Genomic DNA, 115,343 nt, shown 5'->3' with positions numbered 1-115,343 from the left:
ACAGAGGTGCTCGTTCAGCTCATCGAATACATCCAGGTAAAGAAGGAACTTGATCTGTTGACTGCCGTTCAGGTGGCATTGCGTCAGGTGATCGGTGCATACGCCATCGCTATTCTTGACAAGCGTAACCCTAATCAGATTATTGCAGCGCGCAAGCAGAGCCCATTGGTAGTAGGTATCGGCGAGAACGGCGAGTTCTATCTCGGTTCGGATGCCAGCCCTATCATCGAATATACCGACAAGGTGGTTTACCTGGAAGATGGCAACATTGCTGTGATGCGCCTCGGTGAGGAATTGCAGGTGGTGAACAGCCAGAACGTGAAACTCAACCCTGAGGTACAGACCGTGGATATCGACCTCGGTCAGATAGAGAAGGGCGGTTTCCCTCACTTCATGCTGAAGGAAATCTTCGAACAGCCTGAGTGCCTGCGCAACTGTATGCGTGGCCGTGTGGTGAGCCGCACGGTGGAGACCCGCGTGATGACCGACGGCGACGATTCTACCAGCAAGACGGAGACGGAGATGGGCGTAGTGCTCAGTTCCATCACCGACCATCGTCAGCAGCTCCTCAATGCCAAGCGAATCATCATCGTGGCTTGTGGAACATCATGGCACGCCGGACTCATCGGCAAGCAGATGATTGAAAACTACTGCCGCATTCCGGTGGAAGTGGAATATGCATCAGAGTTCCGTTACCGCAATCCTGTGGTAACCAAGGACGACGTGGTTATTGCCATCTCGCAGAGTGGTGAAACCGCTGATACCCTGGCTGCCATCAAGCTTGCCAAGGAAAATGGTGCGTTCATCTATGGTATCTGTAATTCCATCGGCTCTTCCATCGCCCGTGAAACAGATACCGGTACCTACATTCACGTAGGTCCGGAAATCGGTGTTGCCTCTACCAAGGCATTCACCGGTCAGGTTACCGTTCTCATCCTCCTGGCACTCGCCATCGGTAAGGAGAGAGGTACCATCAGCGAAAGCGAATACCAGAAGATTACAGAGCAGCTCTGGAACATCCCTTCAAAGATGAAGGAAGTGTTGAAGCTGAACAATAAGATAGCTGACTTGAGCCGTACGTTTACATACGCTCGCAATTTCATCTATCTGGGCCGCGGATTCCAGTATCCTGTAGCCCTGGAAGGTGCATTGAAGTTGAAGGAGATTAGCTACATCCACGCTGAAGGTTATCCTGCAGCGGAGATGAAGCATGGCCCTATTGCATTGATTGACAGCGATATGCCTGTGGTAGTTATTGCTACCCACAACTTCATGTACGAGAAGGTCTTGTCTAATATCCAGGAGATTAAAGCCCGTCAGGGCCGTGTCATTGCCATTGTGAGCAAGGGTGACGAAACCATCTCTAAGATTGCCGACGAAGTGATTGAACTCCCTGAGACCTTGGAGTGCCTGGAGCCATTATTGGCTACCATTCCTTTGCAGCTCCTGGCTTACCATGTAGCTGTATGCAAGGGCAAGGATGTTGACCAACCTAGAAACTTGGCCAAGTCAGTTACTGTCGAATAAAAGATAAAGGGAATCGTCGTTTCTTGACGTTTCCCTTTTTTTGGAGGGATATCCCTCGCAATAGGTATATTCAAATTTAACTAATTAAGATAAAGGATAATAGTGAGATGGAACCATTGAAACATGAATGTGGCGTAGCAATGATCAGATTGCTCAAGCCACTGGAGTATTACCAGCAGAAGTACGGCACCTGGATGTACGCACTTAACAAGCTCTATCTGATGATGGAGAAGCAGCACAACCGTGGACAGGAGGGTGCTGGTATGGCTTGTGTTAAACTGGGCGGAAAGCCTGGACATGAGTATATGTTTCGTGAGCGTGCAGAGGGCAAGAACGCCGTGACCGAGATTTTCGGTAAGGCGAATGCCAACTTCAAGGACTTGACTCCCGAGCAGCTTGCAGATGCTAAGTTTGCCAAAGAGGAACTGCCTTTCGCAGGCGAACTCTACATGGGACACCTGCGCTACAGCACCACCGGAAAGAGTGGCATCCAGTATGTGCACCCATTCCTGCGCCGCAACAACTGGAAGGCGAAGAACCTCTGTCTTTGCGGCAACTTCAACATGACCAACGTAGATGAAATCTTCGAGGAGCTGACCAAGCAGGGTCAGAGTCCACGCATCTACAGCGACACCTACATCATGCTTGAACTGATGGGCCACCGCCTGGACAGAGAGGTGGAGCGCAACTTCGTGGCTGCAAAGGCGATGGAGATGGAGAACACCGACATCACCAACTACATCGAAGACCACGTGAAGATGAGCAATGTGCTCAAGACCACGATGAAGGACTTCGACGGCGGTTATGTGGTCTGCGGTATCACCGGTTCGGGCGAGATGTTCTCCATGCGCGACCCTTGGGGCATCCGTCCTGCTTTCTACTACAAGAACGATGAAATCGTAGTAGTAGCCAGCGAGCGCCCTGTACTTCAGACCACCTTCGACCTGGAGGCAGAGGATGTGCAGGAGCTGATGCCGGGCACGGCACTTCTCGTGAAGAAGAACGGCGAGTGCAGCATCGAGCGCATCATGGAGCAGAAGGGCGATTCAGCCTGCTCATTCGAGCGCATCTACTTCAGCCGTGGTTCCGACAAGGATATCTACCAGGAGCGTAAGCAGTTGGGCGAGCAGTTGACCCAGCCTATCCTGAAAGCTGTGGATTATGATGTGGATCACACCGTGTTCAGCTATATCCCGAACACAGCCGAGGTGGCTTACTATGGAATGTTGAGCGGTTTCAAGAAGTATCTCAATGAAAGCAAGATAGAACAGATTGCCAACCTCGACCATATTCCATCTAAGGAAGAATTATACGATATTCTCGGCGATTTCGTCCGTTCGGAGAAGATAGCATGGAAGGATATCAAGCTCCGTACCTTCATCACCGAGGGCAACAGCCGCAACGACCTGGCGAGCCACGTGTATGATGTAACCTACGGAAGCGTCGAGCCGAATGTGGATAATCTCGTTATCATCGACGACAGTATCGTGCGCGGTACAACCCTGAAGGAGAGCATCCTGCGCATCCTCGACCGTCTGCATCCTAAGAAGATTGTAGTCGTATCCAGTGCCCCTCAGATTCGCTATCCGGATTATTACGGCATCGATATGGCAAGACTGGAAGAGTTCTGCGTGTTCCGTGCAGCCATCCAGCTGCTGAAAGACAGAAAGATGGAGGACCTCATCGAGCAGACCTACGAGGCATGCAAGGCAGAACTTGCCAAGCCTAAGGAAGAGCAGGTGAACCCGGTGCGTGCCATCTACAAGCCATTCACCATCGAGGAAATCAACGAGAAGATAGTAGAGATGCTTCGCCCAGAGGGCATGACTACTCCTATCCAGCTCGTGTTCCAGAGCATCGAGGGTCTGCGCGAGGCGATTCCAAACCACAAGGGCGACTGGTATTTCACCGGTCATTATCCAACCCCAGGCGGCACGAAACTCTGCAACCAGTCGTTTGTGAACTATATCGAAAACGTTTATCATAAATAAGTGAAGAGTGAAGAACGAAGAGTGAAGAATTCATTTGCTCTTATAAGTATGAAATAAAAGAATCAAATGTCAGATATGAAAAAAGTAACCTTAGTTTTGAGCGATGGAACCAAGTTCCATGGCAAATCTTTTGGATATGATGCTCCTGTAGCGGGCGAGGTTGTGTTCAACACAGCCATGATGGGATATCCAGAGAGTTTGACCGACCCTTCTTACGCCGGTCAGTTGATGACACTTACATTCCCTCTCGTGGGTAACTATGGTGTGCCACCATTTACTTTTGAGGAGAATGGTTTGCCAACCTTCATGGAGAGTGACAAGATTTATGCTTCTGCCATCATCGTGAATGATTACAGCGAGCAGTACAGCCACTGGAATGCAGTGGAGAGTCTTGCCGACTGGTTGAAGCGCGAAAAGGTGCCAGGAATCACAGGCATCGATACCCGTGAGTTGACTAAGGTGCTTCGTGAGCATGGTGTGATGATGGGTAAGATTCTCTTTGATGATGAACCAGACAACATCCCTGAGGCTAACTACGAGGGTGTAAACTTCGTTGACCAGGTGAGCTGCAAGGAGATTATCCGTTACAACGAGGGTGCCGGCAAGAAGGTGGTACTCGTTGACTGTGGTGTGAAGGCAAACATCATCCGTTGCCTCATCAACAGAGGTGTTGAGGTGATCCGTGTGCCTTGGAATTACGATTACACCGATATGGACTTCGACGGACTGTTCCTTGCCAATGGTCCTGGCGACCCAGACATGTGTGAGGATGCTGTGAATATTATTCGCAAGCAGATTAGCCAAAGCCGCAAGCCTATCTGCGGTATCTGTATGGGTAACCAGTTGCTTTCAAAGGCAGCCGGTGCTACCATTTACAAGTTGAAGTATGGTCACCGTTCACACAACCAGCCAGTGCGCATGGTAGGAACCAACAATTGCTACATCACCTCTCAGAACCACGGTTATGCCGTTGATGCCAAGACATTGGGCAACGATTGGGAGGAACTCTTTGTAAATATGAATGATGGCTCTAACGAGGGTATCCGCCACAAGGTGAACCCTTGGTTCTCAAGCCAGTTCCACCCAGAGGCTTGCTCAGGCCCTGTGGATACAGAGTTCATGTTTGATAAGTTTGTAGAAACACTTAAATAATTAGGAATAAAGATGAAAGACGAAAATATAAAGAAGGTGCTCCTCTTAGGTTCTGGAGCCTTGAAGATCGGTGAAGCAGGTGAGTTCGACTACTCAGGTTCGCAGGCCCTGAAGGCATTGCGCGAGGAAGGTATCGAGACTGTGCTCATCAACCCGAATATCGCAACCGTACAGACATCAGAAGGTGTTGCCGACCAGATTTACTTCCTGCCAGTGCAGCCTTACTTCGTAGAGCGTGTCATCCAGAAGGAGAAGCCAGACGGTATCCTCCTCAGCTTCGGTGGTCAGACTGCCCTCAACTGTGGTGTGGAACTCTATCGCCAGGGCATCCTGGAGAAATATAATGTCAAGGTATTGGGTACTCCTGTTCAGGCTATCATGGATACTGAGGACCGTGAGCTCTTCGTAGAGAAGCTGGATGAAATCAACGTGAAGACCATCAAGAGCGAGGCTTGCGAGAACATCGAGCAGGCCCGCAAGGCTGCTGCCGAGCTCGGCTATCCTGTCATCATCCGTGCTGCTTACGCCTTGGGTGGACTCGGTTCTGGTTTCGCTGACAACGAGGAGGAGCTGAACAAGCTCGCTGAGAAGGCCTTCTCATTCTCTCCACAGGTATTGGTAGAGAAGAGCTTGAAGGGCTGGAAAGAGATTGAGTATGAGGTGGTTCGCGACCGTTACGACAACTGTATCACAGTTTGTAACATGGAGAACTTCGACCCACTGGGCATCCATACCGGTGAGAGTATCGTCATCGCTCCATCTCAGACCCTGAGCAATGCAGAGTATCATAAGCTTCGTGCCCTCGCCATCAAGATTATCCGTCACATCGGAATCGTGGGTGAGTGTAACGTGCAGTATGCCTTCGACCCTAAGAGCGAGGACTATCGCGTTATCGAGGTGAATGCCCGCTTGAGCCGTTCATCTGCCTTGGCTTCTAAGGCTACCGGTTATCCTCTTGCCTTCGTTGCAGCCAAGCTCGGTATGGGTTACGGTCTGTTCGAGTTGAAGAACTCTGTAACCAAGACCACATCAGCTTTCTTCGAGCCAGCATTGGACTACGTGGTTTGTAAGATTCCACGTTGGGACTTGTCTAAGTTCCGTGGCGTAGATAAGGAGTTGGGTTCATCTATGAAGTCAGTAGGTGAGGTAATGGCCATCGGCCGCAACTTCGAGGAGGCTATCCAGAAGGGTCTTCGTATGATTGGTCAGGGCATGCACGGCTTCGTAGAGAACAAGGAGCTTGAAATCGATGATATCGATGCAGCTTTGCGCGAGCCAACAGATAAGCGTGTGTTCGTGATTTCAAAGGCAATGCACAAGGGCTATACCGTAGAACAGATTCACGACTTGACCAAGATTGACAAGTGGTTCCTCGAGAAGTTGAAGCACATCATCGACATCGACGAGGCGATGAAGAAGTGCAACATCAATACGCTTGATCAGGATTTGCTCCGTACCGCTAAGGTTTATGGTTTCACCGACTTCCAGGTTGCTCGTGCCGTGGGCTTGGAGCAGGAGTTGGGCAACATGCACAAGGCAGCCCTGCTGGTTCGCAATAAGCGCAAGAGCTATGGCATCCTGCCTGTAGTGAAGCAGATTGATACCCTGGCAGCAGAGTATCCTGCTCAGACCAACTACCTCTATGTAACTTACGCAGGCGTGAAGAGTGACATCACCTTCGAGAACGACCACCGTTCTATCATCGTACTCGGTTCAGGTGCTTACCGCATCGGTTCTTCCGTAGAGTTCGACTGGTGTGGCGTTCAGGCATTGAACACCATCCGCAAGGAAGGCTGGCGCTCAGTGATGATCAACTACAACCCAGAGACCGTTTCTACCGACTACGATATGTGCGACCGTCTCTACTTCGACGAGTTGACCTTCGAGCGTGTGATGGATATCATCGAGATGGAGCAGCCTCATGGCGTCATCGTATCTACCGGTGGTCAGATTCCAAACAATCTGGCTATGCACCTGGATGCACAGAACGTGCCAATTCTGGGTACTGCTGCCAAGGATATTGATAACGCTGAGGACCGTGCCAAGTTCTCTCAGATGTTGACCAACAACGGCATCAACCAGCCAGAGTGGAGCGCCCTGACCTCTATGGAGGACATCGACAACTTCATCGAGCGTGTTGGCTTCCCAGTATTGGTTCGTCCTAGCTACGTGCTTTCTGGTGCTGCGATGAACGTATGTTCTAACGAGGAAGAGCTGAAGCGATTCCTGCAGTTGGCTGCCAACGTGAGTGAGGATCACCCAGTGGTAGTAAGTAAGTTTATCGAACATGCCAAGGAGATTGAGATGGATGCAGTGGCAAAGAATGGCGAGGTGATTGCCTATGCGATTTCCGAGCACATCGAGTTTGCCGGTGTTCACTCAGGTGATGCAACCATCCAGTTCCCTCCTCAGAAGTTGTATGTTGAGACAGTTCGTCGTGTGAAGCGAGTAGGTCGTCAGATTGCCAAGGAGTTGCACATCAACGGTCCGTTCAACATCCAGTTCATGGCTCGTGACAATGATATTCTCGTTATCGAGTGTAACTTGCGTGCCAGCCGTTCGTTCCCATTCGTGAGCAAGGTATTGAAGATCAACCTCATCGAGTTGGCTACCCGCGTGATGCTCGGTTTGCCGGTAGAGAAGCCACACAAGAATCTCTTCGATCTCGACTATGTAGGTATCAAGGCATCTCAGTTCAGCTTCAACCGTCTGCAGAAGGCAGACCCTGTATTGGGTGTGGATATGAGTTCTACCGGTGAGGTAGGTTGCTTGGGCGACGATACATCTACCGCACTTCTGAAGAGTATGCTTTCTGTGGGTCATCGCATTCCAGCCAAGAACATCCTGCTTTCTACTGGTTCTGCCAAGCAGAAGGTAGATTTGCTCGATGCTGCCCAGATGCTGGTTAAGCATGGTTACAAGCTGTATGCAACCGGTGGTAGTAGCAAGTTCCTCACCGAGAACGGCATTGAGAACACCCGTGTGCTCTGGCCATCAGAGGAGGCAGAAGGCGGTGCACCTAAGGCTTTGGAGATGCTCCACAACCATGAGATTGATATGGTAGTAAATATTCCGAAGAACTTGACCAGCAGCGAGTTGAGCAATGGTTACAAGATTCGTCGTGCAGCCATCGACCTGAACGTGCCATTGATTACCAACAGCCGTCTGGCGAGTGCATTCATCTATGCATTCTGCACCACTAAGCTCGAGGATATCGACATCAAGGCTTGGGGAGAGTATAAATAGTTGATAGTTAATAGTTAAGAATTGATAGTTAGTAGTTAAGAATTGACAGTTAAGTCATTCTTGATGATTTCCAATAGAAAAATCCCTGCTGTAGGAAAGGCTTCCTATGGCAGGGATTTTTTATTATTTGTATAACTATTTTTTGCACATATCCTCAGCTACCATCATAGCTACATTTTGCGTATTGGGAAGTTTGTATGGACGATGGCTCTGTGTTGTGGTAATGATGTCATCACCAAGAACCGTTGCCATCTTTGCGATTGTAGCTAATGTGAGATTATGTGTTCCACTCAACCAACGACTCACTTCTGTTTCTGTCTTGCCAAGTGCCTTTGCGAAATCACGCTGTTTCATATTTCGTTCCTGTAATAGTTCAAAGACTCTGTTGGCAATAGCAACGCATAAGTCGACTTGTTTGTTTGTGTCCGCAGGAGTTGACTTGCGGATTTCATCCATCAGTTTATTTGTTTTCATATTAAATCCTCCTTGTTATAGTCGATATCTATAGTCAATTCAAGTGGTCCATGTAAATATGTACCATTGATTGTTATAATTCTTTTATTCTCAAGTTTCTTTATAATGATGTCTATCTTTTGTAAGTTTCGTACGGCTCTATGCAGATTTACATCTTCTTGATATGTTTGCGTTTTCTTTATACCACCATTTCCTAAGATTAAAATCTTATGACTGATATTAAGGCAATACAATCTTAAATTAGATGTATCAAGATGAGAGGGTAGTGCCATCACCCTGTCACGTTTGCTTCCTTCATATCTGAAGAATCTATCTTCTGCACCATTTTCTTTGATAATATCAATCCTTCTAATGAGGATTTGTACATCTTGGGCATATTGGTCCTTATAGGTGAGAAGGAATTTCTCAAATTCGGTATATTCCTCACCCTCGAATCTTGGAGAATAAAGGCTGACTTTTTCTCCAGTTTCCAATAGCTCTATTAATAAGTTCTTTTCCATATAACTTATATTTTTGCTGCAAAGATAAACATAAAAGTTGATTTTTGCAAGAATATTATGTTAAACTTTACTTTTATGTTCATCTTTTTATAATAGCGTGCATAATCCTCCTTGAAGTTTTTCGATTTGTTAGTTTATAAACTTAGAAGTTTATAATATTGATGCTTAGCTATTTGCCATTTGATAAAACTGCAAAGAAATTATGTCGAATTGTGAGTGTAATAATAACAACCTGCCAATAAAATCCATATAAATTATGCAACGCATACAAAAAAGGTTAAATATATAATGATAATAGGGAAATTATTTGTTGTATAATAGATTTTTCTGTATCTTTGCACAGAATTTTTAAATAACACAAAAATAAAGGTTATGCATAAAAAGTGGACAAAAGAAACCGTTTTTGAAGAAAGCAAGAAATATTCTTCAAGATCTGAGTTCAAAAAAAAGAAATCTGGTGCATTCCGTATTGCGTATATGAACGGATGGTTGGACGAAATGATATGGTTGGTGCGTCCGACAGCCAAACCTATCAAATGGACTAAAGAGGCGGTTTTCGAAGAGTCAAGAAAGTATTTTATAGTTACGGAATTTATGAATAATGCCGTGACTGCATACACTATTGCAAAAAATAATAATTGGCTAACTGAAATGGATTGGTTAGCTCCTAGCAAGCGTAAGCCTTCTGGATATTGGAAGATAAAAGAGAATGTAATAAATGAATCTAAAAATTATAAGTCGGTTACAGAATTTCAAAGAAAGAATAGTCGAGCTTTTGATTCGGCAAAACTCAACGAATGGCTTGATGAAATGGACTGGTTGGCAAAAACAAACAGAAAACCTGTTGGCTATTGGAAAGAGAAAAATAACGTATTTGAGGAATCTAAGAAATACAACAATAGGAGTGATTTTTGTGAAGGATGTTATCTTGCTTATATTACAGCTAAAAATAATGGATGGCTTAATGAAATGACATGGTTGAAAAAAACGAGAAATTCTCCAAAAGGGTATTGGGAGGATAAAGAGAAAGTTTTAAAGGAAGCCCGAAAATACAAATATAAAAGTGAGTTTCGTCATAAGGCTCCGTCTGCATATAAATCTGCACTATTACATCATTGGCTCGGAGAAATGGAATTTGAAACAAAAGTCTCAAAAGGGGATCCACGAGGTCCGATTCATATTATTTATGTATATATAGACGAAGTAAATAAATATGCTTATGTTGGTGCAACGAATGATATGAAGAGGCGAGATTGGGAACATAAAAATCAGAAAAATGATCCTGTCTATAAGTATTTTTATGGTAAGAGTTTGAAAATTCCAGCATATAAAATCTTATTAGACGGGCTAACAATAGTCGAGAGACAAAGAGAAGAACGTGTTCAATCTTTATATTATCGTGATGTTTTGCATTACACATTGATTAATAATATCAATCTGACAGGTGAAAATGTTGGATCTGTTGGAAGTTTAATAAAGAAATGGACAAAGAAAGCAGTATTGCGTGAAGCTGAAAAATATAAAACTCCAACGGAATTTTTTACAAAATCTGCTGGAGCGTATGATGCAGCTCTAAAATATAAGATGATGAACAATGAAACATTTCCATGGTTTTACAGTAAACGTATGCCTCCACGATGGTGGAGTGTAAAAGAACATGTGTTTGAAGAGTCAAAGAACTATAAATCATGGAATGAATTCTTTTTGAAGTCACCAGCAGCTCATTTTTCTGCAAGAAAGCATAAATGGGAAGATGAAATGACATGGTTGCTCCGTGACCAAGTTCCACAAGGTTATTGGCAAAATGAAGAATATGTAATAGAAGAGTCTAAAAAGTATTCAACGAGAACAGACTTTTTCAAAGGTTGCCATGCTGCTTATGACTATGCAGCCAAAAATAATCTATGGGAGAAAATGCCTTGGATAAAAACTAAGGTGAAAGAACATGGTTATTGGACAAAAGAACGTGTATTCGAAGAAGGTGGCAAATACTCAACCAAAATGGAGTTTAAAAGAGGTGCACCAACTGCTTATTCTTTAGCGACAAAAAACAATTGGATAAACGAAATGGAGTGGGCTGCTTCTGATGCCAAGCCACAGGGATTTTGGCAAAACAAGCAGACTGTAATAGCTGAATCACATAAATATTCTTCACGAAGTGAATTTAGATGGGGTACTCCGAGTGCTTATAGGTCAGCTATAGATAATGGCTGGATAGATGAAATGAAATGGCTGAAGCGTCCGCAAAATTATAACCTCAAGTGGACTCGTGAGAATGTATTCATAGAATCCCATAAATATGACTCTCGTGGTGCCTTTAAAAAAGGATGTCCATCTGCATACCGAGTGGCAAACGTAAATGGCTGGATGGTAGAAATGATATGGTTGAATATAAAGAACAAAAAATAAGATAGATATGAATGATATAAATTTTGATATAACAAAACATTGGCTTCCTGTTGGTGAAAAACAGGGAAGTATAGAGAAAGACACCTTAAGAATAAAGGTGTCTGGCATAAATTTTCACACAAAACCTGAAGCAAACTTTTGGGGAGTTTTTACAGGATGTATCAAAACTGAACCAAACAATCCATATGATATTAATGCTATTGGTTTCTATAAGACTGATGGGCAACTTTTGGGATTTGTTCAAAAAGAGTTGCAAGATTACGTTAATAAGTTTAGCAAAGGAAAAGAGTTGGACTGTGTAATTGCAATTACACCATTCATTTCTAAGGATGGTAAGGTTCGTAATCAGGCTTATGCAACAATCCTTAAATTTTTTGAGGATGATGTAGAATATGCAACAGAAATGATTAATAGCATCACTGAAGATGTTAGTAATGACGCTTTTATTGAAATTACTCATTTTGAAAAAGAGTTGCCAACACTCAATGTGTCACAGCCAAAAGTTGATGATAAAGATTATAATAATGAAGATAAAGATAGTAATGTCATATTCAGATATGATGAATTTTACAAATTTCCACAAAGCGATAAAACAGGAAAGAAAACTTATGATACACTCACTGTAAGAATAGAGGATGCTGATTGGTACTTTGATAGAAAGAAGTGGCAAGCAGGAGTATTCAGTGGATATGTGGATGTAGTGCATTTGGAAAGCCTTAATCAATATGGCATTTATCGAGAAGACAATACCCTTGTTGGTTGTCCTAATAGTTTTGACTTTGATGATGAAATCAAGGAATTCGCAGAAGGACAGCGTGTATATTGTATATTTTTGCTTGTTCCGCATATTGACAGCAAGACTTCTTGTATTGATATTAAAGGGAAGGCTGTTTTGATTAAGTTCTTTGAAGGGGAAAAGGACTATGCCCGTAAATTATTTGAAGATACTAGAACTCGACTTGCCCAAGATGCTATTTCTGATTACAAGAAATTCGTGGAAAAGAAAGAAGAGTTAGAACTTTGTGATATTAAGGTAATGTTAAGTTGGTCATTTGATACTCGCCGATATACCTTTGGAGATGATGCTACAACCTATCTTGATGACAAAGGGAAGCCCCAAAAGCCCAAAAGTGGGTGTGTAACTCTTGTAGCAATGCTTGTCTTGGGCTGTCTCTATGTTGTTTATTATACTTGGTGACAGTTATTGATTAATTTGTAATGTTGAAGTAGCAAGAGTTATTGTAAAATTATAATTCAATATGGAAGAAAATAGAATAAATGAAATTGGCAAGATGAGTCTGCCTGACAAGGTTTGTAATATATTAAAGGCTATTGGCAGCTGTTGTCCATTTACAGCCCCAATAGTAAGTCTGTTATCTGATTTTCAAAATCACAAGCAGAATCTATTGATAGAAGATGTGCTAAAAAAAGCATTTGCAATGATAGATGAACTTGATAATAGAGTTCGCAACATGGAATATATAAATAGTCAAGAATTTATCTGGGACTTGTTACGAACTGTAGATTATTCAAAAGATGAAATCGATGAAAATAAAAGAATTATGTATGCTAAATATTTAACAGCATGTTGCCACATTGATAATGCTGAGAATAGATGCAAGCGTATGTTCTTAGAATTAATGGAAAAAATTGACGGATTAGATTTCTATATTTTAAAGTCTTTAAAAAACACTTTTGATGGTAAAAATGCCATTGAAAGGATTTATAGTAAGTACAACGATGAATATAATAGCGATGTTTCGAAGAAAGAGGTTATGAACCACTTCTACTATCTGACTTCGCTTGGTTTAATAGAGATGTCAGACCAAGAAGAAGTTGAAGCTTTTTTGCAAAAATACAAAGAATGTCTATCTAGCAGTACGTTTAGAAAGGCTCATTTATATCAAAGAACAACTTTGGGTGATGATTTATACCATTTTATAAGTAAAATCGACATGTCTTCTTGTAGTGAAGCAGATTGATACCCTGGCTGCAGAGTATCCTGCGCAGACCAACTACCTCTATGTTACATACGCAGGTGTAAAGAGCGACATCACCTTCGAGAACGATCATCGTTCTATCATCGTACTCGGTTCTGGTGCTTACCGCATCGGTTCTTCCGTAGAGTTCGACTGGTGTGGCGTTCAGGCATTGAACACCATCCGCAAGGAAGGCTGGCGCTCAGTGATGATCAACTACAACCCAGAGACCGTATCTACCGACTACGATATGTGCGACCGTCTCTACTTCGACGAGTTGACCTTCGAGCGTGTGATGGATATCATCGAGATGGAGCAGCCTCATGGCGTCATCGTATCTACCGGTGGTCAGATTCCAAACAACCTGGCTATGCACCTGGATGCACAGAACGTGCCAATTCTGGGTACTGCTGCCAAGGACATCGATAACGCTGAGGACCGTGCCAAGTTCTCTCAGATGTTGACCAACAACGGCATCAACCAGCCAGAGTGGAGCGCACTGACCTCTATGGAGGACATCGACAACTTCATCGAGCGTGTAGGCTTCCCAGTATTGGTTCGTCCTAGCTACGTGCTTTCTGGTGCTGCGATGAACGTATGTTCTAATGAGGAAGAGCTGAAGCGATTCCTGCAGTTGGCAGCCAACGTAAGTGAGGATCACCCAGTGGTAGTAAGTAAGTTTATCGAACATGCCAAGGAGATTGAGATGGATGCAGTGGCAAAGAATGGCGAGGTGATTGCCTATGCGATTTCCGAGCACATCGAGTTTGCCGGTGTTCACTCAGGCGATGCAACCATCCAGTTCCCTCCTCAGAAGTTGTATGTTGAGACAGTTCGTCGTGTGAAGCGAGTAGGTCGTCAGATTGCCAAGGAGTTGCACATCAACGGTCCGTTCAACATCCAGTTCATGGCTCGTGACAATGATATTCTCGTTATCGAGTGTAACTTGCGTGCCAGCCGTTCGTTCCCATTCGTGAGCAAGGTGTTGAAGATCAACCTCATCGAGTTGGCTACCCGCGTGATGCTCGGTTTGCCAGTAGAGAAGCCACACAAGAACCTCTTCGATCTCGACTATGTAGGTATCAAGGCATCTCAGTTCAGCTTCAACCGTTTGCAGAAGGCAGACCCAGTATTGGGCGTGGATATGAGCAGTACCGGTGAGGTAGGTTGCTTGGGCGACGATACATCTACCGCCCTCTTGAAGAGTATGCTTTCTGTGGGTCATCGCATTCCAGCCAAGAACATCCTGCTTTCTACAGGTTCTGCCAAGCAGAAGGTAGATTTGCTCGATGCTGCCCAGATGCTGGTTAAGCATGGTTACAAGCTGTATGCAACTGGTGGTAGTAGCAAGTTCCTCACCGAGAACGGCATTGAGAACACCCGTGTACTCTGGCCATCAGAGGAGGCAGAAGGCGGTGCGCCTAAGGCTTTGGAGATGCTCCACAACCACGAGATTGATATGGTAGTGAATATTCCAAAGAACTTGACCAGCAGTGAGTTGAGTAATGGCTACAAGATTCGTCGTGCAGCCATCGACCTGAACGTGCCATTGATTACCAACAGCCGTCTGGCGAGTGCATTCATCTATGCATTCTGCACCACTAAGCTCGAGGATATCGACATCAAGGCTTGGGGAGAGTATAAATAGTTGATAGTTAATAGTTAAGAATTGATAGTTAGTAGTTAAGAATTGACAGTTAAGTCATTCTTGATGATTTCCAATAGAAAAATCCCTGCTGTAGGAAAGGCTTCCTATGGCAGGGATTTTTTATTATTTGTATAACTATTTTTTGCACATATCCTCAGCTACCATCATAGCTACATTTTGCGTATTTGGAAGTTTGTATGGACGATGGCTCTGTGTTGTGGTAATGATGTCATCACCAAGAACCGTCGCCATCTTTGCAATTGTAGCTAATGTGAGATTATGTGTTCCACTCAGCCAACGACTCACTTCTGTTTCTGTCTTGCCAAGTGCCTTTGCGAAATCACGCTGTTTCATATTTCGTTCCTGTAATAGTTCAAAGACTCTGTTGGCAATAGCAACGCATAAGTCAACTTGTTTGTTTGTGTCCGCAGGAGTTGACTTGCGGATTTCATCCATCAGTTTATTTGTTTTCATATTAAATTCTCCTTATTATAGTCGATATCTATAATCAATTCAAGTGGTCCATGTAGAATTTGCTACAAAGATAAACATAAAAGTTGATTTCTTCAAAGATTTTATGTTAAACTTTACTTTTATGTTTATCTTTTTATGATAGCGTGCATAATCCCACTGAAGTTTTTCATTGAGCCTTAACCTTGTGGATGGTAGCGAGTCGTGCTACGTGTCCTTTCGGAAGTGGAGACATTGTAATCTCGCTATGAGCAGGGAAAAACTTGTCTATGTCTTTGTAGTCTATAGAAATATTTTTCTCGCTGACACGTTTTGTCGCTAAGATTTATTATCTTTGCAGCATCAATTAGAATGTCAAACAATGAAGAGTGAAAAATATGGATATAAACGAATTATTTAATCAGTTTACACTCTTTGACCCCGCAAAAGGGCAAAGAGCTGATCTTCCTGCTGTGGAAGGCAATTATATAGTGGTGCTAAAGGCTGGTTGTAATATTCCAGACGTTTTGGGTAATTTCAAATATACAGAAGTCTCTTTGCATGGAGTGGATTATCGCGTGTTATATACAGGTGTAGCTTCAAATTTGAAAAGTCGAATATGGACAAATCATCTGCATGGTAATGGTGGTAATTCTACTCTTAGAAAAACTTTGGGTAGTTTGTTTGGTTATCAGAAGATTGCCAGAGATAAAAATTACCAAATCAATAAAAAACGAAGTTTGGTGCGGAAGATGAAAATAGTTTGACTACATGGATGGAGCGTAATTTGCTTTTTGCTTATCTTGCCAATGACAAGAGAAATGAGTTGGAATCTTTTTTAATCGACAGTCTTTTGCCACCTCTTAATGTTGAGGGTAGTAAGGCAGCAACTTTAAAAAGAGTGCATGAACTGAGATGTGATAAGTAAGAAGTAAACCGTTTCTGTTATGGCAAGACAAATAGATGGCATTCGCCGAATGTTGCTTATCATCAATAAGATTTATGCAACCAATGGTCTGTATGGGAACAGCTGTGTTTCCGTACATGACCTATTGAGTTATATTAATGACCATGTGGATGCTCCTATCTCAGAAAGAACTCTGCAAAGAGACATCAATGACATAGAAATGCTGTTTCATATAGAAATTTCCTTTGATAGGGCAACGAATAGTTATCGCATCAATGAGAGATTTTCGAGCAGGGAGGATAGGCTTTCCGAAATGCTCCTTAACTTCGAGTTGCTCAATGCTGTGGATGAGAGTCCTAACATGAGGTCGTATATTTTGCCAGAGCATCATCGGGCTGTGTTCAGCAAGTATATGCCTCAACTGATATATGCGGTGAGAAATCAGCATACCATCTCCTTCCAATATGTTCTGTATCGACATGGAGGTGAGCTGATAACGGAAGAGAATATCTTGCCTCATTATATCAAGGAATCTAACCAACTTTGGTATGTTTTGGCTTATGATGCAAATGGATATCAGCTAAAGGCCTATGGAATAGATAGAATCCGCAATCTGGTGGTGCATGATACCCTGTTTGAACGAAACGTAGATATTGATGTGGATGACCTATTATGTCGCGGCGATGAATGAGGCTCATGCCGAGGAGCTTGCTACCATTGCTTTCGAGAATGGGGAAATAGAATGTATGGGGATTCAAATCGTAAGCATTTATGCTTATAGGGCATAAATTCCTTTGCATAAAATGTCATAATGCTCTTAGGTGAGGGTACCAAGGGTGCAATATGTTATGAGCCTGAGCGAAAAGTACAGGCAGATAGCGACCGAAGCGATATTCGAGTGTTTGATACTGGGCTATCCACTCAACAATATGGAGATAACAGGCAAAGCACGAGAACTGCAGAGGAAGAGGAATGTCATAGGTTGATAGAAGTAGCAAAAGCTCATGACTTATATATAGAAAAGTCTGATCGATGATTCACTATAATATATAGAAAAATCCCTGCTGTAGGAAATGATTCCTATGGCAGGGATTTTTTGCACCTCTATAACTCTATCTTTTATCATAAAACATGCCTTTATAACTCTATCTTTCATCATGAAACATGCCTTTATAACTCTATCTTTTAGCAAAGTTAACATAAAATAATTGCATATCTCGTTAATTATCAGTATTTTTGCAGCCATATAATCATAAAGGCGAAAGATATGAAAAAATACTTGTCAAGAAACATAGACCAGGCTTTGCTGGAATGGAAGGATAATCCTCGAAGAAAACCTCTTTTGGTGAGGGGCGCCCGACAGGTAGGCAAGTCGAGCACCATTCGGCATTTGGGCAAGAGCTTCAAATATTTTTTGGAAGTTAATGTGGAAAGAAATCCTGAGGTGATGGAATTCTTTAAGGGCAGTCGTGATGTGAAGAGCATTGCTGCTAAGCTATCCGACTTCTTTAATGTGCCGGTTGTTCCGGGCGAAACCCTTCTTTTCCTCGATGAGATACAAAAGAGCGAAGATGTCGTTCACAGCCTTTGGTTCTTTAAGGAAGATTATCCCGAACTTCATGTCATTGCAGCAGGTTCGCTCCTGGAGTTTGCGCTGAAGGATTTGTCATCGTTTGGGGTGGGCAGAGTAAGTTCACTGTTTGTTTATCCGATGTCTTTTGATGAATTCTTGACGGCAACGGGGCAAGAGGGACTTCTTAGAACCAAACGAAATAGTAGTCCTACGAATCCGCTGCCCGAGGCATTCTATAACAGATTAGTGGAGGCTTTTCGAAGTTATATGCTGGTTGGCGGTATGCCAGAAGCTGTGGCAACTTACATGGAGACAGGGTCTTATCGCTATAGTAGTGACATAGTGAATGAAGTCATACAGGGGTATCAGGACGATTTTGCCAAGTACGGAGCCAAGGCAAATCCTCTGCTTTTGCGCCAAACTCTCATAAGCGTAGCACATCAGGCTGGAGCCAAGTTTGTTTACAGTAGGGTAGAAGGACAATATCGTTCGGCAGAAGTAAAGGTGGCTTTGGAGATGCTGAAGGATGCCGGACTAATCATCCCGATCTATCATACGGATGCCAATGGGGTGCCGCTTGGGGCTGAAATCAACGAGCGGGTTGTGAAATATCTTATCCATGATACTGGCGTGCTGCTTGGTATCCTGGGAATAGATGACGACATCGATGGCAGCATCAAGGAGATGATGGTGGCAGATTCCATCAATCTTGTTGACAAGGGACATGTGGCAGAGATGATGGCGGGCTTGGAACTTATCAAATATTCTTCTCCGCAGAAGCGGCATCAGTTGTACTATTGGCAAAACATGAACAAAGGTACTTGTGCCGAGGTGGATTATGTGATAGCTCGCAGTGGCAGCATAGTTCCGATAGAAGTAAAATCTGGTGTGAAGGGTTCCATGAGCAGCATGTATTCGCTGATGCGCAATCCGCAGAAGCATATAGAAATGGGCATCCGCTGTTCTCTTGAAAATTTTGGAACATTCGAGAGTCCCGATGGAAAGAAGATAGACATCATTCCTCTTTATGCTATCTCCAATTTGTTTGCGGAGAAGTAGATGGGGAATATAAAGAAATATCAAAAAAAACTAAGAATATGGCAAGAGCAACAGGTTCAATCAATTATTTGGAGCATCGCACGCCCTTGAAGGACGAAAGCGGTAAGTATCAGATACATCCGATGTTTGTGAAGCGAGACACCATTGACCAGGAGAAGATGGAGAAGCATGTTCGCGATCATTGTGCGATGAATGTTTCTTCCTTTATAGCTGCCCTGGAAACGCTGGAGGATGAGACGCTTTATGCCCTGGCGGATGGCAACGAGGTGAGGGTAGGCGATATGTTTATCGTCAAGCCTAAGCTGGGCGTGGTGCAGCATAGGGATAAGGAGGGAAATGAGTGGAAGAAGACCTTTCATGAGGGCGACTTGATTCCAGCCAACGAGGTGGATATCTGCGGTTTGGAGATTCAGCCCACGAAGGAGTTTCTTGAGAAGTTGCGTCGTAGGTCTAATGGTTGCAGTCGCCAGTATTGGGGAGTGAAGTCTGCTCCGAAGGAGGCTGAAAAGGAGTTTGCCGATATTGTGGAGATATGTCAGCAGCAGGGTTATATCACGGTGAAGGATATGATGAAGGAATTTGGCGTCACCCGCTATCATGCCAGCAAGGTGTTGAATGATCTTTGCGAGGAGCCTGCAGCCCGGATGTATGCCACCAAGGAAGGCCCCGTTACGCTCTATCGATTGAGGAAGAAGGAATAAAGATAGGAGGTGGGGATAAGCATCTTTACGGGTTGGAAAGAGCTTCTTGCCATGTTGGAAAGAGTATCTTCTCGGGTTGGAGAAAGTATCATTCCAGGTGCTAGGAAGTACCTTCTCCATTGTTGCCACTAGGCTCGGCAGCTCTGCTGAGCCTAATCAGCAGGTCTGCTGACTGCAGTCAGCACCTCTGTCGAGCCTAGTGGCAACACCTTGTTATCGTACAACTATAACCCCTTTAGTTGTACGGTTATAACCTGTTTAGTCGTACGACTATACACCCTATAGTTGTACAATCGTAGCTTTATAGTCGTACAACTATACACTTTTTAGTTGTACGACCATATTATGATGATACTTCCATGATACATTGATGATACTTCTTACCGCATTTTTCAAGAAGTGTCATTGATGTTAAGTTGTTAATCATCAGAAAGATAACTGGTATTTTGAGGGCAAAAATGAGACTATGAGACTTTTTTGTAGAAAAAACTTATGTTGATAAGATGCAGAAGATGCTTTATGAAAACTACAAATTACGTACAGGCGAGGAGCCTGTGAGATTTAATGTCTTGTTGTAGCTGCTTTGGGTTTTATAAAACTAGGTAATGTTATATATTCGTTAGAGCAACGAAATAAAGTAATAAACGGTGGAGGCTTATCAGCAGTCTTCACCGTTTGTTTCTATTTATGCTTGGTAGAATCGAAAAGTTGGTGGGGTTCATCAGATGAAGGTCACCAAACCTAAATATCTTGAAAACAAAGATTTGCAAAATAGATATTATGACATATTTCATGAAAAAGAGCTGAGATGCAAGTCGGGAAGTAATCAAATCTTATAATTTTTAACATAGATAATCACAATTATAGTTGTTTAGCAAAAGTTTCCTTCACAAAATTTGTAAATGTCGAATAAATATATTATCTTTGCCATGTGTTTAAAAAATATGGTTATGGAATATCAATGGTTTGAAGAATTACCACCGAGTTGTCCGCCATTTGACTCTGTTGAATGCGATGGCACTTATTTCCGTGTATCACATGGAAATCCTGCGGAATCGGAGGACTTCTTCTCTCAAAAACGCTTGGCACCAAACAAGGTTTTCAAGGGAGAGGGCATAGATGATTGTATAGTGAGAGCTGTATCCGTCTTTTCTTTGCTGGAAGATGCCAAAAGACTATTGAAGCTCCCTAAGTTTAAGCGTGCCAATATTGCAGAGGTGCGCTTGCAATCTAAGGATGGTAAAATCAAGAAGACTTTCAAAAACTCTCACTATTCTTGGTGGAGGAGTAAAGCATTTGATATTAAAAAGGCTAAAATAATAAAATTATGAATAAGAAACAATCCACATTAAAAGTAGATAGCATACTGGAGTACTACGACAATCCGCAATTGCTAACCGCAAGGGATTGTTTTGATACCTTATATTTGTGTTTGTTGTATGAAGATACTCCCGAATGCAAATATACGGCAATTCGTATTTCTAGTAAAAGATTGCAGGATTTTTGCATTGGAAAGAAGGACTTACGTTCTTTGTTCATATCTCCTGAAAGTAATCTGGAGTATTTCGATGTGAGGTATTCTAATGATAGTCTTGTGCTGGATTCTAAAATAAGCACAACTATATCAGAAGAGCGTTTACCAGATGAAGGCTATTATCTAGAAACTTCTGGTAAGGAAAGCATCATGGTTAATATTCCCGTTAAGGATAAAGGTCTGTTTACGGAACTTGTAAGAAAGTTTGGATGGGCTTGTATGTAAAAATACAGATAATTGAAACTGAAAAAGAAATATAACTAGCAATTATAAAAATGGATAATCTAAATAGTTACCTGAATGTATTGGAAAAAATGACAATACAGACCTTAGAAACAGAGCAGTTAAGTACTCGTGAAGATGCCTTCACCTGTTATGTTCTTTCACAGATTGCCACAAAGGTATCTGCAGAGAACTTTGTGGTGTGTCATGCGAGCATAAAAAATACATCTGGCAATTTCTTGGGAGAGATATCGGCATATAACGAAAGTGCTAATCAAGAAGTGCTGACATTGTTTTATACTATTTATGAAACCAATACCAGCGAAGTAAAGATTCTGAGCGATTCTGATGTGCAATATGCGTGGTCGCGTCTTCAAGGTTTCTATGATAAAGCTATTCGAAATGCTGCTGTAGATATGTCAGAGAATGATCCGGCCTATGAAGTTTGCAAGATGATAGACAATAATAAGAATCTGTATAAGACTGTAAGATTTTATATAATCTCAAATTGTTCTATTAAAAAGTCTGCACCTAAAAAAATACGTATTCGTGATAAAGAAACGGATTGCAATATATGGGACTTAAAGAAACTGTTGGGTAATCTGACAGATACAACCAACCATGTAGAGATCGATATAGACTTCGAGAATGATGAGGATTATCAGTATAAGATTCCTTATATCCAAATGGAGTCTACCGACCATTCTGAATACAAGTGTCTGTTGATGATGTTCCCTGCCAAGTTGTTGTATAAACTTTATAAAAAATGGAATACCGACTTGCTACTTTATAATGTGCGTTACTGGCTTACTTTCAAGAAGACGAAACGTAAGCATACTAATGCTGACATTAGAGATACGTTGAGAAATAACCCTCAGATGTTCTTGGCATATAATAATGGTATTACAGCTATTGCTTCTGATGTAGAACTTACTCCATTAGGCGAAGCTACACATGTGGGTGAAATGAAAGAAGGAGTTATTTCTTCAAACGATATGGTGTCGAGTGGTATCTTGAAAGCAATACGTAATTTTCAGATTGTAAATGGTGGACAGACAACAGCTTCTATTTTTCGTGCTAAGGATGCAGAAACTTCAGCTATTCACTTGGCAGGTGTCTTTGTGCAAGTTAAGCTCATTGTGATAGGACCTCAGCAAAGTGTTAACGAGTTAGCAAGTAAAATATCTCGTAGTTCTAATAGTCAGAATGCTGTAAAGGATGCAGACTTTAGTGTGAGTGAACAATTCAATACAACAATGCAAGAACTGTCACGTAGACTTGTAATTCCAAATGATAGAGGAGATGTAATGTATTGGTATTATGAGCGTATTCGTGGACAGTTTGAAGAAGAGCGCAATCGTCTAAAGAAAAAGGACGAGAAGGATGCTTTTTTGACAAAATATCCAAAGCAATGCCGGTTTACAAAAGAGAATATGGCTATTGCTTGTATGAGTTGGGATATGCTACCTGGTGAAGCCGTAAAAGGTGCAGGAACAACTTATGATACGTTTATCAATGGAGTTATTAGTTCGGGCTTTGTTCCTGATGAAAATTATTTCAAAACTATTGTCGGTTTACAGATAATTTATAACTATCTGAAATCTCGCAAGGAAAATAAGAATTATAAGAATGGTAAGGCTCCTGTAATAGCTTATACTATGGCTTATTTGCATTATATTACCTTCGAAGACTTTCCTTTGGTAGAACTTTGGGAAACGCAGCAACTTAATGATGATCAGAAGGAAGCTCTTGATGAGATTGCAGAAATGATGTTCAGAATGTTATCTGAGATAGCAACAGAAGAAATGACTTCAATCTTATCTATCAGTAAGCGTAAAGGAGTTTTTGAAGAAATCAAACAGAAGGCTTCAGGAGAGGAACTCTATACTCTTAGGAAATTGGCATTGGGATAAATAATGTTGATTATGGAGCATTATAGAATAAACAAAGTTTGGGTAGATAATGCTCATGTTTGGGCAGAAACTGCGAATGGTTGGAAGGCGAACTATCCTTTTAATCGATGGAGTCGTCTGGCAAAGGCTACAACGGAACAGCGCCAGAGGTTCTTTCTCAGTCGTTATGGAATTCATTGGCCTGAACTAGATGAAGATCTTAGTTTCTCTGGTCTGTTTTCTGATGCTGGTCTTTGCAACAGCAAAGATGAAGAGAATGCGATTTATTATAGCGCAAACTAATCGGATAGATTTTGTAAGCGTAGCAATAGTGGTATTATTAAAAAGCAGAAGGTATGAATAGTGATAATATTGATTTTGTAACATATTGCATTGGCAACTTATCTCGCAGATTGGGATTGAATGCTCGTGATGTATATCAGCGTCTAAAGACTTCTGGTATACTTACTGATTATATTATCCCAAGCTATGATGTGCTCCATACTTTTAGCAAGGAGTATCTGATGGAAGATCTTATTGATTTCATGAAAGAGAAAGGAGTGCTCTAGAATGATGAAACAAAGTTTATTGGTTATATCCATGCTTGCTGCCATGGCGTTGCCTGCCTCCTCGCAGGAGGATAGCTGCAAGACTATACACCGCATCGCACTGGATGCGGTGCCATCTACCATATTTCATACTAACGAGTTTCTGCGTGGAGGGAATGATGAGGCTCGGACGATGAATCACGACATGACTTTTACACTGAAGTATGCCTTTATGAATAAGGAGGAGGTGAGACCTGGCTCCATCTATCAGGGGGTATATCAGGGTGTGGGCCTGGCTAGACATGAGTTTAATCAGTGGCTGGCAAACCCGATATCCGTGTATCTGTTTCAGGGGGCACCGATTGTGAACCTATCCCGCAGGGTGTCGCTCAACTATGAGTGGAACCTGGGTATGGCGTTCGGATGGAATGCCTATGACGAACTGAACAATCCTGAAAACAAGGTGATTGGCTCCAAGGCTACGGCATATATTGATGTTGATGTGTATATGAAGTGGATGCTCTCGAAATATCTCGACCTGAATGCCGGTATTTCGCTGACTCATTTCTCTAATGGCAACACCACTTATCCTAACATGGGACTTAACACAGGCGGCATAAGATTGGGTCTGGCTTATTACATCAACCGACAACCATTGGCTGTGCCGAAGGTGGAGCGGGAGAAGCTGCCGGATAGCCGTGGTCTTTACACGGATGTGGTATTGTATGGCGCATGGAAGCAGGGGATAGCACATGATGGTGTGTCGAGCTATCTGCTGGATGGCAAGTATGCCGTGATGGGCTTCAATGTAAACCCGATGTATCGGATGAACCCTTGGCTGAGTTTGGGTGTCTCGCTTGATGGTGTGTACGACCGTTCGGCTAGCCGGGAGAATGATCCTTGGGACGAGGTAGTGAATCATAAGTTTAGTACCCAGGCTGGTCTGGGCCTTTCGGCTCGTGGCGAGTTTGCCATGCCTTATTTCAGCATCAACTTCGGTGCCGGAACCTATCTGCTTGGCAATCGCAACGATTTCAGGGGTGTATATGAGGTGCTTGCCCTAAAGATTCATGTGAGCCGACGTGCCATGCTGCACATCGGCTACAGTCTGGTGGATTTCAAGACTCCTAACAATCTGATGCTAGGCTTGGGATGGCGATTTGGCGGCAAGTAATGCCGCCATCTTTCGCCAGCTATGTAGTTTGTTTAGATTAATTGTATAAGAGTGTCGTAATGTATTGATAATTAAGTATAAAGGTGCTAGTTTTTCTAAAATTAGGGGCTAAGAATGAGCCAAACCTTCTAAAATTAGGGGCTAAGAATGAGTCAAACCTTCTAAAATTAGGGGCTAAGAATGGCATGAAGGTTTTAGGATATGTTTTTTTCGAAAGAAATAACAGGTAAACTTTTTCTTCTTTCAATCTTTTTTTGTACTTTTGCACCATCAATTTAAATGAAGAAGAAGTCTGATTTAAAAAAATAGGAAAAGATATGGCTGATAAAGATATGAAATGGAAGACGCTCTCGCAGAAGTATCTGATAGAGAAGCCTTGGCTCACGGCACGAGTGGATAAGGTGGAATTGCCTACGGGTGCCATCATTGATGAATATTACGTGCTGGAATATCCTGACTGGGTAAATACCATCGCCATTACGAAGGAGGGAGAGTTCATCTTCGTTCGTCAGTATCGCTATGCGATAGGGAAGACGGTGAATGAACTTTGTGCCGGAGTGATAGAGAAGGGCGAGGATCCGATGGTGGCTGCCAAGCGAGAGCTGATGGAAGAGACGGGATTCGGAGGCGGTAATTGGCAGAAGTGGATGACGATTTCGGCTAATCCGAGCACGCATACCAATCTTACCCATTGTTATCTGGCTATGGATGTGGAGCGCATGGATGTGCAGCATCTGGATAAGGAAGAGGATATCGAAATTCGCCTCTTCTCAAGAGAAGAAGTGATGGAAATGCTGGAGAAGGGTGAAATCTGGCAGAGCCTGATGGCTGCTCCGCTCTGGAAGTATTTTGCGAAAGCAAAGTAAGCTGCAGGGCTTCATTTATAAAAGCCAAGTAAACAGCAGACGATAGACTGTAAGCAATAGATATTAAACAATAAACATTATAAAGATGGTAATAGATTTCGAAAAGATTGCTGAGGCTCATTTGGAGGGCTTCAAGGGTGGACAGGGTAAACTTGATACTCGTAACTATGTGGATGACAAGGTGAAGATTATGTATTCTACCTTGCGTCCGGGTGCTTCAACTGGCCTTCATACTCATGAGGGCAACTGCGAGATTATCTATGTGGTAAGCGGCACTGCTACTTTCCATTATGATGATACCGTGGAGGAGGTTCGCCAGGGACAGGTGCATTACTGCCCGATGAACCACGCTCATTATATGGAGAATCTCACCGACCATGATCTGGTGTATCTCGCCATTGTGCCTGAGCATCATTAATATCCCTGGAGTATCAGGAATTCCTATTATATTCCTTTTATGGAATAGAGAAACAGAAAGTCCAACTTGGAAACCTTGCAAAAGGCTCCAAGCTGGACTTTCGTCATTTTTATCTTTTCATTATTATTTTCTTAATCTTCTTCATTCTCCAGCAAGTCGGTGCCGAGGTGAGTGGTCTGCTCACGCTTCAATCGGTCGCGCACTTCCTTAGGCTTGGTGGCGTAGGTAATCATTCGGATAGAATCGTTATAGCTTACGTACTTCCAGAGCCAGTTGAGCATTACCATTACCTTGTTCTTTACGCCAAGGATAGAGCGGAGGTGAACTACCAGCCACAATACCCAGGCAAAGAAGCCCTGGCTGTGGAACTTGCCAAGTTCTACCACTGCCTTGTTTCTTCCGATGGTAGCCATCGAACCCAGATTCTTGTAGCGGAAAGGCTTGAGCTGGGAATCAGTGGCTCCCTCTGCAATCTTCTGGATATTCTTAGCCAGGAGTGCTGCCTGCTGAATGGCTACCTGTGCCAACTGTGGATGACCGCCAGGATAAGCTGGGTCTGTAGTTTGGATACACTGGTCGCCGATGGCAAAGAGACCGTCCATGCCAGGAATGCGGTTGAATTCATCTACTACGATTCGGAAACCACGGCCCAGATGGTCGCCATCGATACCCGTGATAGGCTGTGCCTTTACACCTGATACCCAGAGGAAGGTACGGGTAGGAATCTCCTGACCATCCTTCATCATTACCTTGTGGTCCTTGTAGTCGGTTACCATCTTGCCAAACTGTACATCCACACCCATGCTGGTAAGGAATTCGTATGCTTTCTTAGAAGAGTCCTGTGACATTCCGGCGAGCAGTCTGTCGCCAGCTTCCAGGAGATAGATGTGCATCAGAGATGAGTCCATATCAGGATAATCGTAAGGAATCACGTAGCGTTTCATCTCAGAGAGGGCTCCGGCAATCTCTACACCTGTGGCACCACCGCCCACAATGACCACGTTCAGGAGTTCCTGTCGCTCCTCTTCTGTGGCACAGGTCAATGCACGCTCCAGATTACTCAGCACAGCGTTGCGCAATCCCATTGCCTCAGAAACGGTCTTCATCGGAATGGCCCATTTCTCGATGTTGGCATTGCCATAGAAATTGGTGGTGGTTCCTGCTGCGAATACCAGGTAATCGTACTCGATCTTACCGATGGAAGTCTGCAGAATCTTCTTGTCTGGGAACACGGCTCTTGCTTCTGCCATGCGGAAGTAGAAGTTCTTGCGCTTGCGGAAAATCTGTCGGAAAGGGAAGGAGATGGAACTTGGGTCGATACCTGCCGAAGCTATCTGATAGATAAGCGGAGGGAACTGATGGAAGTTGTTCTTATCGATCAACACCACCTGCAGGTTTGAATTGCAGAGGTCTTCTGCCAAACGAAGACCACCGAGTCCGCCACCTACGATAACAACTCTCTTTAACTGATTTCTCTTGATATTAATACTCATAACTACTGCTGTTTTTTAGAATTACTAAATACATATATTTGCTGAAAATTCTATTTCTAATAAGGCATATAGCCTAGTCATCGCTGAAAATTCGACTGCAAAGGTACAACTTTTTTATGAGGTGGCAAAGGAAGATGGGTAGAAATATGTGATTGTTTTTCTTTTTTTATCATTCCGCAATCTGATGAATCACATAGGTAACCACGCCCCAGATCATGAATCGGTTGGTCTCATCTACCCGGATTGGAGCGAAGTTTTTGTTCCATGGGATGAGCCAGCCGAAGGCACCGCTCTCATCTATCTTGAATTGCTTGATGGTGAATTCGCCATCCACGAAGGCAATGACGAAGTTGCCGTTGGATGGCTCTATCTGCCTGTCTACGATGGCTAGGTCGCCGTCGAGAATGCCTGCATCCTGCATGCTGTCGCCCGAAACACGTACATAGAAAGTGGCCTCACGATGGCGAACCAGAATATCGTTGAGGTCTATCTCTCCCTCCATATAGTCTTGTGCCGGCGAAGGGAAGCCTGCCTTTACGCTTTGTTCTGCCAGCGGAATCGGCATCTTGGCTCCGAATTCCGCAGGGTGAAACGTCAGTCTTATCTTGTTATCGTTATTCTTGTTCATTTTGTTTTTACTTTCAGAATCTCATGAATATCTGTGGTAAACCGCTTCGACATATACTCTCGTTTTAAGTCGAATCGGCAACCATTGCCTTGTACGGCTTGGCGGATGGTGTCATAACCGTTTTTCTGGTTGATGGCATCAATAGCTTCCATCAATGCCTTTTGCCTGCTCCGGTCGATGGTGTCGAAGAGGTCTTGTTGACGGGGATGGTCAGGTGAAATCTGCCACAGGATAACGCCAGCTTTCTTGAAGTGAAACGACATGCCGGGGCGATCGGGCCTGCTGTCTGCCATCGGTTTCGGGTATTTGGCCCGGAGAATGCTGAGGGCGGCACCTACTATTTCTTCCTGCGCATTGGTGGCAATGGGCAGGGTAAGGGAATCGTGGATGGCGTATTCCGGCACGTTCTCATTGAACCTGGATGTCCAGGCAAACACCGTGATTCCCTGGCACACGCTTCCCTGACGTCGCAGCTTTTCGGCGCAGCGCACGGCGAAATTTGCCACGGCTTCTTCCACCACATCCTTATCGCTGATGCCTTCACCGGCAAAGCTCCGGCTGGTGCAGATGCTCTTTTTCTGTGGCAGTTCCTCGATGCTGATGCAGCTTTCGCCATTCAGTTCCTTCCACGTTCTCACGGTGGTGATGTTGAAATGGCTGCGCACCCAACTTTCTTTCTTGTCAGCAAACTGGGCAGCTGTGCGAATGCCCATATAATCGAGCTTTCTGGAAATCTGTCGTCCGATACCCCATACATCTTCTATAGGGAACAGTGACAAGGCTTTGTGTCTCCGTTCATCGGTATCGATGAGGCAGCAGCCCTGGTAACCCTTGTATTTCTTGGCGAATTTGGATCCGATTTTTGCCAGGGTTTTCGTTTCTGCGATTCCGATGGAGATGGGGATTCCCACGGCTCGGAGCACATCGGCAGAAATCCTGGCACCATATTGATGCAGCAGGGAGTCACCATTCAAGAAAGTTCCGTTTCCTTTCAGACTTTCCTGGAAGAAGTGCTCTGTCATGGGATGATCCGTTTCGAAAAAGCTCTTTGCCATGGAACTATCCACTTCGAAGAAACTTTCATCGATAGAGTATTGGTCGATGTGGGGCGAGTAGTGCGACAGCATCGACATTACCCTATTGGAGAGTGAGCCATAGAGTGTGTAGTTGCTAGAGAAGATAGCTACGCCTTCTGCTTCCAGTTTTTCTTTTACCTGATAGAAAGGGTCGCCCATCTTATACCCCAAAGCCTTGGCTTCTTCTGAGCGTGCAATGACGCACCCGTCGTTGTTGCTCAAAACAACTACGGGCTTTCCTATCAGGTCGGGGCGAAACACTCGTTCGCACGAACAGTAGAAGTTATTGCAATCAGCCAATCCTATCATTTTCTTATCTTACAAATCCTTTCGTGTTGCAAAATTACAAAAAATATTCGAAACGCTAGTCTTTATCTAGGATAATTTCCCTTAAGGCAAAAAATATTTTCCCTTAAGGCTAAATATTTTTTGCCTTAAGGGTAAATAAAACCAGGGAAATCATAGGATGATTAGAAAGAAAATCTCCGAAAGGCTTGGGCTTTTCGTGGATTTTTTGTAATTTTGCCTTTTAAAAAGGTAAATGCTTTCGATTTCTGAAAAATTGAATGTGTTTATAGAAGGATTAAAAAGTTTAAAACGAAACGGTATGAAAAATATGTTGGCATTGAGCCAGGAACGATTCTCGGCTCGCAAGTTTACCTCTGAGGCGGTAAGTCAGGAGGATTTGGATTACATCATGGAATGTGTGCGTTTGGCACCATCGGCAGTGAACAGGCAGCCTTGGCATTGGCTCATCGTCCGCTCGGATGAGGCTAAGCAGAAGTTGCAGCAGTGCTACGACCGCGAGTGGTTCAAGACGGCTCCGATGTATATCGTGGGCATGAGAAATGTGGACGAGAATTGGGTTCGCAGATACGATGAGAAGCCTCATGGAGATATTGATGTGGCAATAGCTACCGAGCACCTCTGTCTGGCTGCTACTGAAAGAGGTTTGGGAACCTGCTGGGTATGCAATTATGATACTGAGAAGATGCAGCTGCTATTCCCACGTGAGGGATATGAGGCTGTGGTCATCATTCCTATCGGGCATATTGCCGATGATTGTCCTCGTGCCGAGAAGAAGCGCAAGGAGATGAGCGAGATAGTAGAGGAAATCTAGCATTTTAAAAGAAGTGGTCATGGAAATGAACGAAGAATCCATCCTGGCATGGAACATTATAGAAAAGACAAGTGCCAACCTTTTCCTTACGGGAAAGGCGGGCACAGGTAAGACGACCTTCCTCAAGCGATTGAAAGAACTGTCGCCTAAACGCATGGTGGTGCTGGCTCCTACGGGCATCGCTGCCATCAACGCTGGAGGAATGACCATTCATTCGTTCTTCCAACTTCCGTTTTCGCCATACGTGCCAGGTACGACCTTCGGTAGTGGCGAACAGAAACGCTATAAATTCAGTAATCTGAAACGTAACATCATCCGAAGCATCGACCTGCTTGTCATCGACGAAATCAGTATGGTGCGCAGCGATCTGCTCGATGCCATCGATTCCGTATTGCGTCAATATCGCAAGCGCCACGACTTGCCTTTCGGAGGCGTTCAGCTTCTCATGATAGGCGATTTGCATCAGCTTGCTCCTGTTGTTACTCCGCAGGAAGAGCAGATGATAGGGCAGTATTATGATACCCCTTTCTTCTTCAGCAGCAATGCCTTGAAGCAGGCGGGCTATCTTACCATCGAACTCAAAAAGGTGTATCGTCAGCAAGACCAGCAGTTTATCTCTCTTCTTAATCAGATTAGGGAGAACAAGGCTTCCGAAGCCACGTTGCAGGCCCTGAACCAGCGATATATCCCAAACTTCGAACCGCCTAAGGAGGGCAACTATATCCGTCTTACCACCCATAATGCTCCTGCACAGTATATCAACGAGCAGCAGCTTGCAGCCCTTCCGTCGCAGGCGTATTCCTTTACTGCCGAGGTGGAAGGCAATTTCCCGGAATCATCTTATCCTGCTGATTTCAAGCTCATCTTGAAACCGGGAGCGCAGGTGATGTTTATCAAGAACGATCCGCAGCACCGTTTCTATAATGGTATGATTGGCGAGGTGCGCACCATCATCGGCGACAAGATTACCGTGCGCAGCAAGGATACCTACCAGGATTTTGAACTGGAACAGATGGAGTGGACCAATTCGAAATATACTCTGAATGAGGAAACCAAGGAAATTGAGGAGAGCGTGGAAGGACGGTTCCGCCAGTATCCGCTCCGACTGGCGTGGGCGATAACCATTCATAAGAGTCAGGGTCTTACCTTTGAGCATGCCATCATCGATGCTTCCCATAGCTTTACCCATGGTCAAACCTACGTGGCGTTGAGCCGTTGCAAGACTCTGGAAGGTATGGTACTCAGCCAGCCGTTGTCTCGTGGCGCCATCATCAGCGACCAGACGGTGGATGCCTTCAATAGCCAGCTTGCTTCGCCTAGTCAGGAACAAATCAGCTATCTGGAACAGCAATATGTGTTGCACTGCATTGGTGAGCTCTTTGATTTCTATGCCATCAGTGGCAGTTATGAGCACTTGATGCGCTGCCTCGTAGAGTTCTTTACGGGCAAATATCCTCGTGTGGTGGGCGAGTATCAGAAACTGCAGGTGGTATTGAAGAGTCTGATTAGTGTATCGGATAAATTCCGTGTGCAATACACTCGTATGCTGGGGCAGAATCCTGATGTGGGTCAAGCCGAACTGCAAGACCGCATCCACAAGGGTGCCCAGTATTTCTTGGATAAGATAAGTATTCTGAGCGATTTAATCAGAAAGTCGAACCTTGATACAGACAACAAGGTGGGCAAAAAGCAGTTTGAAGACCGCTTTTCTGTTTTTTCAGAAGATGTAAGATTGAAGGAGAGACTTCTGCGATATGAGCAGAGCGCCGAGTTCAGCGTGACTGATTATCTGAAGAAGAAGGCACAGTTCCTCTTGATGGATGAGACTGCATCTTCTGGAACGGGTTCGGGTGCGAATGATTCTGGTGCTGGTAAGAAAGCTAGAAAACCAAAGAATTCGAATGGTCCAAAGGAGCTGAAAACCCCTACAAAGGAAATCAGTTACAACCTTTATAAACAAGGTATGACCGTGGATCAGATTGCAGAGGAACGTGGTTTTGTCAGGAGTACTATCATCGGTCATCTCATTCCATACGTGAAGGAAGGAAAGGTTGGCTTGCGAGCACTTATCTCAAGTGCCCATGAGAAGAAGATTCGAGATTTTATGAAGGCTCATCCTGATATAGAGCACTTCAGCGAGATCAAGGAGGCGATGGGGGATGGCATCGACTACTCCGAGATCAAGCTGATTTGTGATTTGATGGAAGACGAGGGATAATGCGTGCAGATGCTTAGCCCACGATTTCGATGGTACTGCTCGAATTATTGCCTTCCTGGTTCACCCGAATCTGTACGGGGATACGTTCTTTGAGTTCTTCTACATGACTGATGATACCCACATGGCGTCCCGACTTGGAGTGGAGGCTGCGCAGGGTGTTGACGGCATGTTGCAGCGGTTCACCGCTCAGGGTTCCGAAACCCTCGTCGATGAAGAGGGTATCCACAGAGAGCTGGGTGCCGATGTCGCTGAGTGCAAGTGCCAGGGAGAGCGAGACGAGGAAGCTTTCACCTCCCGAAAGGGTGCTGGCGGCTCGGCTCACATAGCCCTGATAGGCATCTTCAAGAGATATGACGAAGGTGCCAGGTACCACCTTTAATATATAGCGGTCGCTGAGCGTTCGCATATATCCGTTGGCTGAGTGGATGAGGCTGGCGAGTACATAACTTTGGGCGATGCGACGGAACTTATTACCTGTGGCGTCGCCAAGAAGCTGGTTCAAACGGCTCCACTTTTCAAAGTCGGCTTTCTTCTGCGCTGATTCCTGCAGAAGTGAGCCGACTTTCGCTTTGTTGGAGCGGTCGATTTCCAGGTCTCTGATGATTCCGCCACGCTGGTTGCCCAATTCAGAAAGCTGGGCTTCGAGCGATGCGATGCTGGTAGAAATTCTTGTGTCTAAGGATTCTTCTTCAGACATCTTTTCTCCTATAGGCATCTTCTCTTCTTCATCAAACAAAGCATCATATTCTCCTGTATGGAGTTGATAAGCTTTTTCCAGTTCATCCCAAACCGTTTGTTTGCTGACCAACTGCTGTTTTATACGATTGATAGCTTCCGTCTTTTCGGCAATATCAGACTGTTGGAGGGTATCGAGTTGCTTCAAGAGGTTCTCATCCAGCAATATCTCCTGTTCTTTGTCAGAGAAATCTTTCAACATCTCCTGTTTTTTCTCCATGAATTCCTTCAGCCATTTCACGGTGTCTTCTTCCTTCTCTTTTGCCGCATTCATTTGTTGCAGGGCAGCCGTTATCTGGCTTTGCAATTCAGAAGCTCTGGTAAGTACTTTTGGAATACGTTTCAGCATCAGTGGCTCTTTTGAAGGTGTTCCCCAGGTTGGTATGAGCTTGATGATGGCATCCAGAGCAGCGGCAAGATTCTTGTTACCCTCTTCAAATTGCTTCAGTTCGGCTGCAAGTTTCTGCTGTTTCTCAGTGTTCATCTTGTAGGTGATTGCACCATCTTCAACCTCTTTTCCAAACTCGGTGAGCATTGTATGCCAATCATTCTGCCATGAAAGGTTTCCGGCTTCGCCAATCAGTAAATGGATATCTTGCAGTGCCTTCTTGCTGTTTTTGTTCTGTAAGGAAATCTGAGCTTCGATAACTTCAATACGATGCTGGGTATCATCCACTTTCTGCTGTGCGGCTAACATCCCATTTCTTTGCACTTCGTATTCCTGAAGTTTCTGGTCTCTGAGTGTTCTAAGCTTTTTAGCCTCTTTTTCCTTGGCTTCGGCTTCTGCAATTTGAGCAGATACCTTTTCAAGGTTTGCCCGAGTCTGTGCTTCGCCGTTTTCTCCTTCCGGAATCTTTTTGGCAGCTTCCTGGGCTTTTTGGGTAGCCTTGGCTAGCGATTCACAGCATTTGGCAAAGACCTTCTGTTCGTTGGCAAGACTGTTTTTTAAAGCCTTGATGTCAGAATCTATGGCATTTTGGCTTGTTAATATCTTGTTATATTCGTTCTCGGCATCCTTATAAAGTTTCTCTGCTTCTATAACCAGGGCATCGATATTGTCTTCGTGGGGCAGGGTATTTTCTATTCGCTGTTGGCAAACGGGGCAGGTGTCGCCTATTTGCAACTTCATTCTGATGCTTTTCGCCCATTTGTTGATACTTTCCCGTTGCTTTTCATACGCAAGCTGGAGGGCATTCTTTCGGATTTCTGCATCATGAGATTCCTGCGTTAAAACCTGTAACTGCTTTTCTTTTTCCTGGATAGAGTTTTGAAGTTGAACCAGATTCTCCTGCGAAAGGACGTGACGATTCTGCTCCTCGTGTAGGAGTTCGAGGAGATTCTTGGCTGCTTGAATGTCGTTAAGAAGCGTTTTGAGTGCTTCTTGTTGCTGGCGAAGCTGAGGCAAATGAAGGTGTTCCAGCTCAGTTTCTGCCTCCTGTGCCTTGATAACCTGTTGGTTATATGTTTTCTGGCATTCTTCGAGCATCGTCTTGGCATTCTCAAGCTTTGGCTGATACTGGGTGTTCAGTTCCTTCTTGATCTGATTGGCATACTGCAGATTGTTTGCTGCATCTTTCTTGTTCTTCAAAAATGATTCGATGAGCGTATTCAGGGTCTGTGCATTTTCGTAGAGATGCACTTTGGGTGCTTCTTGGGCCAGGTAGTCGTCTATCTTCTTGATAGATAAGGCGATGGTCTGCTCTTGCTGAAGCTCATAGCTTTGTGCTCCCTGAATCTGTCGGAATGTTTGCTCTAAAGATTGCAGTTGGTTTTCCTGTTGCAGGATGGTTTTAGCGCATGATGCAGCTTCGTTCATCTTGGCGCGAGCCTCGATGGTATGGTTCCAAAGGGCGATGGTTTGCTCTTGCTGTTGGGTTTCGTCGCTTTCGGCGATGGATTTCACATGTGCCAGATCTTCTTTTGCCTGCTCTTTCCGCTGACGGAAATCCTGTTCCCGCTGAAGCCAGCGAAGCTTTTTCTGCTCCTTTTCCAGGGTGTTTTTGATTTGCTGGCTTTGCTCATCCAGCTGTTGCAACTGGTTGCTTTTCTGGGCGATTTCTTCATCGTTCAGAATCTGAATGCCTTCAATCTTTTGTTGGGAATCCTCCCAAATCTTCTTTTTCTCTACAGTTTGCTCAAAGATTTTGGCTCCAATTCTAGAGTAGGCATCCACACCTGTGATTTTCTCCAGAATTTCGGCTTTCTCATCGTCCTTGCTGTTAAGAAATCGGGTGAACTCACCTTGTGCCAGGAGAGTGGTACGGCAGAATTGCTTGAAATCCAAACCGATGGCGAGGGCTATCTCCTCACGAATCTCCTTATCTTTGGTATAGGTAAAATCGGTATCCAGATTGCGGAGCGCCCATTTCTTGTTCTGTATCTTGCCCGTCACCTTGTTGCGGGCTCTTGCCACTGACCATTGTGCCTCGTAATGTACACCGTTGCTGCCTATAAAGGTAAGGCGCACGAAAGCTTCACCGGTATTGCGGCGCATCAGTTGCACTGGGTCTTTAATCTTGATATCTTTTTCGTTGTCACGCATTTCTCCCTGCATGCTCGTGTTTTCGAGACGGGGAGTGCTGGCATAGAGCGCCAGACAGATGGCATCGAGGAGGGTTGATTTGCCTGCACCCGTCTTTCCGGTGATGAGGAACACCTCGCTATCGGCTAGGGGCTGAGCCTCGAAGTCGATGGTTGCATCCTCGATAGAAGCGATGTTATGTATTTGGAGTTGTTGTAGAATCATATTGTTACAGTGAAGAGTAAAGAACTAAGTGTGAGGAATCAGAATCCCGGCACTTATAACTGTTCGGTTATTTCTTTAAACATTTCCTTGAGTTCATCATCGAAGGTAATGCCGCAATCTTCGGCGTATCGTCGGGCGATGTCGATAGGTGCTTCCGACTGGAATTCCCGTACGGTCATTGTTCGAGGTTGGGATGTTTCGGAATGTAGTTTTCTTCGGGTGTTGATGAGGCAGAAGCGGCATTGCTTATCCTTTACAAGTTGTGATGCCTCCTGGTTGGCTGCCACGGGAAGGAAATCTTCTACTTCCACATTCAGGCGGATATAGGCAGGGATATCAGAAGGGAAATCTTCCAAAAGCTTCTTTGCTTCATCCCAGGAAGTGAAGTTTCCTTGCAGGTTTTCAGAAGCGGGCAGGGTGACTAGTGGTTTAGGGTTTTCTATAGCAATCTTCTTGAGTTCCACTTCATCCCCATGCTTGCCGATGGTGATGAGACTCACACTATGCTCATAGTTCTCATCAAAACTTACAGCCATCGGACTTCCTGCATAGCGGATACGATGGTGGCTGCCATGAATCCACTGTTCATGGTGGATATGACCTAAGGCAAGATAATCATATCCTTCTCCCAAGTCGCTGATTTCCAAAGAATCTATTCCTCCTACAGTATATTCTGTAGCATTGTCGTGTCCCTTGAAATCGCAACCCTTTACGGTGGTATGCGCCATCATGATAACAGGAAGTTCCTTGTTCCTTTCTTTTACTTTATCTAGAATTTCCTGGAAGAATCCTTCGGGAATGCTTCGCTCGTAGCAGTAAGGAACGGCTACGATGTAACCCTTGATTTCGTCTTGCGGTTTCTTCTTCCCTTTTACTTCGATGATGTGATTTTCGGGATGCTCCTTGTCTATATTTCCAACAGAAAATACCTTTAATGCCTGCCAGGGAGTCTTGAAAATCTCGTGCTTGGTTCCGCTGTCATGATTGCCTGCGGTGATGACGATGGTCATGTCGGGATTTGCCTCGTGAACCTGCACGATGGCATCGGTGAACATCGTTTGTACGGCAGCTGAGGGCTGAGAGGTATGATATACATCGCCCGAGAGGAGAAACGCATCTGGCTTCTCCTCTCTTACGATGTCTATGATTTGAGCGAGCATGGCAGTCTGTTCTTCGGTACGGTCGAAGTTGTAGAGCGTATGTCCCAGATGCCAGTCGCTGGTATGTAAGATTTTCATATCAACTTTCTATAGTTTCTTAACTGCATCTTCCAATTGCTTCAGGGCTTGCTGGAGGATGCTTCTTGGTGTTGCCACATTCAGTCGCATGAAGCCTTCGCCGCCAGGACCAAACATTTCGCCATCGTTCAGTGCCAGGTGTGCCTTGTCGATGAAGAGGTCGAGGAGGGCATCGTGTGAAAGCTTCAGGTCACGGCAGTTGAGCCATACGAGGAAGGAAGCCTGTGGGCGCAGCGGACGGATGTCAGGGATATGCTCTCGGCAATAATCCTCTACGAATCGGATGTTGTCCTCTATGTAGGCAAGCATTGTCTTTCGCCATTCTTCTCCCTTGCGGAAGGCGGCAATGGTGGCAATAGGGGCGAACAGGGTTGGTTCGTCTAATTCGTTGGCAGACAACCATGTGTAGAACTTCCTGCGAAGCTGGTCGTTGGGAACAATGGCGTAACTGCTCACGATACCAGCGATGTTGAAGGTCTTGGATGGTGCCTGGAAGGTGATGCTGATGTCTCTTGCCTTGTCAGAAACCGAAGCGAATGGGATGTGCTTGTGTCCGAACAGAGCCATGTCCGCATGAATCTCATCGCTGATAACGAGCAGATGGTGCTCGTAGCAGAAGTCGGCGAGTTGCTGAAGGGTCTCCTTGCTCCAGGTGATTCCGCCCGGATTATGAGGGTTGCAAAGAATGAGTATCTTGCACTTTTCATCGCAAACTTTCTCCAGGTTTTCGAAGTCCATCTCGTAATATCCATCCTCCTTCATTTTCAGCGGATTGAAGACCACCTCTCTTCCGTTGCCCTCTGGAGTGAGGCGGAATGGGTGATAAACGGGTGGCTGGATGATGACTTTCTCATCAGGCCGGGTGAAGACATTCACCACGAGTCCGATACCTTTTACTATACCTGGAATGAAGCGGATCCACTCTCGCTTCACATCCCACTGGTGGTGGTCATGCACCCAGTCGATGATGCTAGGCAGATAATCGGCTGGCTCCATGGTGTAGCCGAAGAGCGAATGTTCCAATCGTGCCTTGAGGGCATCTGTGATGAATGATGGGGTCTCGAAATCCATATCGGCTACCCAAAGTGGCAGCAGGTCGTCGCGTCCCCAGCGAGGCAGCAGGGCACCATGTTTGAGGTCGTCGCTGCCCGAACGGTCTATTATCTTATCGAAATCGTACATGTTTTTACTTTGAACTTTGAGCTTTGAACATTGAACTTTATGATTAGCCTTTTTCTCTGACCTGTTAACTGTAAACTATTAACTATCAACTAAAAGAAGACTGTAAACTATCAACTATAAACTATCAACTTTCAACCGCCTGCTTGATGTCTTCGAAGAGGTCATCTACATATTCCAGACCTATGCTCAGTCGGATGGTCGTGTCCTTAACATCCATTGATCTACGCATGTTCTCAGAGAATGCACCGAAGATGGTGCTTGCCGGGTGGATGGCAAGAGAACGGTTGTCGAAGAGGTTGGTGGCACGATGGATGAGCTTCAGATTGTTGAGGAAGTTGAAGCATGCCTCCTTGCTCTCCAAGTCGATGCAGATCATGGCTCCTGCTGTTTTGCCAAACTGGCGCTGTGCCAACTCGTGATAAGGATTATCTTCCAAACCTACATAGTTCACATATTGAATTTGTGGCAGAGTGCGCAACTTCTTGGCGAGTTCCAGGGCGTTGCTGCTCTGTACACGATAGCGGGCATCGAGCGTTTCGAGTCCGATGGTCTGCATATAGGCTACCTGTGGTGTCATGTAGGCACCGAAGTTGAAGAGCATCTCACCGTAGAGACGTTTGGCGAAGTCGCCATTGAAAGGGGTTCCGTAGTCGATGACCAGACCGCCGAGTGAAGTAGCACCACCGCTTACATACTTGGAACTGGAAACCACCTCGATATCCACGCCCAAGTTCTTTGCTGAAAATTGGGTGAAAGGAATCACGGTAGAATCTACCACCAAAGGCACATTCTTCTCGTGAGCCACTTCTGAAATAGCCTTCAAATCGGCAACCTCCAACTGTGGGTTGGTCAGAATTTCAAGGAATACGCAACAGGTATCGTCGTCGATAGCCTCACGCACAGCCTCGATATTGGTTAAATCGCGTAGGCGGACCTTTACGCCAAAACGGCGCAGGGTAGCCACGAGCAGCGCATAGGTATTACCGAAGAGATGCTTAGAGGTGACGATGTTTTTGCCTTGTGCCGCCAGCGACATGAGGGTATTGCTGATGGCAGCCATGCCTGAGTTGAACGCAGTGGCGTGAGCGGCATCAGTCAATGCAGCCACACGGCGCTCCAGATTGGTAACCGTAGGGTTTTCTACTCGGGAGTAATCTGGAGCCTTGATTTTGTCTGTAAATGCCTCCGACATGATGGCAGCATTGTCAAACTCGTAGGCGAGGGTGTTATATACTGGCACGCTCAGCGAATCGTAGGCATCGCGGCGCTCATACTCCAAATGAATGGCTTGGGTCTGTTTCTTCATTTTATCCTATATATATATGATAATGTGTATTTATTAATCTTTTGCATCAAGCAATCGAAGAGTGTATTGAACAATCTTTTGGGTTGTTTCTCGCTTCTATCTATTTTGACTGCAAAATTACAAAAAAAACTCTAGTTTTCCTATATAAATGTTAGATATTTTGTTTAAAAAGATATAATATTGGTAGGTTTTCTTTCTTTTCTGGGGATGAAGTAGCAGGAAATTCTATTTTTTGCAGTACCTTTGTACCCATGAAGAAAAAAAAGTTGATTATAATAGCTTTGAGTATGCTGATGGTACTTCCAGTTTACTCCCAGGACAAGCGTTATCATGGCGATGGCATTGATGATGTTCTTCGCTTTGTTCCTACCATTGCCGTCTTTGGATTGAAGGCGTGTGGAGTGGAGGCTGAAAGTACTTGGCAGCGAAGAATCGGTGCCCAGGTACTGGCATTTGGTGTGAATGCTGCCGTGACATATTCACTGAAGCATGCTATCCATGAAAAACGTCCAGATGGAACGGACAATCATTCGTTTCCTTCGGGGCATACCTCTGTCGCCTTTTCTGGAGCCACGGTCCTGATGCATGAATACCGCAAGGTGTCGCCTTGGATTGGTGTGGCAGGTTATGCTGTGGCTACTACCGTGGCGGTGGATAGAGTAAGACGAAATCGCCATCACTGGGGTGATGTAATGGCAGGTGCCGCCATTGGTGTAGCTTCTGCTGAGGCTGGCTATCTGCTGGGTGACTGGCTTCTAGGAAAGAAAAAAAAGAAGGCAAAGGAAATGGATGGGGAGTTGGAAATGAAGAATGGGGTGAATGATAATCTCAGTCTTTCTGTTGCTCCTACAGGCATCGAATTTGCCATCAAACTATAATGCTTTTTGAAAGAGGAAAAAATTGAATCGAACAGATAAAAGATATACATAAAATCATGATGAAAACAACAACCATGAGCCTTAAGGCTCTTACTTTTAGCGTTGCTCTCTGTGCTTCGCTCGGCTTGTCGCTTTCTGCGAATGCCGAGACCATCGAAGTGCAGAAGCTGAAGCATGCCGGCCCTTATCCTGTGGCTACCCCTTGGATGGCGGATAGCGTAAATGTGAAGGGGGAGAAATTTTCGATGGAGAGTGTGCTTGACTCTCCACTTTCGTTTACTTTATTGAATAATGGAAAAGAGGTGGCTGCATCCCAGCTTTTAGCGGATAGCAAGCAGAATGCAATTCACCTGGCTTCTTTCACCATATCAAATACCAGCCGTACCAAGGCTACTATCGAGGTGAAGGGCTTGAAGCAATATCGCCTCTTCGTTGATGGAGAGCAGGTGACCGTGAATGGCGACAAGGCAGAAACTACCTTAATGCCATCTAGTCATACAGTGGTGATTAAGTACCTCACTGAGTCATCTGACAAGGATTTCAAGATCAGCATTACCGCAACCGATGGCAAGCAGCTCAGCGTAGGAGAATCTGCTGCCAGCACCAAGCGCGCATTCAATATATACGATGTGATCTGCATGCCTAACTACGCAAGTGTTCAGATGTCGCCGAACGGCAAGTTTATGATAGTGCGCAAGACTTGGGTAGATAGACAGGGCAAGAATCATAGCATCAACGAATTGCGAAACAGTCAGACCAACAAGGTGGTAGCTTCTTTCGAAGAGAGCGTAAGATGGATGCCTCGTACCAACAAGATGTACTTTACCCAGAAGGCGAGCGACAGCTCTATTGCCGGCGAAGGCAAGGCAGATGGCGAGCTGCAGCTCATCACCATCAATCCGCTCAATATGGATCGCGAAGTGTTGGCGGCCAATATTCCAGACGGATGGTTCCAGTTTACTCCCGATGAGAAGACGCTTATCTACACTCTTTATACCGAGGGCAGAAAGAAAGATGCGCAGGTGTATGATGTGAAGGAGCCTGATGACCGTCAACCAGGATGGCGAAGCCGTAGCTATCTTGCCAAGTTTGATTTGGCGTCGGGTGTTCTCCAGCCGCTCACTTTCGGCTATCACAACGTCTATCTCAGCGATATTTCTGCAGATTCCCGCTATCTGCTCATCGGCAAGAGCGAGGAACGCCTTACCAAGCGTCCAACCACTCTTAATTCCTACTATCGTCTCAATCTCAATGATATGAGTGTAGAGACTTTGATAGAGAAGGGTGAATTCCTGAATGGTGCCCAGTTCTCGCCTGATGGCAAGAGCATTCTCGTTACGGGTTCGCCTGAGGCATTCGGTGGTATCGGAAAGAATGTAGAGGAGGGACAGATTCCAAGTATGATTGATACCCAGCTCTATCTGATGACTCTTGCGGATAAGAAGGTTCGTCCGCTGACCAAGGATTTCAATCCGAACGTGCAGAGTGTGGATTGGAGTAAGGCAGATGGCAACATCTACTTTACGGCAGAAGATAAGGATTGCATGCATCTCTTCCAGCTCAATCCGAAATCAGGCAAGTTTACATTGCTCAAGACTCCAGAGGAGAACATCAAGAGCTTCTCTGTTGCATCATCTGCTACGGAAATGGCGTTCTCCGGACAGAGCGCATCCAATGCCGACCGACTCTACAAGATGAATCTGAAGGCGCAGAAGTCTCAGCTTGTTGATGATCTCAGTGCCCGTTTGTTGAAGAATATCGAGTTGGGCGAGTGCAAGGCTTGGAATTTCGTGAACTCTCGTGGCGACACGCTTTGCTGCCGTTACTATCTGCCACCTCATTTCGATGCATCGAAGAAGTATCCGATGGTGGTGAATTACTATGGCGGATGTAGTCCTACTACCCGAATGTTCCAGAGCCGCTATCCTCATCATGTATATGCTGCGATGGGTTATGTGGTGCTGGTAGTGAATCCGAGCGGAGCTACTGGTTTCGGTCAGAAGTTTTCTGCCCGTCATGTGGATTCTGCAGGTGAGGGTGTGGCAGAGGATATCATCTCCAGCACCCAGGCTTTCTGCGATGAGCATAGTTTTGTGAACAAAAAGAAGATAGGTTGCATCGGTGCCAGCTATGGCGGTTTCATGACGCAGTATCTTCAGACCAAGACCGACCTCTTTGCAGCGGCTATCTCGCATGCAGGCATCAGCGACCATACCAGCTATTGGGGTGAAGGTTATTGGGGCTACAGTTACAGCGAGGTTTCCATGGCTAACGAGTATCCTTGGACCAACAAGCATCTCTTCGTAGATCAGAGTCCACTTTATAATGCAGATAAGATTCATACACCATTGCTTTTTGTTCACGGAACTGCCGATAACAATGTGCCTGTGGGCGAGAGTATCCAGCTCTATACGGCATTGAAACTCCTCGGTCGTCCTACGGCGATGGTGTTGGTAGATGGTCAGGACCATCACATCATCGATTATGAGAAGCGCCTCAAGTGGCAGGATACCATCTTCGCCTGGTTCGCCAAGTGGCTGCAGGATGATGGCAGCTGGTGGAAGGAAATGTATGGTGAGGAAAAAATGTAGTTAATGCCTGGCTAGCGAAAAGCTGGCTTCGGTCTTTATAAAACAAAAGAGATTATATTCCTGCTTTGTGGGGAATATAATCTCTTTTTGTGTTCTTGCTTGTTGCAAGTATAATCTCTTTTCAATATTCTTATTTCTTGTTACTTAGTGTAATGGCTAAGGAAATGAACGCAAAGGTAATGCCCACGATGCAGACTCCTAGCCAGTTGGCGCGGGTCCATACGTATCCGGCACAGAAAGTGCCGAGCGAACCGCCAATGAAATAGGTTGTCATGAAGATGGTATTGGCACGGTTGGATGCCTGTGGAATCTCCTGCAGACAACCGCTCTGATTGCTGAGCTGCTGGCATTGCAGACCTATGTCAACCAGAATGATGGCTGCGATGAGTCCTGCATAGGTGTCGCCGAAGAGCAAGGCTATTCCCCAGGCCATAATCTGCATGCCTGCTCCAAGCAGGCTGAATTTATGAATGCCGAACTTAGGAACCAGCTTTCCTACGCCACTTGCCGCCATGGCTCCCATGATTCCGCAAAGTCCTAGCATTCCCACCATGTCGCTGCCTGCACTGAAAGGTGGCTGGGCAAGATGAAAGGCGAGGCAGGACCAGATGGCCATCATGCTGCCGAAACCGAAGGCGGCACGGATGGAGTAGATGCGGATGGAAGGGTGGAGGATGAAGATTTCTGCCACGGTGGTCATCAGTCCTCTGTAGGTACCCACATAGTTGCGCTTCATCTCTGGCATCATCAATAGCATCACGCCCATGCAGGCAATCATGACGAGGGCGGCAATGAAAAACATCTCCCGCCATCCCAGCCATTCGCCGATGTAGCCGCTGATTACTCGCGAGGCAAGAATACCCGTGAGCAGTCCGGAGAGTACAATACCCATATTCCTGCTCTTGTTCTTGGGCTCAGAAAACTGTCCTGCTATCGGGATGAAGAACTGCGGAATCACGGAACAGGCACCAATCAGCAACGAAGCTCCCCAGAGCATCCATACGTTTTGCGCTACAGCCATCACGATGGCCATCACGGCTGCAATGGTCATATTCGCAAGGATGAGCTTCTTGCGTGAGAACATGTCACCCAGGGGAATGAGAAAAAACAATCCCAGTGCGTAACCTATTTGGGTAATCACGGTGATGAGGTTGGCGCTTTGCTCGGTAATGCCCAGATCATGACGGATCAGTTCGAGAAGCGGCTGATTGTAGTAGCAGTTGGCTACGGTGAGTCCTGCGATGATGGCCATCATCAGGAGAATGCTGCGGGGAATGCCCCGATTTTCTTTTAGCTGTATCATCTTTGTTTGTTTATGATTCTGTTTCTGAGGGCAAAGTTACTAAAAAGTTCTCGGCTAGCAAAGTTTTTGGGCTCGATTTCTTGGAAAAATCATCTCTCTTCTTGAAAAAATCATCTCTCTTCGATGAAAAAGTTGCTCTCTTTGAAGAAAAGTTTCTGCTCTTTTTCTCGCGCGTACCTTATTATATGTATCATCCCTCACTTCGGCAGGGGTGTTGGCGCACACCTTTGTTACGCTAAAAAACACCGAAAAGTGTTAATTTTGGGCTGTTCCCGAGCACACTAAAAACTTTAACCTTTGTTAACACTTTGTAATCGGTTGAATATCAGTTGTTTGTAATTTTGTTACAAAATGCCCCTAAAAAAAAACACAAAAAAAAGTACGCCGTATCAAAAAAATGCTTACCTTTGCATCAGTTTTAATAAACGAATGATTGTTTTACAGATTTAAAAAGCAAAGAAAATGAAGAAATTAGTTTTTATGTTCGTAGCTATCGCAGCTATCTCTTTCGCATCATGTGGTAACAAAACAGCTCAGAACACAGCTTCTGCTGATTCTGACACAGCTCAGGTAGACACAACTGCTGCTGTTGATTCAGCTGCTACTGATTCAGCTGCTACTGATTCAGTTAAGTAATTTAGAATTACTTACGAACGAAAAAATGAGAGAAACAACCGCTGGACTTCGGTCTAGCGGCTTTTTCGTTTTATAGCCCCTGGGGTATAAAAGCAATCAACAATGCGCCCTGAACCAACGGTCACCGGCCGAAGGGAAAGGTAAAGGGCAAAAGCTTAAAAGAAACAAAGAAAAAGATAAATATATGATAGATTCAAGTGCCTTCCAAGGCAAAAAGGCTGCCTATTATACTTTGGGCTGCAAACTCAACTTCTCGGAAACTTCTACTTTTGGCAAGATGCTCGAAGATATGGGCGTCATTACTGCTCAGAAGGGGGAGAAAGCAGACATTTGTCTCATCAATACCTGTTCGGTGACAGAAGTTGCCGACCATAAGTGCCGTCAGGCCATTCATCGCATGGTGCGCCAGAACCCTGGTGCCTTCGTTATCGTTACCGGCTGCTATGCGCAGTTGGAATCGGAGAACGTGAGTAAGATTGAGGGTGTTGACCTGGTGCTCGGAGCCAATGAGAAGGCACACTTGATTCAATATCTCAGCGATGCGTGGGCTAAGAAATTTGCTGCAGAGAACGGACTCTCTGCCAACGGAGAGAATCTGGAGCCTTCAGATTCAGCGCTTCATCAGCACCACAGCGTGAAGACCAAGGAAATCAAGACCTTCCAGCCTTCATGCTCCCGTGGTAACCGCACCCGCTATTTCCTGAAGGTACAGGATGGCTGCAACTACTATTGCACCTATTGCACCATTCCTTTCGCCCGTGGCAACTCCCGCAACCCAAGCATCGAGTCGCTTGTGGCTCAATGTGAGCAGGCGGCAGCCGAGGGTGGTAAGGAAATCGTGATTACCGGTGTGAACATCGGTGATTTCGGTCAGACCACCCACGAACGATTCCTCGACCTCGTGAAGGCGATGGATCAGGTGGAGGGTATCAAGCGTTATCGTATCTCCAGTCTGGAACCAGACCTTTGCGATGACGATCTCATTGCCTATTGCGCAGAGAGCCGTGCCTTCATGCCTCACTTCCACATCCCATTGCAGAGTGGAAGCGACGAGGTGCTCAAGCTGATGCACCGTCGTTACGACAAGGCGCTCTTCGCCCACAAGGTGAACCTCATCAAGGAAAAGATGCCTGATGCCTTTATCGGTGTAGATGTGATGGTGGGTTGTCGTGGCGAGACCCCAGAGTGCTTTGAGGAATGCTATGAGTTCCTGAAGAGTCTGCCTGTTACGCAGCTCCATGTGTTCCCATATTCCGAGCGTCCAGGAACTGCTGCCTTGAAGATTCCATACGTGGTAGAGGAGAAGGAAAAGAAGTTGCGCTCTAAGCGCCTTTTGGAGTTGAGCGACCAGAAGACTCAGGAGTTCTATGCCCAGTATATCGGTACGGAAGCTGAGGTTCTTTTTGAAAAAGCACCAAGAGGCAAGGCAATGCATGGTTTCACCAGGAACTATGTTCGTGTAGAACTTTCACCAGCTCTCGCCAAGGAGGAATACGATAACCAGCTTATCAAGGTTCGTCTGGGAGATTTCAATCACGACAAGACGGCGTTGAAGGGGGAGATTGTTGATAGTTTATAGTTGATAGTTTATAGCTCAAAGGCTGATTATCAAGTTAAAAGCTAATATTCAAGGCTAATCATAAAGTTCAAAGCTCAAAGTTTAAAGTTCAAAGCTCAATGTCATTGTACAACGATTTTGGAACATGGATCAGGAAGCAGTTTCCTGATTTCCGCGTTCAGAAGATTTCGATAGACGCTGGGTTCTCCTGTCCGAATAGGGATGGGAGAATATCGAGCGGTGGTTGCACTTATTGCGACAACCGGACGTTCAACCCTAGCTATTGCGACCGGAAGAAGTCGATAACGGAGCAGTTGGAGGAGGGCAAGGCCTTCTTCTGCAGAAAATATCCGGATATGAAGTATCTGGCTTACTTCCAGGCTTACACCAATACCTATGCTAAGGTGGAACTCCTCAGGCAGATGTACGAGGAGGCATTGCAGGTGGAGGATGTGGTGGGAATCGTGATAGGAACCCGCCCCGACTGCATGAGCGATGAACTGCTGGATTATCTGGAGGAGTTGAACCGGCGCACCTTCGTTCTCGTGGAGTATGGTATAGAAAGCGCCAACGATGAGACCCTGAAGAGAATCAATCGCGGTCACGACTTTGCCTGCTGCCGTGATGCTGTGGAGCGAACCCATGCCAGGGGAATCCTGACGGGAGCTCATATCATCATCGGTTTGCCTGGCGAGGACGCAGAAGAGAGCCTCAGGCAGGCTCCCATCATCTCATCCCTCCCTATCGACATCTTGAAGATTCATCAGATGCAGATTATCAGGGGAACCCGGTTGGCACAGGAATATGCAGAGCATCCCTTCCATGTCTATACGGTGGAGGAATACATAGATGTCATCGTAAAGTATATCCGGCTGCTCCGCAAAGACCTGGTGCTGGAGCGATTCGTCAGTCAATCGCCAAAAGATCTGCTTATCGCACCTAAATGGGGACTCAAGAACTACGAGTTTACCAATCTCCTGAATAATAAATTAAAGAGTTTATTATAAAAGTATGGCAAAAGTTGCAATCGTAATATTAAACTGGAACGGGCAGCAGATGCTTGCCAAGTATCTGCCTAATGTCGTGGAGTATTCACGGCAGGATGCCGAGATATGGGTGGCGGACAACAGTTCGTCAGACCAATCCATGCTCCTCTTGGAAACCCAGTTTCCTCATGTCAAGACCATCGTCCTGGAGCAGAACTTCGGTTTTGCCGAGGGCTACAATCGGGCATTGAAGGAGATAGAAGCCGAATATTATGTGCTTCTGAACAGTGATGTAGAGGTTTCGCATCATTGGCTCACTCCGCTCATTGAGTTCATGGATTCCCATCCGCAGGTGGCAGCTTGCCAGCCTAAGCTCCTGGCGGAATACGACAAGGATAGTTTCGAATATGCCGGGGCTTGTGGTGGATTCCTCGATAAGTATGGTTACCCGTTCTGTCGGGGCCGCATCTTCGATACCGTGGAGCGTGACAATGGTCAGTATGATTACCAGCAGGAAGTGCTCTGGGCCACAGGTGCCTGCATGATGATCCGTTCCAAGGATTATTGGGAGGCTGGCGGCTTGGATGGTCGCTTCTTCGCCCACAATGAGGAGATAGATCTCTGTTGGCGATTGCGCCTGATGGGTAGAAAAATCTATTGCATTCCCGAGAGCGAAGTATATCATGTGGGTGGTGGAACCTTGCCGAAAAGTAATCCGATGAAGACCTATCTGAATTTCAGAAACAATTTAACGATGCTTTATAAGAATCTGAGTGATAGAGATTTGAAACATGTCATGAGAGTGAGATGGTTCTTGGATTATCTGGCTGCTTTCGAGATGCTCATCCTGAAACACAACATGGGTGACCTCAAGGCTATTTTCAAGGCCCGCAAGGCTTTCCAGACATGGAAGCATGATTTCGATGAAGACCGCAAGAAGATTCAGGCGAATAGAGTAGCGGGCGAAATCCCTCAGGTTTTCGACTGTTCCATCCTTTGGCAGTACTACGCTAAGGGCAAGAAAATCTTCTCGAAGTTGTAAGATTACATAAACAAACTTAAAATAAGAATCTATGATGAAGAAACAAATGATGATGGCGCTGGTATCGCTGATGACCTTATCAGCCCAGGCTCAGGCGAATTTCGAAGTGTCGGTATCTAACCCTTCCAAATCGGCTAAGACCGATGCTCCGGTGGTTATCGACCTCAGTAAGTTAGGATCCATTGGCGCTATTCAGCGTGCCGTGGTTAAGGTGGATGGCAAGGAGATTCCTTCCCAGCTCGACGACACCAATCGCGATTGCACCAACGATGAGCTCTGTTTCCTGGTTGACCTTGGCAAGAAGGAGACCAAGACCTATCAGGTTCAGCTCTATCAGGATGGCGAGCAGGCACAGTATCCGGCCCGTACCTTTGCCGAACTTTGCTTGCCTAGCAAGAACAAGAAGTTGGCAAAGAACAAGCAGGACATCTATCTGCGCAGCATCTCTTTCGACAAGAAGACCAAGGATGTGTATCACTACGTGCATTCTCATGGCGTCTGCTTCGAGAGTGAACTGGTTGCCATGCGTGTATATTTCGACAATCGCCAGACCATCGACCTCTATGGCAAGATTAACAAGGGACTGGTTGTCTATGATACCCAGTTCTATCCATCCGAAGAACAGCTTCAGGCTGGTTCTGGCGACGACTGCCTTTGGGTAGGCAACACCTACGGATTGGGCGCCCTGCGTGGATGGGACGGCAAGAATCAGCTGCATCTCAACGATGTGAAGTATCAGGAGCAGCGGGTTATCTCCGAAGGTCCGCTCCGTGCCATCGTCGAAGTGGTGGATAATGGTTGGGTACCAGCTCCGGGTTTGAAGCCTGTGAATGCCACTATCCGTTACACCATCTATGCCGGTCATCGCGATTTTGATGTAGATGTGTTCTTCAACAAGGATGCTTCCGATTATCAGTTTGCCACAGGTCTTATCAATGTGAAGGGCTCCAGCGAGTTTGCTGATGGCAAGGGATTGCGTGGCTGCTACGGAAGCGACTGGCCAACGGGCAAGGATGACGGCAAGCATAAGCTGGAGACTGTGGGCTTGGGAATCTACGTGCCACAGTCGGCATTGGTTAGCCAGGAACCAGCCAACAAGGATTGCTATACCCAGGTGGTGAAACCTACTGGTAATAAGCTGAGCTATAAGCTTGCTTATACTAGTGCCAACGAAACCTATGGCTTTAAGGGCGAGAAGGAGTGGTATCAGTGGTTGAAGGATTGGAAGAAGCAGATAGAAGAGCCTGTCAAGGTGGCTGTTTCCTGCAGCATCCGATAATAGACTTATTGCAGCATCCGATCATTAAAATATTGCGCAAATAGCCAATAATGAGCAAAAAGAAAGTCTTATTTGCCCATTATTGGCTTTTTTGTTAATGAATTTAGAGTAAAACCCATCTTTTTTCACGGATGAGTTTGATTTTTTAGCAAAAATACTTGGTAATTTAAATAATTTTTAGTATTTTTGCAGTCGTAACTTGAAGAATGTGAATTATCGTGAAAAAGATATTTGATTATATTGTCATATTAGCAATCATACTGCTTTGTTCGGCTTGCGAGTTTAAGTTCAAGCCGAATGAGGAAGCCGATGCTGTACCTCTCACGGTGCAGCGCTACGACCGCTTGCAGAGCAGATACCTCACTACAGGTGATTTTTCAGCCCTTCAGCAGATGAACACCGATTATCCGATAGAAACCCGTACGCTGATTGAGAAGATGCTGCAGTTGGGCACCATCACTGATGCCAACATCAGCAACCGTTTCCTGATGTTCTATCAGGATTCCACCCTGCAGGCTCTGATAGCCGATGCAGAGGCGGAATACGCCAACATGGATGATATCAATGACCAGCTCAAGAAGGCGTTCGGCCGTTTGCACGATTGGATTCCAGAACTTCCTCAGCCTTATTTCTATGCCCAGATAGGTGCCTTAGACCAGAGCATTGTGGTGGGTGAGCATTCTGTGGGCATCTCGCTCGATAAGTATATGGGCCCGGATTATCCGCTCTACAAGAAGTTCTATACAGTCCAGCAGCGCAGCACCATGCAGCGCCAGTATATCGTGCCCGATTGTCTTACCTTCTATCTGCTCAGCAACTATCAGATGAAGAACTTTGATACCCGTGCGCAGTTGGACCGTGACCTTCACATGGGCAAGATTATGTGGGCTGTGAACAAGGCGATGGGCAAGGATGTGTTCGAAACCAAGTATGTGAAGACTATCCAGGCTTTTGTGAAGCGTAATCCGAAGATTACCGTGAAGGAGTTGCTTCAGGATGAAGACTATTCGCCTATTGAGGCGTTGCACAAGGATTAGTCTGTTTCACAAGGATTAGTCCGTTTCACGTAGTTTAGGAAAGCGCAAGGGCTTCAACGCATTCCATCAGGGATTAAATGATAGAGTAAACAACATAAAGTATTCATATAATACATGAAAAGATTTTCAGTTTTAATTGCAAGTATCATGATGGTATCAGCAATGCAAGCGGCAGAGAAGCTCGATCTGAAGGCTATTACCTCCGGCGAATTCTCTGCCTCATACGTTACCGGTATCAACCCTATCGAGGGAACCGATCTCTATGCTTCTATCAGCAATGACGGAAAGCAGATTGTTAGTTATTCGTTCAAGACGGGTAAGCAGGTGGCTGTGCTCTTCGACGTAGATGCTGCCAAAGCGCCTATGCAGAGTGTTGAGGGCTATGTCATCAGTCCTGATGGCAAGAAGATGCTTATCTTCACCAAGCGCAAGGCGGTGTATCGCCGTTCGTTCAAGGCTGAGTATTTCATCTACAACATTGCTTCGAAGACCATCAAGAAACTCTCTGAGGGCGAGAACCAGCAGGTGGCTACCTGGTCGCCAGACTCCCGCCACGTGGCTTTCGTCAAGGACAATAACATCTTCGTTACCGATGGCGAGAAGGAAGTACAAGTAACCAAGGATGGTAAGTTCAATGAAATTATCAATGGTATTCCTGATTGGGTTTACGAGGAGGAGTTTGCCTTCAACCGTGCCTTTGCATGGAATGCGGATGGAACATCCATCGGATGGATCCGTTTCGACGAGAGCCATGTGAAGACCTATTCGCTCCAGCTCTTCGAGGGTTCAAATCCTACCAGAAAGGAGTTTCACGACTATCCGGGCGAGTATTCCTATAAATATCCTAAGGCAGGACAGGATAATTCCAAGGTGAGCCTCTGGAGCTACGATATGAAGTCGGGCAAGACCATCGCTCTGGATGTGCCTGTAGATGCTGACGGCTATTATCCTCGCATCAAGACTTCTCCTGATGCCAACAGCCTCATCGTCTATACGATGAATCGCCATCAGGACGATATGCGCCTCTATTCCGTAAATCCTTTCACCGGTAAGAGCAAGCAGCTCATCCAGGAAATCGTTCCTAAGTTTGTGAAGGAAGAAGTGGTAGAGAACAGCATCGTGGGCAAGAAGAACATCCTGCTTCCTAGCGACCGCGACGGCTATATGCACCTCTATCTCTACGATATGAACGGCAAACTGATCCGTCAGGTGGAGAAGGGTAACTATGATGTGACTGCCATCTACGGTATGGACGAGAAGACGGGCGACGTTTATTTCCAGGCAGCCATGCTCAATGCGCACGACCGCCAGGTGTATGTGGCTCACAAGAACGGAAAGGTGGAACGACTCACTTCTCAGGAGGGTTCCAACTCGGCTTATTTCTCGGGCGATTACCGCTATTTCGTGAACAACTGGAGCAGCTACAGTCATCCATACGTCTACACCGTCCGCAACAATAAGGGAAAGGTGATCAAGACCTTGGAAGACAATAAGGAGTTGATTGAGAAGACACAGAAGTACAACTGGGGCAAGCGTGAGACTTTCTCCTTTACCACTTCCGAGGGCGTGAAGCTCGATGGTTGGATGGTGAAGCCTGTAGATTTCGACGCCAGCAAGAAATATCCAGTCATCCTCTTCCAGTATTCGGGTCCTGGCAGTCAGCAGGTGCTCAATGCCTGGAGCACAGGTAGCATGGGTTCCGGCGGAGCCTTCGATTACTATCTGGCACAGGAGGGATTCATCGTGGCTTGCGTGGATGGACGTGGTACAGGCGGACGTGGCGCGGAGTTTGAGAAGTGTACCTATCTTACCCTTGGCGATCTGGAGTCTAAGGATCAGGTGGAGACTGCTCTCTACATGGGTAGCCTTCCATACGTGGATAAGAACAACATCGGAATCTGGGGATGGAGCTATGGTGGTTTCAACACCCTGATGAGTATGAGTGAGGGTCGCCCTGTGTTCTATGCAGGTGTAGCCGTAGCGCCTCCTACCTGCTACCGTTACTACGATTCTGTTTATACCGAGCGCTATATGCGTACTCCGAAGGAGAACGAGAAGGGTTATAACGACAATCCTATCGAGCGTGCCGGCAAGCAGCATGGAGCCCTGCTCCTCTGTCATGGTGTGGCTGATGACAATGTGCATCCGCAGAACACCTTTGAGTATGCTGAGGCCTTGGTGCAGGCAGACAAGGATTTCAAGGAGATTTGGTACACCAATCGTAACCATGGCATCTCTGGCGGCAACACCCGTAATCATCTGCTTCGCCAGATTACAGACTGGTTCAAGACTCACCTGAATAAATAAGGGTGAGCTTGTGCCATAGGCAATGAATATAAACGATAAAAAACTATAGCATGAAAACAAAGAAAGGTTTTAATCTTCGCCAGGTGTGCGGAGAAAACGTGATAGTGGCAGAAGGTGCTGAGAACATCGATTTCAGCAGCATCATCAGCATGAACGAGAGTTCTGCTTATCTCTGGAACAGCATCCAGGGCAAGGAGTTCGACAAGAACAATCTGGTAGAGTTGCTTACCCAGGAATATGAGGTTGATGCTGATACGGCAGCCAAGGATGTAGAAGCACTCGTGGCGCAGTGGATGAAGGCTGGCATTATCGAGTAAAATAGATATTTATAAAAAATGGGCAATCCTACAAGACGAGGATTGCCCATTTTTTATTTCTTATATTTTCCATTCCATATCTTCCATGCTGCCAGCAGATAGCGGCGGATAGGGAAGAGGCGGGTCCACATTCTGGAGTAGATGCGCCATTTCAGGGCGTCTGTCCTGTCGATGGATTTCCTTCCTTTTCTGTAGAAGCCTATCACGGCACCCCTTACATCTTTTCTTTGGCAGACTTCCACACCGAAGTTGCCGTCGCCTCTCAGCGTCACCTTTTCTCCCTCTACCTTCACGATACGATGGAGCACGTAATGATGGGGTTTTACTTCTGCAAGTACGGCATTTCCTTCTACCACGTCTTCCAGCGTGGCTTTGCGGAGCAGCGCCTTGTCGCGGTTGTCTTCCAGGAAGGGACGCATCGAATAGCCGCGAAGTGGAAGTGTCACCGTATGACCTTCTTCCAGAAGTCGGGCTGTAGCCTCAACCAGACTTTCCTTCACGCTGATAGCTCTGTTGCAAACCAGTGCTGCCTCTTTGTCGGGCAGGCAGTGGAGGGTGTAGATTCCTATGGATTCTATCACCTTGGTGATGGTGGCACAGATGCGGTCATAGATGTCCTTGTCCCATTTCATGCTAGAGCAGGCAGGCAAGAGCGATGCGAAGGCTGCCACGGGCGAGAGCTTATCCACTGAGTTTTCTTCAGCCCTGTCGATGCGGGTGATGGCACCCAGCGGAGCCTTCACGTTGCGATAGCAAGGCGTCTTGCCGCTCCATGGACTTCCGAAGATGTAAACCTTGCCCCCGATGATTCGCAGGATTGGATTGTCATCGTTCATCAGGTCGCAGCCCTTCAGATGTCTCAGCCAGAGACTCACGTGCGTGCTCTTTCCAGTTCCACTCTTGGCGATGAACGCATAGCCGTAGCCATTCTGGCGAACCAGGGAAGCATGAAGCATCAGCGTGTCGTATGGGCAGGATGAAAAGGCGTAGATGAGCATCAGCGTGTTGTTAAGACCGAATCGGCGCATGTTCATGCTGCCGTTAAGCGCACAGTGGCATTCGCTGAAGTCGGCGTTGGTAATGACCAGTGCACAGTCGGCATCATAGATGTCGCGGATGATAAACTGGTATCCGCCATTGTCGAGCTTGTCAACCAAGGTATGTCCGCTGCCAGTATCAAAGTTTCTGATTCGTTCGCGTTTTTCCTTGGGATAAGGTCGGGTACTGTCATCTACGGTAAGGTGGAATAAAATCGAGCCCTTCGGAGCAGAAACTCTGAAGGGTTCGAATGATTCTATGAGTCGCTCGTCGTTGGTGGCAGATTCTGCGAACTGTATCAGCATGTCCAACTCGGCGACGCGGTAAAAATTGTCTTTCATTTTTTCGGTTTGCTATAGGGTAGCTGCTTTTTTACTTGGATTTGGCATTCTTGGCTTCCGCCTTAGCTTCCGCTTTCTGCTTTTTTGCATCTGCCTTCTGCTTTTTTGCTTCCGCCTTCTGCTTCTTCACCTCTTCCTTAGCCTTCATCTTTGCTTCCTTACGCTCCTGCTTGGTCATTGGTTCCTCCATATTGTCAGGAGTGATAGGCTTGAAGGTGAACTTGTTCTCGTCCACGCTCTTCACCTGCCATGGTGAAGGAAGTTCCTTTGGCTTTTCTCCGCTCTTCAGGCGCTTGGCCTTTGTCTTCTTGGTGTAGCGCTCGTAGAGCTTGGTCCACTTTTTCTCTGCCTTCTTGAAGTTGCGGTCGAACATCACGATGCAGGTTCTCTTAGGCTCGCCGATTGACTCCAGGTAATCACGAAGCTGGAAAGAGTAGTTGTCTCTGCCTTCCAGAAACAGGTTCTTATGGCTGAGATATACGGAATCTACTTTCTGAACGCTGGTGATGTACACGGTAGAGTCGTTGAACGACGATGCAAAACCAAACATATATGCAGTCGTTGGTTCAACCTTTGCCTGTGCTGCAAGCGAAGAGATGGCTACGATGGCCAGTGCTAATGCAATTCTTAATACTTTCATTTCTTATTTTTCTTCTACTGATATTTTTAAAGCCGTCGTCCCACCTAAATCTAAACAGGTTGCCCTATTTCTGAAAAACAGGTTGTCCTATCTTCCCAAGTAGGATTTCAGCAGTTGGTTATTCGTGTTGTGTCTGATTCGGCGAATGGCTTTTTCCTTAATTTGGCGCACTCGTTCCCGGGTCAGATTATATTTTGTTCCTATCTCATCAAGCGTCAGCTCCGGTTCTCCGATGCCGTAAAAGGCTCTCATCACCTTCTGCTCACGTTCGGTGAGGGTCAGGATTACTCTTTCAATTTCCTTGTGCAGGGATTCTCTGTCCAGCTGGTAGTCTGTACTTGGGGCATCACCCGAAGTATAGTAGTCCATCATGCTGCTGTCCTCGCCGTCGGCAATGGGAGCATCCATGCTTACATGGCGTGAGTTTGCCTTCAGGGCGTCACTGATCTTGTCTTCCGGCAGGTCTACACGTTCGGCTATCTCGTCAACGCTGGGTTTGCGTTCGTGTTCCTGCTCAAACTTGTTGAGTTCCTTCGCTATCTTGTTTACGCTTCCCACCTGGTTGAGTGGAAGGCGCACTATTCTGCTCTGCTCGGCTATTGCCTGCAGAATGCTCTGGCGAATCCACCATACGGCGTAGGAGATGAACTTGAAGCCGCGGGTTTCATCGAATTTCTGGGCAGCTTTGATAAGACCTACGTTGCCCTCATTGATAAGGTCGGGTAAGCTGAGTCCCTGATTTTGATACTGCTTAGCCACAGATACCACGAAACGCAAGTTTGCCTTGGTTAATCTCTCTAGAGCTCTCTTATCACCTTCCCTTATTTTCTGCGCGAGTTCCACCTCTTCCTCTGTGGTGAGAAGGTCCTCGTGTCCAATTTCTTGGAGATACTTTTCTAACGATGCGCTTTCGCGATTCGTTATCGATTTTGAAATTTTTAGTTGTCTCATGGTAACATTTCATTTTATGTTGATGCAAAATTACACTTTTTGTTTGAAACGACAAAAAAAATAGCAGATATTTTTGAAAATACCTGCTATTTTGTTATTTTTTATCATTTCTGAGACGATTCAATCCTCTTTAGGAGAGTTGAAAGCCCCACTTTTTTATGCTTTTTTCATCAACTCCAATGCTCTCTTTATCAGCAACGGTTAGTCCTTCTGCAGAGGAACTGCGAAGTAAGCCTTCTTGCCGGTAGGCCATACGCCCTGGATGTAGAGCACAGGATCCTTGCTGGTAGAAGCACTCTTCACGGCTTTCTGCAGGTCGTCGAGCGATGTAATGTTGTTGTCGTTGATGCGCTGGATAATGAATCCGCGTGATACACCTGCATCCTTCAGTGCACCGCTGTTAACCTTCATCACTTCTACACCATACTTGATGCTGAGCTGGTTCTTCTGGCTCTCGCTGATAGGGCGGAAGGTGCCGCCGAGGACGTCGAGGTCAGCGCTCTTAATTACGGAAGTGTTGCCCTGGGCATTCTTCAGGGTGATGGTCTTCGTGTTGGTCTTCTTGTTGCGCAAGTAGGTGATGCTCATCTTGTCGCCAGGGCGCTTGCCGTTCAGTGACTCCTGCAACTCTGCCATCTTGGTCACCTTCTTGCCGTCTACCTTGGTGATGACGTCACCTTCCTTCAGTCCGGCTGCTGCACCGTTGCCGTCCTCATCTACCTTGGCAATATAAACACCCTCGTTGGTACCTAAGTCAACTTCCTTTCCGTTCTCCTTCTGGGCGTTGATGTAGTTGAGAACGTCGCTACCCTGGATGCTAAGCATCACGCGCTGTACGCTGCCGTATTTCTTCAAGTCGTCTACTACCTTGTTCATGATAGAAGTAGGGATGGCAAAACCGTAACCTGCATAAGAACCGGTCTGGGAATAGAGCATGGCGTTGATACCTACCAGTTCACCCTGGGTGTTGACCAGTGCACCGCCCGAGTTACCTGCGTTGATGGCTGCATCGGTTTGGATGAAGCTCTCTACGCCGTTGGCGCCCAGCGAACGTGCCTTGGCGGAGATGATACCTGCGGTAACGGTGTTGTTCAGTCCGAATGGGTTGCCCACTGCGATGACCCATTCACCCACCTTCACGTTGTCGCTGTTGGCGATAGGAAGGGTAGGCAGGTTCTTGCCGTCAATCTTGATCAAGGCAAGGTCGGTGGTCTTGTCGGTACCGATGATGCGTGCTGAATATTCGCGGTTGTCGTTCAGGGTAACGGTCAGCTCGTCGGCACCTTCCACCACGTGGTTGTTGGTTACGATGTAGCCGTCTGCGCTGATGATGACGCCCGAACCAGTGGCCTCTCTCTTAGGAGTCTGTACCTGCTGCTTGCGTGTTCCGCCATTTCCCTGTCCTGGGTTTCCGAAGAATCCGAATGGGTCGAAGAAACCTCCGAACGGGTCGCTCTGCACATCCACAGTCTTCACCTTTGAGTTCTGAACGTATTTGATATGTACCACGGCTGGCAGAGCCTTCTCTGCTGCGTAAGTCAAATCTACCGGTTGACCTGGTGCCTCAGCTGTTACTGCTGGAGAAGCGTTCACCTTCATAAATGCACCTGTTGAGAATGCCAGCGATCCTACGCATAGCACTGCCATTACATAATTAGTTACCTTTTTCATGTTTCAATATCTTTTTTATTATTACTTTCGTTTGATTGTTACTTTCATCTTTATTATGTTATAGCTTTCAGCCTTGCCAATACTGTGCCAAACTTCCTGAGTCTGTCACTTCTGTCAGCCCTAGCCTCAGCTTTTCGGATGCAAATATAGAATCATTTTTTGATATACGGATAACTTTGTGCTAATTTTTATCCCGTTTTAACATTTGAAATTAACACTTTAACGGCTCTTAAACAAGAATAGTCCCATTTTTACAATTGTTTGCTACTTTTCTGAAATTTTCTACTTCTGTATATAAAACTAAATGTCTGCAAATTGTAAACGAATATAAAGAAGGTTAGTAGAAAAGTAGTCAGAAAACCTTCTCGAATATCCTGAAAGCGGCATTGAGATGGCAAAGAAAAGCGAAAAGAGTTTAAAAACTTAGCAAAATTAGCGGTTAAGTCGAACTTTTTTGTTACCTTTGCAGTTCGAAAGCAGTGCTCCGGCTTGTCGCTGGCATTCCCTGATGGGGATGAAAGAGGAAAGTCCGGGCAGCAAAGGGCATCCCACTTCCGAAAATAGAAGCTATTGGTGACAGTAGGTGTCGGTAGAAGAAAACAACCGCCCGAAACTTATTCCGTAGCGATGGGGCTTTCAGCATACGTCGTGGTTTAGTGTCGGGTAAGGGTGAGAAGGTGGTGTAAGAGACCACCAGCTGGCGGGTAATCGTCAGGCTGTGCCATCTGGGAGCTGTAAGCTCATGTAAACCGCAGATTGAGGGCGGCTCGTCCGATTGCCTTCGGGCTACTGTGGAGGGTAGAGTGCTTGAGCCCAGGGGTGACTCTGGGACTAGATAAATGACAGGCGCCTGTTTCCTTTCTTGGGGCAGGAACAGAACTCGGCTTATAGGGGCACTGCTTTCTTTCTTTTTAGTTCTTTCCGCATCGCTATATATATAATAATGTAGGGTGCGATATTTCAAACGTTTTTAATATAACTAACAGGATTATGAATCTCAGAGAACCGGAAAAGCAGATATTAGATGATTTTGAGCACAAGGTGACCAGTAAGATAGAGAAGTATGGTGCGAATGCCGACTTCCCTAAGTTCGAGAACTATGGTATTACCCGCATGGATTTGGACGACTATCTCTTCGATAAGCAGGCCATCCTCGATATGGGCGGCTCCAAGCGTACCCAGCTCACGGTGGGCGGTTTCATTACCGTTATCCCAGTTTTAATCTTGTCTTGTTTCCCCGACAAGTCGCCTATCTATGAGAATGGCAAGGCCCTCACCACCGTCATAGCCCTTATCATCGGTCTGCTGCTTGCCTGCTTCTTCAAGGCTTTGCTTCAGATGGTCATCGCCTATCGCGTGAACAAGCACAAGGAAACCCAGATGGAGACCTTCATCAAGGCTGTGCTCTTCTATGAGCCGAAGGCATAGCCCATAGGAAGTCTTTCGGAAGCCTCTTGGAAGTATTCCAAAAGCCTTCCCGAAACTATAAACTATAAATTATTAATTATTAATTATAAATTAACATGACTTTACCAGACTTTATGGCTTATAAGGACAAGTTCACTCAGAGTGCATTTGTCGAGAAGATTTCGCACGTGGCTAAGCGTGCAGGTGCCAAGATGGTTTATGCAGCCCTCATTCTCTATTATACATTAGAGAGCGACAAGGTGGCGCTGAGAGACAAGGCGATGATTATAGGAGCCTTGGGCTACCTCATCAGTCCGCTGGATGTCATCCCTGATGCCATTCCTATTGCCGGCTTGGGCGACGACCTTGCCGTGCTGCTCTTCGTGCTCAAGAAGGTTTGGGGCGATGTTTCAGAAGATGCCAAGCAGAAAGCCTACAGCAAGCTTTCGCAATGGTTTGATGAGGATGAGCTGCCTAAGGAGGCAGACGACCTCTTCAAGGAGAAACCGGAAGATACACCGGTATAAATAACAGAAGAGAAATATCGGCAGGAATCCTTTCGTTTTCTGCCGATTTTCATCATCCCAAAATCGATGTTTATCATAGCAAAAGAGGGCAATCCGATATTCCGGATTGCCCTCTTTCTATATCATAACCAAGTTGGTAGTCTTCTTGGATTAAACGATGCCCTGAGCCATCATAGCCTTAGCTACCTTCAGGAAGCCGGCTACGTTTGCACCCTTTACGTAATTTACGTAACCGTCTGGCTCTGTACCATACTTCACGCAGTTAGCGTGAATATCGTTCATGATGTCGTGGAGCTTAGCATCAACCTCCTCACGAGACCACTTCAGACGCTCTGAGTTCTGGCTCATCTCAAGACCTGATACTGCCACACCACCTGCGTTGGCTGCCTTACCTGGAGAGTAGAGAATCTTAGCATCCTGGAATACTTTGATAGCCTCTGGAGTAGAAGGCATGTTAGCACCCTCGCTCACTGCGATAACGCCGTTGGCGATGAGAGCCTTGGCTGCCTCCTCGTTGATTTCGTTCTGAGTAGCTGATGGGAGAGCGATGTCTGCCTTCTCAAACCAAGGCTTAGCACCCGCAACATATTTTACACCATACTTCTCTGCATACTCCTTGATACGGCCACGCTCTACGTTCTTGAGCTCCATGATGTAATCGAGCTTCTCGCGGTCGATTCCGTCTGGGTCGTAGATGTAACCGTCTGAATCTGAACATGTAACTGGCTTAGCACCCAACTGGAGCAACTTCTCCATAGTGTACTGCGCTACATTACCTGAACCTGAAACCAAAACAGTCTTGCCCTTGATGTCAATACCCTTGGTAGCGAGCATGTTGCAGAGGAAGTATACGTTACCGTAACCTGTAGCCTCAGGACGGATCAATGAACCGCCGAACTCCTGACCCTTACCGGTCAAGACGCCCTGGAACTGGTGTGTCAACTTCTTGTACATTCCGAAGAGGTAACCTACCTCACGGCCACCTACACCGATGTCACCAGCTGGAACATCCTCGTCTGGACCCATGTGACGATAAAGCTCTGTCATGAAAGCCTGGCAGAAACGCATCACCTCGTTGTTGCTCTTGCCACGTGGAGAGAAGTCGGAACCACCCTTAGCACCACCCATTGGCAGAGTTGTAAGAGAGTTCTTGAATGTCTGCTCGAAAGCCAAGAACTTCAAAATACCCAAGTTCACAGACTTGTGATAGCGAAGACCTCCCTTGTAAGGGCCAATCGCATTGTTGTGCTGAACGCGGTAACCCATGTTAGTCTGTACGTTACCCTTATCATCAACCCAAGATACACGGAACTGGATGATGCGGTCTGGGATGCAGAGACGCTCGATGAGGTTTGCCTTCTCAAACTCAGGGTGCTTGTTGTACTCTTCCTCGATAGTACCGAGAACCTGACTAACTGCCTGGATGTACTCAGGCTCGTTTGGGAATCTTCTTTGGAGATTCGCGATTACTTCAGATGCTTTCATAATCTTTCTTTTATTGTGTTTAAATTATTGTTTTCTATTTTCTGTTTGCAAAGGTATAGATTTTTGTTGAAATAACCAACAAAAAGAAAGAAAAAATGAAGAAAAAGTAGAAAATAGATACTCTTTTAACTTTTTCTAATAGTTAATGTAGTGTAATTGTATGCGTACACATTATTATATATAGGAAAAATGGGTAAAAACTGTCTGCAAAGCAAGAGTTGAAGGAAATAAATAGTAAGAGAAAAGCGTTTTTCTCTATCTTTTTGTTGGTGTTATGAGATTTTTTAGTATCTTTGCAGGGTGTAAGGAACTCCACAAGGGAGATTTCTTCATGCAACATTTATTATAACGATTATGCCAAGAGCAACAGGACCGATAGGTTACATAGAGCACCGATCTCCGAAGAAAGACGAGACTGGCAAGTATTTGATTCATCCTCAGTTTGTATATAAGGATGTGTATGATTTCAAGGATATGCGTGATGGTATGCGCCAGCATTACCAGATGGCTACTCCTCAGTTTCTGGCTGCCATCCAGTCTATCAAGGATGAGACGATGATGGCTCTTTCCCAGGGCAAGGAGGTGAAGGTGGGGGATATGTTCATCATCAAGCCTAAATTGAAATTAAAAGACCATAAGGATGTCGATGGAAACGTATATCATAAGGTGTACCATGAGGGCGAGCTGATTCCGGCAAGTGAGGTAGAAATTGAGGGCTTCGAGGTGAGAACCACCCATGAGTTTGATAAGGAGTTTTTCGTCAATTATAGATGCAACTGCAGTCGTGACACCTGGAAGGTAAGTGCGCCTCCTAAGGAGACTGCTCAGGAATTGCTGGATATTACCAACTTCTGCCGTGAGCATGGCTATATCACGGTTCGTGATTTCATGCGTCTTCATGGTGTTACCAAGTATCATGCCCAGAAGGTATTGTCCGACTTGTGTGAGGGTGAGTTTCCGAAGATGACCCGTGAGCGCGAAGGCAAGGTGTATATCTATCGCAGAATAGGAGTTTAAAAAAATAACGCAGAAAAAATCCTTTCACAAATCTGCTTTTTCCGTTGATAAACAGCGCATTGAGTGTGAAAGGACTTTTTCTTTGCGTTCTTGTATTCTTTTGTGTTTGTATTCTTTGTTTTTGAAGTTCCTTCTATCTATCGGATTTCTTCTACAAGATACAGGTTGCCGTATCTGGCATGTTCCGGTTTGCCAAAAAGGCGGGTCAGGGTCTTGCTGAAGGGATTCATGGCGATGTTCTGAACTCCCTTAGCGTGCTTTGTTCTCAATTTTTTCAAGATGATGTCGGCTGTCAGTTTCTCTCCCTTTTCATCGTTGTCGGGAATTCTGAAGTATGAAGTGATGGTTTTTTCCAAATCTGTCTTGATATAGTAAGGCTGGTTGTGTTCCTGCATCTCCTTTTCATCATCCTTGGAGAAGAAGTAAGGTTCGCCATGTTCCAACTCGTATAGAAGTTGGGCGTAGATAGCGTCGTGCTCGATACCTTCCACGTTGATCATCCCGTCGGGTTCCAGAATCAGGAATCTTCGTGACCCCGAGCGGTCGGTGAGGAGTTCACGCTGGTTGCTGGTGCCGGTGAACGACGCTGAACGGGGCAGACGGTTGAAGTTCTTCTTGTAGGCACCGATGAAGCTTGGCTTCATGGTTTGCATCAGGGTTTTCATCAACGGCATCTTCTTCGGATTCTCCTTGTCAAGCTCGTCGTCATTGATGATGGCAAATTCTACTATCTTTCTCTGAGCATTTCCCTTTTGGTTGAGCGAGAAATCATCTGTGTAGTAATCTCTTAGCTCGTTGGGCAATAAACTTCTGAGAAAAGTACTCTTATGCAGTCCCTGTGTCGTTGAAACCAGGGTAAGCATCACGCTGTTGGCATGTTTCTCGTCGTATCCAGCCATCTGCGCCACCATGGCACGTAGCCAGATTCTTCCCATCTTCAGGCAATAGTCAGACGGGTTGATGCGGCGAAGGAAGTCGCAGATTCTGTCCTTTCCGTCCCAGGTTCCTCTCACCTTGTTGATATAGCTGCGGATGGGATGATAGGGTTGGGCGTACTTCGACTTGATGAGTCGTTCTACGAAGTGGTCACGCACGAAGATGCCTGCCTCCTGCACCTCGATGGCAATGGTGTTGATGGCATACTTGTCGATGATTTCGAAATCATGCTTGATTTTGCCTTCTGAATCATATTCTTCGGTCTTCACCATTCCTTTTTCTTCATCATTCTTCTTTCGATATTCGAAAACATCGGTGATGACATTATATCGGAACTCATAGTTCTCCAGCAACCATTTCTGCATATCCGTGATAGGGCGCAGGTAGTTGCGGCTGCGTTTCTTGTACTGAGCCTCTTCGTCGGCCTCTTCCTGTTCCTTCTCCTTTTTGAAGACGTCCTTCTGTTTCTGAAGGTTGTCTTTTTCCTGCTGGAGTTTTTCTTTCAGCAGATCATTCTGCTTTTCGAGCGCTGCGACATACTGTGTATCGTTAATCAGTCTCTTCAGTGTTTTTCTGATATTCATGTATTGAATTCTATTTGGTTTATACTTAATGTTTTATAACGCTGCAAAGATACAACAATAATTCATCATTTGCAACACTTACATTGATAAATGTTGCAATAAATCCAGGGGGGACAAAGAGGGGTTACTTGAGGGAGTAATAGCCTACATCTGAAGGCGAAGAAACATCTTTTTCGCATCGGTTGACTCGGGTCATTCATATAGACCACTCACGTCATCCATATAGATGACTCTGGTCAGCTATATGGATGACCCGAGTCGACCGATGCGAGGAAGGCATTACCCCTCCTTCTTTTCCTATCTCTTTCTCCCCCAGGTAAAGGTTTCTTCTCCCTGTAGTATATGTTCCTTCGTTTACTCTTATTGAAAGCGGCGAGAAATGTCATTGATGAAAAATGCCTTCACACTTAAGCGGATGAATATCAGAAGATTGCTGGTGATGTGAAAGGAAAATGAAAGATAAATAAAAAAAGGTGTATCAGAAACCATGAAGCTTTCTGATACACCCTTGTTTTATTCTCTTCTATTTATACTTCTTTAATTGATTTTGCTAATTTGCTCAGGTGAAAGACCAGTATATTTCATAACAAGTTCTTTCGACATACCATCAGCAAGCATACGCTGTGCTGCATTTATATTTGCCTCATTAGAGCCTTCAGCTCTTCCTTCAGCTCTTCCTTCAGCTCTTCCTTCGGCTCTTCCTTCGGCTCTTCCTTTTGCCATACCTTCGGCTCTGGCTTCCGATTCTGCGGCAGCCATGCATGCCAAATTATCGCGAGCAATCCAAAGACTGTTCTCGTAGGCTTCCCATTCTTTCTTCGAGAGTCTGTGACTGTCGGCATATTCCTCAAGTTTCTCGAAAATCTTCTTTTGTGCCGTCCAAGGCATTCTTGTTAATGCTTCCATATGAGTCAATACATAAATCCATTTATCAAAATCACTTTCACATTCCTCTGGCTCTTTTTTGAAAAGAGGCAGTGCCAAGTAGATGAAGCGAAGCTTGTTGGAAGCTTGCTCCTTGCTCTCCTTATCTGCCAATATGATGTCTGTTCTGAACTTGTTTACTTCGCCTGCCTTTGGCATATAGTTCATGAAGCAAACTGTGTATATCGGCAGAAACTTATAGGCATCCTGATTCTCAGTCTTGCCCTTATCTACCTGTTCCAGAATACTTCTGCAGGCATAGCAGATGGAGCGATCCAGAAAATTGGGTTGCCACTTGTTCTGCATTTCCAGGATGAATCGCTCGCCAGTGTCGGTTTCGCAGAAAACATCGTAGATAATGCCTCGCTGATCTTTGGTCTGAGGCAATTGCTCCTTGTCTTTAAATACTACGTCCTTGACTTGGAGCTCTCCCTCCAACAGATCGTTGAGAAAGCTAATCAGCAAATCCTTGCTGAATTCTTGACCGAAGAGGCGCTTGAAGCCCCAATCGGTGAAGGGGTTGATGTACTTTGCCATCTTGTTAGATTTTAATTGTTCTTAAATCTGATGACAAAGATACGTTGTTTTTTTGTAAACTCCAAATATTTAATCGATTTTTGCATAAATAATCGAAAAATTATAAATACGCTGTTGTTCTCCTTATTCCAATCCCCACATATCATTCAGCATACTAATAGCTGACTCCGAGCGGAATACATGATTGTGGAAGGTGATGATGCCTTCGGGGGCAAGGTGGTCTTCGAAGGAATTGACCAGGAAATCTGCTTCGAGCAGAATGCGATAATCGAGGCTGGTTACATCCTTATAAGTATGATGATGAGCAATGAGCCGGCAGATTCTTTCTGTCTGCGTGGCGCATCGCCACCATCACAGGTACAGTTTTTAATAAGACGACATCCGAACCTCTTGACTTCGCTACAGTCGTTCTTGTGAACCCGGAAACGGGTGCACCGCTGCCTATTGGCATCACAACCGATGAGAACGGAGTGTTTATCATCCCCAATGCACCTTCGGGAAAATATATTGTCCGTGTCAGCATGATTGGTAATGTCACACAGGAACGTGAGTAAGCAACGTATTTGCATCAGGCAAAATGATGATAGATAATTCTGAAGTAGTTCCAGTTGATACAGTAGCACCTGAAACTCCTAAGGATTCAGCAGAGGTCAGCACTCCTGTTTTGCCACAGGCTGGTGCAGAGGATTCTACAGATCAGGCTACTCCTGCAGAGACAACATCTGAAGCAACATCTGAAGTTACATCTGAAGCAACAGAGGCTACATCTGAGACTCCAGCAGAGTCTGTAGATACTGCTCAGACAGAGCAGCCTGCAGCACAGGCAACTGTTTCTGAGTAAGCAGCTCTGATATAACTCAATTCTAGGCATACACAAATGTAATACATTTTGCAGTACATATATATAGATAGATAAAGAAGTAGAAAGAGTTTTCATCAAGGTAAGAGTTTATATTTAGGTTTAAATTGCAGTTTTATTATCTCAAAAGATAAGTAGGATTTTAGGTTCGGTTTATGAAAAGTGAAGCCTGCCGGCAGTGATGCCGACAGGCTTCTGCGTTTACTGCTTCCTCAAACTATACTTGCCGTGCTTGTCGAACACGAGCCAATAGAGCACAGGCAGGATGGTGGCGATGAGTACCATCGAGATAAGCGTACCGAAGAAGATAACGGCTCCCATTGGCGACCACAGCGTATTGTTCTCTACCATCATAGGCAGTACGCCTACCGAGGCGGCTGCCGATGTAAGGAAGATAGGGCGCATGCGGCGCTCGCCAGCCTGGAAGGCGGCTTCCTTTACCGATAACCCCTTGTCGCGGCGCAGTTCCTCGGCATAGTCGAGCATGATGATGCCGTTTCTCACCAGGATACCCATCAGGCTCACAATGCCCAATATGCAGGTAAGACTCACGTCGAAACCCGTAACCAGAAGGCCTATCGCTGCACCGAAGATGCAGAGCGACATGGACGAGAGATTCACCAGTGCCAGACTGATGCGCTTGAAATGGAAGAGCAGGATGAAGAAGATGATCAAGGCTGCTATCATCACGCCCGATGTAACCTGAGGAAGGGTTTCGGCATCCTTTTCTGCCATACCGCCAATCTCCCAATCAAGACTGGAATCTAGCGGGAGTTTGGATACTTCCTGCTTCAGTTCGTTGGCCAATTGGTTGGCATTGAATCCCCTTAAAGGTTCACCTATGATAGAGATGGTACGCACGCCGTTTCTGCGTATGATGCTGCCGTCGTGCCAGTCGGGCGAAATCTTAGCCAGCTGGCGGAGTGGAACGCTCGATGTTCCTCCCATCACGGGGATGTATTCATTGGCAAGATCGCTGTCGTTTTCCGATTTCAGAACCATCTTCACCGGATAGTCGCCTTCCCAAAGGGTGGCCATCGGGATGCCATCGCCAAAATGAATGGCAAGGTCGGCAGAGAGTATGGTCTTGTTCACACCCAGCCGGTTGGCCTCGGTAGCATCTGGAGTTACCCTGATGCCAGGCAGGGGCTCTTCGTAGTTGGTACGAATCAGGTTGATGCCTTCTATCTTGTGCATGCAGGCTTCTATCTTCCTGGCGGCAGCCTTCAGGTCGCCCATGCTGTCGCCGCTCACTCTTACTTCGATAGGGTAGGTGGCGTTGTTGTAATCCATCTGCTTGAAGCGGATGTAGCAGTCGGGAAAATAGTTGGAGTATCGGTCGGCATATCGGTCGAGTACCTCTTCTGTGGCATCGTTATCTACCGTATTCACGATAAACTGTGCAAAGTTTTCACCGCCAATCTGTGGCGCATAGGTGGTGTGGAAACGGGGTGAACCCTGGCCAACAAACGTGGTTACGGCTGTTACCTGCGGGTCGCGCTGCAGAATGTGGGCCATAGAATCTGCCACCTGTGCGGTTCTTGCAGCGGTGGTTCCGCTAGGCAGATAGAACTCTACGGCAAACTGGTTTCTCTCGGCGATAGGCATCATTCTCTGCGGAAGATGTACGAAGATGATGGCTCCGGTGCTCACCAGCATGATGCCCACAACGAGGGTGGTGCGTGGAAAGGCGAAACAGCGTTTCAGCAACCAGGTGTACCCCATCTGCAGATAGTCGAGCGGCTTTTTGCGGGCGTTGGGCTTGTGCTGGCTGCTGATGCCCTGGTGAATCACCATATACTGTAAATAAGGTGTGAGCAGCAGCGAAACCATGAGCGAGATGCTCAGGATGATGAACATGGCCCAGGGGAATGATTTTACGAAATCGCCCATGTCGCCATGCATGGTAAAGAGGAATGGGAAGAAGGTGAGCGAGATGCTGAGCGTGGCAGAAAGCACCGACATGAAGAACTCTCTAGGAGCTGCGATGGCTGCATGCCAGCGCGACATGCCATGGCCCAGCTTCTCCATGTAGTTGTCGATGATAACCACGGAATCATCCACCACCATACCCAGTGTTACGATGAGGGCAGCCAGTGTAACGGTGTTCAGCTCCATGCCGAAAAGATAGAATATGCCCACCGACGAGAAGATGGTGATAGGGATACTGAGGGCTGATACCTCTGCCACGCGGCGCGGCATGAGCAGGATAACCACGATGATGACGGAGATGACCGATATGAGCAGCTCGCGCAGGAAGGTTAGCACCGATTCGCTTACCACCTTGCTCTGGTCGGTAATGGTATTGATGTGTACATCGCCTGGCAGGGACTGTTCAAAATCATCCATCATCTTGTGTACGTCTCTTCCCATCTTCACGATGTCGTTTCCCGGTCGCATTTCAATGGATAGGAGCACGCATTTGTTGCCGTTGCTCTTGATGTATTTATTCAGTTTCGGGTATTCTCTTTTAATCTGTGCGATGTCCTTCAGGCGCACGATGTTGCCCTTGGGGTCGGAATATACAATTTGTTCTGCCACATCCCGCTCGTTGTTGTAGGAGTCGGTGATGTGGATGGGCAGGTTGAGGTTGCTCATCTCCAGGTTTCCGCTCACGGTGGTGAAGCCTTGCAGGGCAAGGTCGTTCAGAATCTTATAGGGGCCGATGCCGTATTTGGCCAGTTTGTTCTGGTCCAGGCAGATGCTTATCTGTTCGTTTTCCAGTCCGTAGGTTCGCAGGTTCGAGATGGCATCAATGCGGCGCAGTCTGTCCTTCAGCTGGTCTATGTATGTATTCAGTTCCCTATAGGTTTTCTGCTTGCTTTCCATCGTGATGAGTAGGGCAGAGGTGTCGGCGATGTCATCCACAGCCTGCAGGGCAAGGACACCCGTAGGAAGGGAGCTCTTGAAGGCCTGCAGGCCATGCTTGAACTTGCTCCAGAAGGCATCCCGGTCCTCCACGTCGTCGTTGAGTTCCAGGAACACGATCAGCATGCCGTCCTTACTCTGGGTATAGGTCTTTTTCTTGTTCACCTCCTTGTATCCGAAGATGAAGTTCTCCAGCGGTTTAGCCACCCGTTCTTCCACCTCTCCGGATGTAGCGCCCGGATATACGGCTACGCAGGCACCCTGCCTGATGGTGAATTGCGGCATCTCCTGCTTGGGCATGATGCAGATGCCGAGTATGCCTAGAAATACGAGCATGCCCATCAGAAGCAGCACGATGTTGTGGTTGCACATCGCCGACTCGATGAACGAGCGCTTGATGATGCGGTTGGGCTTCCTGGTGATGCGTGCCTTGATGTGGTCGCGAAGGGCGGTGTCTCTCTCCGGCTTGTTTGTCTCTTGATTCATATCTTTTCCCTCCACTTTTTTTATCGGTTATCGCTTTTTGCTGTATCTACATTCATTCCTTCAGAAACTTTCTGCTGGCCATTGATGATAACCTGGTCGCCAGCCTTCAGTCCCGAAAGGATGACGATGCCGTCGCCTTCGAAATCGCCGGTAGTTACGGGTTGCTGATGCGCCTTTCCGTTTACCACGGTCCATACGAATCGGGAGTTATCTACATCCAGTTCAATGCTTTGTGGCGGAACGGTGATGTGGGATGGGGTAGCAGCGCTTCCCTGCACCTGGGCGTTGCATACCATGCCTGGGAGCAGACGGCCCTGCGGATTGGTGATGCCCACCTTGACATCGTAGGTATGCGAGATGGGGTTGGCATCGATGCCTTTTTCTGAAATCGTTCCCCGGAAAATGGCACCCGAAAGAGCGGCTACCGTCAGTTTCACCTTGTCGCCCACGTGCAGATGAGATATTTCAGCTTCGGGTACGGATACCTTGGCGTTGACTTGTGCCACATTGGCGAGTTTCAGCACAGGCTGTCCGGGGAGCACGTAGGTTCCCAAGTCCACGTTCTTGGCAGCGATGACACCTGCAAAAGGAGCTGTGAGGGTAGAGTGGGAGAGTTGCTGGCGGGCGATGCTTTCAGCCGCCTTTGCCTGTTCCAGTTTGCTTTCTATCTCCACCCATTTCATATCCGAGATGGTTCCCGACTGGTGCAGGGGCAGGAATCTTCTGTAGGCATCCTGCGCCTGTTTCAGGGTGGTGAGTGTTGCCCGGTGAGCCTCCTTCACGGTGGTAGGGTTGATGGTGGCGAGCAGCTGTCCCTTGCTTACTCTATCTCCTTCTTCCACCCGTATGGAAGTGATGTTTCCGGCTATCTCGAAGCTGAGTGTAGATCCCATCTTTTCCTCGATGGTTCCCACATAGTCTTTCGTTCCCCCCAGGTTTGTATTCCCCACGGAGATAGTCTCAACTTTCACGTTTTTCTTCTCTAGCTTCCTGGCTTTTTCGGTGCATCCCGCCAGCATCATACAGCTGATAATGAATGCGACAAGCCATCCCGTTATAACATCTTTCTGTTTCATATTAATTACATTTTGTTGTTTTTTGCAAAGATAATGCAAAGGTATGAATTTTAGCTGAAAGCATAGGAAAAATAGGATTAAAAAAAATAAAAAAACAACCGAACAATCTACACCTTAGACCGAGGGTTGAGTCGATTACAGAAGACAATGTGGAGTCAAATTGCTCCATGACCCGAAAAAATCCTCCAAAAAGAGTGAGTTTCTCAGATTTAATTTGTATCTTTGCCATGTTATGTCAGAGTTTTGCTTGTTTTCTTTTCGCAACACTAAGATAAGTGAAAATTCTCACATGGCAAAATCCTGAGCAACTTTTTGTTGTTCTGGGGCTTAAAAGGTTTGATTTATAATAGTGTTGTGGAATTAAGGTTATAACAATATTATGACATCGTTATTCATATTGCAACTTGTATGTTGCGTCATTACAGCCATGCTAGCATTGCAATTAGCCATGGCAAGTTTGCAGGTGAGATGGAAGGTGTGGCGCTACGAAATATCAAGATGGCTTCTCGTTGCATCCATGCTATTCTTCTCCGTCCACTACCTCTTACAGATGGTTCATGGATTCCGTGCACAAGGTACCGATGTGGGCGCAGCATTCAACATACTGTTCTATACCCCAGTGGCATTTGCCATCACTCTCTCCATCATCAACATAGAGAGCACAGGCAGCAAAGTGCGCCGTTATTGTTTACGTAGTATGATGGCATACATACTCATCGCCCTAGTTTTCGTCATTGGCATATTCAAAAGTCATAGTTTACACATTGGCAATATGCTCTATGTGATGCTCGGTCTTTTTGTGGCTAGCATGGCATATTTTATCTTTATCATTCGCAAAGAAACAAATACCCGAAGGCAGAAGCTCATGGAAAATTTCGGAAGTGACTTGATTCCATACGTGCGCTATTCGCAAGCCAGCATCATTTTGCTATACCTTACTGCTGGACTCCTGCCTGTAGCAATCCTCTTCAATACCTTATTATATATAATAGGTCCCTTGATGTTACTCTCTGTCATCTTTTTCGTCCACACTTTCATTGCTATGGGCTATTACATCACACCAAAAGAAGTCATTCCTGAGGAAAATGACGCAGAGGCAAAAGTCACGGAAGCAGAAGATATAAAAGACGGCAAGAATACTTATGGTACAAATATCTTGACAGCTAATAGAAAGATAGAAATAGAATTAGCCCTCAAGAAATGGTGTGAAGAGGGATTTTATAAGGACTATGAAGTTAGCATCTATTCGTTAGCTACCAAGTTGGGATACAAGAAAATCGAACTGACAGAATACTTCAACCAGTCAGAATATACCAATTTTAGAACCTGGCTTAGCGACATTCGCTTTAATGAGGCAGTTCGCATGATGAAAGCCAACCCCGAATATAGCATTGACGCTATTTCCACAGAGTGCGGTTTCTCATCCCACACATGGATTTATCGTATATTCAAACAGAAAACGGGCATGTCACCTAGCCAATGGCGCAAACAGTTTGTCTCCATCTAAGTGTGTATTTTTGTAATCATACATTAAATACTGTTTAAAAAGTAGTAGTTTTCCTAGGAAAGCTACTACTTTTTTTGTGGAAAAGCTACAACTACCATAGGAAAGCTACTATCACTTTCAAAATAAAAAAGCTATTTTTGCAATCGAATCAATAACATAACAGATAATGAAAATGACAAGAGCAGAACCAACCATTTCAATTTCAGATGAAAATCTCATCATGATTGTTGTAGTGATCGTGACTGTGATTATCATAGTGTTCATCCTTGTGATGATACGCGACTACCGTCTCTATCTTGGGAATCATTGGAAAAAGAAATTCAGTTTCGCTGATTTCGTCAAGCAAGAACAATTCTATATTTATATACTGTTGTTCTTCCTTCTTTTGGTAGGTTCGGAATTGTTGTTACAAAACGAGTATTCATTTTAAAACAATAAATAATTATGAAAAAATCGTATCTATCATTATTCATCCTCGCAATAGGAGCGGCGATGTTTACTGCTTGTTCAGACGATGACAACAATGGGGAAAACGGAAATCCTAACATTCCTCTGGCAGAACTATCCAAGCCAAAGGCAAACCCTTGGCTGGCACAAGAGGAATACAGCATCACCCATTTCAATTCGGCTCAGACCGATGCTTTCACTGCAAAAGTAAAGGACGGCACGTTCTATGCCGACCTGACGAAATGCAAGGCAACAAGCAGCGGTCCAGTGAACCTCATGACGCTCGCATCCACTTCCCCAAAATATATGTGGGGAATGAGTAGCGACAGAGTGTCTATCATAGACGTATCCAACGGCAACTTTGAAAGACTCGCAGAAGCTGGTTTGCCTGGAATAACAATGAAGAATCAAGAACAGCTCAATATCTTGACATCCAGCTACTCGTCTTACTCAGAACTTGCTACAGCCGTAACCGGAGTGCTAGGTGCTGCCCCACAGATGTCTATAGCCAATGGAAACTATGTGTTGTGCGACAAGGACAACTATGTATATACCAATGCTGGACACATCATGGCAAGATACAAGCTGAAGAACCCAAATAATCCAAAGGAAGGCATAGAGCTAGACAGTCAGATTAAGCTCACACCGTATATCAACAACTCTTACACGCTGGTGGGAGCTACCATGACATACGATGGACATTTGCTCGTGGCGGCACAGAATGCTCTTGTTGTACTTAACCGTGAGTTGACCACGGTAGAAGATACCTACCCACTGGCAAGCACCCAGATATTGACGAACTCAATAGCAGTGGATGAGAACGGCGGGGTATATGTGGCAAGCAACGCCAAGGAGGCCAACGGCAAGGGACTCATGCAAAAGCTGATATGCAAGAATGGAAAGTTCTCTGACAGCGAGAGCGATGGAGCATGGAAAGCCGAGTATGACGGAGGTCCAATGGCACCATGTATCAAGCTCGGATATGGCACAGGAGCAACCCTACACTAATGGGATTTGGCAACGACGAGGACAAACTCGTAGTGATAACAGACGGAGCAAAGAGAATGAAACTCGTAGCTTTCTGGCGTGACGCCATACCTGCCGATGCCAAGCCTGTAGATTCCGGCAACAAGCGTTTGGCAGGAACGTTCGACATAACGTGCGGATTACCAGCCTCTACCGAATGGGTACAGTCGGAGCAATCCGTAGTAACCGCAGGATACGACGCTTTTGTGGTGAACAATATCAGCCAGACAACGGAAAAGATAAACGACAAGATTATAGGCGTGCTGGCAATCGGTCCTACCATAGAGACTCCTAGAGGTGTTGAATGCGTGAGCTGGAACACAAAGGAGAACAAGTGGGAGGCTAAGTGGACACGTGCTGACGTCAGTTCACCAAGCATGATTCCTGCTGTAAGCACATCGTCTGAAATGGTATTCGTAAGTGGATGGAACGATGCCACAGGATGGGAAGTAACCGGACTCGACTGGCGCACCGGCACCACACGCCACCGCACAATCCTAGGCAAAGACAATCGGGCCAATGGAGCATATGCCATCATACAGTTCTTTGACAATGGTGACTTACTCTACAATTCGGTGTCTGGACCGTTCAGAGTGGAAATCAAGTAAAACAGAGTGAGAACAAAAAGTATATTAATTTAAAAAAACAGGAAGTATGAAAATCAAGCAAATTATCATGACCTCATTGCTAAGTTTTATCACGGCAATGACATTCATCGCATGTTCCGATGACGACAGCAACAACGATATAAAAATCCCTACCGTGTCACCTAAGGAGCAATGGGGCGCAACCCTGAAAGGCGATGGTGAGGTTCTCGGAGCATACCCGGACTTATATTCCAATTATTGGGAATACACCTATGAGATAGACAAAAACAGTGACAAGATTCTATGCCTGAAAGGAGAATATCCTCATTGCAGATATTTCAGCATATCACTATACAATGATAAGACAGGAGACGTTTTTGCAGGCATCGATGACCAGGACATCTCGGCAGATAACGGAAGCACGAATCCTTTCGTCGCAACCACTTCTGGAAAGAACTATTTCACCCTCTATGTGGTGCCAAACGGAACGTCACAAAGCGTAATAGACAAACTTGGAGAGAATGTGGTGAAAGTTAAAGAAGGTGTGAACAAAGTAGCTGTAGTTCTCAGACATTACCTGGGCACTACTGCCGATGGAAGCCAAAAAGATGAATACGCAGGAGTAGAACTACCAGCCATCACTGCACTCGACATGAAATTGCATGAGACCTACGTGCCAGAACACGTTGTATCAAATGTCTATAAGATAACATCGAAGGTGTTTACACAGAAATCCGACGAAAACAGGGAGATGCCATTCTTCCTTGCTCCAGTTGGCAGGTACTATCCAAACAACTCCACGGCATACCTTTATGGAAGAACGCACTTGCGCGAGGACTCTGTGCTCACATTCTCCTTCATACCGGCCACAGTGCCTACAAAGCCTGAGGAATACAGAAAAGCTGTGACACGTTACTGGTCTATCTGCATTGGCTCAGCAAGCGACACACGCTCATATATGTCTGTATATGATGCGAAGGCTCGCTATGCCGATGGCAAGAAAGCAACATTTGTGGTTTGCCTGAAAAAGAATCCTAAGCTATCGGCCATACAGAGCAAGGTGAACGAAATGAATGCCAACGGAGAGTATGTCAATCTCTTCATTTGGGATAGTGAGAAAAAGAACATAGACGGCAATCCTATCGGAGAGATTGTGGCTGTCATGTACAGGAACATTCTTCCAGACAGGAAATGGATACACTCCATCGCAACCATGACACCTACTGCTTACAAGGATAAGACTGGCGAACCTATCGACCATGTGACCGATCCCGACAAGCAGCTTGCTCACAAAGCTCTTGGCGACTATGGACCACTTGGTGTAAAGGTAAGCAACGATGATTTCTTGCAGTAATGCCTACTTTTATGAACCTACTACGCTAACTCGCAAAAATGAGGGTTAGCGTGGTAGGCTCTCTACTTTTTGGGGTCTTCCGCTTTTCTCGTTGGTAAGACCATATATTCACTTCTTCTAAGTTTTAGTTAAATATATTTAATGAAGTGAGGATTTTCAGATAATAAATTGTATCTTTGCCTTCAATACGAACCATATAATTAAAATACAATATGAAGAAAATCTTATCTATTGCTTTTGCAGCATTACTTGCAACATCATCTTTTGCACAGAAAAGCGAAACACTTCTGGAACGTAACCAGTTGGCCAAGACTCCCCCTATGGGATGGATGACCTGGAATCTCTTTCAGGGGAACATCAGCGAGAAACTGATTAAGGAAACTGCCGATGCCATGGTGAAACATGGATTCCGAGATGCTGGTTACGAGTACATCTTCATTGATGACTTGTGGCAGGGCGGTCGTGACCGCCACAACAACATCATTCCAGACCCTGAGAAATTTCCGAATGGCATCAAGGCGCTTGCCGATTATGTTCACTCCAAGGGCTTGAAGCTGGGCATTTATTCTGATGCGGCTCAGCTTACCTGCGGCGGATGGACAGCCAGTTACGGTTTTGAGGAGCAGGATGCCCGCACCTTTGCTTCGTGGGGCATCGACTATCTGAAATATGATTACTGCCATGCTCCTGAGGACAGCGCCACAGCCCGGAAGCGCTATCGTACCATGGCCCAGGCTTTGAGCAAGTCGGGTAGAAACATCGTGCTCGGTATCTGCGAGTGGGGACAGCGCAACTGCGAAGATTGGTGCGAGCAGGTAGGCGGTTCTCTCTGGCGAACCAGCTATGATGTAAGAGACATGTGGAAGGATATTGTTCATCAGGGTGGAATGGGTATCCTCGATATCGTGAACGTCACCGCGCCGCTTGCCAAGGATGTGCGCCACGGTCAGTGGCCGGATATGGATATGCTGGTAGTGGGATTGAACGGCAAGGGCGGCCCATCCAGCGATTTGGGTGGAGTAGGGTGCAACTATACGGAATATCAGACTCAGATGAGTATGTGGTGCATGATGTCGTCGGTATTGGCACTGAGCAACGACCTTCGAAAGCTTTCGCCTGAGGACAAGCGCATTCTTCTGAACAGGGAGATTATCGCCATCAATCAGGATCCGCTGGGCAAGGCTGCAGAGCGCAAGGTGAATCAGGCAGATTATCAGGTTTATGTTCGTCCTTTGGCCAATGGTACCCATGCCGTAGCCATTCTTAACTGCAGCGACAAAGCCATCAGCATACAGGCAGATTTCAAGCAGTTGGGCTTAAATGGCAAGTATGCGGTAAGAGATGTCTGGCAGCATCGCGATATTGCCAGAAAGGCAAGCAAGTGGAAGGGTAGTGTAGCTGCCCATGAAACGAAGGTATTCGTATTGAAATAGGTGTTTTTTGATATTGATATAGAGGAACCGGCACTTATATATATGTATATATATGAGAACCGGCACAAAAAAAGGGCTAGCCCATTACCAGGGCTAGCCCTCCGTTTTAATTATTTTCTAGGGTGCAATGAAATGTCATCCAGAAAGCTGCTTAGCACGTTATGAGTGATTACTTTACCTCAATGTGCTTAACATCGTCTTTCTTCTCCTCCTTGGCTACCTTAGGAATCTCAATCTTCAAGACACCATCGCTGACCTCAGCAGAAATCTTCTCGTGATTGGCATCCTCTGGTAAAGCATAGCTCTGAGAGTAGCTGCTGTAAGAGAATTCACGACGCAGGTAATGCTCTTCCTTCTTTTCCTCCTTCTTCTCGTTCTTGTTCTCGATAGATACATTCAGATAACCATCCTTATCAATGTTCATCTTAACCATATCCTTCTTCAACCCAGGAGCTGCAATCTCCATCGTGTAAGCTGTAGCATCCTCCTTTACGTTAACAGCAGGAGCTGTGGCGTTCATGTGTGGCATCAATTCGGTATCAAAGAAGTTGTCATTAAACCAACTGTTCAACCAATTTGAAACACTGTTATTTCTACGAGCTAACAACATAATGTAAAACCTCCAAATTATATTTTTCTCATCCTCTCTTCGCCTTCCGGCTCTGTCGGGATTTCTAATTGTTTATTAATTTATCCTTTTTCTTAATGATCGCTTCGGCTTTCGGGACTCAAGGCCTTCGAGAAACCCTCAAATGTAATTGCTTAGGGTTCTTATCGTTCCCCTTGCCCTTTCAGCTTCCGTTTTCATCTTAGGTATTAGCAAGTTATGTGCCAGGTAAATTTTTATATCAGGAGTGAACGGTTTTTGCCAGAACTGGCAATAAATGCTGCAAAAATGGCATCAAAGTATAATTAATTTAATCATTTCTGCCAAAATATTCCGTTTTCCCTCCTCAGTTGTTCCCGTCTGTTGCTTGAAGAATGAATGTATGTTAAACTTTTAATGAGAATACTTTTTCAAGTGGACTATTCTTTCAAATCCCTATCCACCATGGCGCAGACACAGGAGTCTGACCATACATTCTCTGCCGTCTCTACCATGTCGATAATGGTATAGATTGGCAGGATGATGCCCATGATGCCGATAGGAGCATTGATACCGGACATCAGAGATAGGGTAAGGAAATAACATCCCATCGGTACTCCTGCATTACCCACTGCTGAGATAACTGAAATGAAGAGCCAGAGAATCATCGTAGTCCAAGGTAAAGGCATTCCTCCATTCTGCATCAGGAATAAGGAGGTTACGAGGATAAACGCAGCACAACCATTCATGTTGATGGTAGTACAGATAGGTAATACAAAGCGGGAAACCTGATTGGAAACTCCCAGTCTATCTTCTGCTGTCTGCATCGTCACCGGCAACGTAGCAGCAGAACTCTTTGTAAACAGAGCCATCAATACTGCCGGCATCATCTTGCCCAAAGTGCGCACTGGATTCAAGCCTCTTGCCAAGAGGAAGAGCGGGAGGATGATGAAGAATTGAATGACATTACCTCCCAGGATAACAGCTACGTACTTTCCTAGAGAAGCCATCACGATACCCGCAGAGAACTGGGCTGAGAGTTGTGCTGCAAAGGCAACGATACCCAGAGGCAGAGCCCAGATTAATCCATGAATCAGCATGAAGAGCAGATCCTGTAATCCAAACAATCCCTTCATCACGACTTCTTTCTTATCGCTTGATGGCATTTTGGTTAAAGCAATACCTGCAGCTGCCGCCAAAATCAATATAGAGAGTACATTTCCTTCGGCAAACGGCTTGATGATGTTGTTGGGTATTACCCCAAGAATATGATCATAATAGCTGGTTTCTCCCAGCTTTTGGGGAACATCTGCCATACCGCTCTGCACCAAGGCTGTAGGTAAATTGCCTGGAGAAACGATGTTGTAGAGTACCAGTCCCACTGCTGCTGCAGCTATCGTCGTGAGCAGGGTGTAGGTGATGGCGTGGCGGAATATCTTACCGGTATCTGCCTGGTTGCCCAAGGATGCCAGGGTTGTGATGACAGCCAAGGCTATGGTTGGTACTGCCAGAAGTTGGAATAAGCGGGTATAGACCGTGGCGATGAAATTCATCAGACCATCCAGCCAGCTGATGCCGAACATACCCAAAACTGCGCCTACTATCAAAGCGCCAATCCATAGTACCAGCTGCCGGGTTTGCTTATTCTTCACTCCTTTTTGGTTACTGCAGCCGGCATTGCTGTCCGGCTGTCTATTTCCTATATCATTTATTGTTTTTACCATGATTTTAAATTATTATTTTTTAGACAAAAGTATTCTCCTTATTCCAACCCCCACATGTCATTCAGCATACTGATTGCTGACTCCGAGCGGAAAACATGATCGCGGAAGGTGATGATGCCTTCGGGAGCAAGGTGGGCTTCGAAGGAATTCACCAGGAAATCTGCTTCGAGCAGAATGCGATGGTCGAGGCTGGTAACATCTTGATAAGTATGATGATGGGCAATGAGCCAGCAGATTCTTTCTATCTGTGCGGCTGTGAATCCATCTACTTCTGACAGTACTTTTTTTGCCTCGTCAGGACCCAGTTCTTCCTGGTGCTTGCCATCGCAGTTGCCGTATCTGGCTTGTGAAACGTGAATGCCTACATCGTGAAGAATGGCTGCTGCTTCGAGCACGAAGAGTTCTTCTCCGGTCATTCCCTCTGCTATCGCAATCATACGGGCAAAGTCGTGCACCTTTACGAAATGCTGGATGAGTGGCGCATCGCCACCATCGTACTTAATCATCGCCCTCATCAGTTGGGCGAGTGTCAATTCCTTGTTTGTCATAATCTTATGTTTTTTTAAAAATCAATATTTATATCTACTTAAGATGTTAATCGAAGAGTTTCTTCCAAATCCACAATACCGCTATGGCACCAATGACATAGAAAATAAAGTTGGTAAGATAACCCTTGCCAAACAGTTCTATGTTCAGCAGACTGCTGATGATGGCGCCGGCATATACGCTACGCCTCCAGCAGGAAGGTTAATCCGCTGATTCCGATATAGGCATAGATGATGTATTTGAGTAGGGAGCCGCTGAGGTGCCTGAACACCCAGGAGCCTATCAGGTTGCCGATGAAGACTCCGGCTATTCCGTAGATATAACCTATGGAGACCGTGGTGGTGAAGAAACCATTGTAGGCTCTTGCCAGTGTCATCATCAGATTGCCTGCCAGGAAATAGGTCTGCGTCATCGCCAGATAGCGATCCTTGTCGGGCTCTGAACTGACGAAATAGAGTACGGCTGGGGGACCCTGCATTCCGAAGAATCCTCCCATCAGTCCGCTCAATGTTCCTGCCGTAACCTGCACGGGTAGCGTAGTCTTTACCTTGATGCGCTTGCTGAAGAAGGTGAAGTAGATGCTCACGATGATCAGCGTAATGCCTAGCAATATGTTCAGTATGTGATATTCCATCCGCTTGAGCACGAAGATGGCTCCGATGGAAATGATGATGAAGGTGAACAGAATGGGCAGCAACCGCCTCCAGGTGATGTACTTGTATTTCTGAATGACGATGATCAGGGAGGTTGTCATCGCCAGGATGCCTGAGAGGGTTGTTGCCTCACCGTAAGAGGGCATGATGGAGGGGAACATCGTCATGATGAAGATGCCAAAACCGAAGCCAGTGGTGCGTTGCACAAAACTGGCTCCGATGCTCAACAGGAAGAGTTCTACTACTATCTGATCCATTTTCTAGTACAATTTATCTGAGCTTTCTGATAACTCTTGCAGGATTTCCCACAGCCATGGAGTCATCAGGAATATCCTTGACCACTACGCTGCCGGCACCGATTACGCAGCGGTTGCCGATGGTTACTCCAGGGCAGACGATGACTCCTGCGCCCAGCCAGCAATCCTCGCCAATGGTGATGGGGAAGCCTGTTTCTACTGGCTTGCGGCGTTCCATATAGTTGATGGGGTGGTTAGGGGTTACCAGCTGGCAGTTCGGACCTATCAGGGTGCGGTCGCCGATGGTAATCAGGGCTTCATCGAGCATCGTGGCACCATAGTTGATGAATACATTCTCACCCACCTTGATGCCGTGACCATGGTCGCAGTGAAAGGGTGGACAGATGGTGGCTGAAGTTGGAATGCCAGGAATCAGTTCTTCGATAATGGTTCGATAGTCTTCATCAAACAGGGTTAGCGTCTGCAGGCGGCAGCAGAGACGGTTGGCGTGCTCTATGCTTTTCATACCTTCCTTGTTGCTGAAATCATAAAGCTCGCTGTTTCTCATTTTTTCAAATTCTGTCATCTTTGTTCTCTATTGATGGATGTAATCCAGAATCTGTTCTGCATGAATCTTGGTCTTGATCTCCTTTGGAGTGAAGATTTTCTCAATAATGCCTTCTTCGTTGACAAGATAGGTGGTGCGGAGGATTCCGATGGTCTTTCTGCCGCAGGTTACCTTCTCGCCCCAGCAGCCGAGTTCCTGCAACAGAGTGGTTTCTGTATCGGCAATAAGAGGGAACTGCAGACCCTTGGTTTCTGCAAACTTCTTCTGCAGCGCCTGCTTGTCCTTGCTCACGCCGATAATCTCGTAACCGGCTGCTGCCAGTTCCTCCTTATGAGCCTGCAGGGAGCAGGCTTCGGCAGTGCATCCGCTGGTGTTAGCCTTCGGATAACTGTAGAGCACGAGCTTGCGACCACGGTAGTCGCTTGCCTTGATTTCACGTCCTTCCTGGTCAATGCCAAGAATCTCTGGTATTTTATCTCCTACATTCATAATTATATATTATTTAAAAGTTATACTATTCTTCAATCTATTATTTCTTCCTTTTCACCCCTCTTACTGCCTCGCTTTCCAATGGATTCTCGGGCCAGAAGTGTTTGGGGTAGCGGCGCTTCAGCTCCTTGCGCACCTCGAAGTAGGTGGATTGCCAGAAGCTGGCGAGATCCTGCGTAAGCTGAACGGGCTTGAAACCCGGAGAGAGCAGCTCCAGCAGCAGTGGCTGCCTGCCATCATCAACAGCTGGCGTCTGAGTCATTCCGAAGCACTCCTGCAGGCGGGCACTGAGGATGGGTGCCTCGGCTCCCTGACGATAGTCGATGCGGATATGACTGCCCGATGGAACCACGATGTGGGTGGGAGCCAGGCGGTCTATCTCCTGCTGCTGCTCGTATGGAATCTGTGCCCATAGAATCTCCGGGAGATTGAGCTTCCTGAGCTCGGCGGTGCTCGTCTTGAGCTTTCCGCCCTGTTCCAGATAGAAGGGCAACCATTCGGCGGCTGTCTCCATCAGGTGCGCGGTGGACAGATCGGGTAACTCCATTTCTGGGTGCCACGCTCTTACCTGCGCCACTCTCCGCTGCAACCGCTGAACGTCTTCGTTCCAGTCCAGCATGCTGAGTCCCTCCTTCCGGATGGCGGTGCAGAGGATATCGATGATTTGCTGCCTGTCGGCATCCTGGAGCGGTTTGCTATCTACCACTAGGGTTCCGATGCGCCGCTCTCTCTGCATCCTGATCATTCCCGCCTTACTGTCCCACGAGATGTTGTCGAACTCGTGGGTAGGGAGGTCGTTGATGTTTACGGGAGCCGAGAGAAACACCCTGCCTGCCTTTCCCGAAGATAGAAGCGGGGTGGAAGCATTCGTGTCCGACGGCTGGGCAGATACATTGAGCGAGGCGATGGCGAGCCATTGCTGCGCCGACATCGCATCGCTTGAATCGATGAAGAGCGTCTTACCATTCGACATTCTGAAATGGCCGATATTATCGATGGCCATGGCGATGCGCTCAGGATAGGCTAGGGCAATCAGTCTGCCCACCTCTTCTGCATCCACCGGCTCATTGTCTTCCTTCACCTTGAGCATCCTGCGGTATTCCTGGGCTATCTGGGCGATGCGAGCCCATCTGCCCAGACTGTTTTTCTGTCGCTGCGAACGGAGGATGGAGAGGCGCAGCGACATGTCTGAATCCTCAGAGTCACTCATCGGGTCTTTCTCTTCCAGCAGGGCGGCAACGTCGCAGGCTAGAGCTTTGAGCGCAGAAGATTCTGTACTCATCATCATCTTGGCGATGCGCGGATGACAAGGCAATGTTGCCATCTTCCTGCCCAATGGGGTGATGCTGCCATCCGCTTCTATCGCTTCAAGTGATAGAAGCAATTCCTTGGCATTGAGAAGGTTACTGCTTGATGGTGGGGTAAGCCAGAGCAGCGACTGGGGATTGTTCTCGCCAAAGGCTGCAATGTCGAGTACCATCGATGTTAGGTCGGCTTCCTCTATTTCCGGTTGGCGCTGGTCTTCCATCAGATGTTCCGAGGTCTGAGTCCACAACCGATAGCAGATTCCTTCAGCCACACGTCCGGCTCGTCCTCTTCTTTGGGTGGCCATATCCTTGCTGATGGTTACGGTTTCCAGGTGGCTCAATCCCGTACGGGCGTCGTAAACCAGTTTTCTGCAGAGTCCGGAATCCACCACGATTCTCACCCCTTCGATGGTAAGCGAGGTTTCTGCAATAGGTGTGGCGAGCACAATTTTCCTTTCTCCCTCTTTCGAAGGGGCGATGGCGAGGCGCTGCTTCTCGGGTGGAAGATTGCCGTAGAGCGGATAAACCTGCGGAACGGTAAGTTCAGCTGAAGCCCTGCTGAGGCTTGCATCCAATATCTCCTTGCATTTCAGAATCTCCGACTGTCCCGGAAGAAAAGCCAGAATATCGCCCTCGTGCTTATCTGCAGCCTTGAGGATGGTAGCTGCCACCTCTTTATATATGTCGTATCGCGCAATGTCGGTCTCAGAATAAATGGTCTCTACTGGGAACATTCGGCCTTCGCTCTCTATCAGGGGAGCTTGTAATGCCTCGCAGATGGCAGAAGCATCGATGGTAGCCGACATGATGATAATCTTCAGATCGGGTCGGATGATTTCCTGTGCCTGTCGGGTGAGGGCAAGCGCCAGGTCGGAGTTGATGCTTCGCTCATGAAACTCATCAAAGATGACGGCGCTCACTCCTTCGAGCGTGGCATCATGGATGAGCATCCGGGTGAGGATTCCTTCGGTGAGCACCTCGATGCGGGTTTCTGAAGAAACCTTGTTCTCGAAGCGTACCCGATAACCCACGGTTTTGCCCACGGGTTCGCCCAGGATGCTTGCCATCCGCTCTGCTATCTGTCGGGCGGCAAGTCGGCGCGGTTCCAGCATCAGAATCTTTCCTTGTGGGGTGGCTTCGAGGAGAGTGAGTGGAAGTACGGTGGACTTTCCGGCTCCCGGCGGAGCGGTAACAACAAGGTTTGCCGACTCCTTCAGAGTGCTGTTGATGGTGTCGGCTATCTGGAATGCAGGAAGATGACCTGCCTGCTGTTTGATTCTATCGTAATTCATACTGCAAAGATACGCATTATTTTTGTGATACACAAATTTTCAGACCATCTTCTCTTTCAGCCGGTACCATTTTACGAAAGCGAAGTAGCCGGCTAGGATGGCAACATAGAGAATGGCTAGCTGGAGCAGGGAAAGATGCACATGCTCGATGCTTGCCCCCGGCAACATACTCGTCAGCCGGAAGGCGGTGTTGATGAATTGGGTGATGGAGGTGAGAACGTTTATCACCAACTGCATTAATCCTTCTGTGGGTGAGGCTAGGAAAGAGATGTAGGTAAGGGGTGAAAGGATGAAAAGCAGGACGCAGAGATAGAGAATGAGGGTGGCTGCCGGGATGGCGATGAAACTGGTAATCAGGGAGTAACAGGAAATGCGGCCGAAATAGAAGACGATGAGGGGCAGGGTGCCAATCTGGGCAGCCAGGGAAACACAGAAAAGACCCCATATTGCGCGGATGATGTTGCTGTGGGATGAGAGGAGACAGAAGAAGAGGGGGTAGAACAGAAGAATGGAACCCACGGCAAGAAAGGACATCTGGAAACCGATGTCGAAGATGTTGAACGGGTTGACCAGCACCATGATGATGTAGGCCAATGCCAGCGTGTTGAGCGTTGGGTCGGGGCGCAAGGAGAGCAATACCATACTGTAGATGCTGAGCATGGTGGCTGCCCTGACGGCACTGGCTGGGAATCCGATAAAGATGACGTATGCCCAGACGATGGTGGTGGATAGGATGATGGTTAGCTTAGACCGGCGTTTGCCGCCTAGCAGCAGGATAATGAGTTGGAAGATGATGCCGATGTGCAAACCGCTAACTGCCAATATGTGGCTTGTTCCGGATATAGAATAGGCTTCCTTGGTTTCCTGGCTGAGTGCCGACTTGTCGCCCATTGCCATGGCTGCGATGACTGCGAAATCCTGTTCTCCGATATGCAGGGTGTGGAGTCGTTGTTCCGCCTGCAGCCTGAAGTCTTGGGCTTTCAGGATGGTGCGTTCAAAGGAGGAGAGTGATTGGTAGGCTTTTATCTGAACGGGAGCATTGAGCTGATTGATGTGATGGGCGGTAATGCAACCGCCGAGGCAGAAGATGCAAAGATAGAGGTTGAGGCATTGATAGTGGATGAGCTTGTCGGTGGTGCGGCTCGACGGGTTGTGTCGGCGGATGAGTTGGGTCATCATATAGCAGCAGGCTGCGAAGCTCCAGGGGAGGATGGAGAAGGTGAGCCATTGGCGCATGCTGAGGTAATCATAGCTATATTTAGCCGTGATGATACCTACCGTCAGTACGAGGCTGAAGGACATGAGTGGGGTGAAATGTTGCTTTTTGATTCTGTCCATAGTTACCGATTTTGCTGGAAAGCCGATGGAATGAGATGGCTGATTCCATGGTTTATGTAAAAGCCCGATAAAAGGTTGGTGATAGTCCAACGCTCTTATCGGGCTTATCCTATTGTATATAGTGTTTATCCTATATATATAATAATGTGTAAATCTACAGCAGATGCTGCAGATGAGTTATCTAATCATTATTTGCCGAATCCGAAGATACGCTTGATGAATTTCTTCACCGCGTTCTCGTTCTTCTGTGGGTTTACCACAGGAGCATACTTGCGGTTGCCGGAGCCCTCGGTGTTCTGCTGCTTCTGCTGGGAAGTGCCCTGCTTTTTCTGGGCTACGCCTCTGCCACGGCCATTGCTGCCTGGGCGGACATTGTTCTCTGTACCAGGACGCTGGTTGCCATTAGGCTGCTGGTTGCCGTTTTCATCATAGCGGCGCTTGTTGTTGTTGCGGCGCTTGTTGTTACGGTTCTGCTGCTCGCCATTCTGTGGAGCAGCCTGCTGGTTGTTCTGTGGCTTGGCTCCCTTAGGGGCATTCTGCTGTTTGGCATCCTTTGGAGCATTTGGCTGCTCGCCATTCTCGCTGTTGTTGCGGGGATTCTTCTCCTTTCGGTCGTTTGGTTTGTTTGGCTTGCGCTTGTGAGAAGTCTGGTCACGGTCTTTCTGGCGACGGCTCTTGGCGCTGGTCTTGGTCTTACCCTCACTATTGGCATTGTTGCCTTCGTTTCCATTTTCTCCGTTGTTCTTGTTTTCGCCGTTGTTTCTGTTCTCGGCGTTCTTCTTGTTGCGGCTTTCTCCGTTCTTGCCACGGCCTTTTCCGCCTTGCTTTCCGCCCTTTCCACCACGGCCGTTGTTCTTCTTAGGCTTGTTGAGCTTGATGTATTCAGGGCCTTCGCCGCAACCTTCCGGCAATGGCATCTTCTCTACCACTTTTTCCAGGAACTTCTCTATCTGCTGGAACCAGTACTGGTCTTCCTCGTTTACGAAGGTGATGGCTCTACCGTCACGGTTGGCACGGGCTGTACGACCGATGCGGTGAACATAATCCTCTGTATCGTGAGGAACATCGTAGTTGATAACCATCTCGATGTCATCGATGTCGATTCCACGAGCCACGATATCGGTAGCCACGAGTACATCATATTGTCCGCTCTTAAACTTGAACATCACGTCGTCGCGCTCTGCCTGCTCCAGGTCGGAGTGCATCGCACCGCAGTTGATGCCTATCTGCTGAAGGGCTGCAGCCAACTGCTTCACCTTCATCTTGCTGCCGCTGAACACGATGACACGCTTCATGTCGCCAGCTTTGAAGATTTCCTTGATGATGGTCATCTTCTGGGTTTCATAGCATACGTAAGCCTCCTGCTTGATCTTCTCGGCTGGTTTGCTTACGGCGAGCTTAATCTCTACAGGGTCCTTGAGCAAGGTCTTGGCCAGTTCCTCAATCTTCTCTGGCATGGTGGCAGAGAACATGATGGTCTGGCAGGTCTTTGGCAACTTGCTTGCGATGGTGTTGATGTCCTCAGAGAAACCCATGTCGAGCATGCGGTCGGCCTCATCAAGGATGAAGAAGCTCACCTTGCTCAAATCCACGTTACCCAGAGAAATGTGGGTGATGAGGCGGCCAGGGGTAGCGATAACTACATCGGCACCCATGCGGAGGCTCTTCAATTCCTGGTCGTAGCGGTTGCCGTCGTTGCCGCCATATACTGCCACGCTGCTCACATCTTGCAGATAGTAGCCGAAGCCCTGCATTGCCTGGTCTATCTGCTGAGCCAACTCGCGGGTTGGTGACATGATGACGCAGTTGATGGCATCTTTTGGATAACCGCCATCGTCGAGCTTGCTCAAAACTGGGAGCAGGTAGGCTGCAGTCTTACCGGTACCGGTCTGTGCAACGCCTAACACGTCGTGACCTTCCAATATCTCTGGTATACATTTTTCCTGTACGGGGGTGCAAGTGTCGAATCGCATGTCGTATAATGCGTCGAGCACGTTGTCGTTTAAATCTAATTCGTCGAAATACATTTCTATAAATTTTTTAATTTATAGTTTATAGCTTATAGCAGCAGTGCCCCTATAAACTATAAACTCTTAATTCTTAATTGATAATTACCTCGGAGCCTTGCGGTAGCAGAAGTAAGCCACGAAGGCAAAGATGATGTTTGGCATCCATGCCGCCAATGCCGGAGGAAAGTTTGCCTGGATGGCGAAGGTGGCTGAAACGGTCTGCAGCATGATGTAGCCGAAACTCAGTGCCAGACCGATGCCCAGTGCCATTCCCATTCCTCCCTTTCGCTTGCGGGATGAGAGCGAAACACCGATGATGGTGAGGATGAAGGAAGCAAACGAGGAGGCGATGCGCTTGTAGTACTCCACCTGATACTGTACCACATTGCCTGAACCACGGTTGATCTGCTTGGAGATATAATCCTTCAGTTCCGGACTGGTGAAGGTTTCCTGCTGTCCCTTGGAGTAAACCAGATCGGTAGGCTCCATCATGATGAGCGTATCCTTCTGTGCTCCACTCGTGATGTGTTCCTTCATACCCTTCAGCTGGCGCACCTTCCAGCTGCTCAGCTTCCAGTGGTACTTGCTGTCGGAGATGGTATCATACTGAATCTCCATTGCCGTGAGGTGACTCACCAGTTTTTTGTCCTGAAACTTGTCCAGGCAGAAGCCATAGCCTCTCTTCACGTTGTTGTCGTAGTGCTGGATGTAGGCGATGACACCTTTATCTACCTGCAGCTGCACATTCTCGGCAGAGGTGTTCTTCTTCTTGTTCTTATACATGTTCTCGAAGTTCTGTCGAACCACGGTGCCATGTGGGATGACGTAGGCGGAGAGCGCATAGCTCAGGGCTGAAAGCATCACGCAGGTGATGAGATAAGGACGCAGAAGTCGCTTGAATGAAACGCCCGATGCCATGATGGCAATGATTTCTGAGTTGCCTGCCAGCTTGGAGGTGAAGAGAATGACAGCCACGAACACGAACAACGCACTGAAGAGATTGGCGAAGTAGGGAACGAAGTTGGCGTAATAGTCGAAGATGATGGCCCGGGTCGGCGCATGATACTCCGTAAATTTCGCCAGGTTCTCGTTGAAGTCGAACACGATGGCAATGGTAATAATCAAGGCTATCGAGAAGAAGTAGTAACCTACGAACTTCTTGATGATATACCAGTCCAGTCGCTTGATGTATCTCAGTGGGTTGAGATACCTGAGCACCTTGAGGAAACGCAGTTTGTGCCCCATCCATCCCAGCACCTTGGCGATGCGGTGGAGGATGGGAACCAGCCAACCGAAGCGATGGGCAATGGCTCTGCCCATCTTCAGTCGTCTGCGATGTTTTCTGATGTATTTAAAATCTTTCATCATTTAAAGTAAATATGTATGGGAGCATCCCATAAAGTTCAATGCTCAAAGCTCAAAGTCCAAAACTAGATTCGTGTGCCGAGCTGGTCGATGATGGAGCGCTTCCACTCCACAAAGTCGCCCTGCTCTATGTGATGGCGGGCATCGGTGACGAGTCGCAGGTAGAACGAGAGGTTGTGGATGCTGGCTATCTGCATCGCCAGGAGCTCCTGTGCCTTGAACAGGTGGTGCAGGTAGGCCTTGGTGGTCATGCGGTCGATGTCGCATCCGTCCGGGTCTACCGGACTGAAATCCATCTCCCATTTCTTGTTGCGCATGTTCATCGTACCATTATAGGTGAAGAGCATCGCATTGCGGCCGTTGCGGGTTGGCATGACGCAGTCGAACATATCTACACCACGCTCGATGGCTTCCAGAATATTCTGAGGAGTACCCACACCCATCAGGTAGCGAGGCTTGTCCTTTGGCAGGATCTCGTTCACCACCTCAATCATCTCATACATCACCTCGGTTGGCTCTCCCACGGCAAGACCGCCGATGGCATTTCCGTCTGCGCCCTTGTCGGCGATGAACTTGGCTGCCTCGCGGCGCAATTCAGGGAAGGTGCAGCCCTGAACGATAGGAAAGAGACTCTGCTGGTAGCCGTAGAGCGGTTCCGTTTCGTTGAAGCGCTTGAAGCAGCGGTCCAGCCAGCGCTGGGTGAGCTCCAGACTCTTTTTGGCGTACTGGAAATCGCTCTGTCCAGGAGGACACTCATCGAATGCCATCATGATGTCGGCACCGATGATGCGCTCGGTATCCATCACGTTCTCGGGGGTGAAGAAGTGCTTGCTGCCGTCGATGTGTGAGCGGAACTCGCATCCCTCTTCTCTGAGCTTGCGGATGCCAGTGAGCGAGAATACCTGGAATCCGCCGCTGTCGGTGAGGATAGGGCGGTCCCAGCCGTTAAACTTATGCAGTCCTCCTGCCGCCTTGATGACGTCGAGTCCCGGACGCAGGTAGAGGTGGTAGGTGTTGCCCAGGATAATCTGGGCTTTCACCTGTTGGCGCAACTCCTCGAAGTGGACGCCCTTTACGCTTCCCACGGTGCCTACTGGCATGAAGATAGGTGTCTTAATCTGTCCGTGGTCGGTGGTGATGATGCCAGTACGTGCATCGCTGGCCTTATCTGTTACTTGTAGTTCAAATTTCATTTTTCTTTATTTTTCTTCTTTTTTGTCGTTATCTGGAATGGTGAAGTTGATAGGGTGCTCCACTTTCTCGTCGGTGAGTGCGAACTCCCATACATCTGCCACGTCTTCTACATAGTGGAAGCTTACGCCCTTGAGATACTTTTCCGGAATGTCGAGAATGTCCTTCTCGTTATCCTTGCAAATCACGATGTCGGTGATGCCGGCACGCTTGGCTGCCAGAATCTTCTCCTTGATGCCACCCACTGGGAGCACTTTGCCTCGAAGGGTTATCTCGCCCGTCATGGCGGTGTTCTTGCGCACCTTGCGCTGGGTGATGGCCGAGGCGATGCTGGTGGCGATGGTGATTCCTGCCGATGGACCGTCTTTAGGCGTGGCACCTTCCGGCACATGGATGTGGAGGTTCCAGTTTTCAAAGATGCGATAGTCTACGCCGAGCAGGTCGATATGCGCCTTAATGTACTCCAGAGCGATGACGGCAGACTCCTTCATCACGTCGCCGAGATTTCCGGTCAGGGTCAGCTTGCCTTGCCTGCCCTTGCTCAGGGAGGTCTCGATGAAGAGGATTTCTCCGCCCACGGAAGTCCATGCCAGTCCGGTTACTACTCCCGCATAACTGTTGCCCTGATAGATGTCACGGTTGAAGGGTGCCGTGCCAAGAATATCTTTCAGTTCGGCTGGGGTGATGGCAGGCTTTTCCAGTTCCTTGGAAGAGGCGAGCTTGTAGGCCATCTTGCGCAGTCCTTTGTTAATCTGCTTCTTCAACTGGCGTACGCCGCTTTCTCGGGTGTAGTGCTCGATGATGTTCTCGATGGCTGCCTTGCTGAAGGTCACCTTCGGGGTGAACGTGTCGAGACCCGTATTCTCCAACTCCTTCGGAATCAGGTGGCGCTTGGCTATTTCTATCTTCTCCTCGGTGATATAGCCGCCTACTTCTATCAGCTCCATGCGGTCGAGCAATGGGCGCGGGATGGAACTGATGTCATTGGCGGTGGCGATGAAGAGAACCTTCGAGAGGTCGTAATCCACATCCAGATAGTTGTCGTGGAAGGCTACGTTCTGCTCTGGGTCGAGTACTTCGAGCAGTGCCGATGCCGGGTCGCCATGATAGTTATTGCTTGATACCTTGTCTATCTCGTCGAGAATGAATACTGGGTTGCTGCTTCCCGCTTTCTGGATGTTCTTGATGATACGTCCTGGCATTGCACCGATGTAGGTGCGGCGATGACCGCGAATCTCCGACTCATCGTGCAGACCGCCGAGCGACATGCGTACATACTTGCGGTTCATGGCCTTGGCAATACTTCTTCCCAAACTGGTCTTTCCTACTCCTGGAGGACCGTAGAGGCAAAGGATAGGACTCTGCGTTCCGTTTTTCAAGCTTCTAACTGCCAGGTATTCCAGGATTCGCTCCTTCACTTTCTCCATGCCGTAGTGGTCCTGGTTGAGAATCTTCTTGGCGTGGGTCAGGCTCAGGTTGTCTATGGTGTATTCGTTCCAAGGCAAATCTACCAGCGTCTGCAGATAGTTGATCTGAATAGGATAGTCGGGGCTTTGCGGATAGATGTTGTCAAGCTTGGCCATCTCCTTCTTGAAAACCGCCTGGGTTGCTCCGTTCCATACTTTGTGCTGGGCCTTTTCGAGCAGTTCCTTCTTCTCCGGACTTCCTTCCCCTTCTCCCAGTTCAGTCTTGATTTGCTTAATCTGCTGTTTCAGGAAGTATTCCTTCTGCTGTTCTTCCATCTCGTATTGAGTCTTTCTCCTGATTTCTGATTGCAGGTAGAGCAGTTTCAGCTCCTTTTGCAAAGCCTTCATTGCTACTATAATACGGTCGGGGAGGAACTCTTCCTCCAGCATCTTGATTCTATCTTCTACAGAAAAAGACAAGGAGTTGCAGAGAAAGTTGCACTTGACGAAGATGTTGGAAATCTCATTGATGGCATAGACCGCCTCGTCTGGGATGTTTTCGTTATTCTTGATGAATTTGATTGACTCCTCGAAGAAGGTCTTGGTCAGGGTCTTGAACATCGGCTCCTTGGCCAATTTCTCTGAAGGCCAGAGTTCCAGTTGGCTCTCCACGTCTGCCATGTGGTAGGGGTGGGATTCTACGATGCTTTTCAGCTTGCATCTTCCCAGACCCTGTACGATGACGGTCTTCTGGTGCTCCTCGTTGGGCATGTTGATGACTTTCACCAGTTTTGCGAAAGTTCCCTGTTCGTAGAGATCTTCTGCTGCAGGATCTTCGGTGTCTTCTTGCTTCTGACAGAAGATACAGAATATCGTTTCTGGATTCTGCTCCAGCATGTTTACCAGTTCCTGACTCTTTTTTCTGCCCACCACGATAGGGGTCAGCACAGCTGGAAAAACTACCAGGTCGCGTGTGCAGAGGGTAGGATAGATGCCTGCTTCTCTTTGTTGAATCAGCACGGATGCATCACCTTCGAAGTCGGCAATCATCTGGATTCGTGTATTTGAATTATCGTTCATATTTGTTAAATAAACACTTTTTGGGGGTGTAAATTTGATGAATATACTTTTTTAGTTTGCAAAGTTAGTGATTTTTGGTGAAAAACCCATCTGTTTTTCCAAAAAACTCCTCTTTATTATATTTTATTTTTAATAGAGGAGGGTAAATGTAATAAAATGCTTAAATTTGCGTTATGATTTTAAGTAAAAAAGTTAGGATAAATGGCAGGATTTAAGTTTAAGCAATTTGAAATTCACCAAGACCGTTGTGCCATGAAGGTGGGTACGGATGGTGTGCTGCTGGGGGCATGGGCTCCTGGCGGCAAGCGTATATTGGATATTGGTTCGGGCACAGGGCTCATCTCGCTGATGATGGCGCAGCGCTGCCAGGAGGCTCAGGTGATAGGTGTTGACCTGGATGCTGAGGCTTGTGATGAGGCTCGTGAGAATGTGGCGGCTAGTCCCTTTGCCGACAGGGTGAGCATAGCGTGCTGCCGCTTGCAGGATTATGAATCGGCGGAGAAGTTTGATGCCATCGTAAGTAATCCTCCCTTCTTCTTGAATAGTCTGAAAAATCCAGACAGTAAAAGGTCTATGGCCCGCCATGCTGACAGCTTGCCGTTTAGGGATCTTTTTCTGGGGGTAAAACGATTGCTTTCTGAAGAGGGCGTGTTCTCGGCAATAGTACCGTCGGAAGTACTGGATGCTTTTACGTCAGAAGCCTATCTGCTAGGCTTTTGCGTTGTTCGCCAATGTGGGGTTAAAACGGTGGAACGGAAGCAGCCTAAGCGCTTTATGCTGACCTTTGCCAGACATAGAACGGTGGAGATGGAAAATGCGATTGAGGTAATGATGGATTCTGACGGGAACCGATCGGAATGGTATGCGAAAATTACTGAGGAATTCTATGTAAGCTAATTTTGATATGAAGATATTGATTTAATATCAAAGATAATATTTTTATATAAAGACAAGAGTTGGAGGTTAGAAGTTGCAGGAAGTATAGTCATGCCTGCAAAATCTTCTAATTTCCAACTCCTGTCATTTTAAAGGTTCAGTTTGCGTTGCACCAGTTTACTGATGGCTTCAACTCGCTTGCTCTGTCGCTGGATATCCTTCTGGATGTCGTCGCGAACCACATTGATGTCGTTGAAGAAATCTGCAAAGGCCGATTGGATCATGTTGGGCTTGCGGACACTTTTGTCGGCGAATGGATTGATGATCATCTTGATGCCTTTCTCTTCCAGATGCACGTCGATATCGGCACCAGTCATCACCGGGTCACCGTCGTAATGGATAACACCCGGCTTGCTGCGTGAAATGTGGAGCTTCTTACAGCGGAACGACTTAATCTTCGAGTTCTTGTCGAGCGTCTTGTTGAACATGTCGAAACTAACCTGCGAAGCCTCCAGAACATCGAATGGCTCCATGATGACAACGTCCATCAGTCCGTCGCTCATGGATGCCTGTGGAGCTATGTAGGCATTGTTGCCATATTGTGAGGCATTGGCGCAGGAAATGAGAAAGGCCTTGTATTGCTTGGTGCCTGTCTCGTCTTCCAGCGTATAGGTCTCCGGCTCATATTTCAGACCCTCTCTGAGAATGTTCTCTGCATAACTGATAGGTCCTCGCTTTCCGCTCTCGGCAAATTTCATGCTGACGAAGGCGTCGAATCCCATTCCGCAGGTGCAGAAGAAAGGGTAATCGTTGATGACTCCATAGTCAAGGTCGCGTATCTGGCAAGCATTGATTACCTCGATGCTCTTTTTCAAGTTCATAGGCAAGAGCAGGTGGCGCGCCAGTCCGTTGCCGGAACCGCAAGGCAGGATGCCCAGGGCTGTATCTGAATGGACGATGGAACGGGCTACTTCGTTGACGGTGCCGTCGCCACCCACTGCCACCACGATGTCGGCATGGTCGTCTCTGGCTTCGGCGGCAATCTCAGATGCGTGCCCGGCTCTTTCGGTTAACCTTATCTCGTACTCGAACAGCTCCTTGTCCAAAGTAGAATCTATCAAACTGGGAACAGCCGCTTTGCTGCTGGTTCCAGAAATCGGGTTCATGATGAAAACTATCTTTTTTTTCATATCTTAGTCAAGAAAACGTAATTTTTAAAGTGCAAAAGTAATAAAAATCCCTAAAATAGCAAGAAATATCCATTAAAAAAACTCTAAAAGTAAACTTTCTTAGGAAAAAAGCGGTTATATTAGTCTTTTTTTGTATCTTTGCACCCTGAAACTTAGAATAAATATAAAAAGAAAATAAAGTACACCTATTTATAATGGGACAATTACAAGAAAGATACAAGAATTATCGTGTTCCTCAGAAGTATATGGCTGCCGGTGTGTATCCATACTTCCGCGAGATCACAAGTAAGCAGATGACTGAAGTTACCGACATCGACGGACACCATATCCTGATGTTCGGCTCAAATGCTTATCAGGGTTTGACAAACGACCAGCGTGTAATCGACGCAGCCAAGGCTGCTCTTGACAAGTATGGCTCAGGCTGTGCGGGTAGTCGTTTCCTCAATGGTACCCTCGATTTACATGTACAGCTCGAGAAGGAGCTTGCAGAGTTTATGGGTAAGGACGAGACATTGTGCTTCTCTACTGGTTTCTCTGTGAACCAGGGTGTGTTGGCATGTGTTGTGGGTCGCGGTGATTATATCATCTGCGACGACCGTGACCACGCCAGTATCGTAGATGGCCGCCGTCTCTCATTCGCTACCCAGCTTCACTACAAGCACAACGACATGGAAGATTTGGAGCGTGTGCTCTCTAAGCTTCCTGAGGATGCTGTCAAACTTATCGTGGTTGATGGCGTGTTCTCTATGGAGGGTGACTTGGCCAACTTGCCTGAGATTGTAAAGCTCAAGCATAAGTACAACTGCTCTATCATGGTGGATGAGGCTCATGGTCTCGGCGTATTCGGTAAGCAGGGACGTGGCGTCTGCGACCACTTCGGCTTGACAGATGAGGTAGACCTTATCATGGGTACATTCTCTAAGAGTTTGGCTTCTATCGGTGGTTTCATCGCATCAGACAAGGATACTATCAACTTCCTCCGTCACAACTGCCGTACTTACATCTTCAGTGCATCCAATACTCCAGCAGCTACCGCTGCTGCTCTTGAGGCACTCCACATCATTCAGAAAGAGCCAGAGCGTTTCAAGAATCTGTGGGATGTAACTAACTATGCCTTGAAGCGTTTCCGCGAGGAGGGTTTTGAGATTGGTGAGACCGAGAGTCCTATCATTCCTCTCTACGTTCGCGATGCTGAGAAGACATTCGTTGTTACTAAGTTGGCTTATGATGCGGGTGTATTCATCAATCCGGTTATTCCTCCAGCATGTGCTCCACAGGATACATTGGTACGTTTTGCCCTCATGGCAACTCATACCAAGGATCAGGTAGAGAAGGCTGTTCAGATTTTGAAGAAGATTTTCGTAGAGGAAGGAATCATCAAGGCGTAATGGCAATAAGGATGGCGATAGCTGATTTTTCAGAATCGCTATATATAATAAGGTATAAAGGGCAGCTTTTTCGGAAGTTGCCCTTTTATTTTGGGCAAAAAACAAGAAAATGAATATTTTTTTGAAAAAAGTTGCCCGAAAATTTGGTGGAATCAGAAAATTGTTGTACCTTTGCACCCGCAATTCAGAAATGATGCTTACGCTAACAAAGATAAGTTGCAGTGAGAATGAAAGCGGGGTGTAGCGCAGCCCGGTAGCGCTCCTGTTTTGGGAACAGGTGGTCGCAGGTTCGAATCCTGTCGCCCCGACTCAATCTTCTCTAGTGACGGATAGCATAAGTAAAAGCGGGGTGTAGCGCAGCCCGGTAGCGCTCCTGTTTTGGGAACAGGTGGTCGCAGGTTCGAATCCTGTCGCCCCGACTTGATTGTTTCTGATGATAAATTGCTAATGTAGAAGCGGGGTGTAGCGCAGCCCGGTAGCGCTCCTGTTTTGGGAACAGGTGGTCGCAGGTTCGAATCCTGTCGCCCCGACATTCAAGAAAGCTAAGAAGATTAAATCTTCTTAGCTTTCTTGCTTTATATAAGTTTAATTTAAAAATGTTACTATCATGATTATTACGATTGCGCGCCAGTGTGGATGTGGCGCTGTTCGTGTGGGCAGGTTGCTTGCTGAACATTATGGTATTCCTTTCTATACCCGTAAAAATTTGATGGAAATGGCTGAAGAGCGTGGAATCCTTGACGAGATGGAGGCTTTCTTCGATGAAACTCCTGTGGATGAATTGCTCTTTTCTATGTCTTCCCTAGGTGAGAACCAGAAGCTGCTCACCGAAAAACCTCTTCATGCTTTGGCGGATATGATCGGACAGGAGAATTGTATCATCATCGGACGCTGTGGAAACTATATCTTCAGAGAGCGCAAGGATCTGGTATCCGTGTTCCTGAAGGGTGGTTTGCAAGCTCGTATCGAGGAAATCCAAGAGGAACAGGGATTAACCCGTAATGAGGCTGCCGAGTTTGTGGAACATGCCGATTATTGCCGTGTAGCTTATCACCAGTATTATACCGGACTAACATGGGGTAATGCGGATGATTATGACGTTTGTCTGGATACGGTTCGCCTGGGCGTAGAGAAGACGGCAAGTGCCATTGAGACTTATGTAGAAGCGGTATTGTAAAAGTAAGGAGTTACCTGTTAGGAGGTTTTAAAGGACTACTAACGGTCAGTTTCAAAAAATAGTATTTAGGATGAAATTTTTAATTCAGTTTTTAATTATCATTGCATTCTCTTTTGCGGGAGAATTGCTCCATTACCTGCTGCCGCTGCCTATCCCTGCCAGCATCTATGGCATCGTCTTGCTCTTTGCGGCTTTGGAGTTGAAGTTGGTCAAGGTGAAGCATATCAGGGAGACGAGTGGTTTTCTGATTGCCATCATGCCTGTGATGTTTATTCCTGCTGCAGTGGGTCTCATTGATTCCTGGCAGTCGATTGCCGGCGCATGGCTGCAGTATGTTGTCGTTACCGTGGTCAGCACCTTCGTGGTTATGGGGGCTTCGGGATGGATTACTCAGTTTGTTATCAGAAAGGGAAAGGAGGCGAAGAAATGATGTCGCTTTTCTTATCTTCTATGACCATGCTGGGTGCTTCGGTTCCGTTGTTCCAGGATTCCGTATTTTTCGGAGTTCTCATCAGTCTGGCTGCATACGCCATCGGTATGTTGCTGAAGGTAAAGACAGGATGGTCGCTGATGAACCCGTTGCTTATCTCTATCATCTTGGTGATTGTTACCTTGCTGATTACTGGGGTAGACTACAAGACGTATAGTGCGGGTGCCAACTGCATCAGTTATCTGCTTACTCCTGCAACCATTTGTCTGGCTGTGCCGCTTTATCAGCAGGTAGAGTTACTCAAGAAGAATTATCGTGCTGTATTGATTGGTATCCTGGCGGGTGTGTTGGCAAGTCTCTGTTCTGTCTTGATTCTGGCTTTGCTCTTCCATTTCGACCATGCGGCTTATGTCACCTTCCTACCGAAGTCTATCACCACCGCCATCGGTATCGGTGTTTCTGAGGAGTTGGGAGGTCATGTTTCCGTAACTGTAGTAGTTATCATCGTAACGGGTGTCTTGGGCAATATCTTTGCTGAGAAATTCCTCAAGCTGCTCTGCATCAAGGAACCTATAGCCAAAGGTATCGCCATCGGATGTTCTGCCCATGCGCTGGGTACGGCGAAGGCGATGGAGATGGGTACCATCGAGGGTGCGATGAGTAGCCTTTCCATTGTGGTATGTGGTGTGATGACGGTGATTGGTTCTTCCATCTTCGCCATGTTCATGTAACCATGTAAGCAACATTTGCTTTCTTATCATCTTGGTTCATAAGAATCATGCAATATTTAGTCCCTTTTTTCGTTTTATAAATATGAAACGAAAAAAGGGATTTTTATATATATTAATAGGTGGTATGACTACTGCCTTCATGGTAAGTTGTGCTGATGATGAGAGTTTCTCATCATCCCGTAACGACTTACTCGCTTTTTCCATGGATACAGTTTGCCTGGACACTACTTTCTCGAATGTGCCTACGCCAACCCGAAGCTTCTGGGTTTATAATCATACGGGAAAGGGATTGCGCTGTTCTTCTGTAAGATTGGAAAACGGAAATCAGACTGGGTATCGGGTGAATGTGGACGGTTCGTTTCTGGGGCAGACCGCTGGTTTCCAGACTCAGAATGTTGAGGTGCGCAAGGGTGATAGTATCCGTGTATTCGTGGAACTGACTTCCCGCCAGCAATATCAGGATGATCCGCAGCTGGTGGAAGATAATCTGCTCTTTCAATTGGAGAGTGGAGTGCAGCAGAAGGTGAACCTGAAGGCTTATTCGTGGGATGCCACTTTGCTGAACAATCCCACCATCAGGAAGGATTCTACCATCAGAGATAGCAAGCCGATTGTGATATACGGCGGAATGAAGGTGGACAGTTTGGCTACGCTTACTATTGGGGCTGGCACCCGACTGTATTTTCATGAGAATGCCGGGCTGAAGGTGTATGGAACCCTCCATGTTCAGGGTGAACAAGGCAAGGAGGTGGTGATGAGAGGAGATAGAATCGACAATATGTTTGATTATCTGCCTTACGACCGCACTCCGGGACAATGGCAAGGCATCCAGCTGATGGCATCATCATATAATAATGTCATCAACTATGCTGATATCCATAGCACCTATCATGGTATCCTTGTTGATTCATGCGATGTGACCAGGCAGAAACTCCTGGTGCAGAATGCTACGGTTCATAATTGTCAGGGCTATGGCATTCTCGTTGATTCTGCCAAGGTTCAGATATACAATAGCCAGATTTCCAATACACTGGAGCATCCGCTCTATGTGCATGGCGGCGATGTGGAAGTGAACGGATGTACCATTGCTCAGTTCTATCCGTTTGATGGACGCCGTGCTACGGCTATCGGATTCATGCCTCCTGTCAGCAACCTCAAGGTGACGAACTCGCTTGTTACGGGCTACCACGACGATGAGGTGGTCTGGAGTGCGCCAAAGGAAGATGAAGTCTGCAATTTCAGTTTTGACCATTGTGTGCTGCGTACGGAAAAGATGGAGACAGACGACAGTCTGAAGTTCACGAACATCATATTTGAGGATGTGAAGGACACCACCCGATTTGGTGAGAAGCATTTCCGCCTGTTTGATACCGACAACTTGAAGTACGATTTCCGCCTCCGCAAGGAATCGGCTGCCATTGGAGCAGCAGATGCTGCCACCTCATTGCCTGCCGACCGCCTGGGATTTCGCCGTGACGACAAACCGGATGCGGGCTGCTATGAGTTTGAGGAACAGATAGAAGAAAATGACAAGAAGGAGTAGGATAGTGAGGGTAGGAGCAGCGGCATTGGCCCTGATTCCTATTCTTGCGTTTGCAGAAGGGAGGCAGACCGAGAATCAGTCGCTGCCGGTTTCTTCCCAGCAGCAGAAGAAAGAAGATGCAGAAGTGCTGGCAAGGGCGCTGGATTATTTCGTTTCCATGAAATATCATGAATGCCAGATTCTTCTGGAAAGGCTCGACAAGACCTATCGCCTGAATCCCAGATATAAGGCATACTTGGGCGTGTGCTATTATTATGAATGGGATTATGAGCAAACCGTCAGGTGTCTTGACCCGGTTATCCCCCTGTTGGAGAACTTTGCGCCTCAGGAGCGTTCTTTCTATTGCTGGGCTGATGCAGAGAGCCATTTCGGTTTGCAGCAATACGAATCGGCCTTGCCGCTTTATGAGCAGATGCTTTCGCTTTGTCAGGAGAATGAGAAGCCTGATGCCTATTATCGCTTGGGCTTCTGTCATCTTTTCCGGGCGAGGGATATGGAGAAGTCTGCAAGTAGAGAAGATATGATGACAGAATATACGAAGGCTCGTGATTATCTGCGGAATGCATTGAAGGGTTACCTGCGTTATCGCAATACGGCAGATGAAAAGGCCCGCATTGCCCAGATACAGCACATGCTGAAAGGGATGAGGTGATCCATTATAATAAAGTAATCCATTGTAATGTGGTAATCTGCTATAATGAGGTTATCTTCAATATCGCAGGAAACAGTGAGGTAATAGTATTGAAAGAGGGCGTGTCATAGATTATCTACGACACGCCCTTTTTGCATTTTATTCTTTCATGTTGGCATCTACGAATGAGAATGGCAACAAATCTTTGATACTTCCGAAGCAATAGATGCCAGCCTCGCCGTATAGCAGGATGCGTACAGGCTGCTTGTATCGGTCTTCCATCTCAAGAATCACCTGGCGGCAAGCACCGCATGGCGATATGGGCGACTTGAGGAAGCCGTTCGCGTTTCTGGCTGCTATGGCCAGGGTAGTGATGGCCTGCTCAGGATAGTTAGACTGAGCTCCGAAGATGGCACTTCTCTCTGCGCAGAGGCCAGAAGGGAAGGCTGCATTTTCCTGGTTGGCTCCAATGACGATTCTTCCGTCAGCAAGCAGGCAGGCAGCTCCTACATAGAAGTGACTATAGTTGGCATAGGAATTATGGGTAGCTTCCATTGCCTTCCTGATCAATGTCTGTTCCGTTTCATTCAGTTCAGATAGCTGGGCTATCTGGTAGTTGATGTTCAGTGTCTGCTCTTTCATAAGCTAAGTTATTTGGTGTAAAAGTCGATGATGTCTGTCAGGGCTTTTTTGCATACCGCACAGAAGTTTGGGGTTTCGTTGATGCGCATTCTGCAATCCTGTACGCCACGGTATACGCCCTTTACGCTATAGCCGGCTCCCTCGAAGACTCCCACTTTATTCACAGCCTCCTTTTCCTTCTTGGAAAGAGGTGTTGGTATTGGGGTGCCCTTCTTGATCATACCCTTCCATTTGCTGTCGAAGTCAACCAGGGTGGTGATGTTCTTCTCCCATGGTTCCACGTCGTGGGGATACATTGGGATGGCTTCTGATTCGTAGGCATATTCATCGGCAAGTCCGGCGAAGGAATGTCCGAATTCATGTACTACCACTGGCTTGAACCATTTCTGATGACAGGTGGTCAGATTGTATGAGTTCAGGATACCGCCGCCGCCATATCTGGTGGAATTTACGAGAACGATGATGTGCTCGTAGGGTGTTCCTGCCAGACAATTGTGCAGATCCTTCAGATGCAGGGTGGTGAGATAGCGTTCACTATAGAAGGTGTCGAAGTGGGAACTCAGAGCGGTCTTCTTCCAGATACCCTTGCCTGGTTCGCTGGTGCCACTATCCTGCGATACCGATTTCACAGCAACAACGTTGAATCTGTCTTTCATGCTCTTGAAAGGCTCGTGTGCAAATATGGCGTCGTTGGCTTCCTTGGCATCCTGCAGGAAGATAGGCATCTCTTCTTCCGTATATCCTTCTGCCACGTAGGCAATGTGGATGCACTTGTTGGTATCCGCTGCCGCCTGCAAGGTTTCGTATGGGGTAGGATTGTCGCCCTTGTGATGAATCAGAATGTCTTTAGGTGCTACCTGATGGGTGAGCGATGTCATGATTTCGCGGCGGTTGTTGCGCAGGTCAAGGGTGATATCTACCGTATCCTTTGGCATGGGTACCAGAAAGACATTCTCGAAACTCTGGGTGTTCTTGGCTGCCTCTGGATAGGAGAGCCATTCCTGGAAGAGCGTAGAGAAGGAATTGCGGTAGATTACTTTGCCCGAACGGTGGTCGCGCACGGTAATCTGTCCGTTACCTTCTACCGGCAACTCGCTGAGTCGCTGTTTCTTACCATACCAGCGTGGCAATACGTTCAGCTCGTCAACGGCAATCAGCTGCTTGTCGCTGTTGCCGGCAAAAGTGTAATCAACTCTCAATGTCTTGTCAACGAAATAATCGTCAAAGTTCTGCGCCTTCACTTGGCTGGCTCCCATGAGTATGGCCAGGGCTGCAAATGAAATGATATATTTCTTCATTGTCTTTTATTTTATTTACCTGATTCTGATTCTAATCTTCTTTATTATCTGATTCTGATTCTATCGCCAATCTTAATCTGATGGTCAACATCAAAATTGTTCATCTTGTAGAGATACTTCAGTCTGATACCATACTTTTGTGAGATGGTATACATACTTTCGCCGTTTCTTACGATGTGTGGACGATTCTTATACTGTTTTGGAGCCTTCTTGCGCTTCTTCTTGAGATAGATTACTTCTCCTCTGTGCAGAACGTCGTTCTTGTCTCGTTCGTTGTATTTGGCAAGCTTGCGCCAACTGATTTCTATTTCCTTACCCAATGCCTTGAAGGTATCGCCCTCGCGGGTAATCAGGTAATAGTTGTCATTGAACTTGTGGATAGGGTGCAGAAGTCCCTGGGCATTGACAGCCTGTTCTGTTCCGCTATGCTCGGCCATGAAACGGTCGAATCGCTTCGCCTTGTCGTAGTCGAAGAGCTTGTAAAGTTCTATGATTTGTATCAGCTTGTTGGCATATTGCGGATTGGTGGCATAGCCACACTGTTTCAATCCTCGTGCCCAACCCTTGTAGTCGCGCTGTCCCAGTTCAAAGAGACGGGCATATCGTGGCTGTCTAGCCAGAAACTTGCTATGGTCTTCATAGCTGTCTCTGGCATCCTTGTAAACACGGAAGCACTCGCCGCGGGCATCGTCGTCGTGGTATTGGGTAGGGCCTGTCCAGTTGTGACATTTGATGCCAAAATGGTTGTTACCCTGGGTTGCCAGCACGCTCTTGCCTGCGCCACTCTCAAAGAGTCCCTGCGCTAGAGTGATGCTGGCTGGAATATGGTAGCGGAGCATCTGTTCAATGGCGAGATCCTTATATTGGTTGATGTATGTCTGATAAGACTGGTTCCACTTCATCTGCGCATGAGATGTAGCGCAGATGAGTAAAGAAATGCCTATTATATATGTTTTTATTCGATTCATAATGCAAAAATATAAAAAAAATCGGGAAAATCGTACATAATTTAAGTATTTTCACTATCTTTGCATAGAAATTAGAAAAAATGAAGGCATATAGAACAAAAATAGTGGTAGCATTGGGTTCTAACGTCAATCAGGAAGCCCATATCCAGCAAGCCAAGGCTTTGCTTGAAGCTACTTTTAATGATATGGAATTTGGCACTTCCTTATGGACCGAACCTATAGGAATATCATCTGATAAATTTCTGAATGTGATAGGAGTGGGATATACGAATGTAAATAAGGAACGTACTATTCTGGCTCTGAAAAACATGGAGCATAAATGTGGAAGAAGAATAGGAGAGAGTAGAAAGGGTATCATTGCCCTGGATATCGATTTGCTGCTCTTTGGTTCAGAGCGTTTGCACGAGGGCGACTGGAACAGGGGGTACATCAAGAACCTGCTTCTGCAATTGGGAGTTTCCGTAGACTGAGCTTTAGGGGTTTTAAAAAGCTCAGTGGACGGAAAAATTGTGTAATTCCTGAAAGAATTTGATGATTTCAGGAAGAATCTGATGATTCCGGGAAGGGGGTTATAGTTCCGGAATCGGATTTTCTTTGGTAAGGTGGAGCTCTATCACTTTACCTGTTTCTAATGATTTCTTTACGTTGATGAGCCGCTGGTTGCTGCTCCCTCTGAAAAAGAGGTCTTCATCACGAAGGTCCTTCATAAACGGACCATCTACCAATACGTCTATCAGTTTCAACAGCTCAAGTTGTTTGGGATTCTTCAGCAGATTCTCATACTTGTAGCCGGTGAAACACCAGATATCCTTATCGCTTTGCGCCCGGATGGCACGTGCCAACTCTGCAAAGCCTTCTGCCTGGAACATCGGGTCACCGCCGGAAAAGGTAACATTGGCGAATGGATCGTCCATGATTTCTTTCATGATCTCCTCCGTTGAGGTCATTGTGCCATGGTTGATGTCCCACGATTGAGGGTTATGGCATTCTGGACAATGGTTGGGACAACCGGCACAATAGATAGAGGTCCGGAAGCCCGGACCATCTACCATTGTATCGTGTACTATACTTAAAACGCTTATCATGACGGATGTTAAGAGTTTGGTGTGTCAATGTGGGTAACACGGTCGTGGAGCTCAGCCAGCTTGCCGCTGTTCCAACGGTCGGTGGTACCTACCAGGTAACCTGTAATTCGCTGCAACTTGTCGATGTGGCGGCTGCCGCACTTAGGGCAAACCTCAAGGTTGGCATCTGCATTCTCATATCCGCAGTCGAGACAACGGTTGCGGTTGTGGTTTACAGAGCCATAGCCCATGTTGTACTTATCCATCATGTCAACAACGCTTGCAATTACTGCAGGGTTGTGGGTTGCATCACCATCAATCTCTACATAGAAGATGTGGCCGCCACGGGTCAAATCGTGGTAAGGTGCCTCTATCTGTGCCTTTTTCATGGCGGTGCACTTGTAATATACTGGCACGTGGTTACTGTTGGTATAGTAATCGCGGTCGGTAACGCCAGGGATAATGCCAAACTGCTTGCGGTCTTTCTTGGTGAACTTACCGCTCAATCCCTCGGCTGGTGTAGCGAGGATAGAGTAGTTGTGATGGTACTGCTCGCTGAACTCGTTTGCACGGTCGCGCATGTAGGTCACAATCTTCAATCCTAATTTCTGAGCTTCCTCGCTCTCGCCATGGTGATGACCGATGAGAGCTACGAGGCACTCTGCCAGACCGATGAATCCGATACCGAGTGTACCATGGTTGATGACGCTTTCGATGGTCTCCTCTGGCTTCAGCTTTTCTGCGCCCACCCAGAGATACTTCATCAGCAATGGGAACTGCTTAGCCATCGCTGTCTTCTGGAACTGGAAGCGCTCGTCGAGCTGTTTGGCTGTGATGTCGAGGATGTTGTCGAGCTTGGCAAAGAACATGTCGATGCGCTGCTGCTTGTTCTCGATGCCCATGCACTCGATGGCGAGTTTCACGATATTGATGGTAGAGAAACTCAAGTTACCACGAGCGATGCTGGTCTTCTCGCCCCAACGATCTTCGAATACACGTGTGCGGCAACCCATGGTCGCGATTTCCCACTTGTAACGCTCAGGATCGTCGGCACGCCACTTCTCGTTCTGGTTGAAGGTAGCGTCGAGATTGAGGAAGTTAGGGAAGAAACGACGGGCTGTTACCTTGCAGGCCAACTGGTAGAGGTCGTAGTTGCGATCTTCCTTCAGATAGTTTACGCCACGCTTTTTCTTCCAGATTTGGATTGGGAAGATGGCTGTCTCACCATTGCCCACACCCTCGTAGGTGCTCTGCAGAATCTCGCGCATGATGCAACGTCCCTCGGCGCTGGTATCTGTACCATAGTTGATAGATGAGAATACCACCTGGTTTCCGCCACGAGAGTGGATGGTGTTCATGTTGTGGATGAATGCCTCCATGGCCTGGTGGACGCGGTTCACGGTCTTGTTGATGGCATGCTGCTCCAGGCGAGCCTTGCCCTCAAGACCTGCGAGGTCTTTCTCCAGATAGTCGTCGATGGCGATGTCGTAGAGGTCGCTCAGGTCTTCGCCAGTCAGCTTCTCCAGGTTCTTCACCTCTTCCTTATACGACATGCGTACGTAAGGGGCAAGATAGAAGTCGAAGGCTGGAATTGCCTGACCACCGTGCATCTCGTTCTGGCAAGTTTCCAAAGAAATGCAAGCCAATACTGCTGCAGTCTCGATGCGCTTTGCTGGACGGCTAGAACCATGACCGGCTGTGAATCCATGTTCGAGAATGACATCCAATGGGTGCTGTACGCAAGTCAGACTCTTGGTAGGATAATAGTCTTTATCATGGATATGGATGTAGTTATGCATGACGGAGTCGCGAACATCCTGCGAGAGGAGGTAGTCGTCGACGAATGGCTTGGTGGTTTCTGAAGCAAACTTCATCATCATGCCGGCTGGTGTGTCGGCATTCATGTTGGCGTTCTCACGGGTAATGTCGTTGTTCTTGGCATTGACGATGCTCATGAATACGTCGCGTGTCTTTGCTTTGCGGGCAATGTTGCGCTGGTTGCGATAAGCGATGTATTTCTGGGCCACATCCTTGCGGGCGCTCTTCATGAGCTCCATCTCGATGGCATCCTGGATGGCCTCTACGCTCATCTGGCTCTTGCCTCGATATGAGATGTGGTCGGCGATTTGCTCTATCAGGGTAGAGTCCTCGCCCTTATCTGTATGTAACATGGCTTTGCGTATGGCAGCCATAATTTTTTGCTCGTTGAAACCAACGATACGTCCGTCGCGTTTTACTACAGTTTGAATCATTTCTAGTGTTACTTTTATGATAGTTATTTAATTCTCTTAATACTAAGTCTTTACGACTTTCGATGGTTGTAAAGACCATCTTTTTGATGTTGCAAAGATAAGAAAATAAGTTGAAAGTTGTACGTTTTGGATAACTTTTCTTCTGTTAAAAAACATTAAGTCGTTGATTTTCAGAGATTTAAAAAATCGTTTTGGAAAACTTTACTTTGTAGAGGTTTCCCAAAACGATTAACTTGTTCTTTTTCAATATGTTGTAGCGTTGTGCATGTCGTGCCCATTATATTTGTGCTTTTTGTGCCTTTCCGCCTTTCTTCTGTTAGTTTGATGATGATAAGTAGTTCGTATCTTATTCTATGCCAATGTAGCTCTGCTCTTATAGTCGAGTGCAGCACCGATGGCGGTGCAGAATTCTGAGTATTTAGGTATTCTGAATCTCACCCCATAGAGCTTCTCCATGGCTGGGAATACCTCCCGGCATTGTGGCAGGAGGGTCAGGTTGCCTATCATGACAAAGTCTTTGATACCTGATTCCAAAGATGAGAGAATCGTGGCAGAGCCGATGCTCTGCAATACCATGCCGATGAGTCCCATGGCGATGTCTTCCCTGGAAGCATTTGCCTTGGCGTTGCTGAAGAGGGAGGCTGTAGCGGTCATCGGAAGTCCTGGAAGGGGCTTGGCGCTGATGTCGCCTATGAGCAGGTTGATCTTAGAAATGTCTCCATCTTTGGCAAGATTAACTATCTGCTTGATGTCATCCGTCTTGAGCATGATGCGACTCAGACCTGCGAGTGTTCCGCCGCCTATGCCTATGCCGCCGATGTGCTTGATTTCGTCTCCATCGCATTTCACAAGCGATGTGCCTGTTCCCATGCTGACCACAATCATGCGGTCGAGCTTGCTCTCATAGCGTGCACCCAAACCGTCTGCAACGAATTCCTGACTCTTGGAAGTAGGCAGACCATAGATAGGCTCATCGATATAGGCTGCGCCTACACCCGTGAGCATCACGTGTTCCACCTCGTTGAGGCTGATCTTGTTGTCGTGTAAATATTTTCCGAAAGCTCCGTACAAGGAGGTGATAGGGTCGGTAGCCTTGATGCGTATCGGACTGATAACCATTCCGTTATCGTCAATTCCTACGATCTTTGTTGTTGAAATACCGACGTCTATTCCGATTACTATCTTTTTCATGGGTGCAAAGTTACTGCAAAAAGAAGACACTGCAAAATAAAAATGGATTTATTTTGCAGTGTCGATATTTAATACTTCTTAAAATGTGTTCTTTTACAGAACATTCAGTCGGCAGAAGGTGATCAGTACGGTGTAGCCGATAACCATACTTAATACACCCACGGTAAGACCGGCTTTCACCATGTCGGTCTGTTGGATAAGACCGGTGGAGTAGGCGATGGCGTTAGGAGGGGTAGAGATAGGGAGCGACATGGCGCATGATGCTGCCACTGCCACGCCGATGAGAACCGTCTCAGTTCCACCGATTGCCACCAGTTTCCCGCCCATACCAGCACATACTACGGTAAGGATAGGTATCAGCAGGGCGGCTGTGGCTGTATTGGAGATGAAGTTACTCAGCGTGAAGCATACCAGGCCGGATACAACCATGATGACGAATGGGTTGAACTCGCCGAATGGGATACTCTTCACGGCGTTTTCTGCAAGTCCGGTGCCGTTCATGGCAAGACCGAGAGCGAATCCGCCGGCTACCATCCAGATGACAGCCCAGTCGATGTCCTTCAGGTCGTTAGCTGTTATCACGCCTGTGAATGCGAATACGGCTATCGGCAACATGGCTACGGTGTTGGCGTTGATGCCGAGCTGCTTTCCGCAAACCCATAATATAATGGTAAGGAAGAAGGTGGCTCCCACCACAGCAGTGCGCCAGTTGTGCTGCATGCTGCCGTCTATCTTGAGTTCGATGGTCTCCTGTGAGAATGGGAACATCTTGCGGATGATAAACCATGCGCAGATGAGCATGATGATTACCATCGGGCACATAATCATCATCCAGTCGCCGAAACCGATGCCTAGGTTCAATCCGGTTGGGTCGTTGAGCACCTTGTAGGCAAAGGCGTTTGGTGGGGTTCCGATAGGGGTACCCATACCGCCCAGGTTGGCACCGATAGGAATGGCCATGGTAAGTGCCACTCTTCCCTTTCCGTTGGCAGGGAGTGATTTGAACACTGGGGTCAGGAAGGTGAGCATCATGGCTGCTGTGGCTGTATTGGAGATGAACATGGAGAAGATTCCCGTTATCAGCATGAAGCCCAGCAATACATATTCCGACCGTTTTCCGAATGGAGCTATCAGGGTTTTTGCCATCAATACGTCAAGACCACTCTTGGTGGCGGCTATCGCCAGGACGAAACCTCCCAGGAAGAGGATGATGGTTGGGTCGGCAAAGCATGCCATCACACCTTGGTAGTCCAGAAGCTTTCCGTATTCTCCCTCGGCTCCCTGCATCACAGCGAAGGCTGAGTCGGAGACGAAAAACAGCAGGACGAAAATGATGACTACCGACGTAGCCCATGCGGGAATGGCCTCCGTGAGCCACAGCATGACGGCCATCACGAAGATAGCTATGACGCGTTGTTGAACCACAGTGAGGTTTTCTATGCCGAAGCAATCGATGGGCAAGTTCCACACTACGACGGTGAATAGGGCAGTGATGGCAAACATCAGAGCTTTTTTTCGATTGAAGTCACCGGTCAATACTTTTTTAACTGTTTCTTGCATTATCTTTCTTGTTTTTAGATTATATTTTCCTTTTTCCGGTTAGGAGCATTGTCTTCTGGCAACACTTCAATACTGCAAAAATACATATTATTTTTGAATTAGCAACAAATATATCGGAAAAAACGATGAAAAAATATGGTTTTTCAACAAAAAAATGAGAAAAGGTGACGAACTTTGCGTTTTTTTTCTTATATTTGCAGAAAAATGGCGATAGTAGCTATCGCTTTAACCGATTAAAATTATAGCGTATGAGTCAGTCAGTATTATTTTTTATCATCGTTTTGGTGATTGTTTTTGCCATCATGGTATCGTCTTATATACACAAACGCCATCATGAGTTTAATATGGACGATATCGAGAGGGCTGTGCGTGGAGCATATCCTAAGGGGGTGCGCTCGATTGGAAAGAGCGAACTGGTAGATGCAGTGAAGAAGCATTTTCATTGTTCTTCTAAGGATGCACATTATATAATAGGTGTAGCACGCCGAAAAAAGATCATTGATATTTCTGCTGGCTATGTTACGCTGGCATAAAAGCCTGCTGAAATCGCTCGAAAATTGGCCTTTAGCATGGGAAAATTTTCCCTTAAGGAAACTTGGAGTTTCAGTTAAGGAGACGTAGATTTTCCCTTAAGGAAACAAATGGTTTCACTTAAAAAAGCATTTGAAACACTTTTGGTGTGTTTTTGAGGCCATTTCTTAGCCCTTATCTGTAGCCTTGATAGTGGTGTGTGTTCGTGCACACCTCATGCTATATAATATAATAAGGTGTAATGCAGAAAAAGAAGCTTTGAAATGTTTTAGAATGTTAAAATCAAAAGAAAAATGAAAGTTTTTCCTCGAAACATTTGGCAGTTTCGGAAATAGTTCGTACTTTTGCACTCGCTTTTGAGAAATCGCTTCTCTTAGCAAACATAAAGCAAGAGTTCTTTGAAAGATTTTACATAAACAGACAAGTAGTACAAGAAGCGGTTTTGAATTACACCTTATTATATATAGGGAGTATGAAGGAACTGGGTAAAAAGAAACGAACCGTCAAGAAATTGACAAGTCAGGTTTACTAAGCTTCAATAAACGAAAAGGATATTCGTCCTAAGTACAGACAACAAACACTTCGCTATACTTTCGGGTTTAGCAAAGTAAAAATGATATTTTACAATGGAGAGTTTGATCCTGGCTCAGGATGAACGCTAGCTACAGGCTTAACACATGCAAGTCGAGGGGAAACGATAGAGAAAGCTTGCTTTTTCTAGGCGTCGACCGGCGCACGGGTGAGTAACGCGTATCCAACCTGCCCATCACTTGGGGATAACCTTGCGAAAGTAAGACTAATACCCAATGACGTCTCTAGAAGACATCTGAAAGAGATTAAAGATTTATCGGTGATGGATGGGGATGCGTCTGATTAGCTTGTTGGCGGGGTAACGGCCCACCAAGGCGACGATCAGTAGGGGTTCTGAGAGGAAGGTCCCCCACATTGGAACTGAGACACGGTCCAAACTCCTACGGGAGGCAGCAGTGAGGAATATTGGTCAATGGACGAGAGTCTGAACCAGCCAAGTAGCGTGCAGGATGACGGCCCTATGGGTTGTAAACTGCTTTTATAAGGGAATAAAGTGGGAGTCGTGACTCCTTTTGCATGTACCTTATGAATAAGGACCGGCTAATTCCGTGCCAGCAGCCGCGGTAATACGGAAGGTCCGGGCGTTATCCGGATTTATTGGGTTTAAAGGGAGCGTAGGCCGGAGATTAAGCGTGTTGTGAAATGTAGACGCTCAACGTCTGCACTGCAGCGCGAACTGGTTTCCTTGAGTACGCACAAAGTGGGCGGAATTCGTGGTGTAGCGGTGAAATGCTTAGATATCACGAAGAACTCCGATTGCGAAGGCAGCTCACTGGAGCGCAACTGACGCTGAAGCTCGAAAGTGCGGGTATCGAACAGGATTAGATACCCTGGTAGTCCGCACGGTAAACGATGGATGCCCGCTGTTGGTCTGAATAGGTCAGCGGCCAAGCGAAAGCATTAAGCATCCCACCTGGGGAGTACGCCGGCAACGGTGAAACTCAAAGGAATTGACGGGGGCCCGCACAAGCGGAGGAACATGTGGTTTAATTCGATGATACGCGAGGAACCTTACCCGGGCTTGAATTGCAGAGGAAGGATTTGGAGACAATGACGCCCTTCGGGGTCTCTGTGAAGGTGCTGCATGGTTGTCGTCAGCTCGTGCCGTGAGGTGTCGGCTTAAGTGCCATAACGAGCGCAACCCCTCTCCTTAGTTGCCATCAGGTCATGCTGGGCACTCTGGGGACACTGCCACCGTAAGGTGTGAGGAAGGTGGGGATGACGTCAAATCAGCACGGCCCTTACGTCCGGGGCTACACACGTGTTACAATGGCAGGTACAGAGAGATGGTGTTCTGCAAAGCGCATCTAATCCTTAAAGCCTGTCTCAGTTCGGACTGGGGTCTGCAACCCGACCCCACGAAGCTGGATTCGCTAGTAATCGCGCATCAGCCATGGCGCGGTGAATACGTTCCCGGGCCTTGTACACACCGCCCGTCAAGCCATGAAAGCCGGGGGCGCCTAAAGTCCGTGACCGTAAGGAGCGGCCTAGGGCGAAACTGGTAATTGGGGCTAAGTCGTAACAAGGTAGCCGTACCGGAAGGTGCGGCTGGAACACCTCCTTTCTGGAGAGACGAATTTCCTATGAAGATTTAGGAACAAGACTTAAAAGTTCGCTTCTCTTCTTGTACGCACCATCTGTTTAATTAAATACAGGAGACTGGGATTCCTTATACATTATATAATATGTAGGGATGGCTCAAGCAAAATGGTTCAACTCCACAATCTCCACCATGCCTTTTAAGGCAAGAAGATCTTTGACATATTGACACAAGCAAAACTGTAAGTAATGAACTTTAGTTCAGACTAAAGTGAATCAAATCGCAAGATGAGATTTCACAAGTTAGAATACAGCTGAAAGTATGAGCTACTTATTCGTTATTCGGAAACGAGTAACAAGAATACAGTCGTAAAGAAAGTAAGAAAGGGCGTATGGCGGATGCCTAGGCTCACGGAGGCGATGAAGGACGTGATAAGCTGCGATAAGCTTCGGGTAGGTGCAAATAACCTTTGATCCGGAGATTTCCGAATGGGACAACCTAGCCGTCTGAAGGACGGTTACTAGCACTCATGTGTTAGAGCTAACGCAGGGAACTGAAACATCTTAGTACCTGCAGGAAGAGAAAATAAATGAATGATTCCCCCAGTAGTGGCGAGCGAACGGGGAACAGCCCAAACCAGTGGCGTCGCAAGGCGTGGCTGGGGTTGTAGGACCGCGACATTGTATTGAAATGGTGAGTGGAAGTATCTGGAAAGTTACATCACAGAAGGTGATAATCCTGTACACGAAGCCAAATCAAGCATAGCGGTATCCTGAGTAACGCGGGACACGAGGAATCCTGCGCGAATCTGCCGGGACCATCCGGTAAGGCTAAATACTCCCGTGAGACCGATAGCGAACGAGTACTGTGAAGGAAAGGTGAAAAGAACCCCGAGCAGGGGAGTGAAATAGTTCCTGAAACCATGCGCCTACAAGCGGTCGGAGCACAGCAATGTGTGACGGCGTGCCTTTTGCATAATGATCCTACGAGTTACCGTCACTGGCGAGGTTGAGTACCATGAGGTACGTAGCCGCAGTGAAAGCGAGCCTGAAGAGGGCGCACAGTCAGTGGGGGTAGACGCGAAACCAAGTGATCTACACTTGGCCAGGATGAAGTCCCGGTAACACGGGATGGAGGTCCGCACCAATAAGCGTTGAAAAGCTTCTGGATGAGCCGAGTGTAGGAGTGAAAGGCCAATCAAACTTGGAGATAGCTCGTACTCCCCGAAAGGCATTTAGGTGCCGCGTCGGATGGTCACCGTGAGAGGTAGAGCGACCGATAGGACAAGAGGGCTTCACCGCCTATCGAGTCCTGACGAACTCCGAATGCTCACGGTCTGCAGTCCGGCAGTAAGGGGGCGGGTGCTAAGGTCCGTCCCCGAGAGGAGAAGAATCCAGACCGCCGTCTAAGGTCCCGGAGTTCTGCCTGAGTTAGTCTAACGAAGTCTGGTCCCTATGACAGCTAGGATGTTGGCTTGGAAGCAGCCATTCATTCAAAGAGTGCGTAACAGCTCACTAGTCGAGGGTCCGGGCATGGATAATAATCGGGTATAAGGCAGACACCGAAGGCGCGGGATAGCAATATTAAAAGTATCGGTAGGGGAGCATACTCACAGCGTCGAATGGTGTACGTAAGTTATCCTGGAGCGGTGAGTAAAGCAAATGTAGGAATAAGTAACGATAAGGAGGGTTAGATTCCCTCCCGCTGTAAGACCAAGGTTTCCCGGGCAATGCCAATCAGCCCGGGGTCAGTCGGGTCCTAAGTCTAAGCCGAACGGCGATGGCGATGGCAGAGACGGTTAATATTCCGTCACTGCCGCATGGGGCGACGTGGAGACGGAGCAGTGAAACCACCGCGGGGCGACGGAAGTCCCCGTTGAAGAGTGTAGGTGTTGAGGATGGCAGGCAAATCCACCATCCGAGCTGAACTTGACAGTACGGAGTCCTCCTCGGAGGAATCTGATAGTGTGGGTAATCATACTCCCGAGAAAATCCGCTAAGCTTAACCCATGCGGCACCCGTACCGCAAACGGACACACGTGGTCGGGTAGAACATACTAAGGCGTTGAGAGATTCATGGTTAAGGAACTAGGCAAATTGACCCTGTAACTTCGGGATAAAGGGTCCTCGTGAATAGCGAGGCGCAGAGAATAGGTCCAGGCAACTGTTTAACAAAAACACAGGGCTGTGCAAACTCGAAAGATGACGTATACAGCCTGACACCTGCCCGGTGCCGGAAGGTTAAGAGGAGATGTCACCAGCAATGGGAAGCATTGAATTGAAGCCCCGGTAAACGGCGGCCGT

89 protein-coding genes, 3 tRNA genes, 2 rRNA genes, 1 other RNA gene and 5 pseudogenes (2 of these 100 running past the window's edge) are annotated in these 115,343 nt (G+C 46.8%); 58 read left to right on the top strand and 42 right to left on the bottom strand.

What is annotated here, in order from left to right:
• From glmS to carB, 4 genes are all read left to right on the top strand, one after another.
• A protein-coding gene (glmS, locus tag V8Z93_RS11450) for a glutamine--fructose-6-phosphate transaminase (isomerizing) (protein WP_218413362.1) crosses the window boundary here: on the top strand, positions 1-1,527 show its 3' portion. The gene continues 378 nt to the left of window position 1, outside the view; only the last 1,527 of its 1,905 coding nucleotides appear in the window; its start codon lies off the left edge, out of view; the stop codon is at positions 1,525-1,527.
• Positions 1,528-1,634: 107 nt separating this feature from the next.
• Positions 1,635-3,518, top strand: a complete 1,884-nt coding sequence (locus V8Z93_RS11445) for an amidophosphoribosyltransferase (protein WP_439431566.1) — start codon at positions 1,635-1,637, stop codon at positions 3,516-3,518.
• A gap of 75 nt (positions 3,519-3,593) precedes the next feature.
• Entirely contained in the window at positions 3,594-4,670 is a 1,077-nt protein-coding gene (carA, locus tag V8Z93_RS11440; RefSeq protein ID WP_040553026.1) for a glutamine-hydrolyzing carbamoyl-phosphate synthase small subunit, read from the top strand.
• 12 nt (positions 4,671-4,682) lie between these two features.
• On the top strand, positions 4,683-7,916 hold the full coding sequence (gene carB, locus V8Z93_RS11435) for a carbamoyl-phosphate synthase (glutamine-hydrolyzing) large subunit (protein ID WP_439431565.1): 3,234 nt from the start codon (positions 4,683-4,685) through the stop codon (positions 7,914-7,916).
• A gap of 135 nt (positions 7,917-8,051) precedes the next feature.
• Here the strand turns inward: carB and V8Z93_RS11430 are convergent, their stop codons facing one another.
• Together V8Z93_RS11430 and V8Z93_RS11425 are read right to left on the bottom strand one after the other, a co-directional pair.
• Positions 8,052-8,390 carry a helix-turn-helix domain-containing protein gene (locus V8Z93_RS11430; protein WP_117664301.1) on the bottom strand — a complete coding sequence of 113 codons (339 nt, stop codon included), beginning with the start codon at positions 8,388-8,390 and terminating at the stop codon, positions 8,052-8,054.
• A complete protein-coding gene (locus tag V8Z93_RS11425; protein ID WP_439431564.1) occupies positions 8,387-8,890 on the bottom strand; it encodes a hypothetical protein in 504 nt (167 codons plus the stop codon). The genes V8Z93_RS11430 and V8Z93_RS11425 overlap by 4 nt, the downstream gene beginning before the upstream one ends.
• A 372-nt stretch (positions 8,891-9,262) precedes the next feature.
• Between V8Z93_RS11425 and V8Z93_RS11420 the strand changes: the two genes are divergently transcribed.
• The 4 genes and pseudogenes from V8Z93_RS11420 to V8Z93_RS11405 all read left to right on the top strand — a co-directional run.
• A complete protein-coding gene (locus tag V8Z93_RS11420) occupies positions 9,263-11,299 on the top strand; it encodes a hypothetical protein (protein WP_439431563.1) in 2,037 nt (678 codons plus the stop codon).
• Positions 11,300-11,306: 7 nt separating this feature from the next.
• Positions 11,307-12,497 (top strand): hypothetical protein, encoded by a 1,191-nt coding sequence (locus tag V8Z93_RS11415; RefSeq protein WP_439431562.1) that lies wholly within the window; start codon positions 11,307-11,309, stop codon positions 12,495-12,497.
• Positions 12,498-12,558: 61 nt separating this feature from the next.
• A complete protein-coding gene (locus tag V8Z93_RS11410; RefSeq protein WP_439431561.1) occupies positions 12,559-13,281 on the top strand; it encodes a hypothetical protein in 723 nt (240 codons plus the stop codon).
• Positions 13,259-14,926: pseudogene (locus tag V8Z93_RS11405) on the top strand (ATP-grasp domain-containing protein); the annotation flags it as partial. The gene V8Z93_RS11410 and the pseudogene V8Z93_RS11405, both read left to right, overlap by 23 nt.
• A gap of 135 nt (positions 14,927-15,061) precedes the next feature.
• Here V8Z93_RS11405 and V8Z93_RS11400 read toward each other — a convergent pair.
• On the bottom strand, positions 15,062-15,400 hold the full coding sequence (locus V8Z93_RS11400; RefSeq protein WP_117664301.1) for a helix-turn-helix domain-containing protein: 339 nt from the start codon (positions 15,398-15,400) through the stop codon (positions 15,062-15,064).
• A 374-nt stretch (positions 15,401-15,774) separates the two neighbouring features.
• On the opposite strand from V8Z93_RS11400, the pseudogene V8Z93_RS11395 reads away from it, so the two are divergent.
• From V8Z93_RS11395 to V8Z93_RS11340, 12 genes and pseudogenes are all read left to right on the top strand, one after another.
• Positions 15,775-16,304, top strand: a pseudogene (locus V8Z93_RS11395) (GIY-YIG nuclease family protein).
• A gap of 19 nt (positions 16,305-16,323) precedes the next feature.
• On the top strand, positions 16,324-16,974 hold the full coding sequence (locus V8Z93_RS11390; protein ID WP_439431560.1) for a helix-turn-helix transcriptional regulator: 651 nt from the start codon (positions 16,324-16,326) through the stop codon (positions 16,972-16,974).
• Positions 16,975-17,550: 576 nt separating this feature from the next.
• Positions 17,551-18,915 carry an ATP-binding protein gene (locus V8Z93_RS11385; RefSeq protein ID WP_439431559.1) on the top strand — a complete coding sequence of 455 codons (1,365 nt, stop codon included), beginning with the start codon at positions 17,551-17,553 and terminating at the stop codon, positions 18,913-18,915.
• Between the two features lie 38 nt (positions 18,916-18,953).
• Positions 18,954-19,616, top strand: a complete 663-nt coding sequence (locus V8Z93_RS11380; protein ID WP_203049676.1) for a hypothetical protein — start codon at positions 18,954-18,956, stop codon at positions 19,614-19,616.
• A 950-nt stretch (positions 19,617-20,566) separates the two neighbouring features.
• Positions 20,567-20,947 (top strand): hypothetical protein, encoded by a 381-nt coding sequence (locus V8Z93_RS11375; protein ID WP_264966904.1) that lies wholly within the window; start codon positions 20,567-20,569, stop codon positions 20,945-20,947.
• On the top strand, positions 20,944-21,375 hold the full coding sequence (locus V8Z93_RS11370; RefSeq protein ID WP_439431558.1) for a DUF6575 domain-containing protein: 432 nt from the start codon (positions 20,944-20,946) through the stop codon (positions 21,373-21,375). The genes V8Z93_RS11375 and V8Z93_RS11370 overlap by 4 nt, the downstream gene beginning before the upstream one ends.
• A gap of 50 nt (positions 21,376-21,425) precedes the next feature.
• Positions 21,426-23,285: an AIPR family protein gene (locus V8Z93_RS11365; RefSeq protein ID WP_439431557.1), complete on the top strand. Its 1,860-nt coding sequence runs from the start codon at positions 21,426-21,428 to the stop codon at positions 23,283-23,285.
• A 12-nt stretch (positions 23,286-23,297) separates the two neighbouring features.
• Positions 23,298-23,567, top strand: a complete 270-nt coding sequence (locus tag V8Z93_RS11360; protein ID WP_439431556.1) for a DUF2442 domain-containing protein — start codon at positions 23,298-23,300, stop codon at positions 23,565-23,567.
• A 53-nt stretch (positions 23,568-23,620) separates the two neighbouring features.
• Complete coding sequence (locus tag V8Z93_RS11355; protein WP_349226761.1) at positions 23,621-23,833, top strand: DUF3791 domain-containing protein; 213 nt, start codon at positions 23,621-23,623, stop codon at positions 23,831-23,833.
• A 1-nt stretch (position 23,834) separates the two neighbouring features.
• Entirely contained in the window at positions 23,835-24,986 is a 1,152-nt protein-coding gene (locus V8Z93_RS11350) for an acyloxyacyl hydrolase (RefSeq protein WP_439431555.1), read from the top strand.
• Between the two features lie 317 nt (positions 24,987-25,303).
• Complete coding sequence (locus V8Z93_RS11345) at positions 25,304-25,852, top strand: NUDIX hydrolase (RefSeq protein ID WP_439431554.1); 549 nt, start codon at positions 25,304-25,306, stop codon at positions 25,850-25,852.
• An 85-nt stretch (positions 25,853-25,937) separates the two neighbouring features.
• Positions 25,938-26,270 (top strand): cupin domain-containing protein, encoded by a 333-nt coding sequence (locus tag V8Z93_RS11340; protein ID WP_022122055.1) that lies wholly within the window; start codon positions 25,938-25,940, stop codon positions 26,268-26,270.
• Between the two features lie 131 nt (positions 26,271-26,401).
• Here V8Z93_RS11340 and V8Z93_RS11335 read toward each other — a convergent pair whose 3' ends face one another.
• From V8Z93_RS11335 to V8Z93_RS11325, 3 genes are all read right to left on the bottom strand, one after another.
• Complete coding sequence (locus tag V8Z93_RS11335; RefSeq protein WP_439431553.1) at positions 26,402-27,763, bottom strand: NAD(P)/FAD-dependent oxidoreductase; 1,362 nt, start codon at positions 27,761-27,763, stop codon at positions 26,402-26,404.
• 169 nt (positions 27,764-27,932) lie between these two features.
• The gene (locus V8Z93_RS11330) at positions 27,933-28,391 is read right to left on the bottom strand and encodes a LexA family protein (protein ID WP_439431552.1); all 459 of its coding nucleotides are present in this window, start codon (positions 28,389-28,391) and stop codon (positions 27,933-27,935) included.
• The gene (locus V8Z93_RS11325; protein WP_439431551.1) at positions 28,388-29,776 is read right to left on the bottom strand and encodes a Y-family DNA polymerase; all 1,389 of its coding nucleotides are present in this window, start codon (positions 29,774-29,776) and stop codon (positions 28,388-28,390) included. Before V8Z93_RS11325 ends, V8Z93_RS11330 begins: the two co-directional genes overlap by 4 nt.
• Before the next feature lie 298 nt (positions 29,777-30,074).
• Between V8Z93_RS11325 and V8Z93_RS11320 the strand changes: the two genes are divergently transcribed.
• Both V8Z93_RS11320 and V8Z93_RS11315 read left to right on the top strand, forming a co-directional pair.
• On the top strand, positions 30,075-30,587 hold the full coding sequence (locus V8Z93_RS11320; protein ID WP_439431550.1) for a nitroreductase family protein: 513 nt from the start codon (positions 30,075-30,077) through the stop codon (positions 30,585-30,587).
• A gap of 19 nt (positions 30,588-30,606) precedes the next feature.
• Positions 30,607-32,805 carry a helix-turn-helix domain-containing protein gene (locus tag V8Z93_RS11315; protein WP_439431549.1) on the top strand — a complete coding sequence of 733 codons (2,199 nt, stop codon included), beginning with the start codon at positions 30,607-30,609 and terminating at the stop codon, positions 32,803-32,805.
• Positions 32,806-32,818: 13 nt separating this feature from the next.
• Here the strand turns inward: V8Z93_RS11315 and V8Z93_RS11310 are convergent, their stop codons facing one another.
• The 4 genes from V8Z93_RS11310 to V8Z93_RS11295 all read right to left on the bottom strand — a co-directional run bounded on the left by V8Z93_RS11310 (position 32,819) and on the right by V8Z93_RS11295 (position 40,012).
• Positions 32,819-36,286 (bottom strand): AAA family ATPase, encoded by a 3,468-nt coding sequence (locus tag V8Z93_RS11310; protein ID WP_439431548.1) that lies wholly within the window; start codon positions 36,284-36,286, stop codon positions 32,819-32,821.
• A 53-nt stretch (positions 36,287-36,339) separates the two neighbouring features.
• The gene (locus V8Z93_RS11305; RefSeq protein ID WP_439431547.1) at positions 36,340-37,524 is read right to left on the bottom strand and encodes a metallophosphoesterase family protein; all 1,185 of its coding nucleotides are present in this window, start codon (positions 37,522-37,524) and stop codon (positions 36,340-36,342) included.
• Between the two features lie 9 nt (positions 37,525-37,533).
• Complete coding sequence (locus tag V8Z93_RS11300; RefSeq protein WP_439431546.1) at positions 37,534-38,706, bottom strand: MalY/PatB family protein; 1,173 nt, start codon at positions 38,704-38,706, stop codon at positions 37,534-37,536.
• 124 nt (positions 38,707-38,830) lie between these two features.
• Complete coding sequence (locus V8Z93_RS11295; RefSeq protein ID WP_439431545.1) at positions 38,831-40,012, bottom strand: trans-sulfuration enzyme family protein; 1,182 nt, start codon at positions 40,010-40,012, stop codon at positions 38,831-38,833.
• A 251-nt stretch (positions 40,013-40,263) separates the two neighbouring features.
• Here V8Z93_RS11295 and V8Z93_RS11290 point away from each other — a divergent pair, with 251 nt between their 5' ends.
• On the top strand, positions 40,264-40,890 hold the full coding sequence (locus V8Z93_RS11290; RefSeq protein WP_439431544.1) for a phosphatase PAP2 family protein: 627 nt from the start codon (positions 40,264-40,266) through the stop codon (positions 40,888-40,890).
• A gap of 56 nt (positions 40,891-40,946) precedes the next feature.
• A complete protein-coding gene (locus V8Z93_RS11285) occupies positions 40,947-43,481 on the top strand; it encodes a prolyl oligopeptidase family serine peptidase (RefSeq protein ID WP_439431543.1) in 2,535 nt (844 codons plus the stop codon).
• A 130-nt stretch (positions 43,482-43,611) separates the two neighbouring features.
• Here the strand turns inward: V8Z93_RS11285 and V8Z93_RS11280 are convergent, their stop codons facing one another.
• Positions 43,612-44,784 carry an MFS transporter gene (locus V8Z93_RS11280; protein WP_439431542.1) on the bottom strand — a complete coding sequence of 391 codons (1,173 nt, stop codon included), beginning with the start codon at positions 44,782-44,784 and terminating at the stop codon, positions 43,612-43,614.
• Positions 44,785-45,246: 462 nt separating this feature from the next.
• On the opposite strand from V8Z93_RS11280, the gene V8Z93_RS11275 reads away from it, so the two are divergent.
• The 8 genes from V8Z93_RS11275 (at position 45,247) to V8Z93_RS11240 (ending at position 53,946) form a co-directional block, all read left to right on the top strand.
• On the top strand, positions 45,247-45,420 hold the full coding sequence (locus tag V8Z93_RS11275; protein WP_203041021.1) for a PG1828 family lipoprotein: 174 nt from the start codon (positions 45,247-45,249) through the stop codon (positions 45,418-45,420).
• Positions 45,421-45,604: 184 nt separating this feature from the next.
• Complete coding sequence (gene mtaB / locus V8Z93_RS11270; RefSeq protein WP_439431541.1) at positions 45,605-46,999, top strand: tRNA (N(6)-L-threonylcarbamoyladenosine(37)-C(2))-methylthiotransferase MtaB; 1,395 nt, start codon at positions 45,605-45,607, stop codon at positions 46,997-46,999.
• 98 nt (positions 47,000-47,097) lie between these two features.
• Positions 47,098-47,985 (top strand): TIGR01212 family radical SAM protein, encoded by an 888-nt coding sequence (locus V8Z93_RS11265; RefSeq protein WP_203041019.1) that lies wholly within the window; start codon positions 47,098-47,100, stop codon positions 47,983-47,985.
• A gap of 4 nt (positions 47,986-47,989) precedes the next feature.
• Positions 47,990-49,006: a glycosyltransferase family 2 protein gene (locus V8Z93_RS11260; protein WP_439431540.1), complete on the top strand. Its 1,017-nt coding sequence runs from the start codon at positions 47,990-47,992 to the stop codon at positions 49,004-49,006.
• Positions 49,007-49,037: 31 nt separating this feature from the next.
• The gene (locus tag V8Z93_RS11255) at positions 49,038-50,285 is read left to right on the top strand and encodes a DUF4861 domain-containing protein (protein ID WP_439431539.1); all 1,248 of its coding nucleotides are present in this window, start codon (positions 49,038-49,040) and stop codon (positions 50,283-50,285) included.
• A gap of 218 nt (positions 50,286-50,503) precedes the next feature.
• Positions 50,504-51,322 (top strand): gliding motility protein GldB, encoded by an 819-nt coding sequence (locus tag V8Z93_RS11250; RefSeq protein ID WP_203049609.1) that lies wholly within the window; start codon positions 50,504-50,506, stop codon positions 51,320-51,322.
• 114 nt (positions 51,323-51,436) lie between these two features.
• Positions 51,437-53,629: a S9 family peptidase gene (locus tag V8Z93_RS11245; protein ID WP_439431538.1), complete on the top strand. Its 2,193-nt coding sequence runs from the start codon at positions 51,437-51,439 to the stop codon at positions 53,627-53,629.
• Positions 53,630-53,679: 50 nt separating this feature from the next.
• On the top strand, positions 53,680-53,946 hold the full coding sequence (locus V8Z93_RS11240; protein ID WP_217764011.1) for a PqqD family protein: 267 nt from the start codon (positions 53,680-53,682) through the stop codon (positions 53,944-53,946).
• Positions 53,947-54,446: 500 nt separating this feature from the next.
• On the opposite strand, the pseudogene V8Z93_RS11235 reads toward V8Z93_RS11240, so the two are convergent.
• The 4 genes and pseudogenes from V8Z93_RS11235 to V8Z93_RS11220 all read right to left on the bottom strand — a co-directional run.
• Positions 54,447-55,325 (bottom strand): annotated as a pseudogene (locus V8Z93_RS11235) (hypothetical protein); the annotation flags it as partial.
• 31 nt (positions 55,326-55,356) lie between these two features.
• Positions 55,357-55,965, bottom strand: coding sequence for a hypothetical protein (locus V8Z93_RS11230; protein ID WP_203049606.1), 609 nt, complete (start codon positions 55,963-55,965; stop codon positions 55,357-55,359).
• An 87-nt stretch (positions 55,966-56,052) separates the two neighbouring features.
• Positions 56,053-56,916 (bottom strand): sigma-70 family RNA polymerase sigma factor, encoded by an 864-nt coding sequence (locus V8Z93_RS11225; protein ID WP_203049605.1) that lies wholly within the window; start codon positions 56,914-56,916, stop codon positions 56,053-56,055.
• A gap of 201 nt (positions 56,917-57,117) precedes the next feature.
• Positions 57,118-58,587: a Do family serine endopeptidase gene (locus V8Z93_RS11220; RefSeq protein WP_203041011.1), complete on the bottom strand. Its 1,470-nt coding sequence runs from the start codon at positions 58,585-58,587 to the stop codon at positions 57,118-57,120.
• A 476-nt stretch (positions 58,588-59,063) separates the two neighbouring features.
• On the opposite strand from V8Z93_RS11220, the gene rnpB reads away from it, so the two are divergent.
• From rnpB to V8Z93_RS11205, 3 genes are all read left to right on the top strand, one after another.
• An RNA gene (rnpB, locus tag V8Z93_RS11215) (RNase P RNA component class A) lies at positions 59,064-59,491 on the top strand.
• Positions 59,492-59,577: 86 nt separating this feature from the next.
• Positions 59,578-60,015, top strand: a complete 438-nt coding sequence (locus tag V8Z93_RS11210) for a hypothetical protein (RefSeq protein WP_217764013.1) — start codon at positions 59,578-59,580, stop codon at positions 60,013-60,015.
• 95 nt (positions 60,016-60,110) lie between these two features.
• Positions 60,111-60,521 (top strand): YkvA family protein, encoded by a 411-nt coding sequence (locus V8Z93_RS11205; RefSeq protein WP_203041009.1) that lies wholly within the window; start codon positions 60,111-60,113, stop codon positions 60,519-60,521.
• A gap of 150 nt (positions 60,522-60,671) precedes the next feature.
• On the opposite strand, the gene V8Z93_RS11200 is transcribed toward V8Z93_RS11205, so the two are convergent.
• Positions 60,672-62,006, bottom strand: coding sequence for an NADP-specific glutamate dehydrogenase (locus V8Z93_RS11200; protein WP_006847509.1), 1,335 nt, complete (start codon positions 62,004-62,006; stop codon positions 60,672-60,674).
• A gap of 354 nt (positions 62,007-62,360) precedes the next feature.
• Between V8Z93_RS11200 and V8Z93_RS11195 the strand changes: the two genes are divergently transcribed.
• Positions 62,361-63,023 carry a hypothetical protein gene (locus V8Z93_RS11195; protein WP_439431537.1) on the top strand — a complete coding sequence of 221 codons (663 nt, stop codon included), beginning with the start codon at positions 62,361-62,363 and terminating at the stop codon, positions 63,021-63,023.
• A gap of 137 nt (positions 63,024-63,160) precedes the next feature.
• Here V8Z93_RS11195 and V8Z93_RS11190 read toward each other — a convergent pair whose 3' ends face one another.
• The gene (locus V8Z93_RS11190) at positions 63,161-64,543 is read right to left on the bottom strand and encodes a VapE domain-containing protein (RefSeq protein WP_439431536.1); all 1,383 of its coding nucleotides are present in this window, start codon (positions 64,541-64,543) and stop codon (positions 63,161-63,163) included.
• Positions 64,544-65,080: 537 nt separating this feature from the next.
• On the bottom strand, positions 65,081-66,004 hold the full coding sequence (locus tag V8Z93_RS11185) for an Rpn family recombination-promoting nuclease/putative transposase (protein ID WP_439431535.1): 924 nt from the start codon (positions 66,002-66,004) through the stop codon (positions 65,081-65,083).
• A gap of 180 nt (positions 66,005-66,184) precedes the next feature.
• Here V8Z93_RS11185 and V8Z93_RS11180 point away from each other — a divergent pair, with 180 nt between their 5' ends.
• Genes V8Z93_RS11180 through V8Z93_RS11170 form a run of 3 tightly spaced genes read left to right on the top strand, consistent with a single transcriptional unit; the run spans position 66,185 to position 66,845 of the window.
• Entirely contained in the window at positions 66,185-66,421 is a 237-nt protein-coding gene (locus V8Z93_RS11180) for a hypothetical protein (protein ID WP_439431534.1), read from the top strand.
• Positions 66,331-66,558: a carboxypeptidase regulatory-like domain-containing protein gene (locus V8Z93_RS11175; RefSeq protein WP_203049722.1), complete on the top strand. Its 228-nt coding sequence runs from the start codon at positions 66,331-66,333 to the stop codon at positions 66,556-66,558. Before V8Z93_RS11180 ends, V8Z93_RS11175 begins: the two co-directional genes overlap by 91 nt.
• A 23-nt stretch (positions 66,559-66,581) precedes the next feature.
• Complete coding sequence (locus V8Z93_RS11170) at positions 66,582-66,845, top strand: hypothetical protein (RefSeq protein WP_203049598.1); 264 nt, start codon at positions 66,582-66,584, stop codon at positions 66,843-66,845.
• A 219-nt stretch (positions 66,846-67,064) separates the two neighbouring features.
• Here V8Z93_RS11170 and V8Z93_RS11165 read toward each other — a convergent pair whose 3' ends face one another.
• The 3 genes and pseudogenes from V8Z93_RS11165 to V8Z93_RS11155 form a co-directional block, all read right to left on the bottom strand.
• Positions 67,065-70,217: an efflux RND transporter permease subunit gene (locus V8Z93_RS11165; protein ID WP_439431533.1), complete on the bottom strand. Its 3,153-nt coding sequence runs from the start codon at positions 70,215-70,217 to the stop codon at positions 67,065-67,067.
• Between the two features lie 20 nt (positions 70,218-70,237).
• The gene (locus V8Z93_RS11160; protein WP_337782422.1) at positions 70,238-71,293 is read right to left on the bottom strand and encodes an efflux RND transporter periplasmic adaptor subunit; all 1,056 of its coding nucleotides are present in this window, start codon (positions 71,291-71,293) and stop codon (positions 70,238-70,240) included.
• A gap of 97 nt (positions 71,294-71,390) precedes the next feature.
• A pseudogene (locus V8Z93_RS11155) lies at positions 71,391-71,522 on the bottom strand (IS1380 family transposase); the annotation flags it as partial.
• Positions 71,523-71,720: 198 nt separating this feature from the next.
• On the opposite strand from V8Z93_RS11155, the gene V8Z93_RS11150 reads away from it, so the two are divergent.
• From V8Z93_RS11150 to V8Z93_RS11130, 5 genes are all read left to right on the top strand, one after another.
• A complete protein-coding gene (locus tag V8Z93_RS11150; protein ID WP_439431532.1) occupies positions 71,721-72,800 on the top strand; it encodes a helix-turn-helix domain-containing protein in 1,080 nt (359 codons plus the stop codon).
• Positions 72,801-73,244: 444 nt separating this feature from the next.
• The gene (locus tag V8Z93_RS11145; RefSeq protein ID WP_439431531.1) at positions 73,245-74,255 is read left to right on the top strand and encodes a hypothetical protein; all 1,011 of its coding nucleotides are present in this window, start codon (positions 73,245-73,247) and stop codon (positions 74,253-74,255) included.
• Positions 74,255-74,881, top strand: coding sequence for a hypothetical protein (locus V8Z93_RS11140; RefSeq protein WP_439431530.1), 627 nt, complete (start codon positions 74,255-74,257; stop codon positions 74,879-74,881). Before V8Z93_RS11145 ends, V8Z93_RS11140 begins: the two co-directional genes overlap by 1 nt.
• Before the next feature lie 46 nt (positions 74,882-74,927).
• On the top strand, positions 74,928-76,214 hold the full coding sequence (locus V8Z93_RS11135; protein WP_439431529.1) for a hypothetical protein: 1,287 nt from the start codon (positions 74,928-74,930) through the stop codon (positions 76,212-76,214).
• A gap of 212 nt (positions 76,215-76,426) precedes the next feature.
• On the top strand, positions 76,427-77,647 hold the full coding sequence (locus V8Z93_RS11130) for a glycoside hydrolase family 27 protein (RefSeq protein ID WP_218412223.1): 1,221 nt from the start codon (positions 76,427-76,429) through the stop codon (positions 77,645-77,647).
• 169 nt (positions 77,648-77,816) lie between these two features.
• Here the strand turns inward: V8Z93_RS11130 and V8Z93_RS11125 are convergent, their stop codons facing one another.
• From V8Z93_RS11125 to lon, 13 genes and pseudogenes are all read right to left on the bottom strand, one after another.
• On the bottom strand, positions 77,817-78,257 hold the full coding sequence (locus V8Z93_RS11125) for an Hsp20/alpha crystallin family protein (protein WP_153122300.1): 441 nt from the start codon (positions 78,255-78,257) through the stop codon (positions 77,817-77,819).
• A gap of 416 nt (positions 78,258-78,673) precedes the next feature.
• Positions 78,674-79,885 carry a dicarboxylate/amino acid:cation symporter gene (locus V8Z93_RS11120; RefSeq protein WP_439431528.1) on the bottom strand — a complete coding sequence of 404 codons (1,212 nt, stop codon included), beginning with the start codon at positions 79,883-79,885 and terminating at the stop codon, positions 78,674-78,676.
• A 110-nt stretch (positions 79,886-79,995) separates the two neighbouring features.
• Positions 79,996-80,505 carry an HD domain-containing protein gene (locus V8Z93_RS11115; protein WP_203041273.1) on the bottom strand — a complete coding sequence of 170 codons (510 nt, stop codon included), beginning with the start codon at positions 80,503-80,505 and terminating at the stop codon, positions 79,996-79,998.
• Positions 80,506-80,551: 46 nt separating this feature from the next.
• Positions 80,552-80,680, bottom strand: a pseudogene (locus tag V8Z93_RS11110) (GlsB/YeaQ/YmgE family stress response membrane protein); the annotation flags it as partial.
• A gap of 4 nt (positions 80,681-80,684) precedes the next feature.
• Positions 80,685-81,413 carry a sulfite exporter TauE/SafE family protein gene (locus V8Z93_RS11105; protein WP_439431527.1) on the bottom strand — a complete coding sequence of 243 codons (729 nt, stop codon included), beginning with the start codon at positions 81,411-81,413 and terminating at the stop codon, positions 80,685-80,687.
• A gap of 13 nt (positions 81,414-81,426) precedes the next feature.
• A complete protein-coding gene (locus V8Z93_RS11100; RefSeq protein ID WP_439431526.1) occupies positions 81,427-81,978 on the bottom strand; it encodes a sugar O-acetyltransferase in 552 nt (183 codons plus the stop codon).
• 9 nt (positions 81,979-81,987) lie between these two features.
• A complete protein-coding gene (locus V8Z93_RS11095; RefSeq protein WP_439431525.1) occupies positions 81,988-82,449 on the bottom strand; it encodes a peroxiredoxin in 462 nt (153 codons plus the stop codon).
• 40 nt (positions 82,450-82,489) lie between these two features.
• Complete coding sequence (gene hrpB / locus V8Z93_RS11090; protein ID WP_439431524.1) at positions 82,490-85,048, bottom strand: ATP-dependent helicase HrpB; 2,559 nt, start codon at positions 85,046-85,048, stop codon at positions 82,490-82,492.
• A gap of 39 nt (positions 85,049-85,087) precedes the next feature.
• Positions 85,088-86,386, bottom strand: a complete 1,299-nt coding sequence (locus V8Z93_RS11085) for a ComEC/Rec2 family competence protein (protein WP_439431523.1) — start codon at positions 86,384-86,386, stop codon at positions 85,088-85,090.
• Positions 86,387-86,574: 188 nt separating this feature from the next.
• Complete coding sequence (locus tag V8Z93_RS11080) at positions 86,575-88,413, bottom strand: DEAD/DEAH box helicase (protein ID WP_439431522.1); 1,839 nt, start codon at positions 88,411-88,413, stop codon at positions 86,575-86,577.
• An 84-nt stretch (positions 88,414-88,497) separates the two neighbouring features.
• Complete coding sequence (locus V8Z93_RS11075) at positions 88,498-89,760, bottom strand: LptF/LptG family permease (protein ID WP_203049584.1); 1,263 nt, start codon at positions 89,758-89,760, stop codon at positions 88,498-88,500.
• Positions 89,761-89,825: 65 nt separating this feature from the next.
• A complete protein-coding gene (tgt, locus tag V8Z93_RS11070) occupies positions 89,826-90,953 on the bottom strand; it encodes a tRNA guanosine(34) transglycosylase Tgt (protein ID WP_218412232.1) in 1,128 nt (375 codons plus the stop codon).
• 6 nt (positions 90,954-90,959) lie between these two features.
• Positions 90,960-93,437: an endopeptidase La gene (gene lon, locus V8Z93_RS11065; RefSeq protein ID WP_439431521.1), complete on the bottom strand. Its 2,478-nt coding sequence runs from the start codon at positions 93,435-93,437 to the stop codon at positions 90,960-90,962.
• A 252-nt stretch (positions 93,438-93,689) separates the two neighbouring features.
• Here lon and V8Z93_RS11060 point away from each other — a divergent pair, with 252 nt between their 5' ends.
• Positions 93,690-94,334, top strand: coding sequence for a tRNA1(Val) (adenine(37)-N6)-methyltransferase (locus V8Z93_RS11060; RefSeq protein ID WP_439431520.1), 645 nt, complete (start codon positions 93,690-93,692; stop codon positions 94,332-94,334).
• 128 nt (positions 94,335-94,462) lie between these two features.
• On the opposite strand, the gene V8Z93_RS11055 is transcribed toward V8Z93_RS11060, so the two are convergent.
• Entirely contained in the window at positions 94,463-95,503 is a 1,041-nt protein-coding gene (locus V8Z93_RS11055; protein ID WP_439431519.1) for a diacylglycerol/lipid kinase family protein, read from the bottom strand.
• Between the two features lie 194 nt (positions 95,504-95,697).
• On the opposite strand from V8Z93_RS11055, the gene spt reads away from it, so the two are divergent.
• The 9 genes from spt (at position 95,698) to V8Z93_RS11010 (ending at position 101,424) form a co-directional block, all read left to right on the top strand.
• On the top strand, positions 95,698-96,891 hold the full coding sequence (gene spt, locus V8Z93_RS11050; protein ID WP_203049582.1) for a serine palmitoyltransferase: 1,194 nt from the start codon (positions 95,698-95,700) through the stop codon (positions 96,889-96,891).
• Between the two features lie 234 nt (positions 96,892-97,125).
• Positions 97,126-97,199 (top strand) — tRNA-Pro (locus V8Z93_RS11045).
• A gap of 37 nt (positions 97,200-97,236) precedes the next feature.
• Positions 97,237-97,310 (top strand) — tRNA-Pro (locus tag V8Z93_RS11040).
• A 37-nt stretch (positions 97,311-97,347) separates the two neighbouring features.
• A tRNA-Pro gene (locus V8Z93_RS11035) sits at positions 97,348-97,421 on the top strand.
• Between the two features lie 77 nt (positions 97,422-97,498).
• The gene (locus V8Z93_RS11030) at positions 97,499-98,068 is read left to right on the top strand and encodes an AAA family ATPase (RefSeq protein ID WP_203041261.1); all 570 of its coding nucleotides are present in this window, start codon (positions 97,499-97,501) and stop codon (positions 98,066-98,068) included.
• Between the two features lie 70 nt (positions 98,069-98,138).
• The gene (locus V8Z93_RS11025) at positions 98,139-98,498 is read left to right on the top strand and encodes a CidA/LrgA family protein (RefSeq protein WP_203041260.1); all 360 of its coding nucleotides are present in this window, start codon (positions 98,139-98,141) and stop codon (positions 98,496-98,498) included.
• On the top strand, positions 98,450-99,229 hold the full coding sequence (locus tag V8Z93_RS11020; protein WP_439431518.1) for an LrgB family protein: 780 nt from the start codon (positions 98,450-98,452) through the stop codon (positions 99,227-99,229). Before V8Z93_RS11025 ends, V8Z93_RS11020 begins: the two co-directional genes overlap by 49 nt.
• Positions 99,230-99,311: 82 nt before the next feature.
• The gene (locus tag V8Z93_RS11015) at positions 99,312-100,772 is read left to right on the top strand and encodes a right-handed parallel beta-helix repeat-containing protein (protein ID WP_203049580.1); all 1,461 of its coding nucleotides are present in this window, start codon (positions 99,312-99,314) and stop codon (positions 100,770-100,772) included.
• Complete coding sequence (locus V8Z93_RS11010) at positions 100,756-101,424, top strand: hypothetical protein (RefSeq protein ID WP_203041258.1); 669 nt, start codon at positions 100,756-100,758, stop codon at positions 101,422-101,424. The genes V8Z93_RS11015 and V8Z93_RS11010 overlap by 17 nt, the downstream gene beginning before the upstream one ends.
• A 138-nt stretch (positions 101,425-101,562) precedes the next feature.
• Here V8Z93_RS11010 and cdd read toward each other — a convergent pair whose 3' ends face one another.
• From cdd to V8Z93_RS10995, 3 genes are read right to left on the bottom strand one after another with little or no spacing between them, the layout of a single operon-like run.
• The gene (gene cdd, locus V8Z93_RS11005; protein WP_203041257.1) at positions 101,563-102,045 is read right to left on the bottom strand and encodes a cytidine deaminase; all 483 of its coding nucleotides are present in this window, start codon (positions 102,043-102,045) and stop codon (positions 101,563-101,565) included.
• A gap of 8 nt (positions 102,046-102,053) precedes the next feature.
• Positions 102,054-103,343 carry a M64 family metallopeptidase gene (locus V8Z93_RS11000; RefSeq protein ID WP_439431517.1) on the bottom strand — a complete coding sequence of 430 codons (1,290 nt, stop codon included), beginning with the start codon at positions 103,341-103,343 and terminating at the stop codon, positions 102,054-102,056.
• A gap of 44 nt (positions 103,344-103,387) precedes the next feature.
• Positions 103,388-104,311: a glucosaminidase domain-containing protein gene (locus V8Z93_RS10995; protein WP_218412240.1), complete on the bottom strand. Its 924-nt coding sequence runs from the start codon at positions 104,309-104,311 to the stop codon at positions 103,388-103,390.
• An 80-nt stretch (positions 104,312-104,391) separates the two neighbouring features.
• Between V8Z93_RS10995 and V8Z93_RS10990 the strand changes: the two genes are divergently transcribed.
• Positions 104,392-104,781 (top strand): 2-amino-4-hydroxy-6-hydroxymethyldihydropteridine diphosphokinase, encoded by a 390-nt coding sequence (locus V8Z93_RS10990; RefSeq protein WP_203041254.1) that lies wholly within the window; start codon positions 104,392-104,394, stop codon positions 104,779-104,781.
• 99 nt (positions 104,782-104,880) lie between these two features.
• Here the strand turns inward: V8Z93_RS10990 and nrdG are convergent, their stop codons facing one another.
• The 4 genes from nrdG to V8Z93_RS10970 all read right to left on the bottom strand — a co-directional run bounded on the left by nrdG (position 104,881) and on the right by V8Z93_RS10970 (position 110,378).
• Entirely contained in the window at positions 104,881-105,396 is a 516-nt protein-coding gene (nrdG, locus tag V8Z93_RS10985; protein WP_439431516.1) for an anaerobic ribonucleoside-triphosphate reductase activating protein, read from the bottom strand.
• An 8-nt stretch (positions 105,397-105,404) separates the two neighbouring features.
• Positions 105,405-107,627: an anaerobic ribonucleoside triphosphate reductase gene (locus tag V8Z93_RS10980; protein WP_439431515.1), complete on the bottom strand. Its 2,223-nt coding sequence runs from the start codon at positions 107,625-107,627 to the stop codon at positions 105,405-105,407.
• Between the two features lie 351 nt (positions 107,628-107,978).
• The gene (coaW, locus tag V8Z93_RS10975) at positions 107,979-108,818 is read right to left on the bottom strand and encodes a type II pantothenate kinase (RefSeq protein WP_203041251.1); all 840 of its coding nucleotides are present in this window, start codon (positions 108,816-108,818) and stop codon (positions 107,979-107,981) included.
• 93 nt (positions 108,819-108,911) lie between these two features.
• Positions 108,912-110,378, bottom strand: coding sequence for an SLC13 family permease (locus V8Z93_RS10970; RefSeq protein WP_439431514.1), 1,467 nt, complete (start codon positions 110,376-110,378; stop codon positions 108,912-108,914).
• A 248-nt stretch (positions 110,379-110,626) separates the two neighbouring features.
• Between V8Z93_RS10970 and V8Z93_RS10965 the strand changes: the two genes are divergently transcribed.
• The 3 genes from V8Z93_RS10965 to V8Z93_RS10955 form a co-directional block, all read left to right on the top strand.
• A complete protein-coding gene (locus V8Z93_RS10965) occupies positions 110,627-110,911 on the top strand; it encodes a hypothetical protein (RefSeq protein WP_203041249.1) in 285 nt (94 codons plus the stop codon).
• Between the two features lie 621 nt (positions 110,912-111,532).
• A 16S ribosomal RNA gene (locus V8Z93_RS10960) occupies positions 111,533-113,064 on the top strand.
• A gap of 347 nt (positions 113,065-113,411) precedes the next feature.
• A 23S ribosomal RNA gene (locus tag V8Z93_RS10955) occupies positions 113,412-115,343 on the top strand; it runs 966 nt beyond the window's last position.
• Together the 16S and 23S rRNA genes form the textbook arrangement of a ribosomal RNA operon.

The sequence above is a fragment of the Segatella copri genome (genome assembly GCF_051861805.1).
GTDB classification, from domain to species: domain Bacteria; phylum Bacteroidota; class Bacteroidia; order Bacteroidales; family Bacteroidaceae; genus Prevotella; species Prevotella copri_M.
The sequence above is the reverse complement of the archived record's forward strand: the minus strand, read 5'-3'. Positions and strand labels throughout refer to the sequence as shown.

Bases quoted from the DNA above. Each gene is read 5' to 3' on its own strand.
- V8Z93_RS11385 (WP_439431559.1), top strand. From the start codon at position 17,551: ATGAAAAAATACTTGTCAAGAAACATAGACCAGGCTTTGCTGGAATGG.
- V8Z93_RS11340 (WP_022122055.1), top strand. From the start codon at position 25,938: ATGGTAATAGATTTCGAAAAGATTGCTGAGGCTCATTTGGAGGGCTTC.
- V8Z93_RS11300 (WP_439431546.1), bottom strand. From the start codon at position 38,706: ATGTACGATTTCGATAAGATAATAGACCGTTCGGGCAGCGACGACCTC.
- V8Z93_RS11255 (WP_439431539.1), top strand. From the start codon at position 49,038: ATGATGAAGAAACAAATGATGATGGCGCTGGTATCGCTGATGACCTTA.
- V8Z93_RS11185 (WP_439431535.1), bottom strand. From the start codon at position 66,004: ATGGCAAAGTACATCAACCCCTTCACCGATTGGGGCTTCAAGCGCCTC.
- V8Z93_RS11230 (WP_203049606.1), bottom strand. From the start codon at position 55,965: ATGAAAGTATTAAGAATTGCATTAGCACTGGCCATCGTAGCCATCTCT.
- V8Z93_RS11145 (WP_439431531.1), top strand. From the start codon at position 73,245: ATGAAAAAATCGTATCTATCATTATTCATCCTCGCAATAGGAGCGGCG.
- V8Z93_RS10995 (WP_218412240.1), bottom strand. From the start codon at position 104,311: ATGAATCGAATAAAAACATATATAATAGGCATTTCTTTACTCATCTGC.
- V8Z93_RS11165 (WP_439431533.1), bottom strand. From the start codon at position 70,217: ATGAATCAAGAGACAAACAAGCCGGAGAGAGACACCGCCCTTCGCGAC.
- V8Z93_RS11020 (WP_439431518.1), top strand. From the start codon at position 98,450: ATGGATTACTCAGTTTGTTATCAGAAAGGGAAAGGAGGCGAAGAAATG.
- V8Z93_RS11425 (WP_439431564.1), bottom strand. From the start codon at position 8,890: ATGGAAAAGAACTTATTAATAGAGCTATTGGAAACTGGAGAAAAAGTC.
- V8Z93_RS11060 (WP_439431520.1), top strand. From the start codon at position 93,690: ATGAAGGTGGGTACGGATGGTGTGCTGCTGGGGGCATGGGCTCCTGGC.
- V8Z93_RS11430 (WP_117664301.1), bottom strand. From the start codon at position 8,390: ATGAAAACAAATAAACTGATGGATGAAATCCGCAAGTCAACTCCTGCG.
- V8Z93_RS11325 (WP_439431551.1), bottom strand. From the start codon at position 29,776: ATGATAGGATTGGCTGATTGCAATAACTTCTACTGTTCGTGCGAACGA.
- V8Z93_RS11240 (WP_217764011.1), top strand. From the start codon at position 53,680: ATGAAAACAAAGAAAGGTTTTAATCTTCGCCAGGTGTGCGGAGAAAAC.
- V8Z93_RS11095 (WP_439431525.1), bottom strand. From the start codon at position 82,449: ATGAATGTAGGAGATAAAATACCAGAGATTCTTGGCATTGACCAGGAA.
- V8Z93_RS11355 (WP_349226761.1), top strand. From the start codon at position 23,621: ATGAATAGTGATAATATTGATTTTGTAACATATTGCATTGGCAACTTA.
- V8Z93_RS11320 (WP_439431550.1), top strand. From the start codon at position 30,075: ATGAAAAATATGTTGGCATTGAGCCAGGAACGATTCTCGGCTCGCAAG.
- V8Z93_RS11130 (WP_218412223.1), top strand. From the start codon at position 76,427: ATGAAGAAAATCTTATCTATTGCTTTTGCAGCATTACTTGCAACATCA.
- lon (WP_439431521.1), bottom strand. From the start codon at position 93,437: ATGAACGATAATTCAAATACACGAATCCAGATGATTGCCGACTTCGAA.
- cdd (WP_203041257.1), bottom strand. From the start codon at position 102,045: ATGAAAGAGCAGACACTGAACATCAACTACCAGATAGCCCAGCTATCT.
- V8Z93_RS11260 (WP_439431540.1), top strand. From the start codon at position 47,990: ATGGCAAAAGTTGCAATCGTAATATTAAACTGGAACGGGCAGCAGATG.
- V8Z93_RS11135 (WP_439431529.1), top strand. From the start codon at position 74,928: ATGAAAATCAAGCAAATTATCATGACCTCATTGCTAAGTTTTATCACG.
- V8Z93_RS11125 (WP_153122300.1), bottom strand. From the start codon at position 78,257: ATGTTGTTAGCTCGTAGAAATAACAGTGTTTCAAATTGGTTGAACAGT.
- V8Z93_RS11360 (WP_439431556.1), top strand. From the start codon at position 23,298: ATGGAGCATTATAGAATAAACAAAGTTTGGGTAGATAATGCTCATGTT.
- V8Z93_RS11315 (WP_439431549.1), top strand. From the start codon at position 30,607: ATGGAAATGAACGAAGAATCCATCCTGGCATGGAACATTATAGAAAAG.
- V8Z93_RS11030 (WP_203041261.1), top strand. From the start codon at position 97,499: ATGATTATTACGATTGCGCGCCAGTGTGGATGTGGCGCTGTTCGTGTG.
- V8Z93_RS11445 (WP_439431566.1), top strand. From the start codon at position 1,635: ATGGAACCATTGAAACATGAATGTGGCGTAGCAATGATCAGATTGCTC.
- V8Z93_RS11085 (WP_439431523.1), bottom strand. From the start codon at position 86,386: ATGGACAGAATCAAAAAGCAACATTTCACCCCACTCATGTCCTTCAGC.
- V8Z93_RS11280 (WP_439431542.1), bottom strand. From the start codon at position 44,784: ATGATACAGCTAAAAGAAAATCGGGGCATTCCCCGCAGCATTCTCCTG.
- V8Z93_RS11025 (WP_203041260.1), top strand. From the start codon at position 98,139: ATGAAATTTTTAATTCAGTTTTTAATTATCATTGCATTCTCTTTTGCG.
- V8Z93_RS11150 (WP_439431532.1), top strand. From the start codon at position 71,721: ATGCTAGCATTGCAATTAGCCATGGCAAGTTTGCAGGTGAGATGGAAG.
- carA (WP_040553026.1), top strand. From the start codon at position 3,594: ATGAAAAAAGTAACCTTAGTTTTGAGCGATGGAACCAAGTTCCATGGC.
- V8Z93_RS11345 (WP_439431554.1), top strand. From the start codon at position 25,304: ATGGCTGATAAAGATATGAAATGGAAGACGCTCTCGCAGAAGTATCTG.
- nrdG (WP_439431516.1), bottom strand. From the start codon at position 105,396: ATGATAAGCGTTTTAAGTATAGTACACGATACAATGGTAGATGGTCCG.
- V8Z93_RS11105 (WP_439431527.1), bottom strand. From the start codon at position 81,413: ATGGATCAGATAGTAGTAGAACTCTTCCTGTTGAGCATCGGAGCCAGT.
- V8Z93_RS11205 (WP_203041009.1), top strand. From the start codon at position 60,111: ATGACTTTACCAGACTTTATGGCTTATAAGGACAAGTTCACTCAGAGT.
- V8Z93_RS11195 (WP_439431537.1), top strand. From the start codon at position 62,361: ATGCCAAGAGCAACAGGACCGATAGGTTACATAGAGCACCGATCTCCG.
- hrpB (WP_439431524.1), bottom strand. From the start codon at position 85,048: ATGAATTACGATAGAATCAAACAGCAGGCAGGTCATCTTCCTGCATTC.
- V8Z93_RS10965 (WP_203041249.1), top strand. From the start codon at position 110,627: ATGAGTCAGTCAGTATTATTTTTTATCATCGTTTTGGTGATTGTTTTT.
- V8Z93_RS11015 (WP_203049580.1), top strand. From the start codon at position 99,312: ATGAAACGAAAAAAGGGATTTTTATATATATTAATAGGTGGTATGACT.
- V8Z93_RS11000 (WP_439431517.1), bottom strand. From the start codon at position 103,343: ATGAAGAAATATATCATTTCATTTGCAGCCCTGGCCATACTCATGGGA.
- V8Z93_RS11265 (WP_203041019.1), top strand. From the start codon at position 47,098: ATGTCATTGTACAACGATTTTGGAACATGGATCAGGAAGCAGTTTCCT.
- V8Z93_RS11375 (WP_264966904.1), top strand. From the start codon at position 20,567: ATGGAATATCAATGGTTTGAAGAATTACCACCGAGTTGTCCGCCATTT.
- V8Z93_RS11010 (WP_203041258.1), top strand. From the start codon at position 100,756: ATGACAAGAAGGAGTAGGATAGTGAGGGTAGGAGCAGCGGCATTGGCC.
- V8Z93_RS11200 (WP_006847509.1), bottom strand. From the start codon at position 62,006: ATGAAAGCATCTGAAGTAATCGCGAATCTCCAAAGAAGATTCCCAAAC.
- V8Z93_RS11305 (WP_439431547.1), bottom strand. From the start codon at position 37,524: ATGAAAATCTTACATACCAGCGACTGGCATCTGGGACATACGCTCTAC.
- tgt (WP_218412232.1), bottom strand. From the start codon at position 90,953: ATGAAATTTGAACTACAAGTAACAGATAAGGCCAGCGATGCACGTACT.
- V8Z93_RS11100 (WP_439431526.1), bottom strand. From the start codon at position 81,978: ATGACAGAATTTGAAAAAATGAGAAACAGCGAGCTTTATGATTTCAGC.
- coaW (WP_203041251.1), bottom strand. From the start codon at position 108,818: ATGAAAAAGATAGTAATCGGAATAGACGTCGGTATTTCAACAACAAAG.
- V8Z93_RS11335 (WP_439431553.1), bottom strand. From the start codon at position 27,763: ATGAGTATTAATATCAAGAGAAATCAGTTAAAGAGAGTTGTTATCGTA.
- carB (WP_439431565.1), top strand. From the start codon at position 4,683: ATGAAAGACGAAAATATAAAGAAGGTGCTCCTCTTAGGTTCTGGAGCC.
- V8Z93_RS11140 (WP_439431530.1), top strand. From the start codon at position 74,255: ATGGGATTTGGCAACGACGAGGACAAACTCGTAGTGATAACAGACGGA.
- V8Z93_RS10990 (WP_203041254.1), top strand. From the start codon at position 104,392: ATGAAGGCATATAGAACAAAAATAGTGGTAGCATTGGGTTCTAACGTC.
- mtaB (WP_439431541.1), top strand. From the start codon at position 45,605: ATGATAGATTCAAGTGCCTTCCAAGGCAAAAAGGCTGCCTATTATACT.
- V8Z93_RS11310 (WP_439431548.1), bottom strand. From the start codon at position 36,286: ATGATTCTACAACAACTCCAAATACATAACATCGCTTCTATCGAGGAT.
- V8Z93_RS10970 (WP_439431514.1), bottom strand. From the start codon at position 110,378: ATGCAAGAAACAGTTAAAAAAGTATTGACCGGTGACTTCAATCGAAAA.
- V8Z93_RS11245 (WP_439431538.1), top strand. From the start codon at position 51,437: ATGAAAAGATTTTCAGTTTTAATTGCAAGTATCATGATGGTATCAGCA.
- V8Z93_RS11180 (WP_439431534.1), top strand. From the start codon at position 66,185: ATGATTGTGGAAGGTGATGATGCCTTCGGGGGCAAGGTGGTCTTCGAA.
- V8Z93_RS11275 (WP_203041021.1), top strand. From the start codon at position 45,247: ATGAAGAAATTAGTTTTTATGTTCGTAGCTATCGCAGCTATCTCTTTC.
- V8Z93_RS11410 (WP_439431561.1), top strand. From the start codon at position 12,559: ATGGAAGAAAATAGAATAAATGAAATTGGCAAGATGAGTCTGCCTGAC.
- V8Z93_RS11290 (WP_439431544.1), top strand. From the start codon at position 40,264: ATGAAGAAAAAAAAGTTGATTATAATAGCTTTGAGTATGCTGATGGTA.
- V8Z93_RS11295 (WP_439431545.1), bottom strand. From the start codon at position 40,012: ATGAAGAAACAGACCCAAGCCATTCATTTGGAGTATGAGCGCCGCGAT.
- V8Z93_RS11370 (WP_439431558.1), top strand. From the start codon at position 20,944: ATGAATAAGAAACAATCCACATTAAAAGTAGATAGCATACTGGAGTAC.
- V8Z93_RS11225 (WP_203049605.1), bottom strand. From the start codon at position 56,916: ATGAGACAACTAAAAATTTCAAAATCGATAACGAATCGCGAAAGCGCA.
- V8Z93_RS10980 (WP_439431515.1), bottom strand. From the start codon at position 107,627: ATGATTCAAACTGTAGTAAAACGCGACGGACGTATCGTTGGTTTCAAC.
- V8Z93_RS11115 (WP_203041273.1), bottom strand. From the start codon at position 80,505: ATGACAAACAAGGAATTGACACTCGCCCAACTGATGAGGGCGATGATT.
- V8Z93_RS11330 (WP_439431552.1), bottom strand. From the start codon at position 28,391: ATGAACAAGAATAACGATAACAAGATAAGACTGACGTTTCACCCTGCG.
- V8Z93_RS11210 (WP_217764013.1), top strand. From the start codon at position 59,578: ATGAATCTCAGAGAACCGGAAAAGCAGATATTAGATGATTTTGAGCAC.
- V8Z93_RS11080 (WP_439431522.1), bottom strand. From the start codon at position 88,413: ATGTATTTCGACGAATTAGATTTAAACGACAACGTGCTCGACGCATTA.
- V8Z93_RS11350 (WP_439431555.1), top strand. From the start codon at position 23,835: ATGATGAAACAAAGTTTATTGGTTATATCCATGCTTGCTGCCATGGCG.
- V8Z93_RS11160 (WP_337782422.1), bottom strand. From the start codon at position 71,293: ATGAAACAGAAAGATGTTATAACGGGATGGCTTGTCGCATTCATTATC.
- V8Z93_RS11400 (WP_117664301.1), bottom strand. From the start codon at position 15,400: ATGAAAACAAATAAACTGATGGATGAAATCCGCAAGTCAACTCCTGCG.
- V8Z93_RS11220 (WP_203041011.1), bottom strand. From the start codon at position 58,587: ATGAAAAAGGTAACTAATTATGTAATGGCAGTGCTATGCGTAGGATCG.
- V8Z93_RS11055 (WP_439431519.1), bottom strand. From the start codon at position 95,503: ATGAAAAAAAAGATAGTTTTCATCATGAACCCGATTTCTGGAACCAGC.
- V8Z93_RS11420 (WP_439431563.1), top strand. From the start codon at position 9,263: ATGCATAAAAAGTGGACAAAAGAAACCGTTTTTGAAGAAAGCAAGAAA.
- V8Z93_RS11285 (WP_439431543.1), top strand. From the start codon at position 40,947: ATGATGAAAACAACAACCATGAGCCTTAAGGCTCTTACTTTTAGCGTT.
- V8Z93_RS11390 (WP_439431560.1), top strand. From the start codon at position 16,324: ATGGCAAGACAAATAGATGGCATTCGCCGAATGTTGCTTATCATCAAT.
- V8Z93_RS11190 (WP_439431536.1), bottom strand. From the start codon at position 64,543: ATGAATATCAGAAAAACACTGAAGAGACTGATTAACGATACACAGTAT.
- V8Z93_RS11415 (WP_439431562.1), top strand. From the start codon at position 11,307: ATGAATGATATAAATTTTGATATAACAAAACATTGGCTTCCTGTTGGT.
- V8Z93_RS11170 (WP_203049598.1), top strand. From the start codon at position 66,582: ATGATGATAGATAATTCTGAAGTAGTTCCAGTTGATACAGTAGCACCT.
- spt (WP_203049582.1), top strand. From the start codon at position 95,698: ATGGGACAATTACAAGAAAGATACAAGAATTATCGTGTTCCTCAGAAG.
- V8Z93_RS11380 (WP_203049676.1), top strand. From the start codon at position 18,954: ATGGCAAGAGCAACAGGTTCAATCAATTATTTGGAGCATCGCACGCCC.
- V8Z93_RS11365 (WP_439431557.1), top strand. From the start codon at position 21,426: ATGGATAATCTAAATAGTTACCTGAATGTATTGGAAAAAATGACAATA.
- V8Z93_RS11075 (WP_203049584.1), bottom strand. From the start codon at position 89,760: ATGAAAGATTTTAAATACATCAGAAAACATCGCAGACGACTGAAGATG.